This window comes from Nocardia sp. CA-107356 (assembly GCF_050946365.1).
Lineage (GTDB): Bacteria > Actinomycetota > Actinomycetes > Mycobacteriales > Mycobacteriaceae > Nocardia.
In genome coordinates this window covers 9860196-9975538 of sequence record NZ_CP191992.1, presented here as the reverse complement: position 1 = coordinate 9975538, position 115343 = coordinate 9860196, and the positions used below count along the sequence as shown (strand labels likewise).

General features: G+C 66.7%; 92 protein-coding genes, 1 tRNA gene and 2 pseudogenes (1 of these 95 only partly in view). 50 read left to right on the top strand and 45 right to left on the bottom strand.

Annotated features, from left to right (window positions below):
* The 4 genes from ACQP1G_RS44815 to ACQP1G_RS44800 all read right to left on the bottom strand — a co-directional run.
* A protein-coding gene (locus tag ACQP1G_RS44815) for an MMPL family transporter (RefSeq protein WP_433196633.1) crosses the window boundary here: on the bottom strand, window positions 1–97 show its start. 2756 nt of this gene lie to the left of the window's left edge; 97 of the gene's 2853 nt are visible here — the first part of the coding sequence; its start codon is at window positions 95–97; its stop codon lies beyond the left edge, outside the window.
* On the bottom strand, window positions 97–813 hold the full coding sequence (locus ACQP1G_RS44810; protein ID WP_433209398.1) for an NYN domain-containing protein: 717 nt from the start codon (window positions 811–813) through the stop codon (window positions 97–99). The genes ACQP1G_RS44815 and ACQP1G_RS44810 overlap by 1 nt, the downstream gene beginning before the upstream one ends.
* Window positions 813–1622, bottom strand: a complete 810-nt coding sequence (gene trmB / locus ACQP1G_RS44805) for a tRNA (guanosine(46)-N7)-methyltransferase TrmB (protein WP_433196631.1) — start codon at window positions 1620–1622, stop codon at window positions 813–815. Before trmB ends, ACQP1G_RS44810 begins: the two co-directional genes overlap by 1 nt.
* Before the next feature lie 106 nt (window positions 1623–1728).
* Window positions 1729–3069, bottom strand: coding sequence for a lipase family protein (locus ACQP1G_RS44800; RefSeq protein ID WP_433196629.1), 1341 nt, complete (start codon window positions 3067–3069; stop codon window positions 1729–1731).
* Between the two features lie 232 nt (window positions 3070–3301).
* Here ACQP1G_RS44800 and ACQP1G_RS44795 point away from each other — a divergent pair, with 232 nt between their 5' ends.
* The 4 genes from ACQP1G_RS44795 (at window position 3302) to ACQP1G_RS44780 (ending at window position 9179) form a co-directional block, all read left to right on the top strand.
* Window positions 3302–4084: an SDR family oxidoreductase gene (locus ACQP1G_RS44795; protein WP_433196627.1), complete on the top strand. Its 783-nt coding sequence runs from the start codon at window positions 3302–3304 to the stop codon at window positions 4082–4084.
* 147 nt (window positions 4085–4231) lie between these two features.
* The gene (locus ACQP1G_RS44790) at window positions 4232–5365 is read left to right on the top strand and encodes a hypothetical protein (RefSeq protein ID WP_433196625.1); all 1134 of its coding nucleotides are present in this window, start codon (window positions 4232–4234) and stop codon (window positions 5363–5365) included.
* 88 nt (window positions 5366–5453) lie between these two features.
* Window positions 5454–7073: a hypothetical protein gene (locus tag ACQP1G_RS44785; RefSeq protein ID WP_433196623.1), complete on the top strand. Its 1620-nt coding sequence runs from the start codon at window positions 5454–5456 to the stop codon at window positions 7071–7073.
* A 273-nt stretch (window positions 7074–7346) separates the two neighbouring features.
* Complete coding sequence (locus ACQP1G_RS44780; RefSeq protein WP_433196621.1) at window positions 7347–9179, top strand: phosphoenolpyruvate carboxykinase (GTP); 1833 nt, start codon at window positions 7347–7349, stop codon at window positions 9177–9179.
* Window positions 9180–9249: 70 nt separating this feature from the next.
* Here the strand turns inward: ACQP1G_RS44780 and ACQP1G_RS44775 are convergent, their stop codons facing one another.
* Window positions 9250–10044, bottom strand: a complete 795-nt coding sequence (locus tag ACQP1G_RS44775; protein ID WP_433196619.1) for an HD domain-containing protein — start codon at window positions 10042–10044, stop codon at window positions 9250–9252.
* 65 nt (window positions 10045–10109) lie between these two features.
* Complete coding sequence (locus ACQP1G_RS44770) at window positions 10110–10949, bottom strand: NAD(P)H-binding protein (protein ID WP_433196617.1); 840 nt, start codon at window positions 10947–10949, stop codon at window positions 10110–10112.
* A 63-nt stretch (window positions 10950–11012) separates the two neighbouring features.
* On the opposite strand from ACQP1G_RS44770, the gene ACQP1G_RS44765 reads away from it, so the two are divergent.
* The 3 genes from ACQP1G_RS44765 to ACQP1G_RS44755 all read left to right on the top strand — a co-directional run bounded on the left by ACQP1G_RS44765 (window position 11013) and on the right by ACQP1G_RS44755 (window position 13088).
* The gene (locus ACQP1G_RS44765; RefSeq protein WP_433196615.1) at window positions 11013–11411 is read left to right on the top strand and encodes a winged helix-turn-helix transcriptional regulator; all 399 of its coding nucleotides are present in this window, start codon (window positions 11013–11015) and stop codon (window positions 11409–11411) included.
* A 193-nt stretch (window positions 11412–11604) separates the two neighbouring features.
* Window positions 11605–12555 carry a GlxA family transcriptional regulator gene (locus ACQP1G_RS44760; RefSeq protein ID WP_433196613.1) on the top strand — a complete coding sequence of 317 codons (951 nt, stop codon included), beginning with the start codon at window positions 11605–11607 and terminating at the stop codon, window positions 12553–12555.
* A gap of 311 nt (window positions 12556–12866) precedes the next feature.
* The gene (locus tag ACQP1G_RS44755; RefSeq protein ID WP_433196611.1) at window positions 12867–13088 is read left to right on the top strand and encodes a hypothetical protein; all 222 of its coding nucleotides are present in this window, start codon (window positions 12867–12869) and stop codon (window positions 13086–13088) included.
* Here the strand turns inward: ACQP1G_RS44755 and ACQP1G_RS44750 are convergent, their stop codons facing one another.
* Window positions 13089–14534, bottom strand: coding sequence for an aldehyde dehydrogenase (locus tag ACQP1G_RS44750; protein WP_433196609.1), 1446 nt, complete (start codon window positions 14532–14534; stop codon window positions 13089–13091).
* Between the two features lie 208 nt (window positions 14535–14742).
* On the opposite strand from ACQP1G_RS44750, the gene ACQP1G_RS44745 reads away from it, so the two are divergent.
* Window positions 14743–15042 carry a hypothetical protein gene (locus ACQP1G_RS44745; protein WP_433196607.1) on the top strand — a complete coding sequence of 100 codons (300 nt, stop codon included), beginning with the start codon at window positions 14743–14745 and terminating at the stop codon, window positions 15040–15042.
* Between the two features lie 7 nt (window positions 15043–15049).
* On the opposite strand, the gene ACQP1G_RS44740 is transcribed toward ACQP1G_RS44745, so the two are convergent.
* Window positions 15050–15832: a class I SAM-dependent methyltransferase gene (locus tag ACQP1G_RS44740; RefSeq protein WP_433209395.1), complete on the bottom strand. Its 783-nt coding sequence runs from the start codon at window positions 15830–15832 to the stop codon at window positions 15050–15052.
* Window positions 15833–16042: 210 nt separating this feature from the next.
* On the opposite strand from ACQP1G_RS44740, the gene ACQP1G_RS44735 reads away from it, so the two are divergent.
* The 4 genes from ACQP1G_RS44735 (at window position 16043) to ACQP1G_RS44720 (ending at window position 20000) form a co-directional block, all read left to right on the top strand.
* Complete coding sequence (locus ACQP1G_RS44735; RefSeq protein ID WP_433196605.1) at window positions 16043–17209, top strand: glycosyltransferase family 4 protein; 1167 nt, start codon at window positions 16043–16045, stop codon at window positions 17207–17209.
* A gap of 143 nt (window positions 17210–17352) precedes the next feature.
* Window positions 17353–18552 (top strand): NAD(P)/FAD-dependent oxidoreductase, encoded by a 1200-nt coding sequence (locus ACQP1G_RS44730; RefSeq protein WP_433196603.1) that lies wholly within the window; start codon window positions 17353–17355, stop codon window positions 18550–18552.
* 109 nt (window positions 18553–18661) lie between these two features.
* Entirely contained in the window at window positions 18662–19045 is a 384-nt protein-coding gene (locus tag ACQP1G_RS44725; RefSeq protein WP_433196601.1) for a DoxX family protein, read from the top strand.
* Between the two features lie 58 nt (window positions 19046–19103).
* Window positions 19104–20000 carry an RNA polymerase sigma-70 factor gene (locus ACQP1G_RS44720; RefSeq protein ID WP_433196599.1) on the top strand — a complete coding sequence of 299 codons (897 nt, stop codon included), beginning with the start codon at window positions 19104–19106 and terminating at the stop codon, window positions 19998–20000.
* A gap of 50 nt (window positions 20001–20050) precedes the next feature.
* Here ACQP1G_RS44720 and ACQP1G_RS44715 read toward each other — a convergent pair whose 3' ends face one another.
* Both ACQP1G_RS44715 and ACQP1G_RS44710 read right to left on the bottom strand, forming a co-directional pair.
* Complete coding sequence (locus tag ACQP1G_RS44715; RefSeq protein WP_433196597.1) at window positions 20051–21892, bottom strand: hypothetical protein; 1842 nt, start codon at window positions 21890–21892, stop codon at window positions 20051–20053.
* Window positions 21889–22365, bottom strand: a complete 477-nt coding sequence (locus tag ACQP1G_RS44710) for a MarR family winged helix-turn-helix transcriptional regulator (RefSeq protein WP_433196595.1) — start codon at window positions 22363–22365, stop codon at window positions 21889–21891. The genes ACQP1G_RS44715 and ACQP1G_RS44710 overlap by 4 nt, the downstream gene beginning before the upstream one ends.
* A gap of 431 nt (window positions 22366–22796) precedes the next feature.
* Between ACQP1G_RS44710 and ACQP1G_RS44705 the strand changes: the two genes are divergently transcribed.
* Entirely contained in the window at window positions 22797–24125 is a 1329-nt protein-coding gene (locus tag ACQP1G_RS44705; protein WP_433196593.1) for a polysaccharide biosynthesis protein, read from the top strand.
* Window positions 24126–24330: 205 nt separating this feature from the next.
* Window positions 24331–24696, top strand: coding sequence for a VOC family protein (locus ACQP1G_RS44700; RefSeq protein ID WP_433196591.1), 366 nt, complete (start codon window positions 24331–24333; stop codon window positions 24694–24696).
* An 85-nt stretch (window positions 24697–24781) separates the two neighbouring features.
* Here ACQP1G_RS44700 and ACQP1G_RS44695 read toward each other — a convergent pair whose 3' ends face one another.
* The gene (locus ACQP1G_RS44695) at window positions 24782–25903 is read right to left on the bottom strand and encodes a DUF3068 domain-containing protein (RefSeq protein ID WP_433196589.1); all 1122 of its coding nucleotides are present in this window, start codon (window positions 25901–25903) and stop codon (window positions 24782–24784) included.
* A gap of 227 nt (window positions 25904–26130) precedes the next feature.
* On the opposite strand from ACQP1G_RS44695, the gene ACQP1G_RS44690 reads away from it, so the two are divergent.
* Window positions 26131–27369 carry an acyltransferase family protein gene (locus tag ACQP1G_RS44690; protein ID WP_433196587.1) on the top strand — a complete coding sequence of 413 codons (1239 nt, stop codon included), beginning with the start codon at window positions 26131–26133 and terminating at the stop codon, window positions 27367–27369.
* A 586-nt stretch (window positions 27370–27955) separates the two neighbouring features.
* Here the strand turns inward: ACQP1G_RS44690 and ACQP1G_RS44685 are convergent.
* The 5 genes from ACQP1G_RS44685 to ACQP1G_RS44665 all read right to left on the bottom strand — a co-directional run bounded on the left by ACQP1G_RS44685 (window position 27956) and on the right by ACQP1G_RS44665 (window position 35114).
* Window positions 27956–28456 (bottom strand): DinB family protein, encoded by a 501-nt coding sequence (locus ACQP1G_RS44685; RefSeq protein WP_433196585.1) that lies wholly within the window; start codon window positions 28454–28456, stop codon window positions 27956–27958.
* A gap of 42 nt (window positions 28457–28498) precedes the next feature.
* Window positions 28499–33202 carry an alpha-(1->3)-arabinofuranosyltransferase domain-containing protein gene (locus tag ACQP1G_RS44680; protein WP_433209392.1) on the bottom strand — a complete coding sequence of 1568 codons (4704 nt, stop codon included), beginning with the start codon at window positions 33200–33202 and terminating at the stop codon, window positions 28499–28501.
* A complete protein-coding gene (locus ACQP1G_RS44675) occupies window positions 33202–33369 on the bottom strand; it encodes a DUF2613 domain-containing protein (protein ID WP_433196583.1) in 168 nt (55 codons plus the stop codon). Before ACQP1G_RS44675 ends, ACQP1G_RS44680 begins: the two co-directional genes overlap by 1 nt.
* A 113-nt stretch (window positions 33370–33482) precedes the next feature.
* Window positions 33483–34577 carry an isochorismate synthase gene (locus tag ACQP1G_RS44670; RefSeq protein ID WP_433196581.1) on the bottom strand — a complete coding sequence of 365 codons (1095 nt, stop codon included), beginning with the start codon at window positions 34575–34577 and terminating at the stop codon, window positions 33483–33485.
* Between the two features lie 57 nt (window positions 34578–34634).
* Complete coding sequence (locus ACQP1G_RS44665; RefSeq protein ID WP_433196579.1) at window positions 34635–35114, bottom strand: universal stress protein; 480 nt, start codon at window positions 35112–35114, stop codon at window positions 34635–34637.
* A gap of 94 nt (window positions 35115–35208) precedes the next feature.
* Between ACQP1G_RS44665 and ACQP1G_RS44660 the strand changes: the two genes are divergently transcribed.
* The 4 genes from ACQP1G_RS44660 (at window position 35209) to ACQP1G_RS44645 (ending at window position 40490) form a co-directional block, all read left to right on the top strand.
* A complete protein-coding gene (locus ACQP1G_RS44660) occupies window positions 35209–36549 on the top strand; it encodes an ADP-ribosylglycohydrolase family protein (RefSeq protein ID WP_433196577.1) in 1341 nt (446 codons plus the stop codon).
* A gap of 39 nt (window positions 36550–36588) precedes the next feature.
* Window positions 36589–37758, top strand: coding sequence for a glycoside hydrolase family 3 N-terminal domain-containing protein (locus ACQP1G_RS44655; RefSeq protein WP_433196575.1), 1170 nt, complete (start codon window positions 36589–36591; stop codon window positions 37756–37758).
* Between the two features lie 285 nt (window positions 37759–38043).
* Window positions 38044–38643, top strand: coding sequence for a TetR/AcrR family transcriptional regulator (locus tag ACQP1G_RS44650; RefSeq protein WP_433196573.1), 600 nt, complete (start codon window positions 38044–38046; stop codon window positions 38641–38643).
* Between the two features lie 404 nt (window positions 38644–39047).
* Window positions 39048–40490 carry a DUF5685 family protein gene (locus tag ACQP1G_RS44645; protein WP_433196571.1) on the top strand — a complete coding sequence of 481 codons (1443 nt, stop codon included), beginning with the start codon at window positions 39048–39050 and terminating at the stop codon, window positions 40488–40490.
* Between the two features lie 276 nt (window positions 40491–40766).
* Here ACQP1G_RS44645 and ACQP1G_RS44640 read toward each other — a convergent pair whose 3' ends face one another.
* Entirely contained in the window at window positions 40767–41636 is an 870-nt protein-coding gene (locus ACQP1G_RS44640; RefSeq protein WP_433196569.1) for a MaoC/PaaZ C-terminal domain-containing protein, read from the bottom strand.
* Entirely contained in the window at window positions 41633–42991 is a 1359-nt protein-coding gene (locus ACQP1G_RS44635) for a 3-oxoacyl-ACP reductase (RefSeq protein ID WP_433196567.1), read from the bottom strand. Before ACQP1G_RS44635 ends, ACQP1G_RS44640 begins: the two co-directional genes overlap by 4 nt.
* Window positions 42992–43238: 247 nt before the next feature.
* On the opposite strand from ACQP1G_RS44635, the gene ACQP1G_RS44630 reads away from it, so the two are divergent.
* Window positions 43239–44555, top strand: a complete 1317-nt coding sequence (locus ACQP1G_RS44630) for an acetyl-CoA C-acetyltransferase (RefSeq protein WP_433196565.1) — start codon at window positions 43239–43241, stop codon at window positions 44553–44555.
* 80 nt (window positions 44556–44635) lie between these two features.
* Here the strand turns inward: ACQP1G_RS44630 and prcB are convergent, their stop codons facing one another.
* The 3 genes and pseudogenes from prcB to gnd form a co-directional block, all read right to left on the bottom strand.
* Complete coding sequence (prcB, locus tag ACQP1G_RS44625) at window positions 44636–45436, bottom strand: proteasome subunit beta (protein ID WP_433196563.1); 801 nt, start codon at window positions 45434–45436, stop codon at window positions 44636–44638.
* Window positions 45437–45469: 33 nt separating this feature from the next.
* Window positions 45470–45880, bottom strand: a pseudogene (locus ACQP1G_RS44620) (SDR family NAD(P)-dependent oxidoreductase); the annotation flags it as partial.
* Between the two features lie 249 nt (window positions 45881–46129).
* On the bottom strand, window positions 46130–47236 hold the full coding sequence (gene gnd, locus ACQP1G_RS44615; RefSeq protein WP_433196561.1) for a phosphogluconate dehydrogenase (NAD(+)-dependent, decarboxylating): 1107 nt from the start codon (window positions 47234–47236) through the stop codon (window positions 46130–46132).
* A gap of 857 nt (window positions 47237–48093) precedes the next feature.
* Between gnd and ACQP1G_RS44610 the strand changes: the two genes are divergently transcribed.
* Window positions 48094–50004, top strand: coding sequence for a VanW family protein (locus ACQP1G_RS44610; protein ID WP_433196559.1), 1911 nt, complete (start codon window positions 48094–48096; stop codon window positions 50002–50004).
* A gap of 255 nt (window positions 50005–50259) precedes the next feature.
* On the opposite strand, the gene ACQP1G_RS44605 is transcribed toward ACQP1G_RS44610, so the two are convergent.
* Entirely contained in the window at window positions 50260–51366 is a 1107-nt protein-coding gene (locus ACQP1G_RS44605; protein WP_433196557.1) for a DUF4185 domain-containing protein, read from the bottom strand.
* 271 nt (window positions 51367–51637) lie between these two features.
* Here ACQP1G_RS44605 and ACQP1G_RS44600 point away from each other — a divergent pair, with 271 nt between their 5' ends.
* The gene (locus ACQP1G_RS44600) at window positions 51638–52762 is read left to right on the top strand and encodes a diguanylate cyclase (protein ID WP_433196555.1); all 1125 of its coding nucleotides are present in this window, start codon (window positions 51638–51640) and stop codon (window positions 52760–52762) included.
* A gap of 66 nt (window positions 52763–52828) precedes the next feature.
* Here ACQP1G_RS44600 and ACQP1G_RS44595 read toward each other — a convergent pair whose 3' ends face one another.
* Complete coding sequence (locus tag ACQP1G_RS44595) at window positions 52829–54664, bottom strand: acyl-CoA dehydrogenase (RefSeq protein ID WP_433196553.1); 1836 nt, start codon at window positions 54662–54664, stop codon at window positions 52829–52831.
* Window positions 54665–55004: 340 nt separating this feature from the next.
* Between ACQP1G_RS44595 and ACQP1G_RS44590 the strand changes: the two genes are divergently transcribed.
* On the top strand, window positions 55005–55601 hold the full coding sequence (locus ACQP1G_RS44590) for an alpha/beta hydrolase family protein (protein WP_433196551.1): 597 nt from the start codon (window positions 55005–55007) through the stop codon (window positions 55599–55601).
* An 83-nt stretch (window positions 55602–55684) separates the two neighbouring features.
* Here ACQP1G_RS44590 and ACQP1G_RS44585 read toward each other — a convergent pair whose 3' ends face one another.
* The 4 genes from ACQP1G_RS44585 to ACQP1G_RS44570 form a co-directional block, all read right to left on the bottom strand.
* Complete coding sequence (locus tag ACQP1G_RS44585) at window positions 55685–56389, bottom strand: class I SAM-dependent methyltransferase (RefSeq protein WP_433196549.1); 705 nt, start codon at window positions 56387–56389, stop codon at window positions 55685–55687.
* Window positions 56390–56464: 75 nt separating this feature from the next.
* Window positions 56465–57712, bottom strand: a complete 1248-nt coding sequence (locus tag ACQP1G_RS44580) for an erythromycin esterase family protein (protein WP_433196547.1) — start codon at window positions 57710–57712, stop codon at window positions 56465–56467.
* Between the two features lie 144 nt (window positions 57713–57856).
* Window positions 57857–58966 carry a DUF4185 domain-containing protein gene (locus tag ACQP1G_RS44575; RefSeq protein ID WP_433196545.1) on the bottom strand — a complete coding sequence of 370 codons (1110 nt, stop codon included), beginning with the start codon at window positions 58964–58966 and terminating at the stop codon, window positions 57857–57859.
* 169 nt (window positions 58967–59135) lie between these two features.
* The gene (locus ACQP1G_RS44570; RefSeq protein ID WP_433209389.1) at window positions 59136–59885 is read right to left on the bottom strand and encodes a crotonase/enoyl-CoA hydratase family protein; all 750 of its coding nucleotides are present in this window, start codon (window positions 59883–59885) and stop codon (window positions 59136–59138) included.
* 126 nt (window positions 59886–60011) lie between these two features.
* Here ACQP1G_RS44570 and ACQP1G_RS44565 point away from each other — a divergent pair, with 126 nt between their 5' ends.
* The 3 genes from ACQP1G_RS44565 to ACQP1G_RS44555 all read left to right on the top strand — a co-directional run bounded on the left by ACQP1G_RS44565 (window position 60012) and on the right by ACQP1G_RS44555 (window position 63142).
* The gene (locus ACQP1G_RS44565) at window positions 60012–61580 is read left to right on the top strand and encodes an acetyl-CoA acetyltransferase (protein WP_433196543.1); all 1569 of its coding nucleotides are present in this window, start codon (window positions 60012–60014) and stop codon (window positions 61578–61580) included.
* Window positions 61581–61700: 120 nt separating this feature from the next.
* The gene (locus tag ACQP1G_RS44560; protein WP_433196541.1) at window positions 61701–62465 is read left to right on the top strand and encodes a crotonase/enoyl-CoA hydratase family protein; all 765 of its coding nucleotides are present in this window, start codon (window positions 61701–61703) and stop codon (window positions 62463–62465) included.
* Entirely contained in the window at window positions 62450–63142 is a 693-nt protein-coding gene (locus ACQP1G_RS44555; protein WP_433196539.1) for a TetR/AcrR family transcriptional regulator, read from the top strand. Before ACQP1G_RS44560 ends, ACQP1G_RS44555 begins: the two co-directional genes overlap by 16 nt.
* Here ACQP1G_RS44555 and ACQP1G_RS44550 read toward each other — a convergent pair.
* On the bottom strand, window positions 63126–63914 hold the full coding sequence (locus ACQP1G_RS44550; RefSeq protein ID WP_433196537.1) for an alpha/beta fold hydrolase: 789 nt from the start codon (window positions 63912–63914) through the stop codon (window positions 63126–63128). The two genes, ACQP1G_RS44555 and ACQP1G_RS44550, sit on opposite strands and share 17 nt — an antisense overlap.
* A gap of 106 nt (window positions 63915–64020) precedes the next feature.
* Between ACQP1G_RS44550 and ACQP1G_RS44545 the strand changes: the two genes are divergently transcribed.
* From ACQP1G_RS44545 to ACQP1G_RS44535, 3 genes are all read left to right on the top strand, one after another.
* Entirely contained in the window at window positions 64021–64245 is a 225-nt protein-coding gene (locus tag ACQP1G_RS44545; RefSeq protein ID WP_420770692.1) for a hypothetical protein, read from the top strand.
* Window positions 64232–64528: a hypothetical protein gene (locus ACQP1G_RS44540; protein ID WP_433196535.1), complete on the top strand. Its 297-nt coding sequence runs from the start codon at window positions 64232–64234 to the stop codon at window positions 64526–64528. The genes ACQP1G_RS44545 and ACQP1G_RS44540 overlap by 14 nt, the downstream gene beginning before the upstream one ends.
* 114 nt (window positions 64529–64642) lie before the next feature.
* Window positions 64643–64972: a hypothetical protein gene (locus ACQP1G_RS44535; RefSeq protein ID WP_433196533.1), complete on the top strand. Its 330-nt coding sequence runs from the start codon at window positions 64643–64645 to the stop codon at window positions 64970–64972.
* Window positions 64973–65276: 304 nt separating this feature from the next.
* Here ACQP1G_RS44535 and ACQP1G_RS44530 read toward each other — a convergent pair whose 3' ends face one another.
* Together ACQP1G_RS44530 and ACQP1G_RS44525 are read right to left on the bottom strand one after the other, a co-directional pair.
* Window positions 65277–66719, bottom strand: a complete 1443-nt coding sequence (locus ACQP1G_RS44530) for an alpha/beta hydrolase (protein ID WP_433196531.1) — start codon at window positions 66717–66719, stop codon at window positions 65277–65279.
* A 238-nt stretch (window positions 66720–66957) separates the two neighbouring features.
* Window positions 66958–67028: transfer RNA gene (locus ACQP1G_RS44525), tRNA-Gly, on the bottom strand.
* A 384-nt stretch (window positions 67029–67412) separates the two neighbouring features.
* On the opposite strand from ACQP1G_RS44525, the gene ACQP1G_RS44520 reads away from it, so the two are divergent.
* Together ACQP1G_RS44520 and dcd are read left to right on the top strand one after the other, a co-directional pair.
* Window positions 67413–67652, top strand: coding sequence for an alpha/beta fold hydrolase (locus ACQP1G_RS44520; protein WP_433196529.1), 240 nt, complete (start codon window positions 67413–67415; stop codon window positions 67650–67652).
* Between the two features lie 118 nt (window positions 67653–67770).
* Window positions 67771–68343: a dCTP deaminase gene (gene dcd / locus ACQP1G_RS44515; protein ID WP_433196527.1), complete on the top strand. Its 573-nt coding sequence runs from the start codon at window positions 67771–67773 to the stop codon at window positions 68341–68343.
* Window positions 68344–68589: 246 nt separating this feature from the next.
* Here the strand turns inward: dcd and ACQP1G_RS44510 are convergent, their stop codons facing one another.
* Complete coding sequence (locus tag ACQP1G_RS44510) at window positions 68590–69039, bottom strand: hypothetical protein (protein ID WP_433196525.1); 450 nt, start codon at window positions 69037–69039, stop codon at window positions 68590–68592.
* A gap of 563 nt (window positions 69040–69602) precedes the next feature.
* On the opposite strand from ACQP1G_RS44510, the gene ACQP1G_RS44505 reads away from it, so the two are divergent.
* From ACQP1G_RS44505 to ACQP1G_RS44495, 3 genes and pseudogenes are all read left to right on the top strand, one after another.
* Window positions 69603–70613, top strand: a complete 1011-nt coding sequence (locus tag ACQP1G_RS44505; RefSeq protein WP_433196523.1) for an XRE family transcriptional regulator — start codon at window positions 69603–69605, stop codon at window positions 70611–70613.
* Between the two features lie 656 nt (window positions 70614–71269).
* Window positions 71270–72523, top strand: a complete 1254-nt coding sequence (locus tag ACQP1G_RS44500; RefSeq protein ID WP_433209386.1) for a pyridoxal phosphate-dependent aminotransferase — start codon at window positions 71270–71272, stop codon at window positions 72521–72523.
* A 527-nt stretch (window positions 72524–73050) separates the two neighbouring features.
* Window positions 73051–74322 (top strand): annotated as a pseudogene (locus ACQP1G_RS44495) (YibE/F family protein); the annotation flags it as partial.
* Between the two features lie 613 nt (window positions 74323–74935).
* Here ACQP1G_RS44495 and ACQP1G_RS44490 read toward each other — a convergent pair.
* On the bottom strand, window positions 74936–76222 hold the full coding sequence (locus ACQP1G_RS44490; RefSeq protein WP_433196521.1) for an Hsp70 family protein: 1287 nt from the start codon (window positions 76220–76222) through the stop codon (window positions 74936–74938).
* A 196-nt stretch (window positions 76223–76418) separates the two neighbouring features.
* Window positions 76419–77741, bottom strand: a complete 1323-nt coding sequence (locus tag ACQP1G_RS44485) for a UDP-glucose dehydrogenase family protein (RefSeq protein WP_433196519.1) — start codon at window positions 77739–77741, stop codon at window positions 76419–76421.
* 149 nt (window positions 77742–77890) lie between these two features.
* On the opposite strand from ACQP1G_RS44485, the gene ACQP1G_RS44480 reads away from it, so the two are divergent.
* The 7 genes from ACQP1G_RS44480 to ACQP1G_RS44450 all read left to right on the top strand — a co-directional run bounded on the left by ACQP1G_RS44480 (window position 77891) and on the right by ACQP1G_RS44450 (window position 83305).
* Window positions 77891–78442 (top strand): YdcF family protein, encoded by a 552-nt coding sequence (locus ACQP1G_RS44480; protein WP_433196517.1) that lies wholly within the window; start codon window positions 77891–77893, stop codon window positions 78440–78442.
* 162 nt (window positions 78443–78604) lie between these two features.
* Entirely contained in the window at window positions 78605–79834 is a 1230-nt protein-coding gene (locus tag ACQP1G_RS44475; protein ID WP_433196515.1) for an acyl-CoA dehydrogenase family protein, read from the top strand.
* Complete coding sequence (locus tag ACQP1G_RS44470; protein WP_433196513.1) at window positions 79834–80982, top strand: acyl-CoA dehydrogenase family protein; 1149 nt, start codon at window positions 79834–79836, stop codon at window positions 80980–80982. Before ACQP1G_RS44475 ends, ACQP1G_RS44470 begins: the two co-directional genes overlap by 1 nt.
* 2 nt (window positions 80983–80984) lie before the next feature.
* Window positions 80985–81575 (top strand): QsdR family transcriptional regulator, encoded by a 591-nt coding sequence (locus tag ACQP1G_RS44465; protein WP_433196511.1) that lies wholly within the window; start codon window positions 80985–80987, stop codon window positions 81573–81575.
* 30 nt (window positions 81576–81605) lie between these two features.
* On the top strand, window positions 81606–82430 hold the full coding sequence (locus ACQP1G_RS44460; protein ID WP_433196509.1) for an enoyl-CoA hydratase-related protein: 825 nt from the start codon (window positions 81606–81608) through the stop codon (window positions 82428–82430).
* Window positions 82431–82478: 48 nt separating this feature from the next.
* Window positions 82479–82946 carry a hypothetical protein gene (locus ACQP1G_RS44455; RefSeq protein WP_433196507.1) on the top strand — a complete coding sequence of 156 codons (468 nt, stop codon included), beginning with the start codon at window positions 82479–82481 and terminating at the stop codon, window positions 82944–82946.
* Window positions 82943–83305 (top strand): hypothetical protein, encoded by a 363-nt coding sequence (locus ACQP1G_RS44450; protein WP_433196505.1) that lies wholly within the window; start codon window positions 82943–82945, stop codon window positions 83303–83305. Before ACQP1G_RS44455 ends, ACQP1G_RS44450 begins: the two co-directional genes overlap by 4 nt.
* Before the next feature lie 87 nt (window positions 83306–83392).
* Here ACQP1G_RS44450 and ACQP1G_RS44445 read toward each other — a convergent pair whose 3' ends face one another.
* Window positions 83393–86524 (bottom strand): (Fe-S)-binding protein, encoded by a 3132-nt coding sequence (locus ACQP1G_RS44445; RefSeq protein WP_433196503.1) that lies wholly within the window; start codon window positions 86522–86524, stop codon window positions 83393–83395.
* A gap of 467 nt (window positions 86525–86991) precedes the next feature.
* On the opposite strand from ACQP1G_RS44445, the gene ACQP1G_RS44440 reads away from it, so the two are divergent.
* Window positions 86992–87732 (top strand): hypothetical protein, encoded by a 741-nt coding sequence (locus ACQP1G_RS44440; protein WP_433196501.1) that lies wholly within the window; start codon window positions 86992–86994, stop codon window positions 87730–87732.
* Window positions 87733–87788: 56 nt separating this feature from the next.
* On the opposite strand, the gene ACQP1G_RS44435 is transcribed toward ACQP1G_RS44440, so the two are convergent.
* The 6 genes from ACQP1G_RS44435 to ACQP1G_RS44410 all read right to left on the bottom strand — a co-directional run bounded on the left by ACQP1G_RS44435 (window position 87789) and on the right by ACQP1G_RS44410 (window position 97560).
* Window positions 87789–88667 (bottom strand): NRDE family protein, encoded by an 879-nt coding sequence (locus ACQP1G_RS44435; RefSeq protein WP_433196499.1) that lies wholly within the window; start codon window positions 88665–88667, stop codon window positions 87789–87791.
* 171 nt (window positions 88668–88838) lie between these two features.
* Window positions 88839–90152 (bottom strand): S1 family peptidase, encoded by a 1314-nt coding sequence (locus ACQP1G_RS44430; RefSeq protein ID WP_433196497.1) that lies wholly within the window; start codon window positions 90150–90152, stop codon window positions 88839–88841.
* A 99-nt stretch (window positions 90153–90251) separates the two neighbouring features.
* Window positions 90252–91616 carry a S1 family peptidase gene (locus ACQP1G_RS44425; protein ID WP_433196495.1) on the bottom strand — a complete coding sequence of 455 codons (1365 nt, stop codon included), beginning with the start codon at window positions 91614–91616 and terminating at the stop codon, window positions 90252–90254.
* Between the two features lie 167 nt (window positions 91617–91783).
* Window positions 91784–92929 carry a hypothetical protein gene (locus ACQP1G_RS44420; protein WP_433196493.1) on the bottom strand — a complete coding sequence of 382 codons (1146 nt, stop codon included), beginning with the start codon at window positions 92927–92929 and terminating at the stop codon, window positions 91784–91786.
* Between the two features lie 45 nt (window positions 92930–92974).
* Window positions 92975–95716 carry a LuxR C-terminal-related transcriptional regulator gene (locus ACQP1G_RS44415; protein WP_433196491.1) on the bottom strand — a complete coding sequence of 914 codons (2742 nt, stop codon included), beginning with the start codon at window positions 95714–95716 and terminating at the stop codon, window positions 92975–92977.
* Window positions 95716–97560 carry an Hsp70 family protein gene (locus tag ACQP1G_RS44410; protein WP_433196489.1) on the bottom strand — a complete coding sequence of 615 codons (1845 nt, stop codon included), beginning with the start codon at window positions 97558–97560 and terminating at the stop codon, window positions 95716–95718. Before ACQP1G_RS44410 ends, ACQP1G_RS44415 begins: the two co-directional genes overlap by 1 nt.
* A gap of 288 nt (window positions 97561–97848) precedes the next feature.
* On the opposite strand from ACQP1G_RS44410, the gene ACQP1G_RS44405 reads away from it, so the two are divergent.
* The 4 genes from ACQP1G_RS44405 (at window position 97849) to ACQP1G_RS44390 (ending at window position 105658) form a co-directional block, all read left to right on the top strand.
* On the top strand, window positions 97849–101295 hold the full coding sequence (locus ACQP1G_RS44405) for an IniB N-terminal domain-containing protein (protein WP_433196487.1): 3447 nt from the start codon (window positions 97849–97851) through the stop codon (window positions 101293–101295).
* A 41-nt stretch (window positions 101296–101336) separates the two neighbouring features.
* Complete coding sequence (locus tag ACQP1G_RS44400; protein ID WP_433196485.1) at window positions 101337–103151, top strand: dynamin family protein; 1815 nt, start codon at window positions 101337–101339, stop codon at window positions 103149–103151.
* Between the two features lie 47 nt (window positions 103152–103198).
* The gene (locus ACQP1G_RS44395) at window positions 103199–104761 is read left to right on the top strand and encodes a dynamin family protein (RefSeq protein WP_433196483.1); all 1563 of its coding nucleotides are present in this window, start codon (window positions 103199–103201) and stop codon (window positions 104759–104761) included.
* A gap of 252 nt (window positions 104762–105013) precedes the next feature.
* Window positions 105014–105658, top strand: coding sequence for an endonuclease (locus ACQP1G_RS44390; protein WP_433196481.1), 645 nt, complete (start codon window positions 105014–105016; stop codon window positions 105656–105658).
* Window positions 105659–105680: 22 nt separating this feature from the next.
* Here the strand turns inward: ACQP1G_RS44390 and ACQP1G_RS44385 are convergent, their stop codons facing one another.
* Window positions 105681–105953 (bottom strand): helix-turn-helix domain-containing protein, encoded by a 273-nt coding sequence (locus tag ACQP1G_RS44385; protein WP_433196479.1) that lies wholly within the window; start codon window positions 105951–105953, stop codon window positions 105681–105683.
* 55 nt (window positions 105954–106008) lie between these two features.
* Here ACQP1G_RS44385 and ACQP1G_RS44380 point away from each other — a divergent pair, with 55 nt between their 5' ends.
* Window positions 106009–106662, top strand: coding sequence for an NUDIX domain-containing protein (locus ACQP1G_RS44380; RefSeq protein ID WP_433196477.1), 654 nt, complete (start codon window positions 106009–106011; stop codon window positions 106660–106662).
* A 32-nt stretch (window positions 106663–106694) separates the two neighbouring features.
* Here ACQP1G_RS44380 and ACQP1G_RS44375 read toward each other — a convergent pair whose 3' ends face one another.
* The 3 genes from ACQP1G_RS44375 to ACQP1G_RS44365 all read right to left on the bottom strand — a co-directional run bounded on the left by ACQP1G_RS44375 (window position 106695) and on the right by ACQP1G_RS44365 (window position 110227).
* Window positions 106695–107855 carry a zinc-binding dehydrogenase gene (locus tag ACQP1G_RS44375; RefSeq protein ID WP_433196475.1) on the bottom strand — a complete coding sequence of 387 codons (1161 nt, stop codon included), beginning with the start codon at window positions 107853–107855 and terminating at the stop codon, window positions 106695–106697.
* Between the two features lie 364 nt (window positions 107856–108219).
* A complete protein-coding gene (locus ACQP1G_RS44370; RefSeq protein WP_433196473.1) occupies window positions 108220–108516 on the bottom strand; it encodes a hypothetical protein in 297 nt (98 codons plus the stop codon).
* A gap of 1 nt (window position 108517) precedes the next feature.
* Complete coding sequence (locus ACQP1G_RS44365) at window positions 108518–110227, bottom strand: MFS transporter (RefSeq protein WP_433196471.1); 1710 nt, start codon at window positions 110225–110227, stop codon at window positions 108518–108520.
* A 113-nt stretch (window positions 110228–110340) separates the two neighbouring features.
* Between ACQP1G_RS44365 and ACQP1G_RS44360 the strand changes: the two genes are divergently transcribed.
* Window positions 110341–110829: a MarR family winged helix-turn-helix transcriptional regulator gene (locus tag ACQP1G_RS44360; RefSeq protein ID WP_433196469.1), complete on the top strand. Its 489-nt coding sequence runs from the start codon at window positions 110341–110343 to the stop codon at window positions 110827–110829.
* A gap of 9 nt (window positions 110830–110838) precedes the next feature.
* Here the strand turns inward: ACQP1G_RS44360 and ACQP1G_RS44355 are convergent, their stop codons facing one another.
* A complete protein-coding gene (locus ACQP1G_RS44355; protein WP_433196467.1) occupies window positions 110839–112455 on the bottom strand; it encodes an FAD-binding oxidoreductase in 1617 nt (538 codons plus the stop codon).
* A gap of 353 nt (window positions 112456–112808) precedes the next feature.
* On the opposite strand from ACQP1G_RS44355, the gene dnaK reads away from it, so the two are divergent.
* Both dnaK and grpE read left to right on the top strand, forming a co-directional pair.
* Window positions 112809–114656, top strand: a complete 1848-nt coding sequence (gene dnaK, locus ACQP1G_RS44350) for a molecular chaperone DnaK (RefSeq protein WP_433196465.1) — start codon at window positions 112809–112811, stop codon at window positions 114654–114656.
* Entirely contained in the window at window positions 114653–115339 is a 687-nt protein-coding gene (gene grpE, locus ACQP1G_RS44345; protein WP_433196463.1) for a nucleotide exchange factor GrpE, read from the top strand. The genes dnaK and grpE overlap by 4 nt, the downstream gene beginning before the upstream one ends.
* Window positions 115340–115343 lie beyond the last annotated feature (4 nt).

Below are 115343 nucleotides of genomic sequence, written 5' to 3'. Positions count from 1 at the left end.
CGAGGCCGTAACCGCCCAGTGCCAAGAGTGCGGCCGCGACAATGCCGATGACGGCGAAGCGCAGCCGATAGACCAGATCGCCCCAGCGTGTGAACACTAAGCGACTCCTTGAGCAGGGCGAGAGGTGAGCAGCGCCGACAGCGGCCGGAACGGCTGCAGCCAAGCACCCTCGTCGGGCAGCGAGTCGAGGCTGACCCTGGGCAGCGGTTCACGGAACACGCCCGGGATGTCCTCGAGGTCGATGAATTCGAGGGTATCGGATGTGACGGCCCAACTCGCATGCTCACGGAAGCCGAGTATCTGAACAGGGATTCCGTTGGCGGCCAGTTGTTCGAGTGGTTCGCGGAACGCCTGGCCGTCGGCGGAGGCGACCATGATGCCCGCCAGTCCGGCGCCGCGACTGCGTAGCTCGATGTGCGCGAGCATATCCGCGTCGACATCGGAGTCCTCATCGATTTTGGGCTTGGCGAAGACCGCGTAGCCGACATTGCGCAGCGCCTCCACCCACGGCCGCACCACATCCGCGGTGCCCGGCGCGATATTGGTGAAGACGGTGGCTTCCGGCTCGACCCTGGTCACGCTGCCCACCGATAGTTCGGCGGTGCGCGCGAGCAGCCAGCGGCCCAGTGCGTCGAAGCGTGGACGATAGGCGGCGGTCGGCCGGCCGCCGAGGATGGCGCCGAGTCCCATATCGAGGTTCGGGGCGTCCCAGACCAGCAGCACCCGGCGTACATCGGGCGCCGCGGCGCCGATCACCTCGGTTCCGGTTCCTTGCACCTCCCCGGCAACATCCACGACATCGCTGACACTCATCATCCGATCTTCCCCCATATGAACTCGTTGATGGCGCTTCCAGCGCGATGTGCCTTGCCTTCGAATTTGGTGACCGGCCTTTCGAAGCCGATCGGCGCGCTGTCGCGATGCTCCGCGCTGACTCCGCCTGTGGTTTCGTTCAAGCCGATGAGCTGGGGTTCAGCCGCACCCACCGCGGCGATGAACTCCGCGTAGTCGGCATGGTCGGTCGCGATATGCAATACGCCACCCGGCCGTAGGCGATTGGCGATCAATGCCACCGTCGTGGGTTGCAGCAGCCGTCGCTTGTGGTGCCTCGCCTTCGGCCACGGATCGGGGAAGAAGACTCGGACGCCTGCGAGCGACTGCTCAGCAATCATGTTTTCCAGGACGTCGACGGCGTCACCGCGCAGCAGGCGGATGTTGTCGATGTTCTCCCGCTCGATGCGCTGCACCAATTGGGCAAGGCCGGGCTGGTAGACCTCGATGCCGATCAGGTTCAGATGGCGTTCGGCCTGTGCCATCGCGGCGGTGGCGGTGCCTGTGCCACAACCGATCTCGATGACGAGCGGGGCCTCGCGGCCGAACCAGGCTGCGGCGTCCAATGGTTCATCGGCCACGTCGCGGCCGATGCGCGGCCAGGTGCGATCCCAGGATTGCTGCTGGGTCGCGGTCAGTGCGCCCCGGCGCGAGCGGAAGCTCGTTACTCGGGGGTACAGGCGTGAGCCCGAGCCCTTTCGGGATCCACCGTCCGCCGGAGCCGAAGCTGTGGACGGCGGTCCGGGAACTGACTCGGCAGTGTGGTTCGCGGCGTCGTTCACGTGCTCCATTGTCCAGCATCGGATGATCAGGGCAGCAATCGGCCGCTGTCGACTGCCCGAGGGGCGCTCGAAAAGGTCGGCCAGCGACCACGTGCGGCCATCTCACTCACCCCGGTCACGCGGCGCGTTCGCGGCGGATTCGCGTCGTCGGCGCGCTCTCCTGACGCAGCGGTTTGCCCAGCGCCACTTTCAGTGCGGTCCCGACCATCTCCAACAGCCCACGCACCCCGGCGGGTGAGGCGGCGACCGACCACACCGTGCTGTCGCTCTGGTCACGCACCGGGTGTCCGGCGAGCCGATCGCTGAGCCAGTCCAGACTGATCGGGGTGGCCAGCGGCAACAGTGAGAAGTGTTCGCTGAGCCGATCACGCACATAGGTGACCTGCGCTCCGCCGCGCCGATACCGCTCGACCTGGCCGTCGACGCCGTCCACATGAATGATCTGGTCGTGTACCGGCTGCAGTACCAGCAGCGGGCAGGTCGGGGTGGAGTGGCCGAGCCGCAGATCGGCGAGCATGGCTTGCATATCGGGTGCGGCGAGCACCTCGTCGAGCGGCCGGGACAGATGGTGGCCGACATCTCTATTGATCAGGCCGAGTATCGCCGAGAACGGCGTCGCGCGTTCGGCGCGTTCGATCAGACGGTGTCCCTCGGCATCGCAGTCGCTGTCGAATACCGCGGCCAGCGCCGGATACAACCGGCGCAGCGCCGCGACCACGATCGCGGGCAGTCCGGCGTAATGCCCGCCGTTCAGTCGGGTGAAGACCTGACCAGGATCGCCGACCGGCGCGCCCAGCACCGCGCCGACGATATCGATTTCCGGCGCATAGGTCGGCGCCATCTCGACCAACCATGAACTGGCCATGCCGCCACCGGAATAACCCCACACCGCGACCCGGGTATCGGGCCGCAGACCGAGCGGGGCGAAGCGCAATGCCGCGCGGATCCCGTCGAGCCCGCGGTAGCCGGGCTCGCGTGGCGCGCCGAAATTCCCGTGCGGACCTTCGTGATCGGCGATGCTCACCGCCCAGCCTCGGCGCAGGGCATTGGCTACCAGCATCCATTCGAATTGGGTGACCGAGCCGAGCGCATGGGAACCGCGACGCAGCGCATAGGAGGGCGAACATCGTTCGGCGACCGCGTCCATGGCGGTCTGGAAGGCCAGCAGCGGGCGGTCCTCGTTCGGATCGGCGTCGAGCGGCAGGAGCACCGTGGTGATCGCCGCCTCCGGTGTGCCGTGCATATCGCAGCTGCGGTACAGCAGTTGCCATGCCGAGACCTGCTGCGACACAAGGCCGAACAGTGCGAGTTCGACGCGGCGGCTGCGCAGAATGGTGCCGGGTGGACGGGCCGCGAAACCCTTCGGCGGCCGCAGGAACGGATCAGTGCTGGGTAGCAGCGGTTTACCATCGCCGGACGCATCCGGCTCGACAGCACCGATGACATCGACAGCCACGGCAACCTCCTCATCGAGACCCGGCCCGGCGAAAACGTTCCGCCCGGTCGGCTTGCTACACGATAGCGGTGCCCCCGGGGCAAGTAACCGCCTCGCACCGTCGCACGCGCCGCATCGTCGAAAAGTGAAGCTGCACACCGACTATGGTGCCGACCATCACGTCAGATTAAGTGACCACGGCATCTGTGGGAACCCCGAGGTAGGGGGCTTGCCGTCGCACTAGACTGCGCGCATGAGTAGACCGACTGTGTTCATCACCGGTGCGGCGGCGGGTATCGGCCGGGCCACGGCCCTACTTTTCGCTGCACAGGGGTATCACGTCGGCGCGTACGACATCGATGAGGTGGGCTTGACCCGGCTCGCCGCCGATATCCACGCCACCGAGGGCAGCGTGCGTACCGGGGTGCTGGATGTGACGAACGACACCCACTGGACCGAACGTCTCGCGGAGTTCCACGGTGACGAGGACCGGCTCGACATCCTCGTCAACAACGCGGGCATCCTGCGTGCGGGTCCGTTCGAATCGATCGACCTCGCCACACACCAGGCGATTGTCGATGTCAATCTCGGCGGGGTGATCACCGGCACACACGCGGCGTTCGGTTATCTGCGAGATACGCCGGGGTCGCAGGTGGTGAATCTGTGCTCGGCATCGGCGATCTACGGTCAGCCCGAAATCGCCAGCTACGGCGCGACCAAATCGGCGGTCAAAAGCCTCACCGAGGCACTGGATCTGGAATGGGAAAAGCACGACATCCGGGTGATCGCGGTGTGGCCGCTGTTCGTGTCCACCGCCATGGTGGACGGCGTCGAGACGGCCGCGACCAAATCGCTCGGCGTGCACCTGACCGCCGCGGATGTCGCGAAGGGGATCTGGGACGTGACCCGCAAGCGCGGTCGGCTGCCGCGCGTGCACTATGAAATCGGCGCACAGGCAAAAGTACTGGCGACCGCCGCCAAATACGCGCCCAACTGGGCCGTGCGCACGGCGAACAAATACTTCAGCGGCAGCTGATGCTTTCGAGCGACCTGCATGCGGGCGCCAAGGTGCGCTCGTTTCGAGCTGACCCCTTCGAGCGACCTGCAAACAGTCGCTAGCGTCCGCACGGTACGTCGGCCCGACGTCTGCAAGAATTGCGCACCGAAAAGGGGGTGTGCAGCTTTGCCGACAGCCACCGAATCCGACGGGCCCCGGATCCGACCGGGCGGACCTGCGCGGGAACTCGACCAACTCGACCATCTGCTCGCCACGCTGCGCTCGGGTGCGGATCCGCGGATCGTGGGTCAGGTGGGGGCCGCCATCGCGCGGTGGCGTCGGCCGCCGCGCATTCAGGTGACCGGTCGCGCTCATACCGGCCGGACCACCGTGCTGCACGCGCTCGCGCTGATGTCGGCGGTGGAGACGGCACCGGTGGATGAGCCAGGGGTAGCCGATCCCGAACTCGACGCCGACATCATCGTCTACGTGCTCTCGGGTGCGCCGCAGCCAGCGGACCGGCGAATGCTCGCGGACCTGCCGCCGGAACGCACGGTCGCGGTGCTGAACAAGGCCGACGCGATCGGATCCCGGTGGGGCGATGCGGTGGCCGCCGCCGAGCAGGGCAGCGGTGGCCTCGGGACCATCACACTGCCGGTGGTCGCCTCGCTGGCCGTGCGCACCAGGGCCGGTGCGCTGACCGAGGCCGATATGGTCACGCTGCGCCGTCTCGCCGAAACCGCGGATTCCGCGCTGACGCTCTCGCCCGATCTGTTCGTCGCGGCCTCGGCCGGTCCCGATGTCGCCGAACGCGAAGAGCTGCTGCAGCGCTGGGATCTCTACGGCATCACCTGTGCACTCTCCGCACTGCGCCAGGACCCCGACCTCGGCCCGCACGCGCTGTTGCAGATCATGCACGCGGCCAGCGGTATCGATCCACTGCACCGCTTGCTGCACCGCCGCTACGAACAGGTCTCCGCACGGCGCGGCGGCGAACTCCTCGACGAACTGACTCGGCTGGCCGCGGCTGCCGTCCCGGTCGACGGCGCGAGCGCGCGGGACATGCTGGAGGACTACCTCTTCGGCGACGACGCGCGCTGGCTCGGCCTCTGCGCGGGCCTGGCGTATCCGGAAGTCGCCCACCTGGCCGCCGGATATCGCTCGCCCGCACCGGCCGATGCCGACGACGCCCTGGCCCGCGCCGCCCGCTGGCGCGCCGTCGTCTCCAGCGATATGTCACCCGCCGCCCGCCGCGCTGCCCTCCGTGTCCACAACGGCTACATCCGCCTATGGGAACGGATGAGCAGTGCCGGACTCTGAACAACCGCAGGCGAGCCCGGATGGGCCTGCTGTGTCGAGGAATGACGCGTCTGCGCTCGGCGGGTCGACATCGGCTCCGAGCGGCTCCGTGCGTTCGTCGGATGGTACTGCTTCCGGCGCTCCGGCCGCGCCTGCGAGCACGTCCGGGGTCGGCCGGAATGGACCGGTAGCGGCACCGGCTCAGAGGGAAGCCGCCGAGGGCGGGTCTGTTCCTGAGCAGCCGCCGCTGACTCTCGAGGTCGAGGCGGTCGTCGCGCGGTGGAATCCGCAGGGGACGGCGCTGTTGCGGGCGGTGCGGGGGACCGGGGTGGCGTCGGCGGTCACCTTGATCGGGCCCGACGATGCGAATACCAGCTTGCTGCGCACCGAGTTGGCTCGGTTCGAGCCGCGGATTCCGCTGTCCGATCCGGTGCCCGATGCCGGCGCGGCCGTTGAAACCACGTCGCCTTCGGGCACCGCGCCATCGGCGGTCGCGCTCATCCTGTTGGACGCCGGTAGCGCCCTCGGCGCGGATACGCTGCATCTGGTGGATCGCCTGCGGGCCGACGGCACGCGAATCCTGCTCGCCATGAACGGTATTCACGCCTACCAGGACTGGCGTGCGGTGCATGCGCACAACCTCGAGCTGCTCGCCGCGCAGGGCGTCGACGATCTGGAGGTCGTGCCGGTGTCGGCGCGGCTCGCGGTGGCGGGTCGCGCGGCGGGGGATGCGAGCCTGCTAGATCGCTCCGGACTCGGCGCGCTGCACGCGGAACTGGCCGCCGCGACGGCGGGTGCCGAATCCGACGACCGGGTCGCCGCCGTGACCGCACGGGTGCTGGCCGATACCCGCAGGCGGGTCGCGGAACAGGTCGCGGTGCTGCGCTCGGGCGCGGCACCGATCCAGTGGCGCGAGGAACGTGCCGTCCTGCTCGCCGGGCGCGACGGCGGCCGGGCCAGCGCCATGTCCACCCTGCGCAGCCAGCTCCACCTGGCCAGGGTCGATCTGATGACCGATGTCGGGGCCAGGGTGCGTGCACTGCACACCGCCGCCCGCGGCGAACTCGATCGGCTGCGCCGGTCCGAATTCGGTGAGTATCCCGAACGCCTGCAGCGGGCGGTCAACGAGCTGACCGACGCGGTGGACACAACCATCGACCAGCGCCTGTCCCAGCTCACCGACCGGCTCGGCGCGGCACCGGAACAAGACCGCGTCCTGCCACCGCGCTGGCGCGCTGGCGCACCCCGCGTCGGGCCGGATCCGGAGCCGAGGCACCGGGGTGTCGAAGATCACCTCATGATCGCGCTCGGCGCCTCCGCCGGGGTCGGCATCGGCCGCCTCCTGGTCGCCCCGTTCTCGCTCGTGCAGGCGCTGGATTTCGCGACCGTGCCAGTGACACTGCTGCTAGGCGCGGGTGCGGCGGCCTGGGTGGTGCGTGCGCGCGGTCAGGTGGCCGACCGCGCCCACCTGCGTCAATGGGTCTCCGACGCGCTGGTCAATGTGAAGGCCCAGTTGGAGCAGCACGTCGCCACCGCATTGGTGGAATCGGAGACCGCGCTATCGGATCGAGTCATGCGCGCGAGCACCGAGCGAATCGTCGAAATCGACCGTCAGGTGGCCGAATTGGAGGCCAGACTGCGCCGGGCCGCGGCCGAGCAACCGGGGCAGCTTGCGGCCTGCGAACGCGATATCGCCATCCTCGATCGGCATCGAACATCTTTTGATTAGGTAATTAGTGGGTACTCCAGGGGGAACCCGATTCCGTACTGGTCGTCACATCGCGTTAACCTCTAAGGCAGGAACCTGGGCGTCCGCTTCGTCCTTGTACGCGGTCCAGCCATGGCGCGCTTTCGACTGGTCGTAGCGGGTGCCTTCCCGCCAACGGTGGCACTCGGTGTGTTCGCGCTGGTCATGGGCCTTACCGTAGCGACTGCTCGCTGGTCGCTCGAAATGGTCAGCCTAGGCGGAACGCCGTGAACCGCCCATCTCAGGAGAGTTTTCATGACCTCAGCGACCATTCCTGGTCTTCGCGATTCCGACGGCAAGCAGCCGACCGAGCACAGCGAACTACTCGCCTGGGTACAGGACGTCGCAGAACTCACTCAGCCGGAGCGAGTGGTCTGGGCGGACGGTTCCGATGAAGAGTGGGATCGGCTGACCACCCAGCTCGTCGCGGCGGGCACCTTCAAGAGGCTCAACGAGGAGAAGAAGCCGAACTCCTTCCTTGCTCTCTCCGATCCCTCCGATGTGGCGCGTGTCGAATCCCGCACCTACATCTGTTCCAAGACCGAGGCCGACGCGGGCCCCACCAACAACTGGGTCGACCCCGCCGAGATGCGCGCCACCATGACCGAGCTGTACCGCGGCTCGATGAAGGGCCGCACCATGTACGTGGTGCCGTTCTGCATGGGCCCGCTCGGCGCCGAGGACCCCAAACTGGGCGTGGAGATCACCGACTCCGAATACGTCGTCGTGTCGATGCGCGTAATGACCCGGATGGGCACCGCCGCGCTGGAGAAGCTCGGCACCGATAAGCCGTTCGTCAAGGCGCTGCACTCGGTTGGCGCGCCGCTGGCCGATGGCCAGGCCGATGTGCCGTGGCCGTGCAACGACACCAAGTACATCACCCACTACCCCGAGGACCGCGAAATCTGGAGCTACGGCTCCGGCTACGGCGGCAACGCGCTGCTCGGCAAGAAGTGCTACTCACTGCGCATCGCCTCGGCCATGGCCCATGACGAGGGCTGGCTGGCCGAGCACATGCTGATCCTCAAGCTGATCTCGCCGGAGAACAAGGCGTACTACGTCGCCGCGGCCTTCCCGAGCGCCTGCGGTAAGACCAACCTCGCGATGATCCAGCCGACGGTTCCCGGCTGGCGTGCGGAGACCCTGGGCGATGACATCGCCTGGATGCGTTTCGGCAAGGACGGCCGCCTGTACGCGGTGAACCCGGAGTACGGGTTCTTCGGCGTCGCGCCGGGCACCAACCGCAGCTCCAACCCGAACGCCATGGCGACCGTCGAGGCGGGCAACACCGTCTACACCAACGTCGCGCTGACCGATGACGGCGATATCTGGTGGGAGGGCCTGGAGGGCGAGCACGATCACCTGATCGACTGGAAGGGCAACGACTGGTTCCTGCGGGAGACCGAAACGCTTGCCGCGCACCCGAACTCGCGCTACTGCACGCCGATGTCGCAGTGCCCGATCCTGGCCCCCGAATGGGACGACCCGCAGGGTGTGCCGATTTCGGCGATCCTGTTCGGCGGTCGCCGCAAGACCACGGTCCCGCTGGTGACCGAATCCTTCGACTGGCAGCACGGCGTTTTCATGGGCGCCACCCTGTCGTCCGAGCAGACCGCCGCGGCCGAGGGCAAGGTCGGTACCGTGCGTCGCGACCCGATGGCCATGCTGCCGTTCATGGGCTACCACGTCGGTGACTACCTGAACCACTGGATCAATGTCGGCAAGAATGCGGATGCGAACAAGCTGCCGAAGATCTTCTACGTCAACTGGTTCCGGCGCGGCGGCGACGGCCGCTTCCTGTGGCCCGGATTCGGTGAGAACTCCCGCGTGCTGGAGTGGATCATCGGCCGCATCGAAGGTTCGGCGCAGGCCGAGTCGACCGCGATCGGCCACGTGCCCACCGCCGCACAGTTGGACCTCGAAGGTCTGAAGGTCGAACCCGCCGATGTCGACGAGGCGCTGGCCGTCGACGCCGACGAGTGGCGCAAGGAAATCCCGCTCATCGAGGAGTGGTTCGAATTCGTCGGTGACAAGCTGCCCTCCGGCGTGCGCGACGAGTTCGAAGCGCTGAAGGAGCGCCTGGGCTGATCTCGCCCCGAAACTAGTTCGCCCGCACCGTCTTCGGAGATGGTGCGGGCGAATTCGTTTATCCGAGACGCTATTCGGAGTAAGGGGCCATCCGGACGAGTTGCAGAAAGCCGACACTGTTCAGCAGGGCGGCGCGGCCCTTCGGCACCGCATCGGCCTCGGCCTTGAACGCCGCGATCAGATGCCGCTTGGCCTCGTGACGCGGATGCCGTTGCAATAGTTGCGCGACCCAATCCGGGTCCAGTTCCGGGAAGCGCGCCCCGATCACATCCACCGAAGCGCCGGCCGATACGAACCCGCCGGGATCGCTCAGATCATTGGCAACGCCAGGGGTGATGTGCGCGGCGATCGCGGCCCCGATCGCCTGTGCGCGTTCGGGTTCCGCGCCTTCGCGTACCGCGAACGCTGCCGCCCGCTCGCCCCCCGCCACCGCGAAACATCTACCCGGAGTGGGGCTTTCGAGCTGGAGATCATGCAGCAGGCAGGCGACGTAAACCAGTTCGTCGTCGTAGCGAACACCGTCGATTTCGGCGAGCACCCGCCCGAAGAAATAGGTGCGATACGAATGCTCGAGCATATGAATCGAAAGCGATTCGCGGGCTTCGGTTTCCGCCGATTTGGCGAGTTTCGAATCGGGCACCCGCAGCCCCGCGAATTCCAGACGCCCGGTGCCGCTTCGCCCGAGCACCCGTTTGAGCTGGGTGCCACCCACGCTCGGCACCATCCGTGCGAGCTCGACCGCGAGCTGTCGATGCTGTCCCCCGGACAGGATGCCGCCGGTCCGCGTCGCCCATTCCCAATCGATGCCCGTCGGCGCACCCACGTCGGTCTCCTTCTCCTCGAACTGCTCTCGCCGTCCAGTCAAGCCCCGAAGCCGTGTTCCAACGAGTGGCGGGCATGCCAGTAATGCTCGGATTCCCGCCAATCCGCTCAGCGGAAGTCGGGTGCGTGGTCTTGCGCCCACTGCGCGAACGTGTGCGCGGGTTGTCCGGTGATCTCCTCGACAACCGTCGACACCTGCGGTGATGTGGTGATTCCGGCCTCCCATCCGGCTAGGACGGCATCGATGCCGATCTGCGGCATCGTCCTGCCCATTTCCACCCGCGCCTGTTCGACCGGGATCACCTCGAAGGTGATCTCGCGGCCGATGGCCGCACCGATGCGCTGAACCTGCTTGCGCAAGGTCAGTGCTTCGGGGCCCCATACGGGGTAGGCGCGGCCCTGGTGGCCCGGCTCGGTCAGCGCGGTCACCGCGAGTGCGGCCAAGTCTTTCTCGTGGATGGGTGCGGTCCGGGCGTCGGCATACGGCACCCGGACGCGGCCCTCGTCGCGGATGGACCGCTGCCACCACCACAGTGCGTTCGTGGCGAACATGCCGGGGCGGATGAAGGTCCACGTCAGCTCGGACTTCTCGATGGCGGATTCGACGACGGTATGCATCCGGGCGATCGGGCTGCTCTCCGGATCGGCTTGCAGGACGGCTCCGGACGACAGGAGAACCACGTGCTGTACTCCGGCGGACTCGGCCGCCGCGACGAAGCCGTCGATCCCGTCAGGGATGGCGTAGAGAAATACGCGCTGCGCGCCTTCGAGTGCGGCGGGCAGCGTTTCGGCGCGTTCCAGATCGGCCACCACGACCTCCGCACCCCGTGGGAACCCCGCCGCGTCGGGTTCTCTGCTCGTCAGACGGACGTGTTCACCCCTCGTACTCAGGCCGACCGCGACATGGCGACCGACATTGCCTCTGGCTCCGAAAACAACTGTGACCATGGCGGCAGCGTATGCCGCATGGCTTTCTTACAGTAAGGACATACCTTTGGGTAAGCTCCGGATATGGTGGTACGTTCGCAGGTCCAGCCCCCCGCCTGGCAGGGGATAAGTGACGCATTCAACAGTGAGTGCCCCGCGCGTGAGGTGCTCGACCACATCACCAGCCGCTGGGGCATGCTGATCCTGACCGCGCTGGGCGGCGGTCCGCTGCGGTTCTCCGAATTGCACGGCATCATCGGCGGAATCAGCGAGAAGATGCTGTCGCAGACATTGCGCACGCTCGTGCGGGACGGGCTGATCGCGCGCACCGTGGAGCCATCGACACCGCCTCGGGTCAGCTACGAGCTCACCGCACTCGGCCAGGGACTCACCGAATCGCTGCATCTGTTCCTGGACTGGATTCGTCGGCATACCCCCGAGGTCATGGCCGCCCAGCACAGCCACGACCGGCAAAACCGATGACTTACGAATCGTCCTGCCCCTCAGTGCTATTGAACGGCGAAGCGCCAAGATCGGATGGCGCTTCCACCCCCCACTGACACTCCCGGCCTCGCATACCCAGTGAGCGCACACGTCCGTATGCGACCCAAACCATTTCGTCCGGCCGAGCGGCGGGAATTCCGGTGATGCTCGGATTCGTGCCAAACTGAGAAACGTGAAGCAGGTGGTCGCGCTGGCGCTGGGCGGGGTGATGGCCTACGACCTGGCGTGTGCGGTGCAGGCGTTCCGACATGGTCCGAGCAAAACCGGTGAGCCGGTGGGGTTCGAAATGCGGACGTGCGGGGTGCGGCCCGGTCCGGTGTGGACGCCGAACGGTTTCGAACTCAGGGTGGACGACGGACTCGAGGCGCTGGAGAGCGCCGATATCGTGGTGGTGCCGGGAATCGGACTGCCCACCTGGCAGCCGCCCGATCGGGTGCTGGATGCGCTGCGGGCCGCCGCCGCGCGCGGCGCGACGATGGTCAGCATCTGCACCGGCGCATTCATTTTGGCGCGGGCCGGGTTGCTGGACGGCCGCCCCGCCACCACACACTGGGCGTATTGCGACGAATTCGCTGAACTGTTCCCCGCGGTCAAGCTCGACCCCAGCGCGCTGTATGTGGACGACGGTGATGTGCTCACCTCCGCCGGTTTATCGGCCGGGATGGATCTGTGCCTACATATCGTGCGCCGTGAACTCGGCGCGGGCGCGGCGGCGGAGCTGGCCCGCTGGAATGTGACGCCGCCGCACCGCGAGGGCGGCCAGGCTCAATACATCCCGAATGCCTTGGGTAGCAATGACTTCCCCGGCACGTTGGCCGCGACCATGGCCTGGGCTGCCGCGAATCCGGCTCGCGCACAGGATGTTTCGGCGCTCGCCGGACATGCGCTGATGAGTGAGCGCACCTTCATCCGCCGGTTCAAGTCCGAGGTCGGCACCACGCCGCGGCGCTGGCTGGAGGCGCAGCGCACGGTGCGTGCCCGAGAATTGCTGGAGACCACCGAGCTGCCTGTCGAAGTCGTTGCGGCGCAGTCCGGGTTCGGCAGCGTTACGGCACTGCGGGTGCATCTGCGCGCGGCCACCGGAACGACGCCCGCCGGATATCGCCGGTCGCTGCGCCGCTAGCGGATCGTCGGCCGACAGGTAGTCGCGCGCACTCGGAGCCGCCGAGCGGGCAGTGTGCCAGATCCCCGGACCGTGGGCCGCGGGTGCGCTACCGTTGATTTGTCCGAGCGCCGCTTCAGGGTACGTGCCGAGTATGCGATGCCTACCCGGCAGGAGCCTGTGCTTTGCGTGTTCTCCGTCTCATACTCGACCAGTTCGATTGCCAAGTGTTAACTGCATGACTTATATCGACTGAACTACTTCCCTTTCGACTCGTGGCCCGCGTCTTCGCGGCCAACGATGACATCGACGCGCGAGAGGTGGTTGGAGTAATGACCGATCTGGATATCGGACCGTTGACGGTGCCCCAGGTAGCCGGGATCGAGTTGGCGACCGCGAGCACGCCGCTGCGGCGCGCCGCAGGCCGGTTGCAGGCGGTGCTGCCGCCGGGCTGGCGCGTCGAAATCGTCGATACGCCCGGTCCGCATGGCATCTCCAGCGAACCGGGTAAGGATCGTCAGCCCGTACTTCGGGTGGTCATGCCGGAGGAGTAACTACCCCGTCCATCCCAGCGGCATCAGCAGGGACTTCTGCTCGCAGAATGCGTCCAGCCCCTCTGGTCCGTTCTCCCGGCCGAGGCCGGAGGTCTTGTACCCGCCGAAGGGCGAGCTGGGATCGAACGCATACCAATTGATTGCATAGGTGCCGGTGCGCACCCGTGCCGCGATCTCCGCGCCGTGCTCGATATCGGTGGTCCAGACCGAACCGGCCAGGCCGTAGACGGAGTCGTTCGCGATGGCCACCGCCTCGTCCTCGGTCTCGTAGGGGATGACCGAGAGGACCGGGCCGAAAATCTCCTCCTGTGCGATCGTCGACTTGTTGTCGACATCGGCGAAGATGGTCGGCTCGACGAACCAGCCGCGATCCAGGTCCGCCGGGCGGCCGCCGCCGAGCACCAGCCGGGCGCCCTCTTCCTTGCCCTTGGCGATATAGCCCTCGACGCGTTCGCGCTGACGCTGCGAGATCAGTGGGCCGAAGGTCGTTGTCGGGTCGGTGGGATCGCCGGTCTTCAGCGTCTTCACGTGTTCGACCAGAGCGTCCAGGATTTCGTCGTAGCGGCTGCGCGGCGCGAGGATTCGCGTCTGTGCGACGCAGCCCTGGCCGCTGTTCATCAACCCGGAGAAGGCGAGCACCGGAATGTTGGCGGCGACATCCATATCGGGCAGCAGAATTGCCGCAGATTTGCCACCGAGTTCGAGTGACACGCTCTTGAGCTGACCGGTCGCAATGGCGCCGATCTTGCGGCCGACCGCCGTACTACCGGTGAAGGTGATCTTGTCGACGCCGGGATGCGAGACGAGATATTCGGCCGCGTCCGCTTCGGCCGGCAGGATCGACAGCACGCCCTCGGGCAGACCGGCCTCGGTGAAGATGTCGCCGATCTTGTTGGCGGTCAACGGGGTCAGCGGCGCTGGCTTGAGCACGATCGTGCATCCGGCGAGCAACGCGGGCGCGAGCTTATTGGCCGCGAGGAAAAGCGGCACATTCCAGGCGGTGATGGCCGCGACGACACCGCGCGGCTCCCGTGAGACCCGCGAGGTCCCGAACAGGCCGGTACGGGTTTCATTCCAGGGGAAGGACTTTGCCAGTCCGGCATACGAGTCGAGCGCGGCCACCGCCGGAATCTGGTTGAGCGTCATGGCGATCATCTGCGGTGCGCCCATCTCCGCGGTGAGCGTCGCGAGCAGATCGGCCGAACGCTCCTCGATCAGGCGCGCGGCGCGCGAGAGGACCTGGGCGCGCTCCTCGGGTGGGGTGGACGGCCACGGACCGTTGTCGAAGGCATGCCTCGCGGCGGCGACGGCGGCATCGACGTCGGCGCGACCCACCACCGGGACGCTGCCCACCGTCTCGACCGTCGCAGGTGAGATGACCTGGAGGCGCTCGGTGGAGGCTGGCGCGGTCCAGCGGCCGCCGATGAACAAGCTGTCGTAATGCATGAGAACACGTTACAGTTTTGTGGCCCGATTGTCTGTAACAGGTTTCAGTTTTTCGTCTGGACAGCATTCTGAACAGGGCGAATTCCAACCTGTCGGTTCGCTTTTCAGAGAACGCACTATTGCGTTCTGTTGCTGTAAGGGTCATGCTGTAGCGACTGATCAGCTCGCTCGATTCATGAACCGATTACGCAATTGGGGAGTCAGAGTCATGGCGGTGCAAGTGATCGGCCGGTCGCTGATGACCAGCGACCAGACCGAGCATCAAGCTAAAAGTGTGGGCGCAGGCGGGTGGGTCGTTTCCTTCCTGCCGGGCCGGACGCTGACCATCGAGCAGGCAACAGCCGCGATGCAGGCCGCCGAGGCCGTGGCGGCCGTCGGATTACTGGCCGATCAAGTCGGGCTGACCACTCTGGAGACCGTCGGCCTGGCGATTCAGGAATCACCTTGGGCGGCAACGGCCAACGCATGCGGGCGCAGAAGCTGGCGGCGGGGCTGGCTGGAGAAGTAGCCGCACTCTACTTGGTTGCCACTACCACCAGATTGCTCACCAGTAACTCTCGCAGTACCGGTATGTGAACCACCCACCAGGCCCAACGCGGGTGATAGCGCGGGAATACCGTCCGCACATCGGCGGAAGTGCTTGCCGCCCAACGCAACCCGTCGGCGGCGCCGACCGCGAACAGCGACTTGCCGAAGCGGTTCTTCGGTTCCCGGCCGGTCTTGCGGCGGTATCGGCGCGCGGCGAACTCGCCGCCCAGGTAGTGCCATGGACCGGTTTCGTGACCACCGAATGGGCCGTGCCACACCGTGTACGACAACACGATCAAACCGCCGGGGCGGGTCACGCGCACCATCTCATCGGCCATGACCCATGGCTGCGGCACATGTTCGGCGACATTCGAGGAGAAGCAGATATCGACGGCATCGTCGCGGAACGGCAGTGCCATACCGGAGCCGCGCACCGCGCCGGATACCGACAGTCCGGCGGCATGCATCTCCGACGGATCGGGCTCCACCGGGATATACCGCGCACCGGTCTTGATGAATTCGTCGGCGAAGTAGCCGGGGCCGCCACCCACATCGAGGATGGTCGCGCCCTGAAGGCCCTGCCCGGTGACATCGGCATAGAAATCGCTGATCATCGCGGCGCTGTCGGCGGCGAGGCCACCGTAGAACAACGCCGGATCGGTCTGCTCGAACCGGAAACTGCCCAGCAGCCGCAGCGACCGGCGCAATGTCGCCCGTCGCGCGAACCGGGACAGGGACGGGCGCCCGCGCCGTGGGGCATCCGCCGCCACGGCTTCGGCTGGCTCGGTTTCAGCTCTCGGCACGGCGCAGAGTCTCGCACAGTGCGGGCGAGCCGCCGCTGTCCCGCCTGCCCGAGTTGGGAATTCGGCGGGTGCTGGCGGGTCGACGCGGTGGGAGCTAGTTGGACGGGTGCACGGGTTAGGGTGTACGGCGATATCCGTCGTCCCGACCGGGACCTGTCGACCGAGAGAAGCTCCACTGTGCGCGAAGTCCTCCTGCTGTGCTGGCGTGACACCGGGCACCCGCAGGGCGGCGGCAGCGAACGATACCTGGAGCAGGTCGGTGCCCAGCTCGCCGCGCGCGGAGTCAAGGTCACCCTGCGCACCGCCCACTATCCGGGTGCGCCGAAGCGGGAACGGATCGATGGCATCGAGATCAGCCGGGCCGGTGGACGATTCTCGGTCTATCCGCGCGCGCTGACCGCAATCGTCCTCGGCCGACTCGGTATCGGGCCGCTGCGCGGACTGCGCCCCGACGCGGTGATCGACACCCAGAACGGCATTCCCTTCTTCGCTGGCGTCGCGACCAACGCGCCGTCCGTCGTGCTGGTGCATCACGGACATCGGGAACAGTGGCCGGTGGCCGGACGTCTGGTCGGGCGGATCGGCTGGTGGATCGAATCGCGGCTCTCGCCCCGGGTGCACCGGCACAACCAGTATCTGACCGTTTCGCTGCCCTCGGCCGAGGAACTGGCCACGCTCGGCGTGCACGGATCGCGCATCGCGGTGGTCCGCAATGGCGCGGAACCCGTTCCGGTCGACGCGCCGACCGGCTGCGCGGAGACCCGTACGGACGATCCGCGCATCGTGGTGCTGTCCCGGCTGGTGCCGCATAAGCAGATCGAGGACGCGCTGCACGTCGTCGCCCGATTGCGGAATCGGATCCCGGGTTTGCGACTCGATGTGATCGGCGACGGCTGGTGGGCGGACAACCTGAAGGCCGACGCTCGCGACCTCGGTATCGCCGACGCGGTCACCTTCCACGGCCACGTCGAGGAGCGCCGTAAACACGAACTGCTCGCCCGCGCCTGGGTGCATGTGCTGCCGTCTCGCAAGGAGGGCTGGGGGCTCGCGGTCATCGAGGCGGCCCAGCACGGTGTGCCGACCATCGGCTACCGCAGTTCGCGCGGACTCACCGATTCCATTGTCGACGGCGTGACCGGGGTACTCGTCGACGATGTCGCCCAGCTCAGCGATTCCGTCGGTGAACTGCTCGACGACACCGAGGCCCGTTCCGTCATGGGGGAGAAGGCTCGTGCCCGCTCGCGCGAATTCTCCTGGGAGCAGACGGGAAACGGTGTGTACCAGGTACTCGCGGCCACGGCCAGGGGCGAGCACACCTCGGGGCTCATTCCGCCCGGACCCTGATCGGCCGCGGTCCGCGCTCGCGGCGATGGTGACGGCGTCCGCGCTGCCCAGTGCGTCTGTGGAGTGATCTGGCTCACGTGTTGTCACAACGATCGGTCATGCGGTGTCTCGAGGTCGAATTCCTCGAGACGAAGGAGATACCCATGACCGAGAACACCGATGTGGTCGTGATCGGCGGCGGATACGCCGGTGTCATGGCGGCCAACCGCCTGACGCAGCGCGATGACGTGACCGTGACGCTGATCAACCCGCGCTCGACCTTCGTCGAGCGAATCCGCCTGCACCAACTGGTGGGCGGGTCCAACGACGCGGTCGTCGACTATCCAGATGTCCTGGGCGAGCGCGTGCGACTGGTGGTCGACACCGTGACCCGGATCGATGCGGCCGAGCGCAATGTGACGTTGGCGAGCGGCGCGACGGTCGGCTACGACTATCTGATCTACGCAGTGGGCAGTGGCAGCGCCGCCCCGCGCGTACCGGGAGCGGCCGAGTTCGCCTACCCGATTGCCAGCCTGGAGCAGGCGCAGCGGCTGCGGCCGGTCGTCGACGCCGCGCCTGCAACGGCCGCGGTGACGGTTGTCGGAGCCGGTCCGAGCGGCATCGAGACCGCAGCCGAACTCGCGCAGCGGGGCCGCACCGTGACCCTGGTCTGCGGCGAGGTGCTCGGACCCTATCTGCACCCGCGAGGTCGACGCTCGGTGGCCGAGCGGTTGGCCCAACTCGGAGTAACCGTGCTCGAAGGCGTCGATGCGCAGGTGACGGCTGTGACGCGCGATACCGTGCAGCTCAGTGGCGGCCACACGCTGCGGAGCGCGGTGACCATCTGGACCGTTGGATTCGGCGTGCCGGACCTGGCCACCCGCAGCGGGCTGAGCACCGACGCCGTGGGCCGTCTGCTCACGGACGAGACATTGACCAGCGTCGACGACGTGCGCATCATCGCGGCCGGGGATTCGGCGGCACCGTCGGACCTGCCGTTCCGGATGGGCTGCCAGTCCGCGGTTCAGCTCGGCCCACAGGCCGCCGAGACGGTGCTCAGCCGACTCGCGGGTACGCAGCCCACGCCCATCGACGTGGGGTTCGCCGGCCAGTGCATCAGTTTGGGGCGTCGCGTCGGCATTTTTCAGTTCTCCGGCAAGGATGACACCGCCAAGCGGTACTACCTCGGCGGTCGCCCGGGCGCGATGCTCAAGGAGTTCATCTGCAAGAGCACCGTCTGGCAGCTGTCGTACGAGGCACGCAAGCCCGGTTCACGCACTTGGTGGACCAAAGACGACAAGCGCCAGGAGCTGCTGCGGGCCAAGCGTGGCGAGGCGTTGGCCATCGCAGAACCAGCAGCCTGACCAGGCATTTGTCAACTCGGCGTGTCACAAAGGTGCGCTGTCCGGCGTCTTAATGGGCGGAATGGCCGTTCAGGACGCCGGAATCACCTGCACGAGGCAAGGAAGCCCCATGAACACCACCCTGTGGATTGTTACCGGACTGCTGGCCGCAGTCGCCCTGGCCGGTGGCATCAGCAAGACGTTCATACCCAAGGAGAAACTGGCCGCGCACAGCGGCGGAGAATGGACCAATGACGCCAGCGTCGGCTTCATCAAGACCCTCGGGGTCGTGGAGTTGCTGGCCGCGGTCGGCCTGATCCTGCCCGCGGTGCTCGACATCGCACCGGTCATGGTGCCGGTAACCGCTGTCTGCTGGGTTGTGCTCATGGTCGGCGCGATGATCACCCATGGCCGCCTCGGTCAGTTCAAGCTGGTGATGGTGAACTCGGTCTATCTCGCGCTGGCGGCCTTCATTGTGTGGGGCCACTTCGCCCTCGAGCCGTTCACCGGCTGACGAAGATGTGTGCCGCTGGCGGGAGCCAGCGCCGACCGCGAAGGAGAGGGGTCGAGATATGCGCGACCACGCCACCGACCCGGCGACCGAGAGTTTCCTCGCCTACCGCAACCTGCTCTTCACCGTCGCCTACGAGATGCTCGGATCGGCGGCCGATGCCGAAGACGTCCTGCAGGAAACCTGGCTGCGATGGGTCAAGGTCGACTTGGGGCAGGTGCACGACCAGCGCGCCTACCTCGTCCGGGTCACGACCCGGCAGTCGCTCAATCGGCTGCGCACAATGACGCGCCGCAAAGAGGCGTATGTCGGCTCCTGGCTGCCCGAGCCGCTGCTCACCACGCCGGACGTGGCCGAGGACGTCGAGCTCGCCGAGAGCGTATCGATGGCACTGATGCTCGTCCTCGAGACGCTGTCGCCGACCGAGCGCGCCGTCTTCGTGCTGCGCGAGGCCTTCGATATCAGCTATGACGACATCGCGGCCGCCGTCGACAAGAGCCCCGCGGCCGTCCGCCAGATCGCGCACCGCGCCCGCCAGCACGTCGATGCCCGCCGCCCGCGCTCGGCGGTCTCCGCGAGCGAGACCAAGGCGGCTCTGGAGTCGTTCCGGCGTGCGCTCGAAAGCGGGGACGCGCAGGGACTGCTCGACGTGCTCGCGCCGGAGGTTGTTCTTGTCAGCGACGGCGGCGGCGTCAAGCGAGCTGCGCTTCGGCCGGTCATCGGTGCCGAGAAGATCGTCCGCTACATCGTCGGCGGCATCGGCAAGGTCGAAGCCACCCTCACCGGCGAATCCACCGTGGTCAACGGCAACCCGGCACTCGTGCTACGCCTGGACGGCGAGATCGATGGCGTCATGGCGGTCCGTGTCGAGGACGGCCGCATCACCGGCCTCTACTTCGTCCGCAACCCGGAGAAGCTGACCCGCGTCGAATCCGAGACCCCACTCACCCTGCACTGAATATGCGGCATCCCCGGCGTCTCCGCTGGCATTCAGTGTCACTGGCACGACTATCTCGTCGACGGTGGCGCACTCGAAACAGCCCGACCATCGGGAGCGACTCTGCTGATCAGTGCCAGCAGCAGTCCGCCGACCAGCAGTGCGGCCCAAAGGATGTGGGCGGCATAGGCGATCACACGTTGGGAGATATGCGATTCGGCGCGGTGGTCGGTGGCGCCGGGGACTCGATACAGTGCGAGCTGGGAGTCGGCGTAGATCGGCTCCAATTGGGCGAGTGTCGTTTTCGACTCGCCGAGTGGTCCGGGAGTGGTGCGTTCGACGAGGACCCAACCGACATCGAGGTTCGCCAGCTGCTGTGCCGAACCTCCGTGCAGCAGTAGAGTTTCCACATCCCGGGCCCGGGCGCCTTCACCGGCGACCGTTCGCCCGTGCACCGGGAGTTCGCCGGTCTGCAGCACATCACGCGGCAGCATCCGCGCCGCCGGATCCAACACCGGCGCCCTACCGCTGTACGGAAACTTCCGGAACATGCCGCCGGGTAGCACCGCAATATCGCCCGGCCCATCGATCCGCTCAGCGACCTGCTGCCAGCCCACCGGGTAGTGCACCGGACGCAGTGCGTTGCCTACACCCCAGGTGAGATCGAACAGCGGCAGCATGAGCAGCGCGATGAATACCGCTGCCGTCAGCGACATTACGGTCGTTCGCGAGTTGTGGGCGGACGGCTCCGTCGACGAGGTCGTTGCGGCGCCATGGGCTGTGAACCACGTGGCAAGGGTCCGGCACCCGGCTGCGGCGCACAGCGCGTAGGCGGGCATCGCCAGTGCCACATACTTCTGCGTATCACGCAGCAGCCCTGTGCCGGGCACATGGGCGACGAGCCATTCCATGACGCTCATACCCCATGACGTCGCCCCCAAGGCAGGTAGCACGACTGCGGCGGCCGCAAGTATCAGTAGCGCGCGGCGAATTCGGACGCTGTCGCGATCGGTGTCGGCGGTGGCGGTGGCGCGGATACCGGTTGCGACGAGGATCAGGAGTAGGGCGGTGCCGACCAGGGCCAGGGGGGTGGTGCGGGAGTTCGGGACCGAGTCGACGTTCCAGATTCCGCCGAGTCCGGCCAGGCTGCCGAGGGTGCTGAGGGCGGGTTCGGCGCGGGCGGCGAAGGCGGCGATTCCGGCTGGGTCCGAGGGTTCGGAGCCAGCGCCGGACAGTGCCGTGGCGGTCAACCACGGCGCGGACGCGGCCAGCAGGAGTGCGAGCGTTGCGAGTAGGTTTCTCCGTCCGATCAGCACGACAGCTGTGCAGCCAGCAAGCAATGCGCCGGTCGGAGTGAGCCCGGCGGCGGCGAAGCACGCGGCCAGCGCGGCCCACGAGGCACTCCTTGTCCGCGTATTTGTGCGGTCCGGTGTGTTGCGTTTGCGAATTCGGTAGGCCGCCAGCGCGGTCCAGGGCAGCGCGGCATATCCGGTCAGCAGACTCCAATGGCCTTGCAGCAGACGCTCGGCCACATACGGATTCCACAGGGCGACGGTGACCGCTACCAGTTGCGGTCCGGTCGATACCCGGAGCAGTTCGCGGGCCAGCACCGCCGCGCCGTATCCGGCCGCCCACAGCGCGACGACCAGGATCCCCTTGACGATCAGTCCGCCGTCGATGATCGGTGACAGCACCGCGAGCAGCGCGTCCTGCGGCACCGCGCGCGGGGCCGCATCCCCCAGACCCAGCTCCGAATCCGCCAGATACGAGCGCGGTGTACTCACCGCATCCCGCAGCAGCAGATATCCCGGCCCCAACAGTGGCCCGACAATCAGCACCGCCAGCAATCCGCTGTACCCGACCGGGATGAGCTTCGGCCACCGGTCGCGCCGAGCCGGGCCGATGCCATTCACGTCTGTGCACGCCCCGCTCGGAGTGCGGCACGACGTTCGACCGCCCTGACGGCGGGAAAGTCGGCGGCGAAGCCGCGCAGTAGGTGCAGTGTCTCGGTGACGGGGCGACCCGCGGTGGCCGTGTCGATCGCGCCGTACAAGCGCTCTTCCACCGTCGCCACCTCCGCGGCGAGATGGCGTCCGGCGGGCGTGAGTCCGAGGGTGATCTGGCGGCGGTCGGTGGGGCCGGTCTGCTTGTCGATCAGCCCCACCGCGACGAGCCGGTCGACGAGGCGGCTGGGGCTGCCGCCGGTTTCACAAACCAACAGGTCGCCGAGTCCGGCCAGGGTCAGCGGCTGATGGTCTGCCAGTACGCGCAGGACCTCGGCCTGCGAAGGAGTCAGTCCCAACGGTCGTAACTCGGTCGACAGCTTTCGGTTTCCCTCCCGCTGGATGGCGAGGATGAGATAGCGCAATTCCTCAGCTGGCCGCACGCGTCTGCTCCTGCCGAATGCCGTCGAATGAACGGATGGACGTCATGGGCCACCACTTTAGATGTCGTGTAACCGGGTGCTGTCCTCCTCGTGCAGGAAGTCCGCGATGGCGTTCGCGCAGGTGTGCGGGTGCGAGAAGCGGAACATGTGGCCGGTGCGTTCCAGGACGACTTCCTGGCATCGGGATACCCTCGCGCAGCACGGTCGCGGCGGCTTCGCCGATCAAGGTGGCATGTGCGGGCGTGCGGGATGAGCTCGGCACCGCCGCCTGCCCGAGTTGGCGGGTGTAATCGGCGTTCTGACGCCGGTCACCGCGGTGTCGATCGCTGGGCTTCGAGCGGGATATAGGCGCTGATCAGTTGGGTGCGTGCCGGAGTGGGGGTGGTGGGTGGGACGATTGCCGCGTGCCTGCCGTCTCTCGCCTTCCTGTCGTGGCGGATCTGACGTTGGTGACGGCTGGGGCGATGACGGCCAATGTGGCGGGATATCTGCTGCAGATGCTGGCCAGTCGGTGGTTGGGGATCACCGGGTACAGCGAATTCGCGAGCCTGCTGGCGGTGCAGCTGTTGTGCGCGGTGCCCGCGCTGGCATTGCAGAACGTGGTGGCCAGGGAACTGGTGCGCGGGGCGAGCGTCGCGGCGCTGCGTGGGTTGCAGTGGCGGTGCGCACTGATCGTCGCGGTGGTTGCCGCGGTGCTGGTGCCGCTGGTCACGGCGGTGTTGAACGTCGGTGTGGTCGCTTGCGCGGCCGCGCTCGGAGCCGCGCCAGCCTTGGTTCTGGTATCGGGCGAGCAGGGAATCTTGCAGGGTGGCAGGCGTTTTCGTGCGCTGGGGGTCGTCCTCGGTGCTACCGGAGTGGCCCGCGTGGCTCCGGCGTTGGTGGTGTTGGCGCTGGGCGGTGGTGCCGCGCCTGCGTTATGGGCTGCGGCCCTCGGCATAGTCGCCGCTGCCGTATTCGCGCGCTATGTGGCTGCTTCGCCGATATCGCGGGGAAGTATTGCCTCGAGCGATCGTCCGTGGGTCCCGCGTGATGCGGCGTCGGATGGCGGGATGCGCCCGTCGCAGGCCGGCGATGCGTCGAATGGAGCGGCGGCACCGCCGGAGGGTGGCGGTGCTGGCGGCGCAGTGGAGGGTGGCGGTCTTGGCGGCGACCAGGGTGTGCCTTCCGTTGGCGTGCTGCCGGTATTGCGGGCGGTGCAGGTGCAGGCGGCGTTGATGGCGTTGTCGTCGGCCGATCTGATCATTGCGCGGATCGTGTTGGACGAGGCGGATGCGAGCAGGTACGCGCTCGGGGCCATCGCCGCGAAGATCGCGTTCTGGCTGCCGCAGGCAGTCGGGGTCGTGCTGTATCCGCGGATGGCGCAGCCGACACATTCGGCGCGTGCGATCCGGGATGCGCTGGCCGTCCTGTCCGGCATCGGGCTCGTGGCGGTAGTGGGCGCGGCGGTAGCGGCACCGCTTGCGCCGCTGTTCGCGGGACAGGATTACGCGCCGATCCAAAGCATGCTGTGGTTGTTCGCCCTGCAAGGAGCCATTCTGGCGGTGCTGCAGGGCGCGCTGCTTTCGGCGATCGCGGTGGACCGCACCTCCCTCGCCGCGGTGACGTGGCTCGGTCTGGCGGTCGAAGTGGTCGTCATGACCGTCTTCGCTCGCTCGATACCCGCACTGATCACCACCGCCGTAGGCGTCGCCGCTGCCACCACGATCGTGGTCGCCGTCGTCGTCCTGCGCACCGCCGACCACTCCCCATCACGCTCCTGACCCGGCTCCGCATGGCGGGACCCGGCCTCGCACGGCCACACGTGATCTGCGCACCCACGTCTCTCGCACTACACAGCAACCCGATCGCATGTGTGTGGTGGCGAACAGACGTGTGCCGTGCCAACAAACGTGCGCGATATGCGGCCACGACACGGGTGCGGGCGATCGGCGGCGGATAAACGCCGGCCCGCTTACGATCACCATCATGATCACCGCAGTGCACACACTGGTCTATGCGGAGGATCCGGATGCGGCTCGCGCGTTCTTCCGCGACGTTCTCGGCTGGCCGAATGTGGATGCCCACGACGGCTGGCTGATCTTCGGTACCGGGCCGAGCGAACTCGGGGTACATCCCGCCGATGGCGCACCGCGTCACGAGATTTCGCTGATGTGTGATGACATCGAGCAGACGATGATCGAATTGGCCGGGCGTGGAGCGCAATTCGACGGTGAGATCGCCGAGCGGAGCTTCGGACGCTGTATCAATATCAAGATCCCCGGTGCAGGGCTGATGCTGCTATATCAACCGTCGCATCCGGTCGCTTACCCCTTGAAGTCGTCCGCGACCTGACCACACGCGTCGCATCGACCTGTCCCGAAAACGAACTCGGCTCCCAGGCGTAGCGCCGGGGAGCCGAGTGTCGCAACGATTACCGTCAGAGATTCTTCTGGATCTTGATCTGCTCGGTCGGAGCGTCATCCCCGCCGCGACCCGGACCGCCGCGCCGACCCCGGCCCGCACCGGCAGGTACCGAGGTGGATCCGCCGCGGATCCCCAGGAGCACACCGGCGATCAGGGCGGCGACACCGAGCACGCCGAGCACGATCGGCATGATCCGGCCGTACAGCGACAGCTTGTCGATGTTCTCCTTGGCCACCGAGATCTGCGATTCGATGGTGTTCTCATCGAAGACGAGGTGCGACTTGAGGGCGGTGACGTCGGGGTGGTCGCCGCTGCGCGCGTAGTACAGGTAGATCTGCTCGCCGCCCTTGATCACGGTGCCGGTCTGCGGCTCGACCCACAGGTCGCGGGTGTCGGTGTAGAAGCGGGTCATGGTGACCGGCTCGTCACCCTCGAGGCCCCACTTCGAGGCGGGCAGGCTCAGCCGATTGGTCGGCGCCTGGATCACGTCCCACAGGTTGGTCACCGGGACCGACATCTGGAAGTGGTAGACCTTGGTGTTGTTGATCTCGGTCTCTTCGATGAACTTGGCGTCGAAGGACTTACGCACGTTGACGTCGAAGTACGGGTAGGACTTCTTCTCGGTGCCGATCGGGAACCGGTACTGCAGGCCGGTGTGCTGTACCGGGTCGGCGATGCTCTGCAGATCCTTGTTCACCGTGACGGCGATGGAACCGTTGGGGTCCTTGGCCACCGGCTTGCCGGACGTGCGGTCGATGGTGACCCGGTCGATGGTCGCCGTCAGCAGGCCGGTGTCGCCCTGCTTATCGATGCGCCGCAGGGTCTGACCGGCTTGGACGGTCATCTCGGTGGCGTCGGAGGGGTCTTCGACGGTGAGGAATCGCTGCGAGATCAGCGGCACATTGGTGTCGACCTTGGCCGCACCCTCGGGTGCGGTCAGCGACTTGGAGTCCAGGACCAGGCTGTCCTCGCCCGGCTGGTTCGTCGCGATGGTAGTGATCTCGAGGTCGAGAGGAGTTTTTGCCAGTTTGCTGACGGTGTAGGTCGGGATCATCACCGCGGCGACGATCAACAACGCGCCCAGACCCACGAGCAGGCAGGCCACCGTCCTTCTGGTTCCGGCACTCAGTGCCATGCAAACTCTCCTAGTCGTAGAACACAGGTCTGTCCGGCGAGTACTGCGGGCGCGCCGCGGCACTCGTGAGCCCCGACACTAACAGTCCGATGTCGTACTATGCGGTGCCGAGGCCGGATTCGACCCAGAAATCGCCCGAGTCTAACGCGAAATCTGAAACGCTGGGTTACCAACCGGTAGGTGATCCGCTTGCAGGTGGCGCGAGCGGGCCTGCAGACTGGAGTCCGATGACCGCTACGCTGCCCGCACCGACCGCAGACGTGCCAACGCGCACGCGCGGTTTCGTACCCGCCCTGGAAGGTATGCGTGGGATGGCCGCGCTCGGTGTGCTGCTCACCCACGTCGCATTCCAGACCGGCGCCGCGAATACGCCCGTGCTCGGGCGAATATGGGAGCGGTTCGATATGGCGGTCGCGGTGTTCTTCGCGCTGTCGGGCTTCCTGCTGTGGCGTCCACATGCCGCGAAGGCGCGTGGGCTGGGCGCCGCGCCCTCGGTCGGCTACTACCTTCGGCACCGAGCGGCGCGCATTTTGCCTGCGTATTGGGTTGTAGTGGCCGCGGTTCTGATCTTGGTGCCGAGTGCGGCCGACACCGCTGGCCTGCGAGTGTGGATGTCGAATCTGGCCCTGACGCAGGTATTCGTGCCGCTGACGCTCACCGACGGACTCACCCAGATGTGGAGCCTGTCCGTCGAGGTGGCCTTCTATCTGGTGCTGCCGCTGCTCGCCTTCGCGGTGGTGCGGCTGCGTGGCGCCGCCGCTCGCTGGCGCATCCCCGCGATCCTCGCGCTGGCGGCGATCAGCCTGAGTTGGAATTTCCTTCCGGTACCGACTCCCGACGCCATTCACGCCGATAACTGGCTGCCCGGATATCTGCCGTGGTTCGCGGTGGGCATGCTGCTCGCCGAGCTCATTGACAATAGGGATCAGCTATCGCCGCGGCTCGGGCTGCTCGCCAACCAGCCGGTGATGTGGAGCCTCGCGCTCGTCGCCTTCCTGTTCTCCGCTACCGATCTGGGCGGACCCGCCGGACTGACCAGGGCCGAGCCGTGGCAGTACGCGGCCAAAATGGGCTTCGGCGCGATTATCGGTTTCGCACTGCTGGCCCCGCTGGTGCTGCGCCCACCCGGCGCCCGCCCCCATCGCTGGCTGGAATCCCGGGTGGCAGCGACCATCGGCCGCTGGTCCTACGGCATCTTCCTCTGGCACCTCGCGGTGCTGTCGGTGGTCTTTCCGACCTTCGGAATTCTGCCCTTCCAGGGCAATTTCACCAAGGTACTCATCCTGACCATCGCGATCACCCTCCCGGTCGCCGCGGCCAGCTATGCCCTCATCGAAGAACCAGCACGCCGGTTCGCTCGTGATCGTGACCGCGCGAAGGAGGCTGTCGCGAACGCAGCTACGAGCGAGGCCGCCTCGACGGAGCCGGTAGAGCCTGTCCGCGACTCGGGAGCTGCCCGCGGCTGAGGCCACCGCCGCCGAGGGAGTCGGTGCGGTGGCCGAAGGAATGGGCGGCAAGACGATCGCCTGACCGGCTTCGGGCCCGCGGCAAATGAATTGATCGCACCCGGTGACTGCTGGACTGAGTGCTGTGGGGTCGAGTGGCTGTCGGGTCGAGTGGCTGTCGGATTGAGTGGCAGCGCGGGATCGGGAGGCTGTGGGGTCGAGTCGCTGTCGGATTGAGTGGCTGTGGGGTCGAGTGGCTGTGGGATTGAGTGGCAGCGCGGGATCGGGAGGCTGTGGGATCGATTGGCAGCGCGAGGTCGGGCGGCTGTGGGGTCGAGTCGCTGTGGGATCGATTGGCAGCGCGAGGTCGGGCGGCTGTGGGGTCGAGTCGCTGTGGGATCGATTGGCAGCGCGGGATCGGGCGGCTGTGGGATCGAGTCGCTGTGGGATTGAGTGGCAGCGGGTCTGGTGCGGCGTGGTCGGTGGTTGCCGGGACCGGGCTGCGGGAATTGGTGCCGTGAGGTTGGGTGATTGCGGAACCGGTTGGGTTGGTGGATCCGGCGGCTGCGCGATCGGGCGGGCCGTGGGCGTGGGCCGCCCGGAGCGTTCAGTCGTCGAGTTGGCGACGGATGTCGAGCAGATGGTGTCGCAACTCGTGCAGGGTGTGTAGGGCGAGCCAGTGCAGTGGGCGTTCCTCGCGGTGCGGGAAGTTATAGATGACTGTGCGGTCCCAGTCCGCGGGTGGCAGCCGATCGAGGACGTTGGCGAAGAGCAGGGCCGCATCCTCGAGCTGCCGGGCGACATCCGATGGGCGCTGGTCGTTGTACCCGTCGTGCGCTACGCGTTCGTCGCGCCCCATCGGCTCGAGCGTCGGTGCGTCGACCCGGCGTGCGAGCAGCACCCGTTCCCGTTGTGCGAGTAGGACATCCCGCATATGGCACGCATACTCCAACGGCGACCACACCTGTGGTGCGGTTCGCCGCCGAAGTGTCTGTTCATCGCCGCCGAGCAGCGTTGCGTACTCCGCCGCGTGCACCCTGGCCAGCGCCGACACCTCGGGAACCAAGGCGGGTTCGTAGTCGAATCCGCACTCCGCGCATGCCGTCACATATCCGACGCTAGCAGTGCTGTCCGGGCGTACCGGTGTCACCTAACGGTCTTTCCGCCGGGCAGGGAGCGCGGCGACGCCGACCGCGATCACGGCAAGTAGTGCTGGCAGTTGCACCCACAGCGAGCCGCCCATGTACCCGCCTGCGGCACGCCACGGTCCGGTGGACAGGGCCGCCGCAGCGGCGACGGTGCCGAAACCAGCAACAGCGACAAGGACTTTCGGCGTCATCCATGTGGAGAACCGAGCGGCGGCGAGCACGACCACGGTGAGCACCGTGCCGACCGGCCCGCCGATGACCGTTGCGACAGCAGCGATCCCGAGCGCACCGAGAATCCGATTGCCCCAGGTGGTCGGTGGCCCGTCCACAGTTCGATCAGCTGCGCTCACAGGCGAGTCGGCCGCGTTCTCGTGTGAGTCGGCCGCGTTGGCGGTGGAGTCGGTCGCGTTGGATTCGGAGTTGGCCGCGTGTGCGGTGGAATCGGCTGTGTTGGTGGTGGAGTCGGCTGAGTGCGCGGCGGAATCGGCTACGTTGGCGCTGGAGTCGGCTACGTGTGCGGAGTTGGCTGCGTTGGCTTCGGAGTTGGCCGCGTGTGCGGTGGAATCGGCTGTGTTGGTGGAGTCGGCCACGTGTGTGGAGTCGGCTGCGTCGGGAGCGCTCGTGCTGGAGCGGGCCACGTGTGCATCGGAGTCGGGAGCGTGCGCATCGGAGTCGGCCACGTACCCGTTGACGTCAGCGTGGCTATCTCCACTAGTCGGATTTCCATCAGCGTCGGCGCTCGCGCGGGAAGTCTGCTTCGGACCAGCGGCCGTCGGGATCCGGCCGCGTGGGATGGCGAGCAGGACCAGCGGGATGAGCAGCAGCAGACCGCCGAAAATGCTGAGGCGGTACCACCGGTCGATGGGGAAGGAGATGGTGATCGGTCCGGATGGAGCCGATCCCGACTTGTCCGGCAGCAGCCAGCCCTGCTGCCATCCGTTGACCACGATCGGTGCGGGCGCACTGCCGTCTGCGGCGCTTGCCCGCCACCCGTCATTGGTGCTGAGCGGCAGGACGAGCAGCTGTTGCGGTGGCGTCGCGCGATCCGAAGGCCCAGCACCGGCAGTGGTGAAATCGGTTCGGTTCAGGCGCAGCCGGTCGACGAAGAACAGCTCTGTCGGTGCGACCGTCACATCGGCGTGTCCTACGGGCACCGCGATCCGGTCGGCTCCGGACCCGGAGCCGACCGCATCGGCGAGGTCGGCGGGAAGTTCCGAATTCGTGCACACCTGCGCGGGAACCGGTGCACCAGAACGCAATTCGCCGACCGTTGCCGTGACGGTGGTATGTACGAATCGTCCGCCGAGTGCAACCGTCGGGCCCTGCGCACACGGGATGGTGATCATCCGATCCGGCCCGGCGGGCGCCGGATAGTCCGGTCCGAGCACCGACACCTCGGCGAGGCCGGGCGGCTGTGCGACGGCGAAACCCAGCGCGGTGCGATCGAGGACCGGCCGCCAGCTCTGGATGCTCAGTTCGATGCGATCGGTCACCGTGGGCTGCAATGAGATTCGGGTCGGCTCGCCCGGTTCGAGTTCACGAACCTGCGGGCCGTTGCCCAGATTCACGGCCACCGACAGCGGTGCGGCGGGCAACCCGCCGAGTGACGGCGTCAGGTCCAGCCCCGTCACCAGTGCGGGCTCGGGCAGTTCCAGCGTGAGCGTCGGTTTGCCGCCTGCCGTATTCCGCACCGAATCCTCCGGCGCCGTCCAACTCGTCCGCGGATCCCCATCGGTCGCCGCGAAGGCCGATCCGCGGAGATCGCCGACATCGGCCTTGCCGCGCGCGACGGGACGCGTGTGGTCGGTGAGCAGCGCCTCCAGCGCGGGGCCCTGGCGGGTTCGCACCGTCAACTGCGGCGTGACGGTCATCGGTTCCGGCACCGACAAAGTGCGTTCGAACGCACCGGGTTCCTCCGGTGCCAGGGCGAGTCCCTTACTGCAGCGCACCCGGTCCGGTGCGTCGAAACAGGCACTGCGACCGGGGAATTCCTGACCGAGGTCCCAGGCCTGGACCTGCGCGCCCGCCGGGGTGGGCGGCAGCACGGTTCGGTGCCGGATATCGACCCGCACCGGCGCGGTGCGGACGGTGTAGTCGTCCAGCGTCAGTTCGCTGATGCCGAATTGCCCACCCCGCGTGCCGTCTTCGGTGCGGATGGCGGTGATGCTGAGCCAGTCGGTCTTCCCCGCGGGCAAGGAAATCGATACCGGGACACCGGGTTCGGCAATCCTCGCGGAGACACTGCCGTTGGCGGTGTGCACCTCGACCCACTTCACCGGGTCGCCGATTGCCGCCGCGCTGGTGGTCAGGAGCAATAGCCCCGAGCTGATCGGCTGGTCGAGATCGAGCCGAAGCCATTGTCCCAGTGCGTGTTCGGCGCCATTGCTGATCCATGCCGTCGACGGATCACCATCGACTACCGCGGCGGTTGTACTGCCCGGCGCGGATCCGCCCAACTGGGTGGCGTCGGCGGCCGAACTCGATGCGGTGACCGTCGCGCCCGACCATTCACCGCGCACCAGCTCCGCGCCGGGGACGGGATAGTCGGGCACCAGATTGTGCGTGCGGCGGGCATCGTCCGGTGCGCGTAACGCCGAATTGTGGTTGTCCACCCGGCCGAAATCGGCCTCCCGTGCCATCGGCGTATCCGTGACGGTCAACGGCCCGATCGGCAGTCCCGCCGCGGCCGCATCGGATGCGAGAAGCATTGGGGCGGTACCGGAATCACGATGCAGCCGTTCGAGCACCTCGGGCCCGCCCTGAACTGTCCCGACCGTGGCCAACGGCACCGTGTAGGCGCCCGGGAACGACGTCGGAGCACCCGTGCCGCTGCGTATTTCGGCGGGCGCGCCCGCCGACCTCGCCTCGACCCGATAGATCTCGATCGCCGGATAGGCGGGCCGCAGATCACCATCGGCGACCAGATCATCGGATATGACCGCCGTCCTGATCGGGTTGCCGAATTCTGCCACCTTGCTCAATCCCGGTGAGCCCTCGATCGCCTGATGTGCCAACATCGGCCGGGTCGAACGCGACGTGTCCGGATCGAGATCGTTGCGCAACACCAGGATTCCGATGCCCTGCTCGGCCAGTGTCGCCGCGAGACCGGTCGAGGGCCTGCCATCGGCGATCAACCGTTGCACCGAATCCATCGCGCGGATGGTGCCGGGCGGATTCAGCGGCACCGCGTCGCGAATCGCCCATGGCGTACTTGCCAGTGCTTGCAGCGGCTCATCACGCGTCAGCCCCCACACCTGGCTGCCGAAGGGCGCGCCGGGCACCACCAGGGCTCGGGTATCGGCGGCATGGTCGGACAACCACTGCGCGGTCTGCTTCCAATACCCGGGCACCTCGTCGTACGCGCCGCGCGGCGCCAGTTTTCCGGTCCACGCCAATGAGGTGGACAGTGCGAGCGCGGTGAGGATCAATGCCGCGACCGCGACCGACCTGTCCCGTTCGGGATGGGCGAAGGCGCTGCGCCATACCGGCATCGGTACCGACGCGGGCAATGGCACCTTGGTCAGCAAATGAGCGAGGCCGAGCACCAAGGGAATGCGGATCAGCGGCTCCAGCTTGTGCACATTGCGCAGCGGCGCGCCACCGGCATCGAGGAATACCCGCACCGAATCCGCGAACGGCCCACTCAACTCGCCGACATATCCGGCACAGATCCCGACCAATCCGACCAGCAGGATCAGCGCGAGCCGTCCGCGATACGGCATGGACCGCATCGCCAACCCGGCCATGCCCGCTGCCGCGAGTAGTCCGGTGGCCAGCACCGCCGCGGGCTGGGTCACCAGCACCGCGCCCGCGATCCGCTCCGGCGAGACGAACGGCGTCCAACTGTCGGTGCCGCGCAGCACCTCACCCAGGGACGCCCACTGCGTGGTCACCCCCGAGGATTCGATGTAGTCCAGGAACGGCGGGCTGACCTTGCCGAGCAAAAGCAACGGCACGGCCCACCAGAACGTGGCCAGCACCAGCAGCGGAATCCAGGCCCGGGTGAACCGCCACCAGCGCCGGTTCGGCCGATACGACGCCCACCACAGCAGTGCGGGCAGAAATGCGGCGACCGTGGCCACCGCATTGACAGCGCCCATCAGTGCCAGCGCCAGCGCACTGCCCGCTGGCGAGGCCGCACCGCCGCGCATGCGCTTGTGGTAGGCGGCGCCCAATGCGGCGGGCGCGAGCAACACCCATGGCGCGAGCACCACCGGCAGCGTTTCCGACGAGATCGACCCGAGCGTGGTCAGCACCCGCGGTGACAGCGCGAATGCGGCCGCGGCCACCACCCGGGAGCCACGACTGCCGATGCCGAGCGTTTCGCAGAGCCGGACGATGCCCCAGAACCCGGCGAGTAGCAGCAACGCCCACCAGATCCGCTGGGTCGCCCAGGCGGGCAGACCGAGCATATGCCCGGCCGAGAAGAATGCACCGTGCGGAAAGAAGTATCCGTAGGCCTGGTTCTGTACCTGCCCCATCGGGGCCTGGCTGCTCCACAGATGAGCGGCGCGTTCGAGGAACCCCAGCGGATTCTGCGCCAGGTCGTATTTGGTGTCGGCGACCGTCAGGCCGGGCGCCTGCAGAAAAGTGAGCAGGAACGCCGCGACGACAGTCCCGGCGAACCAGCGTCTGCCGAGCGGGGAACCGTTGAGCCGACGCGCCGCGCTACCGCTTCCGGTGCGGTCGCTCGAACCGCAGCGAATCAGCGGCTGCCGTACTCAACGTTGTTGAGTAGCGAGGAGGTGGAGTCGCTGCGCTCGATATCCGGCCGCGTGTTCTGCTGCACCGCCACCGTGATCACGAATACCGCGATCGCGCCCAGAACGGCGCCAGCGACCGCACTCGCAACACCAGGGACAGCAAACTTCATCGCGGCACTCCAATACATCGATGCAGGCACATTCTGGGCCAACCTAGCAGGGCTGCGCGCGATCACATACGTTCAGGCCAGTGATAGCCGAATGGAATATTCGGGCCGCGGCCTCAGTCGGTCGGAATCGGGCAGTGCAAACTGCTGAGCAAGGTGCGTAGCTTCGCGGTGGTCTCGTCCAACTCGGCATGCGGATCCGAGGCCGCTACGATTCCGCCGCCCGCGAAGGCACGGATCGAGCGACCGTCGGCGGACAGTTCCGCACTGCGGATCGCGACCACCCATTCCCCATCGCCGCGCGAATCACACCAACCGACCGCGCCGCCGTAAAAGCCGCGCTCCTCTTCTATATCGGCGATCGTGTCGAGGGCGAGATCGGTCGGTGTGCCACCGACCGCGGGGGTGGGATGCAGCCGGATCGCCAGGTCGAGCGCGGTTGTCGCGGGATCGCGCAGACGGCCGGTGATCGGGGTGGCGAGATGCCAGACCTCGTGGGTATTGATCAGTTGCGGGCCGTCGGGGATGGTCAGCTCCGCGCATACGGGCGCGAGCACCTCCCGGATCCAGTCGATGACGAAGGCGTGCTCATCACGATTCTTGGTGCTGGCCAACAACTCTTGCGCCTGCGCCGCATCGGCGTCCGGATCGGCGAGGCGCGGCAGCGTGCCAGCGAGCGGATGCAGTGTGACGGTCGTGCCGTGCCGCGCGACCAGCACCTCCGGGGTGGCGCCGACCAGCGTGGCACCGGGCCGACCCGCGGCAGTCAGGTCGACCGCGAACACATTCGCGTGCGGATGCCTGGTCAGCAGATGACCCGCGATCAGCTCCGGGTCCAGTGCACTATCGGCTTCGGCAAGTACCGATCTGGCGGCGACGACCTTGCGTAGCGGCTGCGCCGGATCGTTCAACTGCTCGACCAGTTTCGTCACGCGTGCGACATGTTCGGCCGGACTGGGTATTTCGGTGACAACCCGAACGGCGGGCAACTCCGGCAGCGCCGCGGGCCGCCACGGCCCGACGGTGCGTTGCGCCTGCTCGGGCACGCTCAGTGCGGCCGGATTCCGCGGATCGAACGGCAACGCCCCGACCAGCAACTCCACAGACCCGTCCCGCAGCGCCGCCACCGCCCGTGCCGCCTCGTCGAAGGCGACCCGAATCCCCGACGCGCGGACCACCCCACCGGGCTGAGCGAGCAAGAAACCGTTCATGATCCCTCGACCCTAACCCCGCAAACCCGGCGCGAAGCCACCCGAGCGACCCAAATCTCAGCGGCGCGGCTCCTTACCGGGCGGCACCATGAGCACCGGACGGTGGCAATGCTTGAGCACGGCATCGGCGACACTGCTGTGCATCAGGGCGCGAATGCCGGTGGCGCCGCGGGTGCCTGCCACGATGATGTCGACGTCCAATTCGTCGGCCGTTTCGACGATGGCGTTCCAGATCGTGGTCGTGCATTCGGCGGTGCGCGCCTCGGCGTTGAGTCCGGCGAGTTTGGCGAGGCGGACGCCCTCGGTATTGATGTAGCGCGCGTCGACGTAGGCGATGTCCTCGATCTCTTCATCGGGGACCCACTCCGGCTGCACCACACCGGAGAGTCCGGACAGTCGAGCGGCCTGGCGCACCATCGGTTCCCACGCGGTGAGCACCACGGCTCTATTCGCCGAGAGGAACCGGCCTGCGTATTCGATGGCCCGCTTGGCATTCTCGGAACCGTCATAGGCGATGAGCATTAGATCGCACGGCACGATGACCTCCTGATGGGAGTCACATGGCTACGCCACAACATTACTCCGGACAAGCACGCCCCGAGGTGTTGCCGCGCGCGGATAATCTGCGCATATGTCCAACGCGAATGAACTGGTGTTCTTCGGCAGGCACGAGATAGATCCCCGGACGCTGCTGTATTACGAATGGCGGCAACGGCTCGAATCGGGCTATCTGGTGGCCGAGTTCGAGTCCGACGTGCGGGCACTCGCCACCGCGGATCACGCCGATGCTTGCGCGTGCTGGGCGCTATTCGACCGGCTCGAAAACGCCGAGCGCGATCCCGACTGGAGCTTCGACGAGTCCGATCGACCCGAACCGACTGCGCCGCATGCATTCGAGTCCGAGGCACCGGATCTATCCGATACCGAACTGTTCGAACGGATTCACGGTGGCTGGCTGGGGCGCTGTGCGGGCTGCACGCTCGGTAAGCCATTGGAGAACGGATTTGTCTGGACGCCTGCGCGAATCCGCGTCTATCTCGAACGCGCCCGTGCTTATCCGCTGACCGACTATGTGCCCGCATTATTGCCGCCGTCGACGGAATATCCGCTGAATCCGAGCTGGCCGGTATCGGTTAAGGGCCGCATCGACGGTGCTCCGCGTGATGACGATATCGACTACACCGTGCTCGGTCTGCACCTATTGGAAACGTATGGAACGAATTTCACCCGATCCGATGTCGCGGACGCGTGGCTGGCGCATCTGCCGTTCCTGCAGACCTACACCGCGGAGCGGGTCGCCTATCGCAATCTGATCGACGGCTCGGCCCCGCCGCAGGTGGCTCGGTACCGAAATCCCTACCGAGAGTGGATCGGTGCGATGATCCGCGCCGATATCTTCGGCTATGTCAATCCGGGTAACCCGGCCCGCGCCGCCGAACTCGCCGCCCGCGACGCGGGCCTCTCGCATACAGGCAATGGTGTCTACGCGGCGATGTGGGCGGCTGCACTGGTCGCGGCCGCCTTCACCGCCGAGGGCGTAGCGTCCGCGCTTTCCATCGCCCAACAATGCATTCCGGAAGGTTCGAGGTTGCACGCCGCTATTGCCGAGGTCATCGCCGACCAGGAGAGCGGTATGTCATGGGAGCAGGCCGTTGCGGCAATCCACCGCCGCCACGACCACTACAACTGGGTGCATGCCATTCCGAACGCCTGCCTCGTGACAGCCGGTTTACTCTGGGGCGCAGGCGATTTCACCCGCACTATCGGACTCACCGTGCAGAGCGGTTGCGATACCGACTCCAACGGCGCCACCGCGGGTTCGGTCGCCGGTATCCTCGTCGGCGGCGGGATCCCGGCCCACTGGACCGATCCATTCCACGACCGGCTGCACAGTGCGGTCTTCGGCTACGACGGCAGCCGCATATCCGACCTGGCCCGCAGGACGGGGCGACTCGCCGCTAGTCGTACCTGATGCGGACCCACCCGAGCACGGCGATTACCGTGGATACCCATGCGGAAGACGCCTCTCGTCCTGCTCGCAATCCTCGCCGCCGTCGTGACCGGCTGCTCCAGCGGCGACTCCGGCTCCGCGCCGTCGAGTTCCGCGACTCCGGACGCCACGACCGGCGCCACGACCGGCGCCGCCCTCCCCACCACCGCGGCGAAGCGCGACTGCGACGCCGACTTTCTCGCGAAGCTCACGCTGCGCGAGAAGCTGGGCCAACTGCTGACGGTGGGCGTCACCGGGGCCGACGATGCCACGAACGTGGTGCAGACCTCGCAGGTCGGCGGCATTTTCGTGGGCGGCTGGACCGATAAGTCGCTGCTGGCCGATGGTCTGATCAGTCAGGTCAAGGCGGCGGCCAAGATTCCGCTGATGGTGACCATCGACGAGGAGGGCGGCCGCGTCTCCCGGGCCAAGGACCTGATCGGCCCGGTTCCGTCCGCTCGGGTTACCGCACAGACCATGACCGCCCAGCAGTTCCACGACGCCACCGTGACCCGCGGCCGTGCGCTGAAGGATCTCGGCGTGACGGTGGACTTCGCCCCCGACGTCGATGTGAGCAGCCAGCCCGACGACTCGGTGATCGGTGACCGCTCGTTCTCCGACGACCCCAAGGTGGTCACCGAATATGCGGACGCGTACATCCGTGCGATGAACGAGGTCGGCGTCGGCACCGTCATGAAGCATTTCCCGGGGCACGGCTCCGGATCGGGCGATTCGCATACCGGTGCCGTGCGCGTCCCGCCGCTGGACCAGTTGCAGAACGTCGACCTCGTTCCGTTCCGCAATCTCGTCAATTCCGGTGCCGCCGTCATGGTCGGCCACCTCGATGTCCCCGGCCTGACCACGCCCGATGTCCCCGCCAGCATCAGCCCGCAGGCCATGGCGCTGTTGCGCGATGGCACCGGCTACGGCGCCGCCCCCTTCCAGGGCCCCATCTTCACCGACGATCTCGGCGGCATGGCCGCCATCACCAGCCGGATGAGCATCGAGGACGCGGTCGAGGCCGCGCTGACCGCCGGTGCCGATAACGCGCTCTGGATCACCACCGACGCGGTGCCGCAGGTGCTGGACCGGCTGGAGCAGGCGGTGTCGAGTGGGCGGCTGAGCGCCGCTCGGGTCGATGCGTCGGTGTTGCGGATGGCGCGGTACAAGGGCGCGCTGCAGTCCTGCTGAGCTGAGCTTTTCGAGCGACCTGCCAGCGGTCGCTGTGGCCGACCCATTCGTGCGATCTGTACGTAGTCGCTGCGGCCGTCGTATGTTGTACAGCCGCGCTATCGCCGGACACCCGTAGTATCGCTCTGCTGGACGGTTGAACAGCTGTGTCAGCGAATCCAAGGACATCGCGGTCCGAAGGATGCAGCTCAGCGCCGCCAGTGCGGTGAAGTTACGAACGCGCAATCCAACCCGCCGAACTTACCTTGGAGTAATATAAGAGTTTCACCATTGGTAGGAGAGTGAATGGCGGGCGGGACGAAGCGACTTCCTCGGGCGGTTCGTGAGCAGCAGATGCTCGACGCCGCTGTCGAGGTCTTCTCGCGTAAGGGGTTCCACGACACGTCGATGGACGCGATCGCCGCCGAGGCGAAAATCTCCAAGCCGATGTTGTACCTCTACTACGGCTCCAAGGATGAACTGTTCCGTGCCTGCATCCAGCGGGAGGGACTGCGCTTCATCGAATCGGTGGCACCCGCGGGCAACCCCCAGCTGTCTCCGCATGAGCAGGTCCGCACGGCCCTCGAGGGTTTCCTCGGCTTCGTCGACCACAACCGCAACTCCTGGCAGGTGCTCTACCGCCAGGCGATCGGCCAGCAAGCCTTCGCCTCGGAAATCGAGAACGCCCGCGAACGAGTCATCGAACTAACCGCCAAACTTCTCGAATCCAGCGCAAAACACGCCGACCCCGGCACCAACTTCGACGTAGTCGCCGTAGCCGTAATCGGCGCGGGCGAAGCAATCGCCGACCACGTAGCCAGCGGCCGCATCGAAGTATCCGAAGCCGTGGACCTCCTCGACGACCTGGCCTGGCGCGGTCTGGCCGGCCGTAAGAAGGCCGAGTAGTCCCGAGGTTTCGCTCAGGTGCGTTCAGTGGCCGATCGAGGTGTCCGAGGCGGTAGACCTCCTGGACGACTTGACCTGGCGGGGTCTGGCCGGCCGTAAGAAGGCCGAGTAGTCCCGAATCACCCAGTGCGGCCGGATCGAGGTCATCGGGCCTGGGCCCCCGGCTGACTTGGTCTTGACCGTTCCGCTGGTCCGCCGCCCCGCCCACCCAGTCCAGTAGCGGAAGGGCCAGTTGTCGAGGGGCTGTGAAATGGCGGCTGGGTCGGGGGTCGACAACCACCATTTGAATACCTTCGATAGCCGGTCGGCTTGCCCGGATGTTAACGGGCTGCGAGAGTTTCGGAGATCAGAAGTACGGACCGGGCGAGTCGGAGCGGCCGGGGAACGGGGCGGAATTGTTCGGAATGCTGCGGCCGTGTGCGCACGCTGCCGAGAAGTACGGAATCGATGCGGCCGAATGGCGCACCCATATGTGCGGGCTATGCCTCGGGTTGCGGGATGGGCACGGGCAGTTGGCGCGGGCCGCGACCAATACCGATGCGATCGTGCTCAGTGTGCTGACCGAGGCGCAGATGTCCGGTCCGATGGCGCGGACCACGGCGGGGCCGTGTGCGCTGCGCGGGATGCGGCGGGCCGAGGTGGCGGCCGCGAATTCGCCGGGCGTTCTGCTCGCTTCCACTGCGTCACTCTTACTGGGATCGGCCAGGATTCGCGATCATGTCGATGACGGTGACAGCTCCGCACTCACCCGGCGTCCGATGACGAAGGTGTCGAGCCGCTGGGCGGACCGCGCGCGATCGCAGGCATCCCTGATCGGCCTGGACGTGGAACCGCTTGTCGCCGCGATCAATTCGCAGGCCAACCTGGAAGCTCTGGCTTTGTCCGGTGCCGGTCGGTCGGGTAGGGACGGATCGGCTGCCGCCCGGTCGCTCGGGTTCGGTCCGATCGAATCGGCCGCCACCCCCTCGCGCGGATTGAGCGGGGGTGAATCGACAGTGCGCGCCCTGATCGGCGCAGTCGGGGGCCGAGTGCCCAATGCCGAAGAGTCGAGCTGGGAAAATCTGACTTCCGCAGTTTCTCTCGACGATCTGACCGCACCGACGCAGATCTGCGCCGCAGAACTATTCGCCCACACAGCGGTTTTGGCCGATCGTCCGGAGAACATCGCCGCATTGCGCGAGGCGGGTAGGCATTTCGGTCGCATCGCACACCTCGCCGATGCCGTCGAGGACTTCGACGAGGACCGGACGCGCGGCCGCTTCAACCCCCTCGCAGCGACCGAAACCTCCATGCCAGAGGCGTACGACATACTGCGGCAATCCGATTCGCAGCTGCGCGCGGCGGTCGCCGAAGCCGGACTGGACCAGGTCCCCGTCATCCGTTGGATGTTGCTCGACCCGCTGCGCGGACTTGTGCGCCGCATCGGCCGCGGCGTGGGTGCAACCGCCCACGCCTGCAACCTATCCCGGGACACTGCGACGCTGCAGCAGCCATTGCCGTTGGGGACTGCGATGCCGCAGCAGCCATTGTCGTTGGTTACCGTGACGCCGCAGCACCCGCTGCCGCTGAGCACCGCGACGATGCAGCATCCCCTACCGCCGGATGTCGATTTCCGGAAGCCGCCACGTCGCCCCGGAATCGGCGCGGCGCTCGCCATCGTCTTCGGCGTCTACTGCACCGGCTACGCCTGCTGCGCCGACCACACCAACCCCTGCAACGGCCACCGCAAGGAAGCCTGGATCAAGAAGTGCGACTGCGGCGATTGCTGTGATTGCTGCGACTGTAGCTGCGACGGTTGCGACTGCTGCAGCGATTGCGGCTGCTGTGATTGCGGCTGCGACTGCTGACCCTCTCGCACCCGTTCTGCCAAGGCATGCTGGCCGGTCTCGGCTGTCGGTGTCGCGTGTCTGCTGGGATGTTGTGCGCTGGCTGGTCTCGGCTGTCGGTGTCGCGTGTCTGCTGCGACGCCGCGCACCAGCCGGCCCGGCCGTCGACGCCGCGCACCTGCCTGCCCGCCGCGCACCGGTTTGCATTGGCAAATCCATGCGCGGGAGGCGAACTCGTGTGCCGCAGTCTGGAAACGCAGAAGCCGCACCCTGTTCGGGTGCGGCTTCTGCGTCGGCTCAGCGCAGGGTGGCCGTGAGGTGGGGGTAGCCCTTCTTCGGATGCAGCAATGCCAGATCCCAGCCACCGGCGGCCTGATCGGCGTACACGTTCACCGTGGACGGCAGCAGAATCGGCTTACCGAACTTGACCGCGTAGGTCGCCTGTTCGGGAATCCGGCCCTCGATATTCGAGAGGACATTCGCGGCCGACCACATGCCGTGTGCGATCGCCTTCGGGAATCCGAATGCTTTGGCGCCCAACGCCGAGGTGTGGATCGGATTGTGGTCACCAGAGGCGGCCGCGTACCGGGTGATCGTCTTCTGATCCACCCGAATGGTCCGCATCGGCGGCGGCGGAACCTCTTCCGGCTTGGGCTCACCCTTCGGCTCGCCCGAGAGCGAGGTGCGCTGCTGGTGCAGGAAGGTGGTGACCTGACGCCACACCAGTTCCCGGCCGACGTTCACCTCGGTGATCGCGTCCACGAGCAGCCCCTTCGGGTGCTCGCGCAGGTTCTCGACATGGGTGGTGAAGTCCAGCGGTTCGCTCACCGAGATCTCGCGGGTGCGCTCGATCCGGTTCTGCGCGTGTACCGCACCCACCGCGACGAACGGAAAGTCCCGTGCCACCACGAGTTGCATCGCCAGCGGGAAGCTGAGGATGAACGGGTAGGTCAGCGGTAGTGCATCGCCGAACCGCAGTCCGGTCGCCCGGCAGTACGCGGCCAGGTGATCCGGATCCACCCGCAGCCCTTCCAACCGCACGACGCGATCGGGCACGGTCGACTTGCGCGCCGAGATCAGCGGCACCGGTACCGCACCGAGCGCGGCCTTGACGAAAAGGCTGCTGTTCTTGGGAGGTTCGGTGAGCGTGATCGTCTCCGTCATCATGCTCCGATCAGGCTCTGCCCGCAGACCCGAACCACATTGCCGCTCACCGCATTCGATGCCGGGCTGGCGAAGTAGGCGATGGTCTCGGCGACGTCGATGGTCTGTCCGCCCTGCAGCAGCGAGCTCATCAGCCGACCGGCCTCGCGGGTGGTCAGCGGAATGGCCGCGGTCATGGCGGTTTCGATGAAACCGGGCGCGACGGCGTTGATGGTGATGCCCTTCTCGGCCAGCTTCGGCGCCTCGGCGTTCACCATGCCGATGACACCGGCCTTCGAGGCGCCGTAGTTGGTCTGGCCGCGGTTGCCCGCGATGCCCGCGATGGAGGAAACGTCGATCACGCGGCCGCCCTCCTTCAGCGTGCCACGAGCCACCAGGCCCTCGGTAATGCGGTGCGGTGCGGCGAGATTCACGTTGATGACCGAGTTCCAGCGGCCCTCGTCCATATTGGCGAGCAGCTTGTCACGGGTGATACCGGCGTTGTGCACGATGATATCGATGCCGCCGAAGCGTTCGGTCGCGAATTCGGCCAATTTCTCCGCAGCGTCCGCCGCGGTCACATCGAGCGCCAATGCGGTGCCACCGACCTTGTTCGCGGTGGCCGAAAGGGCCTCACCGGCGGCGGGGATATCGGCGACGATCACGGTCGCGCCGTCGCGGGCGAACACCTCGGCGATGGTCGCGCCGATACCGCGCGCCGCACCGGTCACCACGGCGACCTTGCCGTCGAGCGGCTTATCCCAGGCGGCCGGAGCGAGCGCGTCGGCCTTACCGACCCGGATGACCTGACCATCGACGAACGCCGACTTGGCCGAAAGCAGGAAGCGCAGTGTGGATTCCAGCCCGGACGCGGTCGCGGACGCCTCCGGATGCAGGTACACCAGCTGGGCAGTGGCGCCGCGCAGCAGTTCCTTGGCGACGCTGCGGGTGAAGCCTTCGAGCGCGCGCTGGGCGATCTGCTCGTCGACGGTCGCGGTCAGCTCGGGAGTGGTGCCGATTACGACGACGCGGCCGGATGCGGCGATGCTGCGCATAGCGGGCTGGAAGAACTCGAACAGTTGCGACAGATCCTCGATCGTTCCGACGCCGGTTGCGTCGAATACCAGCGCGCCGTACTTCTGGCTGGAGGCGGGCGCGTCGGCGAAGGTGTAATCCGACAGCAGGGTGCGCACCGGCTCGGCGACGCGGCCCTTGCCGCCGAGCAGTACCGGACCGGGCAGCGGCGGCTCACCGGCCTTATAGCGGCGCAGGCTCTCCGGCTGCGGCAACCCCAGCTTGCTCGCGAGGAATTGACCGGGAGCCGAGTGTACGAACGATCCGTAGAGGTTGGGAGCACCCTTACTCTTGCTGGCTGCCACTGTTTCTCCCTTTTCTGTGTCTCGTGTGTCGTGGTTTCGGCTCGCCGGTGGCTGCGCTGCCGAATGGTCTGCTCGCTCACTACATGCCCCCGGGGCGAATTTACGCACACTTCCGGGGTGCGGTGTCGACAATAAACTTACTCCAGAGTAAGTTTAAAGTAAACCAACCGCGACGGGGCGCCGATCTGCGCGGAGACTTCCGCGCCGAACGGCCCACCGGGCACCCGACGAGACCTTGGAGACTCGAGTGACAACCAAAGCCCGTTCAGCGAAGAGCACGGCAAAGCAGGCCCCGCGCCCGGTCGCCATCGTGGGCGGCAACCGGATTCCGTTCGCCCGCTCCGATAAGGCCTACGCCCACGCCTCCAACCAGGACATGTTCACCGCCGCGCTGGACGGTCTGGTCAGCCGGTTCGGCCTGCAGGGCGAGCGCCTCGGCATGGTCGCCGGCGGCGCGGTACTCAAGCGCGTCGGCGAGCACGGCATGATCCGCGAGAGCGTGCTCGGCAGCAAGCTGTCCCCCTACACCCCGGCCCACGACCTTCAATTGGCTTGCGGCACCGGCCTGCAGGCGATCGTCACCGTCGGCGACGCGATTGCCGCCGGTCGCATCGAGGCCGGTATCGGCGGTGGCACCGACACCACCTCCGATGCCCCGATCGGGGTCAGCGAAGGGATGCGCGAGTGGATGCTCGACGCGAACCGCGCCAAGACCACCAAGGACCGCCTCAAGCTGGTCGGCCAACTGCGCCCCGGCATGCTCGGCATCGAAATCCCGCGCAATGCCGAACCGCGCACGGGCCTGTCCATGGGTGAGCACGCCGCCATCACCGCCAAGGAATTCGGCATCGCGCGCGAGGCCCAGGATGAACTGGCCTACCTGTCGCACAAGAATATGGCCGCCGCCTATGACCGTGGCTTCTTCGACGACCTGATCACCCCCTTCCTCGGCCTGACTCGCGACGACAACCTGCGTCCCGGCTCGACCATCGAGAAGCTGGCCACCCTGAAGCCGGTCTTCGGCGTCAAGGCCGGCGATGCCACCATGACCGCCGGTAACTCCACCCCGCTCACCGACGGCGCCTCCGCGGTGCTGCTGTCCAGCGAGGAATGGGCCACCGAGCGCAAGCTGCCGGTGCTCGCGCGTCTGGTCGACTCCGAGGTCGCCGCGGTCGATTACATCCACGGTCCCGACGGGCTGCTGATGGCGCCGACCTACGCGGTACCGCGCATGCTGGCCCGAAATGGCCTGACCCTGCAGGACTTCGACTACTACGAGATCCACGAGGCCTTCGCCTCGGTGGTCCTGGCCACCCTGCAGGCGTGGGAGTCGGATCAGTATTGCAAGGAGCGCCTCGGCCTGGACGGCGCGCTCGGCTCGATCGATCGCAGCAAGCTCAACGTCAACGGTTCCTCGCTCGCCGCGGGTCACCCGTTCGCCGCGACCGGCGGGCGCATCGTGGCCGCCACGGCGAAGATGTTGGCGGAGCGGGGATCCGGCCGCGCGCTGATCTCCATCTGTGCCGCTGGCGGCCAGGGCGTCGTCGCGATCCTGGAGCGCTGAGCGCGAAAACACCTGTCAGCGGGCGGTATTCGGTCCTTCCCTCGACCGAATACCGCCCGCTGGCTGGGTAATCGGGGCGATCAATCGCGCGCCATTGTGGCACGATCCTGGACCAGTCCGCGGGTGATCTCGGCAAGTCGATCCGCGGGAACCTCCACGGCGCCTTCGGAATTGATGACGACCACGGTCGGATAGATGCCGCGGGTGAGATCCGGTCCGCCGGTAGCGGTGTCGTCCTCGGCGGCGTCGAAGAGCGATTCGACGGTGATCCGCAACGCCTCGTCCTCGTCTATACCGCGGCTGTAGGTCTTCTTCAGTGAGGACTTCGCGAACAGTGAACCGGAGCCGACCGCGGTGTAGCCGAAACGCTCCTCGCTGCGACCGCCGACGACATCGTAGGAGAAGATCCGTCCGACCTTCTCCGGATCGGTGGCGCTCAGGTCGTAGCCGACCAGGACCGGGACCACCGCCATATCCTGCAGTGCGGCAGGCAGATTGTCGCGCACCATCTTCGACAGCTTGTTCGCCTTACCCTCGAACGTCAGCCCGACACCCTCGATCTTCTCGTAGTGTTCGAGTTCGACGGCGAACAACCGGATCATCTCGATGGCCATGCCGACCGTGCCCGCGAAACCCGCCGCCGAATAGGTGTCGGTGATGAACACCTTCTCCATATCCCGGCTGGCCAGCAGATTTCCCATGGTGCCGCGCCGGTCACCGGCGAGCAGCACACCGCCGCGGTAGGCGACGGCCACGATCGTGGTGCCGTGCGGCGCGATGTCCTTGCCGTTCACCGTGGCATTTCCGAAATGGTTGCTCGGCAGGAGCTCCGGAGCGTATCGGCGCAGGTTCTCGGAGAAGGAAGACGTCGCGTACTCCATATCTCCCACCGTAACGACTTCCCGCCCCGGGCGTCAGCGCATCGAACTCCCGGGGGCGGCGGCGAAGCGGAGAGGGCCGGGCGCGAGCCGACCGAAGAGATACCGCACCCGGGCCTGCGGCGTCACCGGGACAATCTCCCGATTCGTCCGCACCGCCTGCACGATTCGTTCGGCCACCTTCTCCTGGCCATATTCCGCAGTCGGTAGAGCTGCTGCCTGCGCTCCTCTTCCTCGGTCGAAACACCCGACATCCGGGTATTCCGAACGATATTCGTGTGTACGACGCCCGGACACATCGTGCTGACACCGATGCCGCGCCCCCGCCGATGCCGCGCGCAGGCAGTCGGAGAACATGAAAACCACTGCCTTACTGGTGGAATGGGCGCTGACCCCTGTTGCGGGGGTATATCGGGCCGTGCTCGACAGATCCACGATGTGCTCGCCGAATCGACATCCGGCACCGATCGGTCAGTCCGGTGCCAGGTTGTCCCGGGAGGTGATGGTTGTCGGGCCAGCCGTGTAACAGCAGAATCGTCGGACCGTCCGGATGCCCCTGCTCGAATACGACGATGTCGACCTCGCCATTGCGAATCACATGCTTCGCAGCCATGGATCCCTACTACCCGAATCGCTCGGGTCCATGGACAACGTTGTCCCACACCCGGTTGCGTCTGAGACGGTTTTCGGGTGGTCCTACTTCGAGGGCAACTCGTCATGTCCGCCGAAGGCCTTACGCATGGCCGAGAGCATCTTGTCCGCGTACAGCGCCTCCCCGCGCGAGGAGAACCGCCCGAACAGCGCGGATGCGAGCACCGGCGCGGGGACCCCGGTATCGACCGCGGCGTCGAGGGTCCAGCGTCCCTCTCCGGAGTCCGATACCCGGCCGTCGAAGGACTCCAGGGTCGGATCGGCGTAGAGCTCACTCGCCGTCAGATCCAGCAACCAGGAAGCGACCACCGAGCCGCGTCGCCACACCTCGGCCACCTCGGGCACGTCGATGTCGTACCGATACCACTCCGGATGCTCGAGCGGGGTCTCCTCGGCCGAGGCCACGGCGTCGTGATTCGCGCCGATATTCGCCTTGTGCAGAATGTTGAGACCCTCGGCGTAGGCGGCCATCGCGCCGTATTCGATGCCGTTGTGCACCATCTTCACGAAATGGCCCGCACCGGCCGGACCGCAGTGCAGATAGCCCTGCTCAGCGGCGGAAGGGTCGCCGGTGCGGCCCGGGGTGCGTTCGGCCGCCTCGACCCCGGGTGCGATGGACCTCAGCAGCGGGTCCAGATGCGCCACCGGCTCGGCCTCCCCGCCGATCATCAGGCAGAAGCCGCGGGCCAGTCCGAACACCCCACCCGAGGTGCCGATATCCACGTAGTGAATACCCCTGGGCTCGAGCGCGGCGGCGCGCGCGATGTCGTCGTGGTAGCGGCTGTTGCCGCCGTCGATGATGATGTCGCCGGGCTCGAGCAACTCGGCCACCCGGCCGATCATCTGACCGGTCACCGCAGCCGGGATCATTACCCAGACCACCCGCGGGGTCTCCAGCTCGGATACGAAGTCCTTCAGGTCGGTGTAGCCCTGAAAACTGTCGCTGCCCAGTTCCTCGGTGAGAGCGACGGTGGTCTTCGGTTTGCGTTCGTAGCCGACGGCGGTGTGCCCGTCCTTGACGATCCGGCGCACGATATTGGCGCCCATCCGGCCTAGGCCGATCATTCCCAGCTGCATTCCATCCATCTCCCTCGTTGCGTGGGCCCTGGTGGCGAGAGTTCTCCTCGATTGTCTCGCGCGGGTGTAACGCACGCTGCGTCGCACCGATAAACGTGTTGGCTCCGCGTAGTTGCCAGACCCCCGACCCGGCAACTGCGCGGGGCTCTTTCATATGTGACGTGGTCCGTTGCGCGGGATTTGCTGTTGGACCGTGCTGTGCTGCCGATGTCGGTAGCGACCACTATCGTTGGCGGAGACTCGCACCGTGCGAGCTCCTTTCGATCGAGCGGGGAGGACGGTTCGTGACGAGCGAATCGAGCACCGGACGACGCGGCCGACATGAGGACGGCGAAGTCGGACTGAGACAGCTCCTCGACTCGGCCCGATCCGCAACCCGCCGCCAGCCCCCACCGCCACGCCCCGTCTCGCAGCAGGTGCCGGGCGCACCGGAGGCCTCGAGTCCGCAGCGGGCGCCGGAAGTGTCTCAGACGGTAGATCCGAATCAGGCGGCTGCTCGCGATCGGGCGGTTGTGCAGCGTCAGCCTCCTCTGCCGCGTACGGTTTCCCAGCATGCGGCAGGGTCGCATCACGTGGATGGCTCGCATGAGGTGCCGGCGCAGGATCAGTCCTCGACGCACCATCAACCAGCGGCCCCGTATCCGTCTCAGCCCCCGTCGCCCCAACACCGGTCGGCAGCGCACAATGAGTCAGCGGCCGAGCACCAGTCGGCCGCGCAGCATCGGTCACTGGCAGAACATCATTCGGGGGCTGCGCATCAGCCTCAGCCCCGCTCGCCCCAGCCCCGGTCTGTGTCGCACCAGTTCGCGGCGGAGTTCGAGTCAGCGATCGAGCATCAATCCGCAGCGCAGCATCATTCGATGCCACAGCGTCATTCGGCGACACCGTACGAGTCACTGTCCGAGGATCAATCAGTGGCCCAGGATCATTCGGTGGACGAAAATCAAGCGGTGGCACAGCGTGATTCGGCGACGCGGCAGCAGTCTGGGGTGCAGCAGCTGTCGGGACAGCAGGCGGGGGAGTGGGGCGGGGATTCGGCACCGACCGAGCCGTTTCGGACAGCGCGGCCGCCGAAAGCGGCGGGATCCGGGGAGGCATCCGAGGCGTCGGATGCCAGTGCGCGTTGGCAGCGGCGGCGCGTACCCGATACGTCGCCGAAGTCGGGCGGGTTGAAATCGCCCCTCGTCAAACGCATCGGCATGGGTGTTGGTGCGTTGATCGTGATGGCTGGGCTGGCTTACGTTGCGGACCTTGTGTTTTCGTCGGGGCACGTGCCGCGCGGGGTCGTGGTCGCCGGTATTGATATCGGCGGCAAGGACACCGCGGCGGCGGATGCGCAACTGCGAACCGCGCTCGACCCGCGCGCCGAGCAGGAGCTCCCGCTGCTGATCGGCGACGTGCAGACCAGATTGACGCCCAAAACCGCTGGCCTTGCGGTTGATTGGGATACCACGTGGGCCCGCATCGGATCCCAGCCGCGCAATCCGATCACCCGACTGACCTCGCTGTTCACCACGCACACCGTGTCGGTCGCAAGCACAGTCGACGACAACGCACTGGATGCTCAGCTCACCGCGCTGCGCGTGCACGACCGCCCGACGGTCGAGGGCACCATCGCCTTCGACGGCGCCCGTCCGGTCGCCGTACCGCCGGTGCCCGGCCGCATCCTCGATGTCTCCGCCGCGCGCACCGCGCTCGTCGACAACTGGTATTTCGGTGCGCTGCTCGATCTTCCGGAGACCGCGGCGCCGATCGCCGTGCGCGCGGAGGCGGTCGAGCAGGCCCTGCACACTGTTGCCGAACCGGCGGTGCGCGCGCCGATCGTCTTCGCGGGCAAGAACGATGCGACCGGCAGGTTGGAGCCGGAACAGATCGCATCCATACTCTCCTTCGCCCCCGATGGTCAGGGCGGTCTCGCCGCGACCTTCAAACAGGATGTGGCGCTGGGCGTTCTGGGACCGCAGCTCGCGCCGTCGGAGGTCGAGGCCAAGGACGCGACCTTCGCACTGACCGGGGCGAAACCCACTGTGGTACCTGCCGTCGTCGGCGACAAGATCAATTGGGCGAAGACGTTGGAGCAGTTGCCGACTGTGGTCGTGGCTCCGCAGGAGCGCACCGCGCAGGCCATCTACGACAAGGTGGAGCCCAAACTCACCACCGAGGCCGCCAACGCGCTAGGCGTCACCGAGGTGATGGGCCAATTCACCACCAACGGGTTCAGCGGTCCGTCCGGCGTGAATATCCGTGTGGTCGCCAAGAAGGTGAACGGCGCCATCGTCAAGCCGGGAGACACCTTCTCGCTCAATGATTTCACCGGCCCACGCGGCACCGCCGAGGGCTATGTGGAATCCGGCATCATCGACCACGGCCGCCCGAGCACCGCCGTCGGCGGCGGTATCAGCCAATTCGCCACCACCCTCTACAACGCCGCCTACTTCGCGGGCATGGAGGACGCGGGCCACACCGAGCACAGCTACTACATCTCCCGCTACCCCGCCGCGCGTGAGGCCACCGTTTTCGACGGCGTCATCGACCTCGCGTTCCGCAACAACAGCCAATCCGGTGTCTACATCGAAACGTCGACCACCGACTCCGAGGTCACCGTCCGCCTCTGGGGCACCAAGACGGTCAACGTCGAATCCATCACCGGCGAAAAGACCAAGCCCACCGAGCCGACCACCGTAAAGCTCCCGAAGGGCAAGGACTGCATTGCCACCGAAGGCGCACCAGGCTTCACCATCTCCGACACCCGCGTGATCACCGACCGTAAAACCGGCCGCGAAATCTCCCGCCACACCCGCACCGTCAAATACGACCCGATCCCAGTAGTGAAGTGCGAGTAGCGCGTTGGGGTGTGGGCTGACGGATAGGGGGTGAGCGCCTCGCATAGGTTGCAACCTTTGTGAGGTGGTCGGTGGGGGAGGGCTATCCAGGCAGTCTTTGCCGGACCAAACTGCGCCAGCGGCGTTCAGGCGGTCTGCATCCCGCAAGAGTTGCTTGTTCGAGGGCGCGCCCAGGTGGGGGCGTTGGGGTGCGGGTGGGGCGAGTTGGTCGGGCACAGACTTTCGGAGCTCGACCTGGTGAGTGGGCGATTCGACTTACAGCGGGGTTCGCATGAGCAGGACGTTGTACTGGTTGTATACCGACAGTAAGAAGTACAGGTCACTGCCGGTCTGGTAGGGGAAGATCATCGGTGCATATGCACTCGGTAGGGCGGCGCCATCGACGAGCACCTGCGGCTCGCTCCACGGTCCCTCCGGTGCCGATGCGCTGCGCAGCACAACCGAATTGGTCGAATCCGTGGTGAGCATGATGAATTTGCCCAGATGGTCGTTCCACATCACCGACAGCTCGGCGACGCCGTCGACAATGGGAGCGGCCACCTTGGCGTCGGGCTTCCACTCCTTGCCGTCCCAGTACTCGTAGCGGTCGATATCGGCGATATCGGATTCCATTGCCCGCGAGACGAATCCGGGATGCTGCCGTCCGGCGGGCGTGCCGTAGCGGTAGATGTAGCCGTTGTCCTTCAGGAAGGCGTTCTGCTGAAAGTTCTGGTATCCGTCCACATTCGCGCGCCGGGTCGTGGTCAACGGGGCCCAGCTCCGCCCCCCGTCACCGGAGGCGGCGAGAGTGGAGAAGTTGGTGTTCCACTTGCCGTGCTCGCCCCAGGCGGCCACTGACATCAGACTCATGTACTGCACGCCACCGACCGAAATGCCCGCTGTCGGAATGAGACTGATCTCGATCCCGGGAATCTTCGGACTGGGCAGGGGATTGTTGCTCACGACGCCGTCGAATGAAATCCCCTGCGCCGGATCCTTGGTGGCGCTGCTGAACAGAACCTGGCTGCTCCAGGCCCAGACGCTGCCCACCAGCAGGTTGGGCAGGCCGATGCCCGCACTGTCGCCGAAGGCGGTGAGCATCCGGCCGTTGCCGTCGTCCCACATGATGCCGAGGTCGGTGCCGAGCACATTGACGTTCTGTGTGCGATTGGGGCTGTCCATCCCGGTCATCTGGAAGACCGCCTGCGTCAGTCCGGGTAGGCGCGGTAGGCCGCGCGGCTGGCCGTTGATGCCGGGGATGGGGTTGATACCGGGAATGGGGATAACGAGATTCGGTTCGGCGACGGCCGGTCCGGCCATCGCGACCGAAAGGGCAGCGGCGAGGACACCGGCTCTGGTGAGTGCGGACAGCGATCGGTTCATCCGGACGATCCCTTCTAGCGCGATCTGCCCGGCCATTGTGCCCGGTTTCCGACCCGATGTCCGCAGACGTTCGATGTGGAGCCGGACACCTGCCCATCGGTAGACTGAAGATCATCACGAGACGGGTCTTCGGTGGGGCTGGCCTGTCACCGCTGGCGACCGCACCGGTCGCTCGTTGCAATTCGGTCGGCGACCGTTTGCCGGATCGTTCGTCAGGGCACAGCTGTTCCAGTACATCCAGCAGGATTCGTGAACACTAGGCGGTGGCTTCATGGGTGACAGTCGCGCGGTGCTTCGCAGCTGGTGGCACGATCCGGTGCATTATCGCTGGCTCGTGCGGACATTGGAATCCCATTTCGCCCTCGGTCCGGTCAAGTTCGTCATCGGTTCGGGCGGCGCGGTAATGCTGCTGATCAATATCTTGATGTCGCTGTCTCCCGCCGGTCCTTCGGGAACGGTCGAACGTGCGATCTTCGCGTTCGCGGGGATCACGGCGGCGATATGGACGGTGCGCTGGTGGCTGTTCCCATGGCCGCGTGCGCTCACCTCGCTGGCCCTGTGTGCCTGGGCGGATATCGCCATCACCGCCTCGTGCCTGGTGGACGGCGACCGGGTATACGGAGCGTTGAGCGCGATGCTCTTGGTGGTGACCGGGGCCTACATCACGTTCTTCCATAGCCCGCAGGCCCTTGCCGTGCACGCCGCGTGGTCATTGCTTTCCGTTGGTGTTATCGCCGCTTGTGCAGTGGCCGAGTCCAAGGGCGGCGACCTACCGCTGGCGGCGGCGATGGTGCTGATCATGGTGGCGGCCATCGTCGTTGTGCTGCCCGCGCTGCAGTTCTGCTATTGGGTGCTGCGCACCGATGTGCTGTCGGATCCGCTGACGGCGCTGCTGAATCGGCGCGGCCTCGACTACTACCTGCATCGCTCCCGTCATCAACGGTGCCTATCGGTGATCACCCTCGATCTGGATCGCTTCAAGGCTGTCAACGACACGTTCGGTCATATCGTCGGCGACCAGGTGCTCACCTCGACGGCCGAAGGACTGCGGGCGGTGGTCGATCCCGATGCCATCGTCGCCCGGACCGGCGGCGAGGAGTTCGCGGTGGTCGGCGAACTGGATCGCGATGGCGCGCTCGCCACGGCCGAAAAGTTGCGCCGCGCCGTCGAAGAGGCGTCCGGGCTGCCCGTCGCCATCACGGCGAGCGTCGGCGTCGCCGTCTGTGAGGGCGGTGCGGATACCGATCGGCCCCAACTGCTGTTGCGCCGCGCGGATGCCGCGATGTACGAGGCGAAACAGTTGGGGGGCAATGCCGTTGTGCTGGCCGGGCTCCCGATCCACCGGCCGGACGCCGCGCCCATCCGGCGGCGTGAGTTGTCGCGCCGCGGCAAATGACATCGGCGACCCGGATCGCTCCGGGTCGCCGATGTTCGTATTCGCTTGTGTTCGAACCCTATCGGATCAGAACGCGGCTTCGTCCAGCTCCATGATGTCGTTGTCCAGGTTCGACAGGATGGCGCGGGTCGCGGTCAGCTCGGGCAGCACGTTGCGGGCGAAGAACTGCGCGACGCCGACCTTGCCGGTGTAGAACGCTTGATCGGCGCCGGTCACGCCGTTGTCGAGGGCCTTGATGGCAACCTCGGCCTGACGCAGCAGCTGCCAGCCGATCAGCAGATCGCCCACGGCCATCAGGAAGCGCACCGAACCCAGGCCGACCTTGTACAGCTCGGTCTGATCCTGCTGTGCACCCATCAGGTGCCCGGTCAGGGTGGCGGCCATGGCCTGCACATCCTCGAGCGCGGTGGCCAGCAGCTTGCGCTCGGCCTTGAGGCGACCGTTGCCCGCCTCGGACTCGATGAACTTCTGCACCTGCCCGGCCACGTGGGCCAGTGCGACGCCGCGGTCACGGGCGATCTTGCGGAAGAAGAAGTCCTGCGCCTGGATGGCGGTGGTGCCCTCGTACAGCGAGTCGATCTTCGCGTCGCGGATGTACTGCTCGATCGGGTAGTCCTGCAGGAAGCCGGAGCCACCGAAGGTCTGCAGCGATTCGGTCAGGTACTGGTAGGCCCGCTCGGAACCGACACCCTTGACGATCGGCAGCAGCAGATCGTTGACCCGGAAGGCCACATCCGCATCGGCGCCGGAGACCAGCTCGGCGATATCCGCATTCTGGTGCGCGGCGGTGTAGAGGTAGATGGCGCGCAGACCCTCGGCGTAGGCCTTCTGCAGCACCAGGCTGCGACGCACGTCCGGGTGGTGGGTGATGGTGACGCGCGGGGCGGCCTTATCGGTCATCTTGGTCAGGTCCGCGCCCTGGACGCGCTGTTTGGCGTAGTCCAGTGCGTTCAGGTAACCGGTCGACAGCGTCGCGATGGCCTTGGTGCCCACCATCATTCGCGCGTTCTCGATGACATCGAACATCTGCGCGATGCCGTTGTGCACCTCGCCGACCAGCCAGCCCTTGGCGGGCACGCCGTGGCCGCCGAAGGTGACCTCACAGGTGGCCGAGACCTTGATGCCCATCTTGTGCTCGACATTGGTGACGAAGGCACCGTTGCGGTCGCCCAGGGTCTGGGTCTCGAAGTCGAAGTGCCACTTCGGTACGTAGAACAGCGACAGGCCCTTGGTGCCGGGGCCAGCGCCCTCGGGGCGGGCCAGCACCAGGTGCATGATGTTCTCGAACAGGTCGTCGGAGTCACCCGAGGTGATGAAGCGCTTGACGCCCTCGATGTGCCAGGAGCCGTCCTCCTGCTTGATCGCCTTGGTGCGGCCGGCGCCGACGTCGGAACCGGCATCCGGCTCGGTCAGCACCATGGTGGCGCCCCAGTTGCGATCGGCGATGATCTGAGCCCACTTCTTCTGCTCGTCAGTGCCGTTGTTGTAGAAGACCTGCGCGAAACCGGCACCCGCGGCGTACATCTGCGCGGGCGGGTTGGCGCCGAGGACCATCTCGCTCAGCGCCCAGGTGACCGCGCTCGGCGCGGCGAGGCCGCCCAGCTCTTCGCGGACGCCGACCTTGGCCCAGCCCGCGTCTTCGAGCGCGCGGTAGGACTTCTTGAAGGACTCGGGGAGGGTGACCGTGTGAGTCTCGGGATCGAAGGTCGGCGGGTTGCGGTCACCGTCGACGAACGAGTCGGCCAGCGGTCCCTCGGCCAGGCGACGCACCTCGTTGAGCATCTCCTTGACGGTCTCGGTGTCGAGATCGCCGTAGGCGTCGCCGTCGAGGAGTGCGCCGAGGCCGAGTACCTCGAAGAGGTTGAACTCCAGGTCGCGGACGTTGCTCTTGTAGTGGCCCATGTCTGTTACTCACTCTCCGTTGAGTTTGGTGCGGTCGGTTGGTTGCCGTTCCCGCCCGTTGTCGTCCATCGGGTAGCCGTGCCGGTCGTCCGTTCGGGTTGCTCGAACGATCCGGCACTTGCTACTCGCGGGTAACTTATTCGCCATATTACCGGTCGGTAATGGGGTGGCAAAGACTCGAGCCGGCAAATGTGATGCGAGAAACACCCGACGGCATTGCCGATCGACTACGGCTCGCGTAGTAGACGATCCGCTCGGGTTTGCCGGTGGCTGCCAGGTGGCCGACGCGCCCCCGATGACTTGGCGATCTCGGGTTAGCCCGGGGACTACCGTGGGAATTGTGCGAATCGAGACGAGCGCCGGGCCCGCGGAGATCGAGCTCGACAAGCCGCGCAAGGCGGCGTTCCTGCTGCTGCTCACGCCCGGATCCGGCGGCGGCGTCGACGCGAAGGATCTACTTGCGGTGCGGGATCGCGCATACGAACTCGGTGGCGCGGTGGCGCGGGTGGTGCAGCCGTACCGGGCCGCCGGGCGACGTGCGCCCGGCTCGGCCGTGAAACAGGACGAGGCATGGCTCGAGATCGTCGCTGACCTGCGTAAGCGGGTGAAAAAGGTGCCGCTGGTCCAAGGCGGTCGCAGCAATGGCGCCCGCGTGGCGTGCCGCACCGCCTGCGCCGCCGAAGCCCGCGGTGTCCTAGCGCTCTCGTTCCCACTCCATCCCCCCGGCAAGCCGGAAAAGACCCGACGCGACGAACTATTGGCCTGCGGTGACATCGAAGTCGTAGTAATCAACGGCGCCAACGATCCCTTCGGCATCCCCGCCTCCACCGACGCCACCGAAGTCGCCATAATCCCAGGTCAACCCCACTCCTTCCGCTCGGGCTTCGACCTCATCGCAGATACGGTCACCCCCTGGCTCCAGCGCTGGTCCCAGTAGTCCGGGTTGCCTCGATGGGCCGTGCACGTATTGCCGCGACGCACACGCAATAGCCGCCTGGAACGTGTGCGGCACTGTTCGGCTCAGCCGAGTGGGGCGGCTGGTTCGATGGCTTGTGGGGATGGGGCGGGTTTGGTGGCGATGACGAGGGCGTCGATGGCGTCGCGTTCCTCGGTGGGGCGGTAGACGCGGTCGGCGATGCGGACGCGGATGCGGTCGGCGTCGGGGCCGAGATCGGCAATGATGTCGTCGGGGGTGAAGAGAATCGATGGGTCCTGCGGGCCGCCGTAGCCGTCGGTGAGATTGGTGCTGTCGTGGCCGAGGATCAGCAGGGTGCCCTCGGGGGCGAGGAGGTCGGCGAGGCGGCGGACGAGCGGGCGGCGCTGCTCGGCGGGCAGGTGCAGGAAGACCATCAGCACCAGTTCGTATGGACCGGTGATGCCCGCGGCATCCAAATCGGTGACGTCCGCGCACTGCCAGCTGATGCGGCCGCGAACCGAGCGGGACAACCGCGTCGCGATGGTGCGGCCCTTATCGATCCCCACCTGTGAGTAGTCGACGGCATGCACCTGCCACCCGTGCGTGGCCAACCACAAGGCATTGCGACCTTCGCCGCACGCGAGGTCCAGGGCGCGCGGGAGACCGGGCGCATCGCCATCGGCGGGGTCCGGTACCAGCGGAGCAACCCGCTCCAGCCCGTACACATGCTCCACCACCGTGATGTTCGGCGGTGCGCCCCAAACCAATTCACTCTGCGCATACCGCGTATCCCAATCGGTCGCGTCCATACCCGAGATTCTATTGACCCGACCCACCCCGCCGCCCCGCCCACCCTCGGTTTCGCTGGTTCGTAACTGCGAGCCCTAGGCGCTCACTTCTGGCAGCCAGTGCACCGGGGAGGTTTCGTGGATGTGGACGAGTACGTCGAATGCGTCGATCAGGGATCGCACCGGGGTGTGGGCGGTGGCGTCTTCGGCGGGGTCGTAGATGCCGCTGATCGTGCGCAGTTTTGCGGGGCTGTGCAGCCACTGTTGCACCGAATCCGGTGCGGCCTTGTGCAGATCCACGTAGTAAGCGGGCAGGTCCAGCTCGCCTAGCGTTGCGTCGATGAGGTCCGGTCGTGGTTCCGGTGCTACCGCCATGCCGAGATCTCCGTGATGGAAGCCGATGGCCACTGATATGTATTGTGCGCCGAAGTGTGCGCGTAAATAGCTGCCCGTGCCGTGGAATTCGGAGGTTTCGGCCGGGCCGGCGCCGAGGGAGCGTGCGGCGGTGTGGCCTATGCCGTCCCAATAGGCGATTTTCGCGCCGGTGCTGCGCTGCCATTCGATAACCCGATCTGCGGCGGGTCGTTCATCGCGCGCGAAACCGCCCTGTCCGGCAACGCTTTTCTCGTGGAAATCGACAATGAGTTGTAGATGTGTCAGTGCATTGTCGAATTCCATTGTCGCCGGGAGTGTTTCGAAGAGGGCGCGGGCGTCGCGGGCGTCGTCGATGAACGGGCGGCCCGGGTGAATTCCTTGATGGCGCTGCACATGTTCGTCCACGCGGTGTGCACTGCGGATCGGGGTGAGGTGGGATTCGATGGCGGCCAAGCGATCCGGCGCATGTCGGCGCAGGTAATCCAGCACCACGTCGTAGTCCGACGGTTCCGCGCGCGGCGGCTCGACACCGAAGATCCGGACCGGATCGTCGGGGTGCTCCTGATTGAACACGCGAATCCACGACAGCGCTGCCGCCATTTCCGATGTCCGGGTCGGCCGCCACGCCCCCGCGAGCACCGATTCGGGATCACCCGCGCCGGTGCGCGCATAGGCGTCGAGCCGCTCGCCGGAGCGCGCGCTGTCCTGTACCGCAAGCGCTCGGTACCCGTATTCCTCGACCAGCACCCGGAATACGCGCTCGCGCAATCCGAAGGTCTGCCGGGAGAACCGGGTCGACTCACCGAGCCCGACCACGGTCGCCGATCCGAGCCGAGCGGTGAGCGGCGCGAGATCCGGACCGGTGCTGTTCGCCTCGGTATCCGAGATCGGCCGCGCATTCGCTCGCAGCCATCTCCGCAAAGTCGATGCGGCGCTGACCGATTCGCTGGTTGCGGCGGTGGTGCCCATGATTTCTCCCGAAGCTCGACGATCCGACGCGATCAGCTTCATACCTGAAGTGATATTGAGGTCAAGTCGAACTCGAAACAAGATGAACGGGACGTGGCTGCCGAAACCGCAGCCATGTCCCGTTGATCTCCCGGTTGAGCCGATTCAGAGCGTGGAGCGCATCAAAACCACGTTGTACTGCTGATGCACCGTCGTCACGAAGTACAGATCACGTCCGGTCTGGTACGGGAAGATCGACGGCGCATACGCGCTGGGCAGCTCCCGTGTATCGATCAGCACCTCCGGATCGCTCCATGGGCCCTGCGGCGATGCGGCCCGCCGCATAACCACCGAATTGAACGGATCGGTAGTCAGCGAGATGAACTGACCGAGGTACGCGTTGTACATCACCGACATTTCGCCGACGCCCCCCATGATCGGCGCCGCGGCATCGACATCGCCCTTCTTGCTCCAGTGCCCGCCGTCCCAGTACTCGTATTCGCCCAGGTTCGCGATATCGCCTTCACGCACCCGGGCGACGTACGCGGCCCGATTGCGCCCGGACTTGGTGCCGTACTCGTAGACGTACCCGCCGTCCTTGAGGAACGCATTCATCTGGAAGTTGGCGTTGGCGCCATCATTCGGACGCCGCGCCGTGGTCAGATCGGCCCAGGTCTCCCCGTTATCGGCGGAGGCGGCGAGCCCGGAGAAATTGGTGGTCCACTGACCGACATCGTCCCAGGTCTGCACCGACATCATGCTCATGTACTGGACGCCGCCGACCGAAATGCCCGCGGTCGGGATGCGGCTGATCTCCACGAACGGGATCTTCGGACTGGGGATCAGGTCGCGCGCTTGGCCGAAGATATCGCGCACGACACTGTCGAAGTAGATGCCATTGGACGGATCGTGGGTGTGGCTGCGCACGAGAATATTGCTGCGCCACGCCCAGGTGCTGCCGACCAGCAGGTTCGGCAGGCCGAGTCCGGCGGTATCGCCGAATGCGGTGAGCATCTCACCGTCGCCGTTGTCCCACATGATGCCCAGATCGGTGCCGAGCACGTTATAGCTCTGGGTGTTGTTCGGGCTGGCCAGTCCGGTCACCTGGAATACCGCCCTGGTGCGGCCGACCAGGTTGGGTAGACCGTTGGTGCCGTTGAGGACGGGGAAAGGGTTGATGGCGTTCGGGTTTGCCGATGCAGGGGTAGTCGCTACAAGGAGCAAGGCCGATGCTCCTGCCAATGCCGAAAACAAAGCGGATACGGACTTGTTCAAAGTCTCTTAGCCCTCCGTTTCTGGCCGAGGCGGCACGATACGCAGTATCTATCGTGTGTTTCGCGCCACATTTCGGCTGGCTGGCAAATCGTTCAAGATGCTAACAGCGAAAACCGGTGGAATTGGTGGCTTGCACGATTCGTCATCGAAGTTGTAGAAACTTCGCGATCTAAGTTGCCGATCGTTTGCTGCGAGATAAGGCCAGTCGCAGGACCAATGGCAGCTGGGTCGCCCGTTCGATAGCGAAGGTGCGCCGAGCCGATGCGTGCCAGGAGCGATCGAAGAGTTGCTTGGCCCCCGCGACCGCGTGCGGGGAGCGGGTCGCGATGCGGGCGGCGAGCTTCTCCGCCGCCGCCACCGGGTCAGCGGTCACCTCGGTGACCAGACCGATCCGCTCGGCGTAGGCGGCGTCCACGGTGTCGGCGGTCATGGTCAGCAGCAGCGCCTTGTCGACGCCGATCAGACGGGACAGCGTCGCCGCGCCGGTCATATCCGGGACCAGACCGTGTTTGGCCTCCATTACCGAGAACTCCGCGTCCGGGGTCGCGAAGCGGACGTCGGCGGCCAGTGCGATCTGCAGTCCGCCGCCGTAGCAGCGGCCGTGCACCGCGGCGATTACCGGCACCGAGAGTCGACGCCACGCCCAGCACGCCTCCTGAAAGGTGTTGGTGCCGCGCCAGGGCAGCGGGATGAAGTTGCGCACCACGGCGAGTGGATCGCCGGTCGTCTCGGCGATATCGAGGCCGCTGCTGAAGCTCGGGCCGTTGCCGGACAGGATGACCGCGCGGACGTCCTTGTGGCCGGCGATGGTGTGCGCGGCCGTGACGAGGTCGCGGAGCATATTGATGGTGAGGCCGTTGTGCTTATCCGGCCGGTTCAGCGTGACGTAGGCGCGGTCGCTGTCGAACCGCAGCGCGATATCGGAGCCCATTCCCGGATCTTACCCGCGAGTCAGTTCGTGTCGAGAGCATTGCTCGAACACCTGCGCTCTGTTCTAATCGAACGCAAGTTACCGTCAATGCTGACGGTAAGAAGTGGAGGAACCATGCTGCCACCCGGATTGGATCCGCGAACGCCGGTGCTCGTCGGCGTCGGACAGGTCGTGCACCGAAGCGGCGAGCCGGGACTACCCGGACCTGTCGAACTCGCCACCGAATCGCTACGCCGGGCCGGTGTGGACAGCGGCACCGGCGACCGGCTGTTGCGATCGGCCGATCTGATCGCCGCGGTGGCCCCGGTGAGCAGGCCGTACCCGGACCTCGGCGCGCTGGTCGCGGCGGAACTGGGCACCCGCGCGAAGCGCACGCTGCAATCGGCACGGTTCGGTGGTGACGCACCGCAGCGCCTGGTCAATACGGTCGCGCAGGCCATCGCCGACGGACGGTGCGAGGTCGCGCTGATCACTGGGGCCGAATCGGTCGCGTCCTGGAATACGGCCACCCGCACCGGTGCCGTACTCGAGTGGCCCGAGCAGGCCGAGGATGTGCGGGCGACCGAGGTTATCGGCACCGACCGCGGACCCAATACCGATATGGAGACCGCGGCGGGGTTGTGGGGTCCGGTCTACTTCTACGCGCTGATGGAGACCGCGCTGCGCGGGCGGCTCGGTCTGAGCGAGGCCGCGCATCGGGAGCGCATCGGCGGACTGTGGTCGCGGCTCTCGGCGGTGGCGGCGCGGAATCCGTATGCGTGGCAGCCGACCGAACATTCCATCGACGATGTGACGACGCCGACGCGCGCGAACCGCATGGTGTCGACGCCGTATCCGAAGCTGCTCGTCGCGAACCTCTCGGTGGACCAAGGTGCGGGACTGATCCTGTGCAGCGCGGCGGCGGCCGATGCGGCGGGCGTACCGCGAGACCGCTGGGTTTTTCCGCATGGCGGCGCCACCGCCACCGACGAATGGTTCGTTTCCGAACGCGCGGATATGTCCACCTCACCCGCCATCGCCGCGGCCGGGCGGGCCGCACTGTCCGGCGCGGGTATCGGCATCGACGATATCGCGCATATCGATCTGTACTCCTGCTTCCCGGTCGCAGTACAGGTCGCGGCCGAGGCGCTCGGTCTGCCCATCGACGATCCCGCCCGGCCGCTGTCGGTCACCGGCGGGCTGACCTTCGCGGGCGGCCCCGGCAACAACTACGCGACCCATTCGATCGCGACACTGGCCGATCGGCTGCGCGCCGACCCATCGGCCTACGGCCTGGCCAGCGCTCTGGGCTGGTACATCACCAAACACGGTATCGGCATCTACTCGGCGCGACCGCCCGCGCGAGTTTTCCGCGCCGTCGAAGCGGAAGTGCCTGCGGCACGGCGTGATACCGCGCCCGGCTATACCGGACCGGCCGTCATCGAGTCCTACACCGTCGCCTACCGCAAGGGTCCCGCCCCCGATCACTTCGACGAACCCGAGGCCGTCGTGATCAGTGCGCTGACGTCCGCTGATCCGGATTCCGGACTGCCCGCTGCGCGAAACTCGGGCCGTCGCATCCTGATTCGCGCCTCGGATGCCGATACCATCGCGTCGTTCACCGATGGTGATCCGATCGGCGCGGCCGCCCACATCGCCGCGGCCGACAAGCTCACCCTGCTCACCGAGAGGTCTGTCCGATGACTGAAACCTCCCGCCGTCCAGCGAAAACCGACACCGAATATTCGGCTGGTCCCCACTACACCGCCTGGATCCCGGCGTCCGCCGAGATGACCACGCGGCAATTTACCGAGAGGATGTCCGATGACTGATTTGGTCTTGGTCGAACGGCGCGATGCGATCACCTTGCTGACCGTCAATCGCCCGCAAGCCCGCAACGCCATCAACCTCGCCACCGCGCAGGCCATCGAGGCCGCCGTCGACGAATTCGAGGCCGACACTGCCGCGCGGGTGCTCGTGCTCACCGGTGCGGGCGGAACCTTCAGTGCCGGAATGGATCTGGTCGCCGCGTCGAAGGGGGAGATGCCGATGACCCCGAACCGCGGCCCGCTCGGCATTGCCGCGAAACCACCGGCCAAGCCGATGATTTCGGCCGTCGAGGGCTTCGCGCTCGCCGGTGGCTTCGAGCTCGCGCTCGCCGGTGATCTCATCGTCGCCGCGAGTAACGCCCAGTTCGGCATTCCGGAGGTGAAGCGCGGCCTGGTCGCCGCGGGCGGCGGTGTACTGCGGCTGACCCAGCGGCTGCCGCGTCCCATCGCCGCGGAGTTGGCGCTCACCGGTGGACGCATCGACGCCGAACGGCTCTACCAACTCGGCATGATCAACCGGATCACCGAACCCGGTGCGGCGCTGGCGGGTGCGCTGGCATTGGCGACCGAAATCGCTGCGGCCGCGCCGCTCGCGGTGGCCGCGAGTAAGCGCATCATCGACGAGTCGCCGGATTGGTCGGTCGCCGAGAGTTTCGCGAAGCAGGGCGAAATCGCCTTGCCCGCACTGTTCTCCAAGGACGCCGCCGAGGGTGCGCTGGCCTTCGCGCAGAAGCGCGAACCCCAGTGGCAGGGACGCTGACCACGCGCAGTGGTGGCCGGGCGGCGGGCGGACCCGAACGCGTCCGGGAGACACAGGCGCAGCGCCGCTCGCGCATGCGCACGCGACTCCTGGACGCGGCGGTGGACAGTCTGGTCGAGGTCGGCTACGCGGGCACTACCACGCTCGAGGTGCAGAAACGGGCCGCGGTGCCGCGCGGCACCCTCCAGCACCACTTCCCAACCAAGGCGGATCTGCTCGCCGGTGCCGTCGAACATCTCGCCGAGCGCCGGTTCGCCCAGCTGACAAGGGAATTCGAGGCGATTCCGGCCGAGGCGGACCGGCTCGAAACGGCCGTCGAACTGACCATGCGCATGTTCACCGGGCCGACATTCTGGGCGGCACTGGAGATGTGGGTCGCCGCGCGCACCGATCCGGATCTGCTCGCCGCGTTCCTACCGCTGGAGCATCGACTATTCGACTTGATGCACAACAGCATTCGCGACATCTTCCGTCAGGAGTTTCCCGACGACCCGCGGGTGCCGACCATTACCGAATTCACCATCGAGATCATGACGGGTCTCGCGATGCGGGTGCTGCTCACCGGCGATCTCGACCGCAATCGAATCCTGCGGCACCGCTGGGGAAATGCGGTTCGGATCTTGCTCGGCAAGGCGGATCCGACCACCCTGACGCGGCCGGTCAGCGCCGCGGACTGATGGTGTCGAGCAAGACCTTCGCGCATCCGGCCGGATCGTCGAAGAACGGGGTGTGGCCGCTGCCGTGCAGTGTGATGTGGCGGGCGTTCGGAAGCGCGGCGCGTGCACGCGTGCTCTGGGTGGCGTAGGTCAGCAGGATATCCCGGTTGCCCCAGGCGATGGTGACGGGAATATCTGTCAGCGCACCGATTTCGTGCAGCTTCGCATCGACGAAGGAGTCGAGGGCGGCTTCGAAGGCGGGTGCGTCGACGGCGCCGCGCGCGGTGTCGATGGCGACCTGCGTATCGATCGCCCACGGCTTGCCGAAGACCAGGCTCAGGAAGGCTGTGCGGCCCGCGGCGGTGCCGAGGACGGTCGGCCAGGCCGGGCGTAGCGCACGCGCGATTTGGCGGGACTTGCCGAGTGACTGTTGGCACCACACCCGCCCCGGGGTGTCCCAGAATCCGATCGGGGAGTACGCGGTGACCGAGCGGGCCAGCCCGCGCGCGCCGAGGTTCAGTGCGATGAGCCCGCCCATCGAATTGCCCGCCAGATGCGGCCGCTCGATGCCCTGTTCGATGAGGAAGTCGGCGAGCGCTTCGGCGAGGGTGTCGACGGTGGTGTGCGCGATCGGCGCGGAACCCCCGAAGCCGGGCAGATCGACGGCGAGGACGTCGAAGGATTCCGCGAGGGTGTCGATGATCGGCTCGAACACCTGCCAGCGGCTGCCGACGCCGTGCACGAGAACCAGCGGTTCCCCCACGCCGACCCGGTGGTGGTTCAACGTCGTCATACTGTGACCGTAACAGCCGTGGCCAGGCGTCGGACCGAGATTTCCGGCCATGACCGAGACCGGATTTCCGCTGGCAGTCGGCCCAAACATCGGTACGATAAATGGTATGGCAACGCGTAAGGTCACCCTTTCGCTGGATGAGGCATCCTGGGCCTTCGCCGAACAGGCGGCGGCTCGTGCGGGGATGTCGCCCTCGGCGTGGATATCCAAGGCAGCGCGTCGCGAAGCCGTGCGGACCGGCGTCGGTCCGGTGCCGGATGTGACGGCCCAGGCCGCGGCGGACGAGGCGGAGCTGGCCGCCGCCGAGGAGGCGATGCGTGCGCAGGGGTGAACTGTGGATCTATCACCCACACGGTTCGCCGCGGCGCCGTACCGTCGTGCTCATCAGCAGTGATGGCATCAACGAATCATCGAGGCAGTGGCTGATCGCCGCCGAGGTCGTCGACGAGGATCCACTGGACATCCTGGCCGTACCGGTCGAACGGCACGGGTGGGTGCATGCCGGGAATATCGGCCGCATCTATCGCGGCTGGCTGGCCGAGCCCATCGATGAAATGGAATCGGATGCGCTGGAACGGCTGGATACCGCGTTGCGCGCCGCCATGGATCTTTGAACCGAGGCTGGGACGTCGATCACTCGAGCACCGCTGGGCGCCGTACGGCATTATCGTTGCGGCGCCACCGCGGTGGCAGTCACATGTGCAGACTGAACTGAGAAGAGGAATCAGGTGCGGACCTTCCTGATCGCCGCAGCGCTCGTCGCGCTGCCGATATTGGCGGCGTGCGGTAACGACAAGGCCGCGGACCAGCCCGCGGTAACCCAGGCCGACCTCGCCAAATCGCTACAGGACAAGGGCCTCAAGGACAAGACCCTGGCCGACTGTGCCGCGAAGGTCTATGTGGACCAAGGTATTTCGCAAGATGGTCTGCGCAAAATGATCGGCGACGAATACGACGCCAAGGCCGCCGACGCCAACAACTTCGGTATGAGCCAGTCGGACGCCGATAAGGCCCGCGAAGCCAACAACAAGATCTTCACCGACTGCCGCCCGAAGTGAGCTGATCGGCTCGATCACTATGGGGCGGTCGCATTCGGGCCGTCAGCGAGATGGGCTCCTGCGGTGGCCCGGCGACCAGTAGATCTGTCAGTAGCGAGGGTAGGTCGCCGGGCACCAGTCGGTTGCGTTCAGCTCGTCCGATGTCCACCAGTGGTGGCCGGTGATCGAGCTGCGCTCCTCCGATGTGAAACCCGTTGTGTCGATATCGAAACCATCGACCCGAGCAAGAGGCTGTCCCTCGCGGATCAGGCGATGATGGTCGGTCGACGATAGCGATGGGCACCGACATCATGGGCGGACCTGGTCAGGCGGCTGGGCAGTGTGTCGAGGGTGCTGGGACGGTGCGATCGATGAGGTAGCGGTCGGCGGCGGAGGTGGTGCAGGGGGTGCGGGCGTAGATGCCATGGCCCCAGCCGTCGTAGGTGAGCAGGGTGGCGTCGGAGGTTTGGGCGGCTACTCGGGTTGCCCATTCGAGTGGCGTGGCGGGGTCGTGCCGACTGTTGAGGATCAGGATCGGCGGGGTGCCCGCGATCCGTGGGCGGTGCTGGAGGTTCGGTGGTGGGGTCGGCCAGCCGGAGCAGAGAGTTCCTGCGGCCCAAGCGAAATGGGCGCGTAGCGTGGGGGCGTTGGTGTTCTGCTCATGCCACTGCTCGATCCAGTCGTCCTGATCGGTGATATCGAATTTCCAGTCGGCGCACACGATTGTCTCCGGCGCTGCCGTCGGCTCGCCCGATCTCTTGGCCGCGGCAGGCTGTACCGAGGCGGCCGGTGGCTGGGTGGTGAGCGCCTGTAGGTCAGCGGCCAAACCGGCCCAATCGGGACGGTAAAGCCGTTGTGTCACTTTGGCACTCAGATCCAAAGGCCCCAGTGGCCTATTCGGTTCTGCAAGGTCGGGCAGCTCCCCGCGCCCGGCCTTGGCGAAGAGTTCGCCGTAGATCTGGTGCACGTCGGTGCCGTGTAGCGTGCATGTCTCGTCGCGTACGCACCACGCCGCGAATTCGTCGAAGGTGTCTTGGCCCGCGCGTGCTCCGGACGCGAGGAAGCCGCGACCGTCGAGGCTGTGGTCATCCACGCTGTCCATCAGCGATGCCCGCAGCCGCTGCGGGAACAGCTCCGCATACGCCTGCGCGGGCATGGTCCCGTACGACCGGCTGTACAGGTTCAGCTGGTCCACTCCGAGCGCGACCCGCAGTGCCTCCACATCGCGCGCGACGCTCACGGCATCGAGATGATCGACGAGCGGCCCCGTATATTCCCGACAACTGGCCGCGAGATCCGTTGCATAGGAACGAACTTCGTCGATCCGACCGCCCAGATCCGGCACCATATTCGGCCGGTGCGCAACCAGACCGGCATCGCATCGGAGCGGGTGGCTACGCTTCACCCCACGTGGATCGAGGCTGATGATGTCGAATCGCGCCCGCAGTTCGGGCGAGAACTTCCCGCCCCTCAGGATGTCGTCCACGCCGGAGGATCCGGGTCCGCCGGGCAGCGAGACCAGCGTCCCCACCTTCTGCGCCAGGTCATCGGCCTTATCGCGCACCACGGCGATATCGATCGTCGCGCCATTGGGATCGGCCCAGTCGATCGGCACGGTGACTGTCGCACAGTCGAATTCGGCATTCTCCTGGCAGGAATGCCAGTTCACGGTCGGTGTCGGGCTCGATGCGGAAGTGCAGGCGACCAAGGCGGCCGGTATCAGTGCGGCCGCGAGGGCAGCGCAGAACAGCGTGCGGGGGAAGACCATGACGCGATCGTCGCCCCGGCGCCCGCCCGCCCACATCCCTCCGGCGAGCCATCTCGCGCTAACACCCCAGTACTGGGCCCGCACCGCCCGTACCGACGCCCGCAGCGGGAGCGGGAGCGGGTCGAGGGGGCTCGTCGAAAGCCGAACCCGAATCGCCGAATCCGGAGGTGGGGAACGACTTTGGTGACAGGTATCGGATGAGAAAAGGCCCCGGCAAGCTGCCTGGGGCCTTCGTCTGAGCCGATGACGGGAATCGAACCCGCGCTGTCTGCTTGGGAAGCAGAAGTTCTACCATTGAACTACATCGGCAGTGCGCTATGCGCGTTCGCGACTCTATCAGACCAGGCCATATGCCGGTCAACTACCTTGTTCGGCCAGTCCGGACCGGGGCTTTTGGAGCCCAGGTCCGTATTTACTTCGGATTTTCCGCCGAGGATCGGCGAACGCATCCAGGTACTCCGTGCCATCGCGGCCGTCGTGACCAGGCGTTGCGCGGTGGCGTAGGGGGCGCGACTCGCGCTGGGCGGCCGCCTTCTCGCTGTCCATCTGACCGATTTCGTCCGATGTCTCGGGCTGCGTTCCGCGATCCGACAAGAGCTGCTCGATGCACTCGGGTTCGCTGCCCCGATGTTCGCGAATGTGTTGCGGCAGAACGCAGATGGCAGCTGGCGGCTACCCTTTGTGGCGCAGGATATGGTCGATTCCGAAGCGCAGGTGACCGGCGATCATTGGGCCGCTTGGCTCGGCAGCGAATGCCCGGCCCTGCTGATCGCGGGCAGCCGACAGCCGTGCGTCGATCCGGGCCTCGTCGCGGACATGATCGCCCGACGGCCCAACTCCACACTGGTCACGCTCGGCACCGATCATTTCGTACACAGGGGCGACCCGATCGGATGCGCCGAGGCTGTCCGAGAGTTTCTGCGGCAGTACTGAACTACACGCGGGACGGCGACCGAATCGAGTCGTTCGGCCGGCCCGAGCGGTGGGCGTCTCGGTTTGTCGGCATGCGGCGGCTGCGGAGCGTCATCCAGCAGGCGCTACGCTCGTCGGCGTGCTGCTTTCCGATCGTGACATCCGTGCGGAGATCGCCGCTGGGCGTCTCGGCGTCGAGCCGCTTCTGGAAAATCTGATCCAGCCGTCGAGTATCGATGTGCGCCTGGACGGATTGTTCCGGGTATTCGACAACACCCGCTACACCCATATCGATCCCGCGCAACGCCAGGACGAGCTGACCAGCCTGGTCGAGCCCGGCGACGGTGAGCCCTTTGTGCTGCATCCGGGCGAATTCGTGCTCGGCTCCACGCTCGAGGTGTGCACGCTGCCGAGCGATCTGGCCGGTCGGCTCGAGGGTAAGTCCAGCCTCGGGCGGCTCGGCCTGCTCACTCACTCGACGGCCGGCTTCATCGACCCGGGCTTCAGCGGGCACATCACGCTGGAACTGTCGAATGTCGCGAACCTACCGATCACCCTGTGGCCCGGCATGAAGATCGGCCAACTGTGCCTGCTGCGCCTGACCAGTCCGGCCGAGCACCCCTATGGCAGCACCACCGCAGGCTCGAAGTATCAGGGCCAGCGCGGCCCGACCCCCTCCAGGTCCTACCTCAACTTCCCGCTGCCCACCTAGCTCGGTGCATCGAGGCGAGTCGAACGGCGGTCCTCATGCGATGGCCGGAGCCACCATGTGACTCGCCTCGGCGGGCCGTGGTCTTCGGTGGCTGCAAATCTGCCGCCTTATCGCTGCCCATACGTGCACGGCTGGATGGCGTGAACGTACCTGAGGCACCCAGCCGAGCCCGCCCCTGTCGACTGCCAGTAAAGGGGCGGACTCGGTAGGTTCGGCGCCGGGCAGCGGCGGGGACCGACGACGCATTCAGTCCCCGCCGCCCGCCCCCACTGCCAGGGCCGTCGTGATGATGGCGGATAACGGTGGGAGCGTGTCGCCGTGACTCGGTGGGTTGACCCAGAAGCACCCTTCCCGGGTCCACCGCCCGAGCCCGGTCGGCAACATCACGGCACTGCCGATGGCGGGTATGCCTATATCGAGACGGTTCAGCACCTCCAATACCTGCGCGCCCGGCCGACTGTCCGGCTCGGCAAGGAAGCTCCAGCGGATCTGCCTGGCCAGCATGGGGCCCCTCGTCCCCTGCTGTTCCAATGCGGCCCCGACCTTTTCGGCCCGGACGGTTGGCAGATGGACAACGCAGACCCGGCCGGTAATGGGCAGCATCACGAATCCGCCACGTTCGGTCACCGGTAGTCCGAATTCGTGCCGGTAGAAGGCCACCCAATCATCGACTGTCCTGAGCTTTTCCACATTCACGGCCAACTCCTTGCCTCCTCCGTCCAAGGGTCCTGTGCGAGACGGCGATTCGGCTATTGCCCACCCGCCCTCCTTCCGCTGCCCTTCCGCTGCCTCTGATAGCGGAATGCTTTTGGATGTGGCCGCACTCACAAAGCACTCGTACCCTGGGAGGAAGTTGGTTCGGAAGGGATGACATCGTGGTCAGGCAGTGGTCAGGTAGGGAGGCCCGTGCCCTTCGCGATGCCCGGCGGATGAGTATCCGGGAGTTCGCGGCACATTTGGGAGTCCACGAGCGGCTGGTATCGAAGTGGGAGGCCGGTGGCGCGCGGGTTCATCCACGTCCGATCAACCAAGCCGCCCTCGATACATCCTTGGCCAGGTCCGATGAAGTTGTGCGGGCACGGTTCGCGGCCATGATCGATCAGCCGGTGTTCGATCGACCGGCCGCGCCCGGATTCGATAGGCGGGCCGAGGCATCGGCCCGCGCCAGTTATTCGAGCGACGCGGACCTTTTGGCTCTCATAGACGCTGGTGCGATGAGAGGTGATGCGTTAGAAGCGATTTCGGAGAGGGATCTGATCATGGCGGCTGCCCACGAGGCGAGCGAGCACGCCGGCCAGGCCGAGAGCACCAATGTGGGTGCCACCACCTTGGAACAGCTCGACGCCGATGTCACGCGCATCGCGAACGATTATGTGCACATCCCACCGATGCCGATGATGGTGGAGATGCTGCGAGTTCGACGCCGGGTGTATCGGTTGTTGGAGGGCCATCAGCGCCCCGCCGACACCAGTCACCTATACCTGTTGGCGGGCACATTGTCGGGATTGCTCGCCAACGCGAGCACCGACCTGGGGTATTTGGACGCCGCGGGCGAGCAGATCAGGGCGGCCTGGGCGTATTCGGAGCTGTGCGGGCACAACGGATTGCGCGCTTGGACCCGCGGCATGCACGCGCTCATCGAGTACTGGTCCGACCGTCCGCGCCGCGGCGTCCTGCTGGCGCAGAGCGGACAGGACTTCGCCGAATCGGCCACGGCCAAAGTGCGACTGTTGAATATCGAGGCCAGGATCTGGTCCCAGTTGGGCAGTGACACCGATGTCGATCGCTGCATTCGCGCCGCCGATGATGCCCGCGAGGTATCCGATGCCGACACCCTGCACGACGAGGTCGGCGGCGTCTTCGGCTTCAACGAGGCGAAGGCCAGCTACTACGCGGGCGCGACCTATATCCACCTCGGCCAGGCCGAACCCGCGCTGGCCGCGACCCAGCGGGCCATCGAGTTGTATGCGAACGGCCCCTCACAGCAGCGTTCCTACGGCGCCGAGGCGCTGGCCCGGGTCGACAGCGCCGCCGCGCACCTGATCAACGGCAGTTTGGACGGCGCGGCCGCCGCGCTGCTCCCGGTACTCGGACTCGATGAGGACAAGCGCATCGCGCAACTGGAGGAACGGCTCATCGGCGTACGGCAGCGGATCGCGGCACCGGCGTTCCGTGATGCGGTGGAAGCGCGCTACCTCGATGAACGGATCGAAGAATTCTGCGGATCCACTGCGGCCAAAGGCATCCCACCTGGTAACCCGACGTCCTGAGTCGGCCCTGCGATCGGTGCCAGCTCTGTTTCGACCACTGTCAGCCACGACGGAGCGAGTCTTACGAGCGGCCCGTTCGTGGCCTGTCTCGCGCTGGAGTCGTCGAAGTGGATGCGCTGCAGTGCGAGTCTCGACCACCGTGCAGGTGCACATACGGTGCCGAACGATCCGCGCACCGGCGACCACGACGGAGCGAGTCTTACGAGCGGCCCGTTCGTGGCCTGTCTCGCGCTGGAGTCGTCGAAGTGGATGCGCTGCAGTGCGAGTCTCGACCACCGTGCAGGTGCACATACGGTGCCGAACGATCCGCGCACCGGCGACCACGACGGAGCGAGTCTTACGAGCGGCCCGTTCGTGGCCTGTCTCGCGCTGGAGTCGTCGAAGTGGATGCGCTGCAGTGCGAGTCTCGACCACCGTGCAGGTGCACATACGGTGCCGAACGATCCGCGCACCGGCGACCACCACGGAGCGAGTCTTACGAGTGACCGTTCGCGGCCCGTCTCGCGTCCGAGTCGTCGAAGCGCATGCGCCGCAGGCGCGAGTCTCGACGGCTCGGACGCGAGACCAAGGGGGCCGCGAACACGCAGCGCCGAAGGCGCTGCCAACAACAGAGCCGCGCCCGCGCGGCCAAAAACACCGTTGCAGGGGATGGCACCATAGGACGGGTGAGTCCTCATCTACCGCATCATCCGCCGCGCGTGCTGGAGCAGTCCACGAAGCTGCAGAACGTCCTCTACGAAATTCGTGGACCGGTACACGCGCATGCGGCACGGCTGGAGGCGGAGGGGCATCGCATCCTCAAGCTCAATATCGGCAACCCTGCTCCGTTCGGATTCGAGGCGCCCGATGTGATCATGCGCGACATCATCGCCGCGCTGCCGTATGCCCAGGGCTATTCGGAATCCAAGGGCATCCTCTCGGCCCGACGGGCCATCGTGACTCGCTACGAGCTGGTCCCCGGCTTCCCCGTACTCGATGTCGACGACGTCTACCTGGGCAATGGCGTCTCCGAGCTGATCACCATCACCATGCAGGCGCTGCTCGACAACGGTGACGAGGTGCTCATTCCGGCACCCGACTATCCGCTGTGGACTGCCATGACCAGCCTGGCCGGTGGCACCCCGGTGCACTACCTGTGTGACGAGTCCAACGGTTGGCAGCCCGATATCGCCGATATCGAATCGAAGATCACCGCCAAGACCAAGGCGCTGCTGGTTATCAATCCGAACAACCCGACCGGCGCGGTGTACTCCACCGAGGTGCTCCAGCAGATGGTCGACCTCGCGCGCAAACATCAGCTGCTGCTGCTGGCCGATGAGATCTACGACAAGATCCTCTACGACGACGCCAAGCACATTTCGCTGGCGACGCTCGCGCCCGACCTGCTCTGCCTGACCTTCAACGGACTGTCCAAGGCCTACCGGGTCGCGGGCTACCGCTCCGGCTGGTTGGCGATCACCGGGCCCAAGGAGCATGCGGCCGGCTTCCTCGAGGGTATCGATCTACTCGCCTCGACCAGGCTTTGCCCGAATGTTCCTGCACAGCACGCGATTCAGGTGGCGCTCGGCGGGCATCAGAGCATCGAGGATCTGATCCTGCCCGGCGGGCGACTGCTGGAGCAGCGCGATGTCGCGTGGGAGCGGCTGAACATCATCCCGGGCGTGTCGTGTGTAAAGCCGAAGGGTGCGCTCTACGCGTTCCCGAAGTTGGATCCGAACGTCTACGAGATTCGCGACGATTCGAAGCTGATCCTGGATCTGCTGCTGCAGGAGAAGATCCTGATGGTGCAGGGGACCGGGTTCAATTGGCCGCATCATGATCATCTGCGGATCGTCACGCTGCCGTGGGCTCGGGACCTCGCGGTCGCGATCGAGCGTTTCGGGAACTTCCTGTCGAGCTATCGGCAGTAGTGGAAGAGACTGCTCGGTCGCCAGAAAAGCCTGTTGCTAGCGTGCCCCGGGCAACCAGACCGCCCCGCTTCGGGGTCTAAAACATACCCCGCGTACGGATATTTGGGAGTTTTAGTTACTAGCTAGCGCTAAACGAGACTTTTTGTGTACAGTGTCTCTTGGCACTTCGAGTGCCCGGTCAAGTTGTCTACCCCCCTGGACAACCTGACCTCGGGTTAGGCTGCCTACCCCCCTGGGCGCCAACCTGCGGGCGGCGGAGACATCCCCCTGCTCTCCGCCGCCCCCTCCCCGATCCCCCATGGATTACTGCATCACGCAGCGATTCGATGAGCGGTGTGCCCGGCCGTCAGGGGGCATCTTTTCCGACTCCACGTCATTCGCTGTTCGGTCCGTGACTCCGATCTTGAAAATGAAATCCTTTAAGCTCGCACCCGGGACGACAGACGACAAGGTAGGAGTCCGGTGAGCCAGCGACCGACAACACCGCGCGAGTCGCGCACTGTGGAGCCGAGCGCCGAGGCGGCGTCATGAGCGATCATCACCATCATCACCACGACCATTCGGGCCCCATTGCGATCGGCGCGACTGCCGCCCGGGTCGTGGTCGGCCTGCTCGCCGCGATCGGTGTCGTCGTCGTCATTGCCGCCATCGTGCTGTGGCCGAGCAGCCAGCACGTCGATATCCCGCTGCCGATGCAGAATGCAGGCGGCGGTGCGGTGCAGACCGAGGCCGGGACCGTGGTGCTGCAGGATGTCGGTGCGTGCGGCAGCAGTTCGAATGGCAAGGTGTTCATCGATAAACCCGAGCAGCCGCGTGCCAGTGGCTACACCTGCCAGCGCAGTCTGATCAGCATCGATTCGGGTCCGCACCAGGGCAACCACACCCTGTTCGAAGTCGCGCCCGGTCCAGGGCAGCCCGATCTGCACGCCGGCGACCACATCAGGATCGTCCGTCAGACCGACCCCAGCGGGATGCCGCTGTACTCGTTCGAGGACTACTCCCGCGGGCTGCCGCTGACCTTGATCGTGCTGGCCTTTGTGGTTGTGGTCATCGTGGTGGCGCGCTGGCGCGGGTTGCGGGCACTGCTCGGGTTGGTCTTCGCGTTCGCGGTGCTGGTGCTGTTCATGCTGCCCGCGCTGTTGGACGGCAAACCAGCGATTCCGGTGGCGCTGGTCGCGGGTGCGCTGATCCTGTATGCCGTGCTGTATCTCGCACACGGTGTGAATCTGCGGACCAGTTCGGCGCTGCTCGGCACGTTGACATCGATGATCGTGGCGGCGGCGTTGTCCTGGGTGGCCATCGAGATCACGCACCTGACCGGGCTATCCGAGGAACAGAACACCAACGTCGCCACCTACATTCAGCACGTCAGCATTACCGGGCTACTGCTGGCCGGCTTCATCATCGGCTCACTCGGTGTGCTCAACGACGTCACCATCACCCAGGCGTCGGCCGCCTTCGAACTCGCCGCCATCGACGAATCCGCCTCGCGCCGCGAGATTTTCGCCGCCGCCATGCGGGTCGGCCGCGACCACATCGCGAGTACCGTCTACACCCTGGTCCTGGCCTACGCGGGCGGTGCGCTCCCGCTGCTGCTGCTATTCAGCGTCGCGGGCCGCTCCATCCGCGACGTCCTGACCGGCGATGCGGTAGCCATCGAAATCGCCCGCTCCTCTGTCGGCGGTATCGCCCTGGCCCTGTCGGTCCCGCTGACCACCGCCATCGCCGTCATGCTCGCCCGCCCATTCGGCCGCAAGCCCGAACCCGCCACGCCTGCTCGCCACTCTCGGCATGCGAAATCCGAGTCGACGGGATCGGCCCGCCGCTCCGGTGGTCCGTCGCGTCCGTCCGCGTCGTCCAGGCCGTCCAGCGGCGCAGTCGCCACCGATACGAGAGATACCGGACGCCAACGGATCTCGGATCGAACCCGGAACGACGAGCCGGGCACCGGCTCGAACAGGCAGGTCTCCTGGGACACTCCAACCCCTGAGCCCCGGGCCTACGACCGCAATCGTGGCTACCGCAGCTCCGATCCGCTGGCATACGAACCCGATTACGACACCGACCCCCGCGGCTACCGCACTCCGGACCCCCGCGGCTACGAGGACCCCTGGAGCGACGAGGGGCCGCGCCGGTAGCCGCGCCTTCCTGCTATCCCACAACGCTTTTGGTCACCACACCCGCGCAATTGCGCATATGTCCTGACCAAAGGGCGTGTATGCGTTCGATCGGACACAGCGCAAGACCCTGCCCAACTATCCACAGCTTGTGATCGGTGCGCACCTTCCGCCGGTGGCACACGCTGTGCGAGGTGCGTCATCGCTTCGCATCCTGGGGCCAACGGCCTGCCGACTCCGTGCTCTGTCCTGCGAGCCCGGCTCCGTGCCGCTGACCTCCCTGCCTGGGACGGCCTCAGTGCGGACCGGGCGGCGGGAAGGGGAAGATCTCCGGGGGGATCGTCGGTACCACGATCGGCGGAAGACCGGGCACGACAATGGTATTCGGGCCGGGGGTGGGCGACGGCTCCGTGGTCGTCGTGCGGCGCGGGGGCGGTGCCGCGAGCGATTCACTGGTCTCGGTGGTGCTGGCCGGGGCAACGGCGATCTGCGGGTCGAGGGTGGTGGTGCGCGGCGGGCTGGTCGGGGAGACCGAGGTGGAGCGGTCGCTGCTCTGCGAATCGCGTTCGAGCACCTGCGGGCCGTAGCCGAGTCCGAGGCCGATGGCGGCGACCACGGCCAGTGCGCTGACGGTCAGGACCGCGCCGTTGATCTCCCGCTTGCCGCGGCGACCCTTGGGAGGCGCGGATAGCCAGGCGGGTGAGAGAGCGTCGTCATCGAGCATCGGACCCGCGACGGGCGCGCGATGCTGCGGGTTGGCGACGACGGTGCGAACCGGATGCGCCAGCAGGGCGGCGCCGCGGGTGACCACCGTCTCCGGGCTGTCCGGAACGATGACCGGTACGCCCATCCATCGTTCGAGCACCTTGGCGATCAGCGGAATTCGGGCGCAGCCGCCGATCGCCAGCACACCGTGCACCGGACGGTCGGAGCGCACGATGACATCACGCGCCATCCGTGCCGAGGATTCGATCGCCAGCATGATGAGGGCTTCGAAATTCTCCTGGGCGAGCAGCACCAAGCCTTGTGCACTGGGCAGGGCCACTGCGGTATTCGTCGACAGTTGTTCCTTGGCCTCGCGGCACAGCGCGTCCAGGGCGGCCAGGCCCGCCGAATCCGGCGGATGCGCGATCCGGCCGGAGGCGATCTGCTGTTCGCGGATCAGCGAATCGAGGTAGTCGCCGCTGATATCGCTGGTGCGTTCGCTGTGGCGGATCTCACGGGTCTGGGTGTCGACGACGCTGACCGTCAATCCGGAACTGCCGAGGTCGTAGACGACGAGTGAGGAGATGCCGCGAATATCCCCGGTGGACTGCGCGAATTCGACCGCCGCGACAATTTCGGGCACGAGTTCGTAATTGGTCAGCTGCTGGCGCGCCATGGCTGCCCGCAGCGCCCTGGCATGCTGCTCACTGCGGTAGGCGATCGCGGTGGCGGCAATGCCGGGCATGGACTCCAGCGTCACGCCGATCGCTTCGGCGGCCAGCTCCTCCACCTGATGTTCGACAACGGGAATGGTCTGCAGATCGAAGGAATGCGGTGCGACGGGGCCGTGGGGATTCCCGGCGTGTGGTCGTGCCATACGAACGGCACCGGCCCCCACCGAAACTCCCAGAACCGAACTCATCAGCTGCCCATCCCGTTTCACGCATCACGACATGCGAGCCTGCGCCGCCCGCCGGTGGATCGGCCCGCCATCGGGACCATACCGCCGACGTCCGACAGTGCCGAAGGCAGGACCTGATCGTCCCGACATCGCCCCCGCGTCGCTGGCAACTCTACGGTGTGCCGAGTCCGGCGTACACCCATCCTGCGGCTCTCCAGGTGGCACGATTGAGACAGTTTCGACCGTCGATGATCGACCGCTTCCGGACCACCGGATCGAGGTCTTGCGGACGCAATGCGACGAACTCATCCCACTCGGTCAGCACCAGCACCACATCGGCACGATCGCAGGCTTCGGCGACCGATGTCGCGTAATTCAATGTGGGAAAGACGCGTCGCGAATTCTCCGCCGCCTTCGGGTCGTACACGGTCACCACCGCGCCGTGCAGCTGGATCATTCCGGCCACATTCAGCGCGGGCGAGTCGCGCACATCATCGGATTCGGGTTTGAACGCCGCGCCGAGCACCGCCACATTGGCGCCGAGCAGTGATCCGCCGCAGGCCCGGGTCGCCATATCGACCATCTTGGTGCGGCGGCGCATATTGATGTTGTCGACCTCGCGTAGGAATGCCACCGCGTGATCGGCGCCGAGTTCACCGGAACGCGCCATGAACGCGCGAATGTCCTTGGGTAGGCAGCCGCCGCCGAAACCCAGTCCGGCATTGAGGAATCGGCGGCCGATGCGCGCGTCGTAGCCGAGTGCGTCGGCCAGCATCGTCACGTCCGCGCCGGTTGCCTCGCAGACCTCCGATACCGCGTTGATGAACGAAATCTTGGTCGCGAGAAAGGCATTCGCGGAGACCTTGACCAATTCGGCGGTGGCCAGATCGGTCAGCAGGAACGGCACCTCGGCCGCGATCAGGTCGGCGTAGATCTCGCGCACCAGTTCCTCGACCCAGGCCGCGGTGTCGCGCTCACCATCCACGCCGAGTACCAGTCGATCCGGGCGCAGTGTGTCCTTCACCGCGAAACCCTCACGCAGGAACTCCGGGTTCCACGCCACCTCGACCTCGGCATCGGTGAGCGCTCGTGCCCGCGCGCCCAATGCCGCCGCGGTTCCGACCGGCACCGTCGACTTCCCGACGATCACCGACGGCCGCTCCAGCAGCGGCGCGAGCGTATCGACCACGGCGTGCACATATTTCAGGTCCGCTGCGTACTCACCCTTCTTCTGCGGCGTCCCGACCCCGAGGAAATGCACCTGCGCATGGGCCGCCGCCTCCGCGTACGAGGTGGTGAACCGCAGCCGACCCGCATCCAGGTTCCGCCGCAGCACCTCCTCTAGTCCGGGTTCATAGAACGGCACCACGCCATCGGACAGCTTCGCGACCTTGCCCGGATCGATATCCACGCCGATCACGTCGTGCCCGAGTTCGGCCATGCACGCAGCGTGCGTGGCCCCGAGGTACCCGGTTCCGAAGACTGTGCATCGCATGATCGATTGATAGGTCCCGCCGATGGCCACCGCCGGTCACCGAGGCAATAGTCTCGGCAACAGCAGATGTACAGGTGGCGACATGAATCGTCGATATCCTGCTGACCTGCACCAACCGCTCCGGCGAAGCTCCAGTTACCATCGATCTCGTGCGAGGACACCGCAAAAACCGGGCGCGCAAGGCCTGGTTGGTGTTCGGCGTCGCGGTGGTGGTTCTGGTCCTGGTCGTGGGTCTATGGCCGGTGTACGTCCGGCCTCGGGTCGACGCACCCGCGCGGGCCGACGCGATCCTGGTGCTCGGCGGCGCGCACGACGGGCGCGAAAAGTTGGGGCTGCGGCTGGCCAGCGAGGGTTACGCACCTCGGGTGCTGTTCTCCGACCCGTATGAGAACAGCGCATTGATGAATCGAATCTGCCACAGCCGCTACAGCTTCCAGGTCACCTGCTTCGATCCTTCGCCGCGCACCACCCGCGGCGAAGGTCGCGAACTCGCCGGACTCGCCGCCACCGAAGGCTGGCACCGCGTCATCGTCATCACCTTTACCCCGCATATCTCCCGGGCCCGCTACATCCTCGGAAAATGCTGGGACGGTGAGCTTCTCATGCTCGACCCGCAACCCCATCTGTCGGTCCGGCGCTGGGCCTACGACTACGTCTACCAATCCGCCGGTTTCATCAAAGCCCTCGTCGAAGACTGTTAGCACTGTGTTCGGCCGTCATCTCGTTCGAGTTCGGCGCGGATGACCGATCAAATGCAGGCAGGTGACGTCAGTTTGATTTCGTGGTGAGACAGACGTACATTGTGTCTCGTGTGGCGGTAGCGCCGCACGGATGCAAAGACGCACATCCCTCCGGGAGGGCTGATGGATTACGACTGGTCAGCGGCCGATCTGGCCTTTCGCGACGAGGTTCGCGCATTTCTCGACGAGAAGCTGACGCCGGAGCTGCGGCGGGCTGGGCGCTTGGCGACGAGTGTGTATCCGGACCATGAGGCGAGCATGCGGTGGCAGCACATCCTGCACGAGCGCGGCTGGGCCGCGCCCGCCTGGCCGGTGCAGCACGGTGGGTGCGATTGGAGCCTCACCCAGCACTACATCTTCAACCGTGAGTCGACGCTGGCCGGTGCGCCGACGCTGTCGCCGATGGGGATCAGGATGGTCGCGCCCGCGATCATCGCGTTCGGTACACCGGAGCACAAGGCGTTCTATCTGCCGCGCATCCTGACCGGGGAAATCTTCTTCTGCCAAGGGTATTCGGAACCGGAGGCCGGGTCCGACCTGGCGTCGCTGACCATGGCCGCCGTCGATGACGGCGCGGATTTCGTCTGCACCGGCAGCAAAATCTGGACAACCCATGCGACGGAAGCGAATTGGATCTTCTGCCTGGTGCGGACCTCGCGCGAAGGCAAGAAGCAGCAGGGCATCACATTCCTACTGATCGATATGACCACGCCCGGCATCGAGATTCGCCCACTGGTGATGACCTCCGGTGAACAGGTACAGAACCAGGTCTTCTTCGATAACGTCCGGGTGCCCAAGAGCAATGTGCTCGGTCGGATCGACGATGGCTGGACTGTCGCGAAATATCTGCTCGTCCACGAGCGTGGCGGCGCGGCATCGCCGATGCTGCAGGTCATGGCCCAGGAGGTGGCCACCGCGGCGGCGGGCCAGACCGGACCCGACGGCAATCCGCTGATCGATGACGCGGCGTTCGCGGCAAAGTTGGCGGAGGCCCGAATTCGCACCGAGGTGCTCGAAATTCTGGAGTACCGCACACTTTCGGCGATGGCGCAGGGCAAGAACCCGGGTCCGGCATCCTCGATGCTGAAAATTCTGGCCACCGAGTTGAGCCAGCGGCTCACGGAATTGGCGCTGGAGGCGGCCGGTCCGCGTGGTCGGGTCTATCAGCCGCATGCCACCGAGCCCGGCGGGCCGATCGCCGAATTCACCCCGCCCGCAGACGGATATCGCAGCGGCGAGGACTGGCAGGCCGTGGCACCGCTGCGCTACTTCAACGACCGCGCGGGCTCGATCTACGCGGGCAGCAACGAAATTCAGCGAAATATCCTCGCCAAGGCAGCATTGGGGCTCTGATGGACTTCACCTTCACCGATGAGCAGGAACTCCTCCGCGATGCGGTGGCCGGATTCCTCGGCGCCCGCTACGAATTGGCGAAGAGTCGCAGCGCGGCGAAATCCGATGCCGGTTGGCAGTCGGGTGTGTGGCGCGGATTCGCCGAGGAGCTGGGCATTCTCGGGGCCACGCTGCCCGAGCGGGTCGATGGTATGGGCGGCGGTCCGGTCGAGCTGATGATCATCGCCGAGGAACTCGGCCGCGCGCTGGTCGTCGAGCCTTATGTCGACACCGTGGTTGTCGGCGCCGGTCTGCTGAATCGTTCCGGTGGCGAGACCGCCGATTCGGTACTGCGACAGATCGTGTCCGGTGCCGTGCGAACGGCGTTCGCAGCGCTGGAGCCGACCTCGGGACAGACACTGCACGACGTATCGACCACCGCGCGCCGCGATGGTGACTCGTGGGTGATCGACGGCGTCAAGACCGTCGTGACCAGCGCGCCGCTGGCGACCCATCTCCTCATTACCGCGCGTAGCGCAGGTGATCGGCGCGATCGGGACGGAATCTCGCTGTTCCTCACCGAATTCGACGCCACGAATCCGCCCGAGGGTGTGCAAGTGCATTCGTACCGGACGATCGACGACCGGGTCGCCTCCGACATCACCTGCACCGGCTTGCGATTGCCCGCCGATGCGTTGCTCGGCGCCGAGGGCGCGGCGTGGGACGCGATCGACGTCACCGTGGACGAAGCGATCGCGGCGATCGCCTCCGAGGCCGTCGGCTGCATGCGGAAAGTACTTGCGGACACGGTCGAGTACACCAAGCAGCGTCAGCAATTCGGCCAGCCGATCGGCAGCTTCCAGGTGCTCCAGCACCGCATGGTCGATATGTTCATCGAACTCGAGCAGGCCATTGCCGCGGTGTATCTGGCCATCTACTCGCTGGAGGCGGCCGCGGCGGACCGGGCGCGTGCGGTCTCGGCCGCGAAGGTCACCATCAGTCGGGCCGCGCGATTCATCGGCCAGAACGCGGTGCAGTTGCACGGTGCGATGGGTATGACCGAGGAACTGGCGATCGGTCACTACTTCAAGCGGCTGACCGCGATCGAGCACGAATTCGGCTCCAGCGATCAACATCTCGCCCGCTACGCCGCGCTGACGAGGCCATAGTCGTGTCCGACGCCACGGCCTCGCCGGTGGCGATCTCGCCGAAGCCGGTGCGCGAGGATGCGATCGACCTCGCGCACCGCTGGTTTCTCGGTGGGCGCCGCATCGATATGCAGCAGCTGGCCCGCGAGCTCGGCATCGGCCGTGCCACGCTGTACCGCTGGTGGGGCAGTAGGGAAGTGGTGATCGGCGAGGTGGTGTGGCGGGTGATCGCGGAGGCGATCGCCCGGGTCGAGGCGCGCGGAGACGGCGAGCCCGCCGAACGATTCGTCCGCAATTTCGGCAAGCTCGCCGATACTGTGCGCACCTTCGAACCGCTGTCCCGATTCGTCGCCGACGATCCGGAGTACGGCCTGCGGGTACTGACCTCCGGATACAGCGTCGTCCAGGGCCGCATGATCGACTGGGCCGCCGCACGGTTGGCCGGGCTGCCGGATCTCGACCCCCGCATCGAGATCCGCGATCTCGCGTATGCGATCGTGCGCATCGGCGAAGCCTTCGTATGGAGCGATGTCATCACCGGCGATCCGCCGCGCTCCGAAAAGGCCACCGCCATGGTCGAACTGCTCGTCCGCGCCGCATCCGGCAAGCGCTGAACTGCCGCTCCAACCTTCCAGGGAGTCGAATTGTCCTACAACACCATCACATACAGCGTGACGGACGCGGTCGCCACCATCACCCTCAACCGACCCGACGCCCGAAACGGCTTCACCACCGAAATGGCCGACGAACTCGGCGCCGCCTTCACCGCCGCCGATCGCGACGATGACGTACGCGCTGTCGTATTCGCCGCGGTGGGAAAGGATTTCTGTGTCGGTATGGACCTGACAGCGGGCGGCTCCGACGAGGACGTCACCGCGCCCGGGTGGGTCGAATGGTCCACTCGCGTGGTCCGGCCGATGACCAACCTCGACAAACCGATCATCGTCGCCATGCAGGGTGCCGCCGTCGGCGTCGGTCTGTCCATGACGCTCGCCGCCGACTTCCGTTTCGCCGCAACCGATTCCCGCTTCGGATTCGTCTTCGCCCGCCGTGGCCTCTTTCCCGAGGGCGGTTCGCTGTGGTTCCTCCCGCGCATCGTCGGCCTGGCGAAGGCCAAGGAATGGATGATCACCGGCCGTGTCTTCGGCGCCGACGAGGCCCTGGCCGCGGGCCTGGTCACCAGCCTGCACGCTCCCGAAGACCTACTTCCCGCCGCCAACGCCCTCGCCACCGAACTCGCCACCCAGGTGGCCCCCGTTTCGATAGCCGCCATCCGCCGCGGCCTGGTCGCCATGTCCGGCGACAAAACCCCCGACGATGTCTTCACCCTCGACGCCCGCCTCATCTCCTATGCCTTCTCCAGCGCCGACCTCCGCGAAGGCATCATGTCCTTCCTACAAAAGCGCCCACCCGCCTTCACCGGCAAGGTAGCCACCGAACTCCCGTCCCTCGACGACTGGTTGTCCTGATTCGCCGCGAGTCCTCGATATCAGAACTAGTTCTGACATACTGGATGTATGAGCGTCACAGCAACCTGGTCGGAATTTCTACGTGACCCGAACCGGGTCATCGAGGCGATGGCGGAGGGTGGGGATGTGATCCTCGTTCGACGGTCCGCGCCTCCGGTGCGGCTGTCCGATGCTGCCGCATCCGCCGCGGAGGAGGAGACGCTAGGCGCGCTTACTCAGCTGCTCGCGATCGCACTCGATGACGAGACGTTGGAGCGGTTGGTGAATCGGCTCACAATCGCGTTCCCCTGGATCGAGTTGCTCCCCGCTTCGGAGCGTCCAGAGTTCGTCGCGGACTTCCTCAACAACGCTCGAGGAGGCCTGGCTGTCGGGCGGCTGGATCGGTTGACGACGACGTTGGCGGCGTGGCGGGATACGGCGGCAGCCCATGCGGATCCCAGGATCCGGGTTGATGGCTCTGATCTGAACTATGTTGACGAGGCTGTCCCGGTCCCAGCTCCAGACGGTGACGAGTGAGCAAGCGACGCGATGCGGTGCCTCGGCCGCTCAAACGGAGTGAGTACGAGATCGTCTTTATTACCACCGAGGCGCAGAAGGGCTGGACCGACTGTCTCGCCGCCGCTCGTAACGCCATGGTTGAGGCATGGGACATGCTCACGCGTGAACGAGACCTGCAGTCTGCACGGCTCTATCCGCTGAAAGGCCAACTGCGATACGGCACCTATCAAGGGCGGACTTTCGAGCGGTATCAGTACAAGTTCACCGATGGTGGCCGACTGTGGTATTTCATCGAGCCCGCGGAGAAGGGAAGCATTACCGCAGGGCGTGTGTCGCTCGAGCGCTGCCTGACGGGACACCCGAAGGAGACCGAGTGACGGGCCACTCAGATGTCCTGCGCCAGATAGCGATCGGCCCGGGTGCGCAGTGCGCACCCGGGCCGCTTTCGGTTTTCCGCTTACCCGTCAGTCCTTGCGACCGGGGGCCTTTGCGCCGGATTTGAAGCCGAGGCCGCCGGGCTTGGGGGCCGGGGGCGTGACGTCCGGGGCGCCGTTGCCGGAGGTGCCATTGCTGGGCTGGTCCGGTTCCGGGGTCGAATCCGCCGGAGCCGCAGCGGGCTCCGCGGTAGCGGTGGATTCGGCCGGGGCCGACGGTGCGGGGGCGGCCGCGCCGGGGGCCTTGGGACCGGGGCGTTTGAAGCCGGACTTCATGGCCAGACCCTTGGCGGGGATCGACGGCTTGGTTTCGGCGGGAGCCGAAACCGGTTCGGCGGCGGAGGCTTCCGCGGTCGGGGCAGGGGCCGCCGCCGTCGGTTCGGCGGGTGCCGGTGCCTTGGCTCCCGGTGCCTTGGCGGCGCCCTTCATCGCGAGCCCCTTACCACCGGGTGCCTTCGCCGGGCCCTTCATGGCCAGGCCCTTGACCGGGGGCGCGGGGGTGGCCGATGCCTCGGCGGCCGTGGCCGGTTCGCCCGCGGCGGCGGGGGTCGCCTTGGCGCCGGGGGCTTTTGCGCCACCCTTCATGCCGAGGCCGCCGGGTGCCTTGGCCCCGGGTGCCTTGGCGGGGCCCTTCATCGCGAGGCCCTTGACCGGTGCGGCCGGAGCCGAAGTCGCCGCTGTTTCCTCGGCCGGAGCCGCTTTGGCGCCGGGTGCCTTCGCGGCGCCCTTCATCCCGAGCCCGCCACCGGGTGCCTTGGCCGCACCCTTCATGCCGAGACCACCGGGCGCCTTGCCGCCGCTCTTCATCGCCAGGCCACCACCGGTCGGAGCTGCCTTCGGCTCGGCGGGAGCTTCGGCGATCGGGGCCGGTTCGGGTTCAGCGACCGGTTCCGGCTCGGGGGCCGTCTTCGGTTCCTGCACGACGGTCAGGTTCTCGGTCAGCGTGGCCGGATCGACACGGTCGATGGCGTCGAGCATGAGCTGAGCGACGTCGACGACCTCGACGCCCTGCCCGACCTCGCCGCCGTCCTTGCGGGCGGTGACGCCGTCGGTGAGCATGACTCGGCAGAACGGGCAGCCGGTCGCGATCTTGGACGGTTCATTGCCGCCGCCCAAGGTGGACAGGGCTTCATCGACGCGGTCGATATTGATGCGCTTGCCGAGCTGTTCTTCCATCCACATGCGGGCGCCACCGGCACCACAGCACATGGAACGTTCCCCGTGACGCGGCATTTCGACCAGGGTGGAACCAGAGGCCTCCATCAACTCACGCGGTGCGTTGTAGACCTTGTTGTGGCGGCCCAGGTAGCAGGGGTCGTGGTAGGTGACGTTCTGCGATACCGACGCGACCGGGATCAGCTGCTTCTGACGCACCAGCCGGTTCAGCAGTTGGGTGTGGTGCACCACCTCGTAGCTGCCGCCGACCTGCGGGTACTCGTTGTTCAACGCGTTGAAGCAGTGCGCGCAGGTGACCACGATCTTCTTGCGCGACTGCTCGACGCCTTCGAATACGGAGTTGAGCAGTTCGATGTTCTGGGCAGCCAGCTGCTGGAACAGGAATTCGTTGCCCGCACGTCGCGCGGAGTCACCGGTGCAGGTCTCATCGGCGCCGAGAACCATGAACTTCACCCCGGCAGTCGCCAAAAGTTCCGCGACGGCCTTGGTGGTGCGCTTGGCGCGATCCTCGTACGCACCCGCGCAGCCCACCCAGAACAGGTACTCATAGCCGTCGAACGAGTCGGCGTCCTGGCCGAAAACCGGGATCTGGAAGTCGAGTTCGTTGATCCAGTTCAACCGGTCCTTGGCGTTCTGCCCCCACGGATTGCCCTTGTTCTCCAGGTTCTTGAACAACCCGGCCAACTCGGAGGGGAACTCCGATTCGATCAGCACCTGGTAGCGGCGCATATCGATGATGTGATCGACGTGCTCGATATCGACCGGGCACTGCTCGACACACGCACCACAGGTCGTGCACGACCACAACACTTCCGGATCGATGATGCCGTTGAGGTCTTCGCCGCCGACCAGCGGACGCTCCGCCTCGGCCTTCGCGGCCGCGGAAATCTTGGCCAGTTTCGCCTCATCGGGCTTGCCCTCGGCGTCGACCAGACCGACCTCGTCGCCGCCCATATCCTTGCGGCCACCGGCCAGCAGGTACGGCGCCTTCGCGACGCCGTGGTCGCGCAGCGACATGATCAACAGCTTGGGCGACAGCGGTTTACCGGTATTCCAGGCCGGGCACTGCGATTGGCAGCGACCGCATTCGGTGCAAGTCGTGAAGTCCAGCCAGCCCTTCCAGGAGAAGTCCTCGACCCGGCCGGCACCGAAGGTGTCGACATCCGGGTCGGCGGTCTCCATATCGACCGGCTTGCCCCTGGACATCATCGGCTTGGCGGCGCCGAGCGCGACGCTGCCGTCGTCCTCACGCTTGAAGTAGATATTGAAGAAGGCCGCGAACCGGTGCCAGGCCACACCCCAGTTGATATTGCGACCGACCAGCAGCAGGAAGGTGCTGCCCGACACCATCTTGATGAATGCGAAGACGGCAACCATCGCCACGCTGGACGGCAGCAGCTTGGCCACCTGCATGGTGAAGAAGTCGGTCCACACCTCGGAGTGGCCGTAGGTGGCGATTTTGCCCGCCTTCACCATGACCATGCCGATGCCCTCGAGGAAGACGATCGCCTCGATGACATAGGCCGGACCGAATTGCGAACCGCTGAATCGCGACAGCCGCTCCGGCACCCGCGGGTGGTTGAGCTGGCGAATGGCGATCAGCACGAGAATGCCGACCACGGTGCCGATGCCGAGCACCTCGTCCCACAGGTGGTAGATGCCCCAACCGCCGATGATCGGCCAGTGGAATTCGGGATCGAAGGTCTGCCCGTACGCCTCGAAGTACAGGATGAAGCCGCCGAGGAAGCCGATCATCACCAGCCAGTGCGCCCAGCCCACCGTGCGGAATTTGTTCATCCGGGTGTGGGCGAGGAATTCGACGATCATTGTCCGGAGCCGAGGGAAGAATGGCCGCCAGCGATCCGGCGCGGGTTGGCCGATCATGATCGCGCGGGTCATCTTGCCGACGCCGCCGACGAATGATGCCCAACCCAGGAGGCTGAACGCCACACCAATCGTGCCCAGCGTCAGTGTCAGGGCATTCATGTCGCGACCTTTCTTTTAGAGGCAACACGAGCGTTGGGCGGCGATTGCACCGCCCGGTTGGCTCGTATCCTAACCGCAGGTAAGTTACCCACCGGTAACTTACCGGTCTATCGTACGATCGGCAGTTTGGGTAGTGCCCCTTCTTCCTGGGGCTTGACCCGAATTCTGCCTGTGAGCGATCTCACGAAGATCCCCGCGATCCGGGTGTCGGTCCGGGCGACAACCACCGTAAACAGTCGATGGTGCCGCCCTGGCGGTAAGGACAGGCTTACGTCACGCGGAGATCACAGTATGGGTAACGGATCTCGCATCTTCATGTCGGTTCGATTACGCTCACGACGTTCTGTCTGCTGTGCCTTCTTCACACTGCTCGGGGAGAATCCGAGGTCCGACCACCTCGGGTTGATGAGCGCTCTCGCATGTATGGAGACGGCGGGCGGACAACCTGACGATGGATTGGAAACTGAATGAAACTCCGCAGCACCACTGCGGTTGCCGCCATGGCCATCGGTGCGATGACCATCGGTCTCGGGACCGCGCATGCCGAGCCGGTCGCCCCGGCTGATCCCGGCGTCACCTACTCCGTCAAGTTGGTGGACAAGACCGTCGTGGCGGCGCTCAAGGGGGGGACCTTCTCGCTGACCGAGGAGCCCGGCGCCACTGTCGACGACCCGAAGACCACAGTCGCCAACGTACGTGACGGCAAGGGCAACACCGTCGTCTCGTTCCCGCTGAACGTGGATGTCGACGGCAAGCTCGTGCCAGTCAAAGCGGATATGAAGAACGACGGCACCGTGCTCGAGGTCACCCCGGAAAAGCCCGCGGATCTTGCGGTGTCGGATAAGCCGGTCGTCGCGAAGCCGGTGGTCGCCAAGGAAGTCGCGTCGCCGATCGAAAACCAGCGCGCGCAGAACGAATTCGCCAGCAACTTCGGCATCGCGACCGCGGTCGGTGGGTTCATCGGCACCGCGATCGGCGCGATCGCTGGCTGCATCATCTCTCTCCCGGTCGGCTGCCTTCCCGGTCTGGTGACCGGTGCCGGCATCGGCGGCATTCTGGGCACCATCGCCGTCGGTGGTCCCGCGCTGGTTGCCGCGGGAGTGGAACTGCTCAACACCATTCAGGCGCCGGACGGCACCACGAAGTGGGCCGAGAAGCCGGTGGCGGCACCCGCCGCTGCGCCTGCGTCGGATCAGCAGCCGAACTAATTCGAACTGAACTCGACCGGCCTGCTCTCTCCGGAGGGCAGGCCGGTTTTGTGTTCTCAGGCCTGACGCTCCCGCAAATCCAAACTGCCGCTGAACGATTCCTCGCCCTTACCGCGCCCGAATCGCCCGAATGAACGCTCGGCCATCTCGAACGAGCCGTCCTCGTGCACCAGCAAGACCGTGCTCGCCCTGGTCCCGTGCAGCGCATTGGCGATGAACCTGGCCGAGAGCGTGCGCTCGCGCCGCAACGGAACTCCGGTGTGCGGCAACAGATCATCGGGTGCCTCGGTGCGATCGGCCAGCACCTCGAAGTAGCGCGCCACGTTTCCGGGATCCGATTCGACCACCGTGCGCAACTCGGTGAGACCGCTGCGCACCTTGGGCCACATGGGTTGGGGCGCTTCCAATGCCGCAGCGGGTCCCGGCGCGGCCGAGGTCACGAACTTGCCGTTGGATACGCCGTGGAAGCCCGGTGTCAGCTCCTGCGGCGGCAGTGCACTGCGGTTGGAATGCCACCACAGCGATTCGAGGTCCGAGACCAGCACGTTGTATCCGTTGTAGTCATCCGGAGCGGCCGCGACGTCGAGAAGGTAGTTTTCCGGTCCCGGGACATCATCGCCGGCGCCGCGCAGGAAGTCCATCAGCAGCGCCCCGCGCGAACGGGCATCGCCGCGTTCGGCTTTCGGGTTGCGCACATTGGTCACCGTGGCGAATCGATTGCGCCCCCTCACCTCCCGCGCCAAGCCGAGCCAGGTGCCGGGTGGATCGCCCGCGTGCCTGCCGATCGCCCCCAAATCGCGCCCCGCCAGCAGTCCGGGTACCTCGGACCACCATCGCATCGACTCGGTCGGGCGGGAATAGAACTCATCGCGGTTGGCCGCAATGATCAACCGATATTCCGGATGCACCCGCCAACCGATCAACACCAAACACATGCAGTCCAGGATGCCGGAATATGGCGACGCTCCACAGGGCATTCAGGCACGTTCGGGCCGCACAAGGTCAGCAAGATCGCCCGCAGTGACAGCAAAAAGGCCGACAGCGTCGCCGCTGTCGGCCTTTCCGAGCCGTTGGCTAGTTCCGGGTACCCGCCGGTCGGTTCGGGCTCAGTTATTGACCTTCAGACCCGGGTTGTCCGAAAGCACCACGCTGACCGGCTGCGCGAACAGCTGCGGTGCGTTGCCGGTGAGGGCACCGATCAGATTCGGGATCTCGCAGATCGGGAAGTCGGCGACCGAGGACGCACTGGAAATGCCGAGCGCCATCCGGCCGGAGACGATCGCGCCGCCGCTGTCACCGGGCAGGGCGCAGATGTTGGCAGAGAAGGACTGGGTCAGCTCCCGATCGCCGACCTGCACGGTCTGATCGACAGCGTTGACGATGCCGCAGCTGAAGCCGGTGCGCGCACCGGACTTGCAGACCGGAGCGCCGACGACCGGAACGGCAACGCCCTCGACCGCGACGGGCGCGCCCGGCTGACGCACGAAGTTGTTCGTGAACCGATCCTTGGCCTGGTCGTTGATCCGGATGATCGAGTAGTCCTGCGCGCCGAGCACCGACTTCTGGAAGGTGCCCAGCTGCGCGCCCGGCCGATCGCCGTTCAGTTCGAAGACGCCCGACGCATTCGCCGTGCCCGCCGACGGAAGGTCAGGGTTGCAGTGACCCGCGGTGATGTTCACGACATTGCCCGCACGGTCGGTGCCATTGAAGCCGAGCGAGCACCGCAGCGACATCCTCCCGGCGATCGAGGCGTAACCGTCGCCACCGGCCAGCGGGCCGGTCTGCATCGCACCGGCGACCGGAGTCGTCTGCAGCTGCTCACCGGCGACCGGAGGCGCCATCACGATGACCCGCGACGGATCGATGAAGTTCGGCATCGGCAGACCGGCCTGCTCGACCCGGACCGCGATGCTGTTGTTGACGGTATCGACCACAACGCCGCGCACCAGTGCGGAGACGGCTTCGGGCTGCCCATCGAGCCAACGCTCGAACGCGCTCTTCTCACCGTGCAGCGCCGCCTCGCTCTTGGCGACATTGCGGACCTCGAATCCGGCCGACGTGGCGGCATTGCGGGCCTCGTCCGCGCCGGGGCCCTGTGCGAGCGCCACCACCGCCTTGCCGCCGTCATCGAGCCACGAGCCACCGAAGACCTGCGGGAACTGGCGCTGCGCCGTAGTGGCGAAGGCCGCGACCTGCTGCGCCAGATCGGCGCGGCGCAGGTACTCCTCGGGAGAGATCTTCAGATCACGCGCGACCGCCGCGATCAGCTCGGCGGGTAGGGCGGGCTGATCGGGTTGTGCGTTCGCTACTGCCGCCGTCGGACCGAACAGCAGAATCGCCGCTGACGCGGCGATTACTGATTTTCGGACTCGGGTCTGTCGCGCAGCTGATCGGAACTGACCTATACGTGGCAGGAGCATGTCCATACCTTAAGGTGTCCGGCCGGTTATGCCTACTCGAGTCGTAGTGTTGTTCGGCCCACTACGGAACCGGCAGACCGCGCGGCGCGGGCAACCGGATCACCCGGCGTTCGGCCGGGTACGCACCGCGATGCCGTTGCCGACGCCGCCGCCCGCGGACGCATCGATATCGGCCAGGATCGAGCGAATCGGAATGCCGAGCGTCGCGGTGCCGCCGTACTGCGCGAGCGCCATATTGGCCTCATTGCAATCGGGCGCGTCAGCGGCGTTGGAACCGCTGGTGATGCCGAGGGCGAGGGTGCCCGAGACGATCGCGCCGCCGCTGTCGCCGCCGAGCGTGCAGGCCGAACTGGCGAAGCCGCGCACGGTCTTGCTCACGCCCTCGGAGGTGTAGAGCTGGGTCTCGACCCGATCCGCCACCACGAACCCACAGGTGAAGGTGGAGGACTGGCCCGATTTGCAGATCGGAGCGCCGGTGACCGGTTCGGCGGTGCCGGTGATGGTCAGCGTGGTGCCGTTGGACCCGCGCACCGACGGCTGGTCCATGCCCGCGTTGACCGAGCGTTCGTTCAGCTTGATGACGGAGTAGTCGAGTGCGCTCGGGCCGCCCAGGCGCGCCTGGACGAAGTTGCCGAGTTCGATGCTGTTCGGGATATCGCGGATATTGGGCAGGTAGACGGTGGCCTGCTGATCGCCCTTGTCGATATTCGGATCGCAGTGGCCCGCACTGATATTCAGCGCGTTACCCGCTGCGTCCACGCTGTTGAAGCCGAACGAGCAGACATCGACGCCGCGCAGCGAGGTGTCCTTCAGCGAGGTCGGCGCGGTGATATAGGTGTCGCCGCCCATTGGACGGCGCTCGACGGGACCGCCGCTATTGGGCGACAGGATGACCTTGACGTTGGCGATCAGCGTCGGCAGATTCAGTGCGTGGTCGACCGGCGTATTGGCAACGGACATCACCAACTGGCTGTTCATGAAGTCGACCGCGACCGAGTTGATCGACTGGGCGATCTCCTTCGGCAGCGTGTTGATCCACTGATTCAGCTGCATCAGTGAGTTCTCCAGGCTGTTCGCCGAGACCGGGGCCAGTCGGGTCTGATAGCCGTCGCCCGCGGCGATCTCGGCGGCATCGAGCGAGGTGACCGCGACGACCGGCTTGCCGTCGGTGCCGATCCAGGCGCCCGCGTAGGTATCGGGGCGCTCATTGCGGAATGTGTGGGCGTAGTCGCTGAGTTCCTGGGCCTTGGCGGAGCGCTCCAGATACTCCGCGGGCGTCATCTTCAGATCGCGGGATATGGCCTGCACCAGTTCGGGCGGCAGGCTATCGGCGCTCAGCTGGCCCGGTGCTGTCGGTTCGGCCGTAGCGGTGGTGGTGACGAGTAAGGGTGCGATGAAAACGGTCGCGGCGAAGCCGATCGAGGCTGCCTTGACCGTGGCGCTACGCGCCACCAACTTGCGCATGAAGTCCCTTCGTCGGCACGAGGTGTGCCAGCTACGTCCGTGGGCCATGGGCAGTATCCGGTGGCGCACAGTCTTCGTCCAGCAACAGACCTGTTGTTCGCAAATTTTCCGACAACAGCGGTCAGCCGATCACTTTAAGGCACAAACCAGTGTCGGTCGCTACTAAATCAGCGAGGAGTTGGGAAGCCGAACGTGTACTGCGGTTCCCACGGCTGTGGACTCCACCCCGGAGCGGTCCACATGGGGAACCCGGGGCGTGTCGTCGTGGTCCGACCCGGCCGGGTGGTGGTCGGCGGTGTCGTGGTGGGCGGCTCGGTTGTGGTGGTCGGCGGCGGCGTCGTGGTCGGCGCTTCGGTGGTCGTCTCCGGTTCGGTACTGGTGATGACGATGGGCGGTTCGGTGGTCGTAGTGATCGGCACGGTCGGGAGGTCGACCGGCGGTTGCGGAGTCGGGCTCACCGACACCTGATCGGGCTTGGCGTCGCGCATCGGCGGCACCGGGGTTGCGCCCGGGTCACCGAACAGCACCGCGATACCGAAGCCGCCGAGCACCAATCCGATGGCGGCCGCGACCGCGATCAGCAGCGGGGTGGCGCGCCGAGCCTTGGGGGTTTCCGCCGCGGCCGCGGGCGCCTCGACGGCGGTCGGTGCGACGAGCGGTTCCCCGGTCGGTGCGACGAGCGGTGCGCCGATCGGAATCGCCGCCGAATAGGCCTGCAGCTGCGCATCGGGCGCGGGCACCGCCGGAATGACGTCGGTGACCACGGTCGAATTCTCGGCATTGCTCGGATCCGGCGGCGTCGCGCCGGCGGGCGTTGCCAGCACCGCGGCCAACGCGGCCCGCGCGGCGTCGTAGGCATAGGACTGCTCCGGGGCGACGGCGTCACTGTTCGGTAGATCACCCTCGCTGACCAGCAATACCGAACGCAGGCCGAGGTAGTCGAGGGCTTCGCGCAGCGAGAGCACATATTCGGACGGCCAGTGGGCGGGGTAGGTCGCGTAGAACTCGGCAGCGCCGTTCAAATGTTCGGCGGTGAGATTGATCAGGCAGAACAGAGCCGTCGCGACCAGATCCTCGGCCCGGTAGGCCTCGCCGGCATCGACGGAGATACCGGCCGGATTGCCGACCGCGGAGGCAAAACCGGTGATCGAATGCGTATGACCGGCCGGGGCCGGACCGCCGAGAACGGTGTCGCCGTCATCGGCCATGTGCAGGATCGACTCACGGACTATGAACTGCGGTTCGCCGTTGTCGGTCACGATGGCCGCTGTGCAGTTGTCCTCGGCGATGCGCAGGCCCACCCCAGTGGCCATCCTCAATTACCTCGCTTCGGCGTCACGGATCGGCCCGCACCCTGATCACACCAGCAGCGAGCCGTGTCCCATGGCGCGGAGCATCGACAATAACTCCGAACGGGAACGGGCACCGATCCGGCGTCGGATACGGGCGACATGATGCTCCACAGTTTTGGCCGAAATGTACAGACGAGCGCCGATCTCCCGATAGGTCAAACCGAGCAGCACCAGTTCGGCGACCTCGCGTTCCCGGTCGCTGAGGATCGCCGCATCCGGGATCGGCGCCGGCGCCGGCGTCTGCCCATCGCCAGTGGTCGCGGCGGGTGCGGGCGTGCGGACCGGCTGTTCCTGGGGCCGGGCGTCGGCGCGGACGGTCCTGGCCAGTTTGAGCAGTGCCGTCGCAGTCGTGGAATCGGCGGCAGCGAGCGCGGCCTCGCTGGCGAGTCGGGCGGCGTCCCAGGTCAGGCCGATCTCGCGGAGTCCGGCCACGGCCGCCTGTACCGGGGCCGCGGCGACTTGGCCGCGCAAGACGAGCACCCAGGTGCGGCCCGCGTCGGCGAGGATCGCGGCGTGCCGGTCCCCGGCTTCGGCCGCACCCTTGAGCGTCTGGGCGTGCGGGAGCAGTTCCTCGGGACTTTCGTGCGCGATCGCGGCCTGCACGCCGTACCAGTGGAAGGCATTGGCCCAGGCGGGCGGTTGGTCCAGCCGTCGGAGCAGGGCACGAGAGGCATCGACCAGCGGCGCGATCCGGCGCTCATCGCGCAGGCGGATGCCCGCGAGCCACAATTCGCCGATCGGCAGCAGGGTGAGCAGGTCGGCATCGACATCGTCGAAGAGTGGATAAGCGGCCTGCCAGGCGCGGGCGAGCGCGGCATGATCACCGCCGCGGCGGGCCAAGCCGACCGCGACGCCGTGCGCGAGCAGGCGGTCGCGGATATCGAGCGAATTCGGTTGCAGCGCGGCAACGGTGGCCGCGGCGGCCTGTTCGTCGCCACCGAGCATCGCGGCCCAAGCGGCGAGCACCTCCAGTTGGTGACAGCGCAGGCCGCTGGTGGTGGCCCGGCGCAGCGCCTCACCGGCGCGGCGCGGCTCGCCGGTGCTCAGGCACAGCAGCGTCGCGATGGAGACCGCGGTGCACGGCAGGAACCGATCGGTGCTCGCATCGGCCTGCGCGGCCTGGATGAGTGCGGATACCGCTGTGGCGGTGCCGGTTTCGTGTTCGACGATGGTGCGGGCGAGTGCGCTGGCGATCAGCCGGGAGTGTGCGTTGGCCTCGGTCGGCGGCCATTGCGTCGATGATTCGGACAGCTCCGCCGCGGCGGTCACGTCACCCGCGAGGTACTGCACGGTCGCGCCGACCGCCCAATCCGCGCCGATCCGCTGCGCGCCCAGCCAGGAATACAGCTGGGCGGCGCGGCCGACCAGACCACGTCGGGTGAGCACCGCCGCGCAGATCCGCACGGCCGCAGCCAGTTCCGCACCGGAGACACCCGGGCGAGCCAAGAGCGGTTCGGCCAGCCGCATGGCCGTATCGCCGTCACCGGTGTTCGCGGCCGCCTCCGCCCAGCGCAGCGCGATGAGGTCGAGATCGGCGCCGCTGGCCGCCGCGGCGGCGTAGTAGCGGACGGCCTCGCGGCCCGCCTTATCGGCTGCGGTGCAGAGGAATTCGGCCAGCCGCTGGTCGCGGACGCCGGATTCGGCGAGCAGCAGTGCGGTGTGATCGCGCAGCAGGCCCGCGTCCAGTCGAGCGTTGAGCAATCGGCGCTGGACGGCGACGAATCGGCGATCGCCGAGCAAGGTGCGCAGCGGTGCGACGGCCGGTTCCAGCAGCAGATCGGCATCGGTGACCAGGGCGCTGGCCCTGGCCCGGTCGATGAGGTTCTGGGCCGCGGCGCTTTCCACGCCGAGGACCTCGGTGAGTTCGGTGGAGTCCAGTCCGGTGCCGGTGGTGGCGACGACCAGGGTCTCCAGCAGATCCGGCTCGAGGTTGTCCAGGAGCGCACGGGCCCATGCGGCAACGGCGTCGTCGACGGCGCTGATTCCGGCGTCGAGCCGGGCCGAACAGGCGGCGGTCAGTGCGGCGACCACACCGCCACGGCTGCCCGAGGTCTGCCGATGGATGTGCTGGGCGACCGGACGCGGCACCGCCATGCCGAGTTCGCGGGCGAACGGCGCGATATCGGAGACGCCGAGGGCACGCAGATCGGCCACCCGGCCGCGGCGGGCGACCGTGTCGGAGAGCGCGCGCAGATGTGGATCGTGCGGGCGTGGCTGGGTTGCGACGATGACCGTGTAGCGGCCGGATTCGATAGTCGCGCACAGGGATTCGAGATCGGCTGCGCTGAGAGTGTGTGCGTTGTCGATGATCAGGGCCGGGCGCGGGGCGATGCCGCGCGGGTGCGCGCCGTTGGTGGAGTGCGGGCCGGTGCTGGGTTTTTCGACGGTACGGGGTGTGTGGCCGGGGCGATGTCCGTCGCCAGTGGCAAGGTCTGCGCCGTTACCGGGTATCCGGTTGGCATGCGAATCGTTGTCAACATGCTGGTCCGTTTCCTGGCCGCTCACCATCGCATGCGCGCCGTTTCCCGAGCCGGCGTGCGGCGCAACAAGGTATTCGGGCATTGCGGGATCGTCTTGAAACGCGATGCCATGGGCGCGCAGGCGGGTCCGGATCACCGAGAGGAGGGTGGATTTGCCGGAGCCGGAGCGGCCGCGGATGAGATAGACGACCGGTTGACGGTCGGCGGCGTCCAACTCGCGGAAGATCTCGCGCGCGCAGGGCAGCGTGTCGAAGGCGATATCACTCATTATCTGCCTCCGGGAATTTTGGGCAGTGCGGATACCACGCCGCCGACGGTGTCGCCCAGGGTGTCGGTTGGCAGGGTCAAGGGGACAGTTGGGACCTGTGGCTGTGGGACGGGCTGTGGCTGTGGGACGGGCTGCGGCTGCGGGGCCGGCTGTGTCTGTGTGGCGGGCTGTGTCTGCGGTGCCGGAACCTCCGGCGACGGCTGCGATGCGGATGCGGGTTGACTCTGTGCCGGTTGGCTCTGGGCGGGTTGGCCGTCGGTGGTCTGGCCCGCTGCGGGCTGACTGTTCATTACGGCGACGCTGCTCGTGGCGGCGGAACCCGGTTGTCCGGCAACGGGTTTAGGCTGATCCGGACTTCCGGCGGGCGAATCCTTCGCGGAGGTGGTCGCCGCGCCGGCGGTGGTGCCGTTGTTGGTCACCGCGACGACCGCCGCGCCGGGGACGGTCGTCGGATCGGTGCTCGCCGGCTGGTTCGGCCCCGACTGGGCGCTGGTGCCGATGGCGACGGTGCCGGTGGCGAGTGCGCCGATTACCACTGCCGCGCCCGCGATGATGGCGGCGCGCTGACGGCCGGTGAACCTGCGGCGCGGTCGGTCGCTCGCCTTCGGCAAGGTCTGATTGGGCACCGTGTCGTTATCGTCGGCCGGGGTGCTGCCGGTCATGCGGGTGCTGCGCGCGGCCGGCTCGACGCGACGCGGCACCGTCGGAATTTCCGTGGTTTTCGCAATGCCGACGGCCATGGCCGCGACCGGGGTGCGATCCACCGTTGCGGACAGCAGATCCGCGGCCAGCTCGGCGGCGCCGAGTGCGCTGGTGAACCTCGGCTCTGGCGCCGCGACCACGGGGAGCCCGAATTCGGTCGAGACCAACTCGGCCACCAGCGGGATCGCGCCGCCGCCGCCGGTGAGCAGCACCCGGCCGATTTCGCCGATATCGAGTCCGGCGCGATGTACCGCGTCGCGGATGAGGTCGATCGAGGTCAGTAATGGCCCGCGGAGTAGATCCTCGAGTTCGCCACGGACCAGTCGGATGTTTTCGGGCCGGTGATCGGCCGGGTTCAAACGGACCGGGACGACCGTCGCGGTATTTGTGGAAAGCTCTTCTTTCGCATATCGGCAGCGATCACGCAATGCCGACAATTCCCGTTCGATCACCGGATCGAACGGATCGAAATCATTTCCTCGCAGGGCATTAGCCAGGATGTAGCGCATGGTCAGCAGATCGAATTCGGCGCCGGCGACATCGGTGGTCCGCAGTGGTGTGCCGAGCACGGCTGCCTGCACGCCGGTACGCACCACCGAGACGGTGAGACCGGATGCGCCGAGGTCGTAGACGACCACCACGCCGTCGCCGAGCGGGCCGTGTGCGGCCTCGAGCCACCGCGCCGCCGCGGTCGGCTCCGGAACCAGCGTCACCTCGCGCAGACCCGCGCGATCCAGGGCGGCCCGCTGCACGTCGACGGTGTGCCGCGACCACCACGCCGGATGGCAGGCGACCGTCGATTGCGCGGCGTCGGCACCGATCTCCTCGATCAGGCAATCGACCGCGGTGGCCACGAGATCCGCTGCAGAGTGGGCGCTTCCGTCCTCGGCGAGCATATCCACCGGATCGCCGACCCGCTCGACGAAACCCTCGAGCACGACGTCACTGGAATGCCTGCCGGTCGGGCGAGCACTACTCCCGAATGTGGGCGCCGCCTCCGAGGTGAGGCGCAACACACTCGGATGGGTAATGACAGTGGCGCCGGTGTGGCCTCTGTCGAAATCGCTGCCGTCCCCCGGCGTCGCCACTGCGACCGAATTCGACGCACCGACAGTTATGCCGAGCGCCAGACGCTCTGTCATTCGAGAACCCCGTTCGAAACTGTGTGGCCAGGTAGTCGCTGTTGTAGTTGGGAAGGGGCGGAGTGGACCTGCCAGCCGCAACACTTCTGTCGGTTGCTGGGCATCCGCCGTTACTGAGTCGGGGAAGTTGCGGGGAAATTCCCCTAATGGTTCGGGTGCCCCTAACGCCGACGTGCGGCGCGCAGTAGGGGTGCGCCCCGTTTCGAAGTAACGCTTGACGTCCCTAGCGTGAAATGCATTCCAACTACCGCGGATCGCCCGGGTCCGCTCATCCAGGAGATGATTTCGATGACACCCAACGCGATTCTGGAGTTCATCCTCAACCTGCTCCGTGACCATGAGGCCGCGGTGGGTTACTGCGCGAACCCCGGACAGGCACTGGCAGCTGCCGGTTTGCCCGATGTGACGCCGGAGGACATTGCCGCCGTCGCCCCGATGGTCGCCGAATCGGCCCTGATCGCGGGCGGTTCGCAGCTGTCGGCGATCGTGGCCGCCGGTGGTGCGGGCGATGCGAATGCCGCGGCCGGCGCGAATACCGCCGCCGCGGTCGGTATCGGCGCGGCCGCCGACGCGGGCGTCGACCTCGGCACCGATATCAATCTCGGTGCCGACCTCGGCCTCGACGTCGGTACCGGCCTCGACCTGGCCACCGGGCTCGGCGGCGCGATCGGCGCTGGTCTGCAGGCCGGAGCCGATCTCGGCGCCGGCGTGGCCACCGGCCTCGGCGGCATCGTCAACGCGGGCGCGGATCTGAGCGCCGGTCTCGGTGGCGTCGTCGATGCCGGTGTGCAGGCCGTGACCGGTCTGGCCGCTGGTCTCGGCGGCGCGCTCGGCGCCGGTGCGCAAGCCGGGGGCGATCTGGCCACGGGTCTGGAGGGCGCATTGGGTGCCGGAGCGCAGGTGGGCACGGGTCTGGACGCCACCATCGGCGCAGGCCTGAACGGTGCTGTCGACGCCGGAGCGCAGGTGATTTCCGGCTTGGAGACCGGGCTGTCCGGTGGTTTCGGCGCGGGTGGCCAGGTAGGCGCAGAACTCGGCGCCGGGCTGAGCGGCGTCATCGGAGCCGGTGCCGACCTCGGCGCCGGGCTGGGCGGCGCCATCGGCGCCGGTGCCCAAGCCGGCGCTGATCTCGGCACGAGCCTTTCCGCCGGCCTCAGCGGTGTGGTCGATGCCGGCACCCAAGCGGCGGCGGGCCTGGAGACGGGAATCGGTGGCGCTGTCGGTGCGGACGCTGATCTCGGTGCCGGGCTCGGCGGCACGATCGGTGCTGGGGCGCACGCGATTTCGGGCCTGGAGGCCGGTCTCGGCGGTGCTGTCGACGCGGGCGTCGATCTCGGCGGCGGCCTGTCGACCGGCCTCAACGGCGCACTGGATGCCGGTGCGCAAGCCGGGTCCGGCCTCGAAGCGGGCCTGTCCACCGGTCTCGGCGGCGCCCTCGATGTCGGTACCCAGGCAACAACCGGATTCTCCAGCGCAATCGGCACTGCGGCCGACGCGAACGCCGAGCTGTCCACCGGCCTGACGGGTGCGGTGAACGCCGGTGCCCAAGCGGGCGCGGATCTGACCACCGGCGTCAGCGGTGCTGTCGGCGGCGCGACACAGGTCGGCAGCGATCTCGGCGCGAGCGTGTCGACCGGCATCGGCGGTGCCGTCGATGCCGGTGCTGGTCTGGGTGGTGGCTTGTCCACCGGCCTGGGTGGTGCTGTTGATGCTGGTGCGCAGGCGGCGGGTGGTCTGGAATCCGGGCTGTCCACGGGAATTGGTGGCGCGGTCGGTGGCGGTGCGCAGGTCGGTGGCGATCTCGGCGCAGGGCTGTCGACCGGCATCGGCGGTGCCGTCGATGCCGGTGCTGGTCTGGGTGGTGGCTTGTCCACCGGCCTGGGTGGTGCTGTTGATGCCGGTGCGCAGGCGGTGGGCGGTCTGGAATCCGGGCTGACCACCGGAGTTGGTGGCGCTTTGGGGGGCGGTGCGCAGGTCGGTGGCGATCTCGGCGCAGGGCTGTCCTCAGGTCTGAGCGGTGCTATCGATGCGGGTGGTCAAGCGGCTGGTGGTTTGGAAACTGGGCTGTCGACCGGAATCGGTGGCGCGGTTGACGCTGGTGCCGGGCTGTCTACGGGTATCGGCGGTGCTGTCGATGCTGGTGCACAGGCGGCAGGTGGTCTGGAATCCGGGCTGTCCACGGGAATTGGTGGTGCTGTTGGTGGCGGTGCACAGGTCGGTGGTGATCTGGGTGCGGGGTTGTCTTCCGGTTTGAGTGGTGCTATCGACGCGGGTGGGCAGGCGGCTGGTGGTTTGGAAACCGGGCTGTCGACCGGCGTTGGCGGTGCTGTTGATGCTGGTGCGCAGGCGGGGGCCGGACTTGGTGCTGGAGTGTCCACCGGAATCGGTGGGGCCGCAGGAGCCGGTGGTGGTGTGTCCACAGGTGTGAACGGGGTTGTTGATGCTGGTGCGCAGGCGACTTCGGGGATCGAGGGTGCCTTTGGGGCGGGGGCGCAGGCGGGGTCGGAGCTCGGTGGCGGTTTGGCTACTGGCATCGGCGGCGTGGTGGATGCCGGTGCGGGGCTGGGCGGCGGAGTGTCGACTGGTGTGTCGTCCGGGGTCGGTGCGAGCGGTCAGGTGACGACCGGGCTGGAATCGAGTCTGGCCACCGGTGCCGCGCTCGGCGCGGGCGCTGACCTCGGTGGCGGGCTGTCGACGAGTCTGGGCGGTGCCGTCGATGGCGGCGGACAGGTCGGGTCGGGTCTGGAGACCGGTCTGGGTGGCGCGCTCGACGCGGGTGCGCAGGCCACGACCGGGTTCTCCGGTGGCGCGGCCGGCGGGTTGACCACCGGCATCGGTGGTGCGGTCGATAGCGGCGCGCACGTCGGAAGCGATCTCGGTGCCGGTCTGTCGTCCGGTTTGAGTGCTGGTGCTCAGGCGGGTGCCGATCTCGGCGCGGGTCTGTCGTCCGGTCTCGGTGGCGCGCTCGGTGCTGGCGCGCATGCGGGTTCGCAGCTCGGTGCGGGTCTGTCCACCGGCTTGGGCGGTGCCGTCGATGCCGGAGGCCATGCGGTGACCGGACTGGAGACGGGTCTGTCCACCGGAATCGGAGCTGCCACCGGGGTCGGCGGCAGTGTGTCGACCGGTGTGCAGGGCGCGGTCGACGCCGGAGCGCAGCTGGGCACCGGGCTTTCGACCGGGGTCGGCGGTGGGGTCGGTGGCGGTGCGCATGCCGGAACCGGTTTGGAGACCGGGCTCGGTGGTGCGATCGACAGTGGTGTGCACGCGGGAACCGGTCTGGAAGCGGGGCTCGGCGGTGCCGTCGACGGTGGCGCGCATGCCGGAACCGGTTTGGCGACCGGGCTTTCCACGGGTCTCGGCGGCTCGGCGAATGCCGGTCTCGGCGGCGGCCTTTCCTCGAGCGTCGACAGCACGGTGCACTCGGGCGCCGGCGTGGGTGGTTCGGTCGGCGGTGCGGCGCAGGGCGCTGCCAGTGGTGCCGCGGATCTCGGTGGTCACGCCGGTTCGGCGCTGACCGGTGGCGCGTCCTCGACCGTCGGGTCCACCGCGAATACCTGGTCGTCGCTGGATGTTTCGAGTGCCTTCGGTTCCGGACTCGACAGTTCGGCCGGTTCGCATCTGGACACCTCGGTGACCGGACACAGCGACTCCGGGCTCTTCACCGATAGCCATGCGGGCACCGATCTGACCGGACACGCTGGCGGCGATCTCGGCGGCGACGCCTTCCTGCACTGAGAAGATAGCTGCCCGGCAGATATCGGTACGAAAGAGGTTCGATGGGGACACCCGCAGTGCAAGCTCAACCGCCCGCGGTACCGCTGCTGACGGTACTGGGTGAAACCATCGCCGCGGCACGCGCCGCGGGTCGCAATGATCTGGTCGGCCGCCTGGAAGTGGCGGCCGACCGGGTCCGTGATCCGCGGCGCCGCATCGTGATCGCCGGACAACTGGGTCAGGGCAAGAGCTGTTTCGTCAATGCCCTGTTGAACCTCGAGATCTGCCCGGTGGGCGACGACGCGACCACCGCGGTCCCGACCTTGCTCGCGCACGGTCCCGAACCGCGCGCCGAACTCGTCCTGGCCGGTCCGAGCGGTGCGGAGGAGGCGCGAGTTCCGTTGCCGGTCGACGAGATCGGCTCGGTTACCGCACGCGCACCGCAGGCACACGGCCGTCGGGTGCTGCGCCTCGAGATCCAGCTCCCGAATCCGCTGCTCGCCGACGGCATCGTCCTGGTGGACACACCTGGCGTCGGCGGACACGGAAGTTCTTATGCGGCAGGCGTGCTCGGCATGGTCGCCACCGCCGACGCGGTTCTGGTGCTCTCCGATGCCTCCACCGAACTGACCGAACCGGAACTCGCCTTCCTCCGGCAGGTCCGCGAACTGTGCCCGACCACCGCACTGCTGCTCACCAAGATCGACCTGTATCCGCATTGGCGCCAGGTCCATCAGGCCGACGAGGGCCATCTGAGCCGAGCCGGGGTCGAGGTCCCGATCATCCCGGTCTCCGCGGTGCTGCGCCGCCACGCGATGCTGCTGCAGGACCAGCAACTCGGCGCCGAATCCGGCTTCGGCGTGCTGTATCAGTTCCTGCGCGATCAGGTGGTGGCCCGCGACCAGGCGGCGACCCGGCTCGCGGTGGCCCACGATATCCAATCGGCCGCAGAGCATTTGGCGCTCGCGCTCGGCAGTGAACTGGTCGCGCTGCGCGATCCCCGCCAGGGTGCGGTGGCGGTCCGCGAGCTGCAGTTGGCCAGGACCACCGCCGAGGATCTGCACCGGCGCACCTCGGCCTGGCAGCTGACCCTCTCCGACGGCATCACCGACCTCGCGGGCGATATCGATCACGATCTGCGCGACCGCCTGCGCGAAATCGCCAGAACCGGTGAGGAGTGGATCGATGAACACGACCCGGGCCGACATTGGGACCGGATCACCGAATGGGTCACCGGCGATATCGACACCGCGCTCGGCGACAACCTGCTCTGGACCCATACCCGGGCGGTCGAGCTCGCCGAGCGGGTCGCCGGACATTTCGCCGAACTCGGCGCGGTCGACCTGCCCGATGTCAGCTCCGGCCTGCACACCGAAGGCACCAGGACCGACTCGGGCACCCTCGCCGATCTGGAGCCCGATATCAGCTTCGGCAGCAAGATTCTGGTCGGCATGCGCGGCTCCTACGGTGGCGTGCTGATGGTCGGCCTCGCCACCACCTTCGCCGGGCTCGCGATGCTCAATCCGATCTCCATCGGCGCCGGTGTTCTGGTGGGCGGTAAGGCATTCCGCGATGACAAGCAGGCCAGGCTGGCCCGGCGCCGCAACGAGGCGAAGGTCGCCATCCGGCGCTTCGTCGATGACGTTGCCTTCCATGCGGCCAAGGAATCCAAGGATCGGCTGCACCGAATCCATCGGGCGCTGCGCGACCATTACACCGGTATCGCCGAACGCAGTCTGCGATCGATCGACGATTCACTGCGCGCCGCGCAGGAGGCGGCGAATATGGAGGCGGCGCGGCGGGCCGAGCGCTGTGCGGTGCTCGAACGGCAGCTGGGGATGGTCGCCGAGCTGCGGCGCTATGCGGACGCTATGTAACCGGCCATCGCCGCGCCGAGTGAATGGGCCGCCGGTACGGTAGCTCCGTGAGAAGAGACGTGACCCGGCATGATGCCCGGCGGGCACCCGGCATCGTCGCCGAGGCGCATCAGCTGGTCGCCGCGGCCAGGCAGGCCTTTCCCCGTGAGCCGCGGCCGCACGCACTGCTGGCCGATTGTGCTCGCCGCCTGGATCAGCCGCTGCGGGTGGCGTTGGCCGGTTCGTTGAAGGCGGGTAAGTCGACACTGCTCAACTCTCTGGTCGGACAGGACATCGCGCCGACCGATGCGACCGAGTGCACGCGTGTCGTCACCTGGTACCGCAATGGCTCGACCCCGAGCGTCACGGCCTACGCACCGGATGGGTCGACGGCGAATGTGGTGGTGCGCCGCGGTAGCGGCACCCACGGACTGACCTTCGATCTGGAACGACTCAACTGGAACGCGCCCAGCCCGCGTCCGGTCGACCATCTCGAGGTCGAGTGGCCCGCCGCCGCGCTGGCGAATACCACCATCATCGACACCCCGGGGACGTCATCGCTGTCGCGGGAGGTGTCGATGCGCACCGCGCGGCTGCTCACGCCGGGCGATGCGGACGGCGACCGAGCGGGGACGGGTGTTTCGGTCCCCGGTGCGGACGCCATCGTGTATCTGCTGCGTCGGCTGGACGACACCGATGTTCGGTTCCTCGAACAGGTCGGTGCCGGAACCGCTGGGGCGCAGGGTATTTCGGGGCCGCTCGGGGTGATCGGGGTGGTCTCCCGCGCCGATGAGATCGGGGCGGGCCGCATCGACGCACTACATTCCGCCCGCGATGTCGCGATGCGGTTCGCCGGGGAACTGGAGCGAACCGGACTGTGCCAGGCCGTCATTCCCGTCGCCGGTCTGCTCGCTTTCGCCGCCGCGACCCTGCGTCAGCAGGAGTTCACCGCCTTCGAGGCGTTGGCCCGGGTTCCGGTCGACGAGCTGAGCGCCGCACTACTGTCGGCGGATCGCTTCGCGCGCCCCGATATCGCGCTCCCGGTCCCACCGGAACTACGTGCCCAGCTCGCCGAACGTTTCGGTCTGTTCGGAATTCGGATGGCGGTGACACTGATCCGGCTCGGCGTGCGCGATTCCGCCACGCTGGCAGCGGAATTGACCAGCCGCAGCGGGGTGGACGAGTTGCGCTCGGTGCTCGACGTCCAATTCGGTCAGCGCGCCGACCAACTCAAGGCGCATTCGGCGCTGACCGCCTTGGCCCGCGTCCTCACCGTGTACCCGGGCACCTCCGCCGACCAACTGCTGCCCCGAGTCCGCACCTTGCTCGCCGACGTGCACGGCTTCGCCGAACTCCGCCTGCTCGGGCGTCTGCGCACCGATGAATTGGCCTTGCCTGCCGCGGATCTCGCCGAACTGCACCGCCTGATCGGCGGCTCCGGCGTGGCCACGCACCTGCGACTCGGCGTCCCTTTCGACACCGATCCCGCCCTGCAGCGCGTCCAGGCGGTGGCCGCGGTCCGCAAATGGCGCGCTCGCGCCCGTCACCCGCTCGCCGACCAGTTCACCACCACCGCCTGCCTCACCGCGGCCCGCAGCGCCGAGGGGACATTGAGCCTGCTGCCGGAGTAATTTCGGCGTGCGCGCTCCAGACCGGCCTGGTTGGAGCGGCGTCGGTTCTGGCTGAAGACAATGTTCGGCTGCTGCCGTACCTGCCGTGGCGCGGTCTGATCGGCGGGCGCCGCAACAGGTCGCCCGCCCGGTCGCGGCTGAGGACTACACCGTAAGCACCAGCTGATGCGGCATGTTCTGCGCAACGACATCGCGCGAGTGTGGACCGGGATCTCCGGGGTACGTCTCGGGTAACGAGCCAGGGAGGAGCACATGACTCAGCAGGATGTGGTGAACGCACTGATGGATCGGGCGGGTACGGGCTATGCGGCCGAGGCCGGAATCGTCCTCGCCGATAAACCCGCTCCGCTGTTCCAACTGCTCATGCTCGCCGAATTGCTCAGCACCAGGATCTCCGCCGCTATCGCCGTCGGCGCCGCCAGGGAACTGGTGCGCACCGGATACCGCACCCCGCAGCGGGTCGCCGACGCCGACTGGCAGGAACTGGTCGACGCGCTCGGCCGCGCCCACTACAAGCGGTATGACGAAAGTACGGCTTCCCGGTTGGGAGCCAATGCGTCTCGCGTCCTGGACCGCTACCACGGTGACCTGCGCGAGCTGGCAGACGAAGCCGAACACGACCCGGCCAGGGCCGCCCAACTGCTGCAACAGTTCCAGGGCATCGGCCCCACCGGCAGCGATATCTACCTACGTGAAGTCCAGGACGTGTGGATCTGGGCCCGACCGCATTTCGACGAACGCGCTCTGCGCGGCGCCGAATGCATCCAACTACCCACCGACCCGGACCGCTTGGCCGATCTGGCCCCGGAGAACCACACCGCCGACCTGGCCGCAGCGCTGGTCCGGGTCACCCTGGACAACAAGATCGCCGATCAGGTCCTGGCCGCAACCAACTGAGGCGAGCGTGACCAACCGAGGCTCAGGTGATCTGCACCTGCACCTGCATGCCCGCCGCGGCGATCATATTGACCAGTGCGTCCAGGCTGAACAGCTGTGACTTACCGCCGTGGAGGTCGGAGATCCTGGCGGCACTCACGCCGAGCTGCTCGGCGGCGGCCTCCCGGCTCCAGCCCCGCGACGCGATCCAGTCGGTCAGTTCGAATATCAACTGCGACCGCAGCCGCAGGTTCTCGTGGTCGCGCGGGGTGTCATCGATCGCATCCCACACGATGTCGAAGATCTTCTCGGCCATGCTGAGCCCACCTTCTCGAGCTGTTCGAGGACGTATGTGCGCTGCTGGTGTACAAGTGAAGAGACCGTGCCCATCGTCGCAGCAGGTACGGCCACACGGTGGTAACTACGCCGAACCCGCGGTATTTCCGGATCCGGTGAGGGAAGGTCGTGAGGTGATGTCGGACCGTGACGAGCAATTGTTCGCCCAGGTGAGGCTGGCCGCGGGAGGTCTGTTCGTGCGCGGCGAGGCCGTGCTGCTCGTCCACCCGGCCGAGCAGGGCGGTTGGGATATTCCGGGCGGTATCGTCGAGCCAGGTGAATCACCCGCCGCGGCGTGTCACCGCGAGATCCGGGAAGAACTCGGCCTCGACCGCCCGCCGCAGCGTCTGCTGGTGCACGACTGGGCACCGAAAGTCGACAAAGGCGGCAAAGCCGACAAAGGCGACAAGATCCTCTATATCTTCGACTGCGGCGAACTCGGCGACGAATCGGCCATCGAACTGCAGCACGGCGAACTGGACCGCTGGCAGTGGGCTCGCATCGACACCATCGATACCTTGGTCCGCCCCCGATCGGCCCGCCGCGTCTGGCAGGCCTTCCGTGCCCGCATGGAGGGCCACGCCGTCTACCTCGAACACGGTGAGCCCACTTTCGTACATCCGGGCACCGAGGTGAGCGCCCCCTCGTGGCTCGACCGCCAGGCCGACCGCGACCGCCACCTCGGCTGAGGTCGTCCGCAGTCCGGTGCGACGGCGTCCGGTCAGGGCGTTATCGCGCTACTGGCGGGGTCGATCAGGATCTTCGCGTGCTGTTCCGGGTTGGCCAGGGCGGTGAACGCATTGTCGATGCCGTCCAGCCCGACGGTGCCGGTGATCAGCGGACCCGGGTCGACCTTGCCGTCGGCGAGCATATGCAGCGTGTCACGGAACTCGCCCGGGTCATAGCCGAGAACGAAGCGAAGTTCGATCTCCTTGTTGATGGCCATCGCGGGTTGGAACCGGTCGGTTTCCATACAGACGCCGACGACGACCACACGTGACAGCGGCGGCGCGGCGGCGACGATCTGGTCGATGATGCCCGGCACGCCGACACATTCGAAGATCACCGGACCCGCCGGACCGGCGTCGAGGGTGTGGGCCAAGCGGAAGACATACCACCACGGCACATTCGGGACGCGCCGCAGGCGTTCCATGGTGTCGAAACCGAGGCTGAGGATATCGGTGACACCGTTGATCCGGCCGCGTTTCGGCGCCGCGTCCCACGGGGATTCGGTCGCCGGATCGACGACGATATCGGCGCCGCAGCTTTCGGCGAGTGCACGGCGGCGTGGGGAGAAGTCACTGGCGACGACGGTGCGCACGCCGGCCGCCTTCAGCATGCTGATCACCGCCAAACCGATGGGGCCGCAGCCGATGACGAATGCGGTCCGCCCCTTGCCGACTCGACCCTTGCGCACCGCGTGCCAGGCAACGGCCATCGGCTCGGTGAGAGCGGCGTGTTCGGCCGAAAGACCATTGGGGACCGGCATCGTCATGGACTCCTGGACCACCACCTGCTCGGCGTAGGCGCCGGGCGCCGCCGTCGAGAGGCCGGTCAGTTGTGGCGCGCCATCATGCCGCACGACCGGCAGCGCCACCACGGGTGTGCCCGGCCGCCACCGCTTGCGGCAGCCGGGTCCGTAGTCGACTATCTCGCCGCTGAATTCGTGCCCGAGCACCACACTCTGGTCCGAACGCATGAATTGGTCGTATCCGGTGCGCGCGGCCAGCTCCGCCATCTCGTCGGCGTGGGTGCGCGCATGCAGATCGGAACCGCAGATACCGCAGCGCGACACATTGATCAGCACCTGCCCGCGCCCGGGTACCGGTGTCGGCAGTTCCTCCACCGCGAACTTGGTATTGGTGACGACGGCGGCCCTCATAACGAACTCCTCGGATAGGCGGCGCGCGGCGGAAAACCTCTCTGTCTCGCCACCCTACTGCCGCGCGCGCCGGCCGCGACCGAAAAGTATGCGCCTGGATCAGACAGTCCGGTGTTCGAGGACTTCGGCTTCGCGGGCCCGACGACCGTGAGAGTTACGGGCCGTGGCGATTCCGTTCTGATGACCTTCGGTCCAGACCACGAGTGCCTTGATGGTGGTGTGCAGACTCGCGCCGAGCGGGGCAGTGCGTGGTCGACCCGCGGCGGCACCGTGGACAGTGCGCTCGACCAGTCCATCGCCTGCCGGACGCTGCAGCGTGCGGGTGAGCGGCTCCCGTGTGGATACGGGAGCCGCCGTCTCAGTACTACTGACGCTCGAGCGTCGGGATCACCACGTCGTTCAGGTACTCCTCGATGCTGCGGCCGCCGCGCTCGGCTTCGTGCACCGTGACGTGCTGTGCGGCCGCCCGCTGCTCGAGTGCCGCACGTGACTTCGGTTCCACGCCACCGCCGATGATCAGATTGGTGATCTCGCCGGTGTCGAGCGCGAACAGCGCGTCCGCATCGGAGACTGTGCCCACCGTGGCGAAACCGTTGGCGCGCAACAACTTGGTCGCGGAGTTCACGACCGTTCGGTCACGGCCGATGGCAAGTACTTTCATCTCAGACTCCTGTCGGTACCAGTTCCAAAGGATCGTCGATTTCATGGTGCTCGAGCCGTGCGTCCTTGGGCAGGACGAGGAAGCCGAGGCACATGACGGCAAGTAGACCGATTCCGTACCACAGCGTGTATTCGAAGGTGTTGGCGAAATTCACCGCGTTGGCTCGCGCGCCCGCATCGGTGAGCACCTGTGTCACAGCGTAATTGCCCGCATCCGAGCTCTGGCAACTGGCCGGGACCTCCATCGGATCGACCTGCGCGGACCGATCGCGCACGCACGCAAGGAAATTCGCGATGATCTGGTCCTGCGCCGGTTCCGGCAGGCCGATCGTGGTCAGTTCGCTGCGCACCTGCGGTGTGACCGCTTCGACGCCACGCGCCGAATCATGGTCCAACTGTCCGAAGAACACCACGCCGACCAGTGCGACACCGAGCGCGGTGCCGAGCTGCTGCCCGGTATTGAGCAGCCCGGACGCCGCCCCCGCTTCCCGCGCGGGCACCTGACCGAGCAGCAGATCGATGGTCGGCGCGACCACCATCCCGAATCCGGCGCCGGTGATGATCAGCGGAATCACCATCTGCCAGGAGGCGATCGACGCACCGTAATGCGCGGCCAGCCACCCGTACAGCCCGAATCCCGCGGCATTGACCACACCACCGGCGACCAGCACGATGCGGCCGAAGCGCGGCGCGAGCGCACTCACCGAGACACCGGCCCCGATGCCGGCACCGACCGCGAAGAAGACGGCGGTGAGTCCGGCCCGCATCGCCGACCAGCCCAGACCCGCCTGCATGAACAGCGTCCATACCAGGAAGAACCCGCCGAGTCCGATCCAGAAGAGCAACCAGCTGGCGAGGCCGACCGTGAACGGACGGGACCGGAACAGCTCCAGGTCGATCAGCGGGGATCCGACGGTCCGCGCGCGTCGCCGCTCGAAGGCGACGAATCCGCCGAAGGCCACCGCTGCGGCCGCCATCATGACGAAAGTCCATGCGGGCCAGTCCAATCGACGACCCTCGGTGAGCGGATAGGTCAGCAGCAATACCGCGGAGATCGCCAGCACCATGCCGACCGGATCGAGCCGCGGCGGGGCGGCCGAGCGCGAATCCTTCATGACGATGGTCGCCGCGATCAATGCTGCGATGCCGACGGGCACATTGACCAGGAAGATCGGTCGCCAGGCCAGATCGAACAGATCCCATTGCACCAGCAGCCCGCCCAGCGACAGGCCGACCGCCGAGGCCGATCCGCCGACACCGCTGTAGATAGCGATCGCCTTGGTCCGCTCATGCTGCGGGAAGGTGGCCCGGATGATCGCGAGGATCTGCGGCACCATCAGCGCGGCCATCGCGCCCTGGACGAATCGGGAGGTGATCAGCATGGTCGGATCGGTGCTGAATCCGCAGGCGGCCGAGGCCAGCGTGAATCCGGTCATGCCGATCAGGAAGATTCGCTTGCGGCCGTAGATATCACCGAGTCGGCCGCCGGTGATCAGCACCGCGGCGAAGGCCAGCACATACGCCGCGATGATCCATTCGACCTGCGAGTACTGCGCGTCCAGATCGGTCTGAATGCTGGGCACCGCGACGTTGACGATGGTGACGTCGAGCAGGTCCATGAATCCGGCGGCAAGGACGACCGCGAAGGCGATCCAGCGGCGCGGGTCGAGGTGTGGTGGGGCTGTTGCGTCAGGGGAGATGTCGGTATCCACGGGAGCTCTCTTCTGTCGGTGGGGTGTGACGACATCTCAAACTATGCACATGAAGTGATTATCAATCAAGAGTGCAATCACTAAAAGTGCGTTAATTGAGGTATGGTGGGGAGGTGACCGACGATCCGACCTTCGTGCCGCTGTCCGAGCACCCCGCCTTCCTGTTCGGGCAGCTGGGATTTCATGTCACCTACCGGTTCACCGACCTGCTCGCGCCGCTCGGCATCAGCCCGCGCCACTACGGCACGCTGCGGATACTGAGTGCGAACGACGGCCAATCGCAGCAGCAGCTGTGCGAGGCGCAGCGGATCCATCGCAATGTGATGGTCGGGCTCGTCGACGAACTGGAGAAGCGCGGACTGGTCGAGCGACGCAAACATCCGACCGACCGGCGGGCGCACGCGGTCTATCTGCTCCCCGCCGCGCACAAGCTGCTCGCGCAGGCCGAGGAGCTCGTGGCCGGATTGGATGCGGACGTGACGGCGTCACTCGATGCTGAGGAGCGCGCGACGCTGGTCAAGCTATTACAGCGCACCGCGATGGGAAACGGACTGATCCCGAATATTCACCCGGGCTTGGCCGGGCCGGTGGAGAAGTGCTGAGCTCGCAGCTCAGATCAGCACGCCGGGGTTGAGAATTCCGGCGGGATCCAGTGCGGATTTGGCCGCACGCAACGCATTCGCGAACGGGTCGGGCCGCTGGCGGTCGTACCAGGGCCGGTGATCCCGGCCCACGGCGTGATGGTGGGTGATAGTGCCGCCCGCAGCCGAGAGCGCCTCGGAGACAGCGGCTTTGATGTCGTCCCACTGTGCGAGCGTGCTGCCCCAACGGCCTGCGGCGTAGATGCCGAAATATGGTGCCGGACCGTCCGGATAAACATGGGTGAAGCGGCAGGTCACCACACCGGTGGCGCCGACCGACCGGATGGCGGCATTCGCGGCCTCGGTCACCGATGCCTTCAGATTGTCGAATTTATCCCAGGTGCAGGCGGTCTCGAAGGTTTCGGTGATCATCGATCGGGCCGCCAGGGCATCGCGTTGGTAGGGCATCCGCAGGAAGGACGATCGCCAGGTATCGGCCGCGCCCGAACCCGCCTGGTGCGTGCTCGATTCGGTGTAGCGCGCGGGCTCGGGCAGGGTGCCACCGTGGTCGGCGACCAACTCCAGCGCGCGTTCCATCCAGGTGCGCGTCGGATGATCGGCGGATTCGAATCCGAGCACCAGCACGCCGCCGCTGGTCGCGGCACCGGCATTGAGAAATGCCTCGGCCGGGTCGAGCAGTCGGCAATTGCTCGGGTGCAGACCGGACTGTGCGATGGCCCTGGTGGCGGCGACCGCCTTCGCGTAATCATCGAAGTGCGCGGAAGCCGTTGCGCGCCACCGTGGCCGGTCCTGTAGGCGCATCCATGCCTCGGTGATGATGCCGAGGGTCCCCTCGGATCCGAGGAACATCCGGTCCGGCGACGGTCCAGCCCCGGATCCGGGCAGTCGCCTCGATTCGCCGGTGCCCGTCGGGGTCACCACCCGCATCGATTCGACCAGGTCATCGATATGGGTGTACAGCGTCGCGAAATGCCCACCGGCCCTGGTGGCCAGCCAGCCGCCGAGCGTCGAGAACTCGAACGACTGCGGAAAATGCCGCAGCGTCAGATCCGCGTCGCGCAGCTGATCCTCCAGTGCCGGACCGAATACTCCGGCCTGGATGCGCGCCGCCCGGCTGGTCCGATCGATCTCCAGCACGCGATCGAGAGCGCCGAGATCGAGGCTGATCGCCGCCGCGAATTCGTTCGCGGTATGGCCGCAAGGCAATCGTGGCTCCACCCCGCCGACCACGGAAGTTCCACCGCCGAACGGGATTACCGCGATATTCGCACCGGTCGCCCAGTCGAGAATGTCGACGATATCGTTTTCGCCACGCGGTCGAACGACCAGATCCGGGGCATTGCGCACATCGCCGAGCAGATTGCGCACCACATCGCGAAACGCCTGGCCGTGCGCATGCGCCGCCCGATCGGCCGGATCCGTCGATACCAGCTCGGCCAGCGAATCCGGCGCGGTCACCCGTGGTTCGGGCAGTCCGAGCGATTCGACCGACGGTGGTTCGTGTGGTGTGAGATCTGCCTCGGGCAGAATCGCCGAGACTCGTGCGGTCAGCGCGTCCTGCTCCGCGCCGACGACGGCATCCTCGACATTGCCCCAGCCCCACCACGACCGTGTCTTCGTCGACACATCCACTCCTCTCGGCGGATCCGACGGCGATCGGTGCCACCGTCGCCGCCATCCTCGTGGACCGGTCGATCGTGGGCAACCCGCATTCGGCGGCCCGTGTTTTCCCCGGTTCGGGAATAGAGCGCGTTGGCCACTGGTTGAGCTGTTCGGCAAGGTTGAGTGTCTACGGCTCAAGTTTCAGTTGACGCCCGGTGTCGAATGGGTGCAGGATTGAGCCGACCACGCTCAGCGTTGCTGGGGCCGTGCTCCGTGAGGTGCTCGGGGCGAGGTCTCGTGGCACAGGACAACTGGCCGCAGGGCGATCGTTCGCCCAGCACCGATACAAGTAGTTACGTCAACTAGGAGGAACAATCATGGCTCGTGCGGTCGGAATCGACCTCGGGACCACGAACTCGGTCGTCGCCGTTCTCGAAGGTGGCGAGCCGGTCGTCGTCGCGAACTCTGAAGGATCGCGCACAACCCCATCGATCGTCGCGTTCGCCAAGAACGGCGAGGTTCTGGTCGGCCAGCCCGCCAAGAACCAGGCGGTCACCAACGTCGACCGCACCATCCGCTCGGTCAAGCGTCACATCGGCACCGACTGGTCGGTGGATATCGACGACAAGAAGTACACCGCACAGGAGATCAGCGCGCGCGTGCTGATGAAGCTGAAGCGCGACGCCGAGGCCTACCTGGGCGAAGAGATCACCGACGCGGTCATCACCGTGCCCGCGTACTTCGAGGACTCGCAGCGTCAGGCCACCAAGGAAGCCGGCCAGATCGCCGGTCTGAACGTGCTGCGCATCGTCAACGAGCCCACCGCGGCCGCACTCGCGTACGGCCTGGACAAGGGCGATAAGGAACAGACCATCCTGGTCTTCGACCTCGGTGGCGGCACCTTCGACGTCTCGCTGCTGGAAATCGGCGAGGGCGTCGTCGAGGTCCGCGCCACCTCCGGTGACAACCACCTCGGTGGTGACGACTGGGACGAGCGCGTCGTGAGCTGGCTGGTCGACAAGTTCAAGGCCAGCGCCGGCATCGACCTGACCAAGGACAAGATGGCCATGCAGCGCCTGCGTGAGGCGTCCGAGAAGGCCAAGATCGAGCTGAGCTCCAGCCAGAGCACCTCGATCAACCTGCCCTACATCACTGTCGACGCCGACAAGAACCCGCTGTTCCTCGACGAGCAGCTGACCCGCGCCGAATTCCAGAAGATCACCTCGGACCTGCTCGACCGCACCCGTGCGCCGTTCCAGTCCGTGATCAAGGACGCCGGCATCAACGTCGCCGATATCGACCACGTCGTGCTCGTCGGTGGCTCGACCCGTATGCCCGCCGTCTCGGACCTGGTCCGCGAGCTGACCGGCGGCAAGGAGCCCAACAAGGGCGTGAACCCGGACGAGGTCGTCGCCGTCGGCGCCGCACTGCAGGCCGGTGTGCTCAAGGGTGAGGTCAAGGACGTCCTGCTGCTCGATGTCACCCCGCTGTCGCTGGGTATCGAGACCAAGGGCGGTGTGATGACCAAGCTCATCGAGCGCAACACCACCATCCCGACCAAGCGCTCGGAGACCTTCACCACGGCCGATGACAACCAGCCGTCGGTGCAGATCCAGGTGTTCCAGGGTGAGCGCGAGATCGCCTCGCACAACAAGTTGCTCGGTTCGTTCGAGCTGACCGGCATCCCGCCGGCCCCGCGCGGCGTGCCGCAGATCGAGGTCACCTTCGACATCGACGCCAACGGCATCGTGCACGTGACCGCGAAGGACAAGGGCACCGGCAAGGAGAACACGATCAAGATCCAGGACGGCTCCGGCCTGTCCAAGGAGGAGATCGACCGGATGGTCAAGGACGCCGAGGCGCACGCCGCCGAGGACAAGGCCCGCCGCGAGGAGGCCGAGACCCGCAACCAGGCCGAGTCGCTGGTGCACCAGACCGAGAAGTTCATCAAGGACAACGAGGACAAGGTCCCCGCGGACGTCAAGACCAAGGTCGAGGCGGCCATCGCCGAGGCGAACGAGGCGCTCAAGGGCACCGATATCGCGGCTGTGAAGTCCGCGGTGGAGAAGCTCGCGACCGAGTCGCAGGCGCTGGGTCAGGCCATCTACGAGGCATCGGCCGCCGAGCAGGCCGCGTCCGGCAACGGCGCGTCGAGCTCCGCGAGCGATGACCAGGTCGTGGATGCCGAAGTTGTGGACGAGCCGGTCGACACGGAGAAGAAGTGAGCGAGGAAAACTCCGAACAGGAGCCGATCACCTTCGTCGACAATCGAAAGCTGGATCCGCAGGAGCGGAGTCAGCGCAGCGACCATACGGCGCAGCCAGGTGAAATCCGGGAACCTGCGGCGGCCCCCGAGGCCGCCGCGGGGGCCGGTTCGGACGCCGGGAACGGCACCGCACCGGTAATCGGTACCGATGGGGGCGCCGAGATCCTGGCCGAGACCATCGCCAAGGAGCTGGCCGAGCGCACCGCCGATCTGCAGCGGCTGACCGCTGAATACGCCAACTACCGGCGTCGGGTCGAGCGGGACCGGCAAGCGACCATCGATACGGCCAAGGCGGCCGTGGTCTCCGAATTGCTCGGCGTACTCGACGACCTCGATCGTGCGCGCGCGCACGGCGACCTCGAGGCCGGACCGCTCAAGTCGGTCGCGGACAAGCTCGTCGACGCACTGCACAAGCAGGGTCTGCAGGACTTCGGTACGGAGGGTGAACCTTTCGACCCGACCCTGCACGAGGCTGTGCAGCACGAGGGCTCCGGACACGATCCGGTGATCGGTGTTGTCATGCGCAAGGGCTATCGGTTCGGCGATCGCGTGCTTCGGCATGCGCTCGTCGGGGTAACCGATGGCGTGGCCGATCTGGTCGAAGAAGAGGCATCCGATGATGCCAATGCGAACAACCAATAGGAAC

Excerpts from the sequence above, each read along its gene's own strand:
- ACQP1G_RS44810 (WP_433209398.1), bottom strand. The coding sequence starts at position 813 with ATGAGTGTCAGCGATGTCGTGGATGTTGCCGGGGAGGTGCAAGGAACC.
- trmB (WP_433196631.1), bottom strand. The coding sequence starts at position 1,622 with ATGGAGCACGTGAACGACGCCGCGAACCACACTGCCGAGTCAGTTCCC.
- ACQP1G_RS44795 (WP_433196627.1), top strand. The coding sequence starts at position 3,302 with ATGAGTAGACCGACTGTGTTCATCACCGGTGCGGCGGCGGGTATCGGC.
- ACQP1G_RS44780 (WP_433196621.1), top strand. The coding sequence starts at position 7,347 with ATGACCTCAGCGACCATTCCTGGTCTTCGCGATTCCGACGGCAAGCAG.
- ACQP1G_RS44770 (WP_433196617.1), bottom strand. The coding sequence starts at position 10,949 with ATGGTCACAGTTGTTTTCGGAGCCAGAGGCAATGTCGGTCGCCATGTC.
- ACQP1G_RS44765 (WP_433196615.1), top strand. The coding sequence starts at position 11,013 with ATGGTGGTACGTTCGCAGGTCCAGCCCCCCGCCTGGCAGGGGATAAGT.
- ACQP1G_RS44755 (WP_433196611.1), top strand. The coding sequence starts at position 12,867 with ATGACCGATCTGGATATCGGACCGTTGACGGTGCCCCAGGTAGCCGGG.
- ACQP1G_RS44750 (WP_433196609.1), bottom strand. The coding sequence starts at position 14,534 with ATGCATTACGACAGCTTGTTCATCGGCGGCCGCTGGACCGCGCCAGCC.
- ACQP1G_RS44745 (WP_433196607.1), top strand. The coding sequence starts at position 14,743 with ATGGCGGTGCAAGTGATCGGCCGGTCGCTGATGACCAGCGACCAGACC.
- ACQP1G_RS44730 (WP_433196603.1), top strand. The coding sequence starts at position 17,353 with ATGACCGAGAACACCGATGTGGTCGTGATCGGCGGCGGATACGCCGGT.
- ACQP1G_RS44725 (WP_433196601.1), top strand. The coding sequence starts at position 18,662 with ATGAACACCACCCTGTGGATTGTTACCGGACTGCTGGCCGCAGTCGCC.
- ACQP1G_RS44720 (WP_433196599.1), top strand. The coding sequence starts at position 19,104 with ATGCGCGACCACGCCACCGACCCGGCGACCGAGAGTTTCCTCGCCTAC.
- ACQP1G_RS44700 (WP_433196591.1), top strand. The coding sequence starts at position 24,331 with ATGATCACCGCAGTGCACACACTGGTCTATGCGGAGGATCCGGATGCG.
- ACQP1G_RS44695 (WP_433196589.1), bottom strand. The coding sequence starts at position 25,903 with ATGGCACTGAGTGCCGGAACCAGAAGGACGGTGGCCTGCCTGCTCGTG.
- ACQP1G_RS44690 (WP_433196587.1), top strand. The coding sequence starts at position 26,131 with ATGACCGCTACGCTGCCCGCACCGACCGCAGACGTGCCAACGCGCACG.
- ACQP1G_RS44675 (WP_433196583.1), bottom strand. The coding sequence starts at position 33,369 with ATGAAGTTTGCTGTCCCTGGTGTTGCGAGTGCGGTCGCTGGCGCCGTT.
- ACQP1G_RS44670 (WP_433196581.1), bottom strand. The coding sequence starts at position 34,577 with ATGAACGGTTTCTTGCTCGCTCAGCCCGGTGGGGTGGTCCGCGCGTCG.
- ACQP1G_RS44660 (WP_433196577.1), top strand. The coding sequence starts at position 35,209 with ATGTCCAACGCGAATGAACTGGTGTTCTTCGGCAGGCACGAGATAGAT.
- ACQP1G_RS44655 (WP_433196575.1), top strand. The coding sequence starts at position 36,589 with ATGCGGAAGACGCCTCTCGTCCTGCTCGCAATCCTCGCCGCCGTCGTG.
- ACQP1G_RS44650 (WP_433196573.1), top strand. The coding sequence starts at position 38,044 with ATGGCGGGCGGGACGAAGCGACTTCCTCGGGCGGTTCGTGAGCAGCAG.
- ACQP1G_RS44645 (WP_433196571.1), top strand. The coding sequence starts at position 39,048 with ATGCTGCGGCCGTGTGCGCACGCTGCCGAGAAGTACGGAATCGATGCG.
- ACQP1G_RS44640 (WP_433196569.1), bottom strand. The coding sequence starts at position 41,636 with ATGATGACGGAGACGATCACGCTCACCGAACCTCCCAAGAACAGCAGC.
- prcB (WP_433196563.1), bottom strand. The coding sequence starts at position 45,436 with ATGGAGTACGCGACGTCTTCCTTCTCCGAGAACCTGCGCCGATACGCT.
- ACQP1G_RS44605 (WP_433196557.1), bottom strand. The coding sequence starts at position 51,366 with ATGAACCGATCGCTGTCCGCACTCACCAGAGCCGGTGTCCTCGCCGCT.
- ACQP1G_RS44600 (WP_433196555.1), top strand. The coding sequence starts at position 51,638 with ATGGGTGACAGTCGCGCGGTGCTTCGCAGCTGGTGGCACGATCCGGTG.
- ACQP1G_RS44595 (WP_433196553.1), bottom strand. The coding sequence starts at position 54,664 with ATGGGCCACTACAAGAGCAACGTCCGCGACCTGGAGTTCAACCTCTTC.
- ACQP1G_RS44585 (WP_433196549.1), bottom strand. The coding sequence starts at position 56,389 with ATGGACGCGACCGATTGGGATACGCGGTATGCGCAGAGTGAATTGGTT.
- ACQP1G_RS44580 (WP_433196547.1), bottom strand. The coding sequence starts at position 57,712 with ATGGGCACCACCGCCGCAACCAGCGAATCGGTCAGCGCCGCATCGACT.
- ACQP1G_RS44565 (WP_433196543.1), top strand. The coding sequence starts at position 60,012 with ATGCTGCCACCCGGATTGGATCCGCGAACGCCGGTGCTCGTCGGCGTC.
- ACQP1G_RS44560 (WP_433196541.1), top strand. The coding sequence starts at position 61,701 with ATGACTGATTTGGTCTTGGTCGAACGGCGCGATGCGATCACCTTGCTG.
- ACQP1G_RS44550 (WP_433196537.1), bottom strand. The coding sequence starts at position 63,914 with ATGACGACGTTGAACCACCACCGGGTCGGCGTGGGGGAACCGCTGGTT.
- ACQP1G_RS44545 (WP_420770692.1), top strand. The coding sequence starts at position 64,021 with ATGGCAACGCGTAAGGTCACCCTTTCGCTGGATGAGGCATCCTGGGCC.
- ACQP1G_RS44530 (WP_433196531.1), bottom strand. The coding sequence starts at position 66,719 with ATGGTCTTCCCCCGCACGCTGTTCTGCGCTGCCCTCGCGGCCGCACTG.
- ACQP1G_RS44520 (WP_433196529.1), top strand. The coding sequence starts at position 67,413 with ATGGTCGATTCCGAAGCGCAGGTGACCGGCGATCATTGGGCCGCTTGG.
- ACQP1G_RS44505 (WP_433196523.1), top strand. The coding sequence starts at position 69,603 with ATGGCGGCTGCCCACGAGGCGAGCGAGCACGCCGGCCAGGCCGAGAGC.
- ACQP1G_RS44490 (WP_433196521.1), bottom strand. The coding sequence starts at position 76,222 with ATGGCACGACCACACGCCGGGAATCCCCACGGCCCCGTCGCACCGCAT.
- ACQP1G_RS44485 (WP_433196519.1), bottom strand. The coding sequence starts at position 77,741 with ATGCGATGCACAGTCTTCGGAACCGGGTACCTCGGGGCCACGCACGCT.
- ACQP1G_RS44475 (WP_433196515.1), top strand. The coding sequence starts at position 78,605 with ATGGATTACGACTGGTCAGCGGCCGATCTGGCCTTTCGCGACGAGGTT.
- ACQP1G_RS44470 (WP_433196513.1), top strand. The coding sequence starts at position 79,834 with ATGGACTTCACCTTCACCGATGAGCAGGAACTCCTCCGCGATGCGGTG.
- ACQP1G_RS44455 (WP_433196507.1), top strand. The coding sequence starts at position 82,479 with ATGAGCGTCACAGCAACCTGGTCGGAATTTCTACGTGACCCGAACCGG.
- ACQP1G_RS44445 (WP_433196503.1), bottom strand. The coding sequence starts at position 86,524 with ATGAATGCCCTGACACTGACGCTGGGCACGATTGGTGTGGCGTTCAGC.
- ACQP1G_RS44440 (WP_433196501.1), top strand. The coding sequence starts at position 86,992 with ATGAAACTCCGCAGCACCACTGCGGTTGCCGCCATGGCCATCGGTGCG.
- ACQP1G_RS44435 (WP_433196499.1), bottom strand. The coding sequence starts at position 88,667 with ATGTGTTTGGTGTTGATCGGTTGGCGGGTGCATCCGGAATATCGGTTG.
- ACQP1G_RS44430 (WP_433196497.1), bottom strand. The coding sequence starts at position 90,152 with ATGCTCCTGCCACGTATAGGTCAGTTCCGATCAGCTGCGCGACAGACC.
- ACQP1G_RS44425 (WP_433196495.1), bottom strand. The coding sequence starts at position 91,616 with ATGCGCAAGTTGGTGGCGCGTAGCGCCACGGTCAAGGCAGCCTCGATC.
- ACQP1G_RS44420 (WP_433196493.1), bottom strand. The coding sequence starts at position 92,929 with ATGGCCACTGGGGTGGGCCTGCGCATCGCCGAGGACAACTGCACAGCG.
- ACQP1G_RS44415 (WP_433196491.1), bottom strand. The coding sequence starts at position 95,716 with ATGAGTGATATCGCCTTCGACACGCTGCCCTGCGCGCGCGAGATCTTC.
- ACQP1G_RS44410 (WP_433196489.1), bottom strand. The coding sequence starts at position 97,560 with ATGACAGAGCGTCTGGCGCTCGGCATAACTGTCGGTGCGTCGAATTCG.
- ACQP1G_RS44405 (WP_433196487.1), top strand. The coding sequence starts at position 97,849 with ATGACACCCAACGCGATTCTGGAGTTCATCCTCAACCTGCTCCGTGAC.
- ACQP1G_RS44400 (WP_433196485.1), top strand. The coding sequence starts at position 101,337 with ATGGGGACACCCGCAGTGCAAGCTCAACCGCCCGCGGTACCGCTGCTG.
- ACQP1G_RS44390 (WP_433196481.1), top strand. The coding sequence starts at position 105,014 with ATGACTCAGCAGGATGTGGTGAACGCACTGATGGATCGGGCGGGTACG.
- ACQP1G_RS44385 (WP_433196479.1), bottom strand. The coding sequence starts at position 105,953 with ATGGCCGAGAAGATCTTCGACATCGTGTGGGATGCGATCGATGACACC.
- ACQP1G_RS44375 (WP_433196475.1), bottom strand. The coding sequence starts at position 107,855 with ATGAGGGCCGCCGTCGTCACCAATACCAAGTTCGCGGTGGAGGAACTG.
- ACQP1G_RS44370 (WP_433196473.1), bottom strand. The coding sequence starts at position 108,516 with ATGAAAGTACTTGCCATCGGCCGTGACCGAACGGTCGTGAACTCCGCG.
- dnaK (WP_433196465.1), top strand. The coding sequence starts at position 112,809 with ATGGCTCGTGCGGTCGGAATCGACCTCGGGACCACGAACTCGGTCGTC.